Below are 111,655 nucleotides of genomic sequence, written 5' to 3' on the forward strand. Positions count from 1 at the left end.
CACGGTTCACGTACTGCGCTTGCCGAATGTGTTCGGAAAGTGGGCACGGCCTGATTACAACTCCGCTGTAGCGACTTTTTGCCACAACATCACGCGGGGATTACCGATTCAGATTAATGATCGACAAGCTGAAGTCAGCCTGGTCTACATCGATGATGTCATCGATTCTTTTATTGTGGCGATGGATGCTGGAGCCTCCATCGACGCGGTCAACGAAGTTAGCCCCGTGTACCGAGTGACGGTGGGGGAATTGGCGGATCAATTGCACGCATTCCACGAGAGTCGTGCCACGCTGATCAGTGAGCCCGTAGGTGCTGGACTGGTGCGTGCGCTGTATTCGACTTACGTGAGTTACTTACCTGTCGAGCAGTTCACCTATGAGGTTCCAAAGTATGGCGATCCGCGCGGCGTATTTGTCGAAATGCTGAAGACCAAGGACAGTGGGCAGTTTTCTTATTTCACTGCTCATCCTGGGATCACGCGCGGTGGACATTACCATCACAGTAAAACCGAGAAGTTCCTGGTCATCAAAGGCAATGCCTGCTTCCGCTTCCGCCATATTGTGTCGGGTGAATTCTATGAGTTGTTCACCCAGGGCGAGCAACCTCGCATAGTGGAAACAGTTCCAGGCTGGACTCACGATATTACGAACGTCGGTGATGATGAGATGATTGTTATGCTGTGGGCTAACGAAATTTTTGATCGTGAACGTCCGGATACTTTTGCGTTACCGGTTGGGACTCACGCCTGAGCCTAATGCAAGCCGGGGCAAATCCCTACGCTTATGATTCTGGAAAGAGTGTTGAAATGAAAAAGTTGAAAGTGGTCACCGTCGTAGGCACTCGTCCGGAAATTATCCGTTTGTCACGGGTCATGGCAGCGCTGGACAAGCATTGTGAGCATGTCCTGGTGCATACCGGACAGAATTACGATTACGAGCTGAACGAGATCTTCTTTCTGGATCTCGGCATCCGCAAGCCCGATCATTTCCTCAATGCAGCAGGTGCCAGCGGGGCGCAAACCATCGGTAATGTGATCATCGCTGTGGATCGCGTACTTGAACAAGAAGCGCCAGAGGCATTGCTGGTACTGGGTGATACCAACAGTTGCATGGCAGTCATTCCGGCCAAGCGTCGCAAGATCCCTACCTTCCATATGGAAGCTGGTAACCGCTGCTTTGATATGCGCGTGCCGGAAGAAATCAATCGCCGCATTGTCGACCATACGGCAGACATCAATCTCACCTACAGCACTATCGCGCGTGATTACCTTTTGCGTGAAGGCTTGCTGCCTGACATGGTCATTAAGACCGGTAGCCCGATGTTTGAGGTGCTCAATTACTACCGTGAGGGGATTGAGGCTTCAGACGTAGTAGCGCGTCTCGGTTTGGAAGCGGGCAAGTTCTTCGTCGTCAGCGCTCACCGTGAAGAGAATATCGACTCTGACAAGAACTTCCTCAAACTCGTCGAAGTATTGAATACCGTTGCTGCCCACTACGATCTCCCGGTAATCGTGACAACGCATCCGCGCACCCAGAAGCGTGTAGATGCAATGGGCGTGACGTTTCACAAAAATGTGCAGCTGCTCAAGCCCCTGGGTTTCAAGGATTATAACAAGCTTCAGTTGACTTCTAAGGCCGTGCTGTCCGATAGCGGGACAATCAATGAGGAGTCGTCCATCCTTAACTTTCCTGCGCTGAATATGCGTGAAGCGCATGAGCGTCCGGAAGGTATGGAAGAGGCTGCAGTGATGATGGTCGGCCTGGAAGTCGAACGTGTCATGCAAGGCCTTGAACTGCTGGAATGCCAGGCGGTTGGTGAAGAACGTACACTGCGACTTGTCACGGATTACAGCATGCCGAATGTAGCCGAGAAAGTTGTGAGGATCATCCACAGCTATCGCGATTACGTCATGCGCAATGTATGGAAGCAATACTGATTGAATAGCATCGCCCAGGAAAAACCGCTCAAGATTCTGGTAGTTACCCAGTATTTTTGGCCAGAGAACATGCGTATCAACAACATGGTCGAAGGCTTTGTCGCCAAAGGCCACGAAGTGACTGTGTTGACGGGATTGCCCAACTACCCGGAAGGGCAGGTGTATGCAGACTTTTTACAGGATCCCGCACGTTTCTCACATTATCAGGGCGCAAACGTCATCCGCGTTCCGATGTTGGCAAGGGGCAAGCGCAGCATAACGCTGGGTTTGAATTACCTTTCATTTTTTACCAGCGCATCGACGATCGGCAGCTACAAGTTACGTGGTCAGTCGTTCGATTCGATCTTTGTCTACGCCGTGTCCCCGATCATGGCCGCGATCCCTGCGATCGTGATTGGCCGTTTAAAAAAAGCGCCAGTGTTTGTTTGGGTCCTTGATTTGTGGCCTGAAACCCTGAGTGCAGTCGGGATTATCAAGCATCCGAAACTGCTTGGACTCGTAGGAAAAATGGTTTCCTGGATCTATAACCGGACCGACTATCTGCTGTTGCAATCACGCTCTTTTGACGAGAATGTCAGAAAGTACTGTACCCGTTCAATATCAAGCGACCGGCTGGTGTACTTTCCCAGCTGGGCTGAAGATGACTTTTCCGGTGATGTGAGTGGCGCTTCTGATCTGCTCCAAAGCGACGATTCAGTCTTTACTATAGTGTTCGCCGGCAACCTGGGGGAGGCTCAGGATTTTCCAGCGATCCTGCAAGCAGCCAAGACGCTTGAGCCAGACTTGCCCGTGCGCTGGGTGATCGTCGGCGATGGTCGGGCCAGTGATTGGTTGAAGGCGCATGTAACGGAACATCAGTTGGACAACGTCTTTTTGTTGGGACGGCATCCCCTGGAAAAGATGCCGGCACTCTTCGCCGTTGCTGACGCCTTGCTGGTTTCGCTCAAGACCAATGAAGTATTCGAAAAGACCATTCCAGGTAAGGTTCAGGCTTATCTGGCATCGGGCAAGCCGATTATCGCGATGATTGATGGTGAAGCTGCCAGAGTTGTCGTTGAGTCAGGGGCCGGCATGGCATGTGGCTCTGGCGATGCATCGGGACTGGCAGACATCGTGCGTACGATGGGAAGTTTGTCGGCGCCAGAACTCGAAAAAATGGGGCGCTCGGGTCGCGACTATTATCTTGAACATTTTTCCAAAGTGACCTTGTTTGATCGCCTTGAGGCGCTGTTCAGAAGGGCCACCCTGAGGCACAGAGATCGTCGATGAAAAAAGTATTATTGACTGGCGCTTCAGGCTTTGTCGGGCGGGCGGTACTGGATAGGCTGAGACAGGATTCTCAGTTTGAATCCGTGATTGCAGTGCGTAAGGCATGGCTTGAGGTACCAGAAAAAGTACGGCTGGTTGAGGTCAGTTCAATCGACGCGTTTACCGACTGGAAAGAGGCTGTAGCCGGATGTGCGGTCGTCATTCACTGCGCGGCGCGTGTGCACGTGATGAGCGATACCAGCGCAGATCCATTGGCCGAGTTTCGCAAAGTCAATGTTGAAGGTACGTTGCGGCTCGCCAGGCAGGCCGCTGAGGCTGGGGTAAAACGGTTTGTATTCGTCAGCTCCATCAAGGTCAATGGCGAGGCCACAGCCCTAGGTGCGCCCTATACGGCTGACGCAGAGCCTGCCCCAGCAGATCCCTACGGCATTTCCAAAATGGAGGCCGAACAGGCTTTACGGCTGTTAGCCGCTCAGACGGGTATGGACGTTGTTATTATTCGGCCAACACTGGTCTACGGACCAGGAGTGAAAGCCAATTTTCTCAGTATGATGCGCTGGTTGGATAAAGGCGTTCCTTTGCCATTTGGCGCCATTCATAACCAGCGTAGTTTTGTTGCCTTGGATAACCTTGTAGACCTCATTGTGACATGTGTGGAACATCCATCGGCTGCGAACGAGACTTTCTTGGTGAGTGACGGTGAGGATCTTTCAACCACTCAATTGCTGCGAAGAATGGCCACGGCATTAGGGGTCCCTGCTCGCTTGCTACCTTTTCCGGCATGGTTGTTGGAGTCTGGCGCATCGCTGCTGGGTCGCAAAGCGTTATCCCAGCGCCTATGTGGTTCACTACAGGTAGATATTAGTAAAACTCAAAAACTTTTGGGTTGGATACCCCCTGTTAATGTTGATCAAGCTCTCTCGCAGGTCGCCCAGCACTTTATTGGCTTTAAAAAGTGACAACTTGCCGGAGGTGCTCAGGTACTCGTCGAGTACTTTATCAGCTTGAACTGGCACATTGATGGTTGCTAGGTCTTACTGACTGCATTCTATTTCAGGATCTGAATTTAAATGACCATCTTTTTGGTGTTCGCAGCTGTGCTTGTAGTATCGCTACTTTCGACTCGGGTACTACGCAGATATGCGTTGGCTCAGAGTCTGATGGACATACCCAATGGCCGCAGTTCGCACTCTGTGCCTACTCCACGTGGCGGTGGCCTAGCTATAGTGTTGACGTATCTGGCAGCGTTGGGGTTTATGGCATCCGCCGGACTGATCAGTGGAATCGCCACATGGCCTGTGCTGGGTAGCGGAGCATTGATCGCCTTGGTTGGTTTTCTAGATGATCACGGGCATATCGCTGCGCGCTGGCGCTTGTTGGCACATTTTTGCGCGGCTGCGTGGGCACTTTTGTGGATAGGAGGTCTACCTACCCTCCCTCTGGCGGGATATGAAGTGAGTCTCGGTTGGCTCGGGCATTTACTCGCGGCCATGTACCTTGTCTGGGTTCTGAATCTCTATAACTTCATGGATGGAATCGATGGGATAGCCAGTATTGAGGCGGTATGTGTCTGTCTTGGGGCTAGCCTAGTGTATTGGCTAACTGGCCATAATGAGCTCATCTTGGCACCTATACTGCTGGCGAGCGCAGTGCTAGGTTTCCTGTATTGGAATTTTCCACCTGCGCGTATTTTTATGGGGGATGCAGGAAGCGGTTTTCTTGGGATCGTAATCGGCGTGCTTTCTCTGCAGGCAGCTTGGGTTGCCGGTGAGTTACTTTGGGTGTGGCTCATTTTACTCGGTGTATTTATCGTTGACGCAACCTTTACCCTCGGACGGCGCCTGTTGCGCGGAGACAAGGTCTATGAAGCGCATCGCAGTCACGCCTATCAGTACGCATCTCGGAAGGCCGGACGCCATATGCCTGTCACTCTGGGTGTGATGGCAATCAACATTTTTTGGTTAATTCCAATTGGTATCTGCGTCGGATTGGGTTTTGATGGTTTGTTTGGCGTGGTCTTGGCTTATGTTCCGCTGGTATTACTGGCTGTAAAATTTCACGCAGGTGAGTTAGAGAAAACGAAATAATAAGTTGACGTTTTTTGAAAATGATGTGGTAAATATAGGTGATGGCCGCGTTTAGCTGCGGTACTAAGGACCGAGGTATAAATAGGGTTTATGGATAGTTTACGCACGCGTTTGTTGGGTTTGCCGCGTAGGCAAAAACGCTTCTTGCAAGTCGTCACTGACATTGTGCTTGTCTGGGTAGCGCTCTGGCTGGCGTTTGTCGTTCGACTGGGTTTTGATGATCTTAACAATCCGTTTGTAGTCCATGTGTGGCTGTTCCTTAGTGCGCCAGTGATCGCTATACCTCTGTTCATCAATTTTGGTATGTATCGCGCTGTTATGCGGTATTTCGGTAATGACGCACTGATTGCGATCATCAAGGCTGTTAGTCTTTCAGCCCTATTATTAGCTTTGGTAGTTTACCTTTACAGTAACCACCAAACAGTTGTTCCCCGTTCTATCGTATTCAACTACTGGTGGCTGAGCCTGGTCATCATTGGTGGCCTGCGTTTGGGTATGCGTCAATACTTTCTTGGAGATTGGTTTGCGGCTGCCCAGCATGTTCCCTTCACAAATCGAGACGATGGGTTACCAAAAGTCGTCATCTATGGCGCTGGTGCAGCGGGGAATCAACTGGTTGCTGCCTTGCGCCTTGGTAAGCAGATGCGCCCAGTGGCTTTCATTGATGATGACTGTAGCATTGCGGATCGCGTCATCTCCGGTCTACAGGTTTATAAACCAAAACATATCCAGCGCATGATTAACGAAACCGGCGCGGAACAGCTGTTACTCGCGATTCCTTCCTCCTCACGTGCTCGGCGCAGGGAGATACTTGGCTACCTAGAAGGATATCCGCTGCATGTACGCAGCGTTCCAGGGTTTATGGACTTGGCGAGCGGCCGGGTCAAAGTCGACGATATTCAGGAGGTTGATGTCGCCGACCTGCTGGGTCGAGATGCCGTGCCGGCGCAGGATGAGCTCCTAGAACGATGCATCAAGAGCCGCGTCGTGCTCGTGACCGGCGCGGGTGGTTCGATTGGTTCAGAACTCTGCCGTCAGATACTAACACTACAGCCCACCCATCTTTTGCTTTTTGACCATGGTGAATACAACCTCTACTGCGTCTTGTCAGAACTCGAGCAGCGTATTGAGTCAGATGCATTGAGTGTAAAACTACTGCCTATCCTTGGTTCGGTACGGTATCAGGATAGGTTGTTGGAGGTCATGAAGACTTGGTCCGTTGATACTGTGTACCACGCAGCTGCGTATAAACATGTTCCTATGGTGGAGCACAATATCGCCGAAGGTATTCTCAATAATGTGATAGGCACTCTCAATACTGCGCAGGCAGCTGTTCAGGCTGGGGTGGAGAACTTCGTACTTATTTCAACTGATAAGGCTGTGCGACCGACCAATGTGATGGGCAGTACCAAACGGCTTGCAGAGTTAGTACTACAAGGTTTGAGCAGAGAACTAGCTCCGGTTCTATTTGGTGATACATCGAATGTCTCGCACGTAAATAAAACACGCTTTACGATGGTTCGTTTTGGCAATGTGCTTGGGTCTTCAGGGTCGGTCATCCCCTTGTTCCACAAACAGATCCAGGCAGGGGGGCCTTTGACAGTGACCCATCCGAAAATCACACGTTATTTCATGACCATTCCTGAAGCAGCCCAGTTGGTCATTCAAGCTGGTTCGATGGGACAGGGTGGAGACGTTTTCGTGCTCGACATGGGCGAGCCCGTGAAAATTGTTGAGCTTGCTGAAAAGATGATTCATCTTTCTGGATTGAGTATCCGTTCGGATAAGAATCCGCATGGGGATATTCTGATAAATTTCAGTGGACTGCGTCCGGGTGAGAAGCTATATGAAGAACTGTTGATTGGCGATAATGTAGCCTCTACCAGTCACCCGATGATCATGCGTGCCAGTGAGGAGTTTCTGGGATGGGAGATTCTCAAGGTGAGGTTGCAGAATTTATTGGATGCCGTTGAAAAAGGCGATTACGCGCTCGTAAGACAGTTGTTGAAGGAGACTGTGAGTGGTTACAGCCCCGAAGGTGATATCGTCGACTGGATGCACATTCAGCGCCACCGCGAAGTTTAGGATTGAAATCCTGCGCCGGGCTTAGTTGGCGGGATTGACATCTTCTAGCTGGCTTGGCGGGCTTTTAAAGTATAGTCCTGTACGGTGACATTGCTTCTTGTGCAGCATATAAAGATACTACAAATGACACTGCTGCTATTACCAGATGTAGAAAGAATATAATCCGATACCTTCCTGTGCTCGAATAGTAAAAAGATGAAAGCGCGCATGCGAATAAAACCGATGCGACATTGAAGGTGCGAGTCCACAATGCAAAGTTGTTTGGGAATAATATTATAAATGTCGCTGATAGTAGTAGCGATGTTATAGAAAGCTTCACTACGAAGTTTTCTTTTTTATTCATTGTTGCTTTGGGGGTTTTGTTTTTTTCTATGCGTTCTAACCAGCTCAGGTTAAAAGCGCAAAAGGCTATATATAATCCAAATAGGTAAGTTTTTGTACTGGATGCAAAATCCCATACCGCATATTCCATCAGTTTCGAAGCGAACGATGAAGGAAGGATGGTCGAGAGTATTTCATAAGGATTTGAGCCAAAATGTATTGCTATGAAAATTATCAATATACTAGCGGACCATGTGTATATATATCGGTAGGTGTCGCGTACAAAAAATGAACAGAAAAAAATAAATAGATACAGTAGTGCGGAAATCTGGAAGCAGACACATAAGGCAAGCGCTAAAATCATTAGTTTCTTGTTCGAAAATTTCAGGTGTATCCATAGAGCAATAAAAAACAAACCTACAGCTATTGATTGGCGTACTGTTGAAAAGTGCATGTATATAAAATTATATGATATATAGATGGCAAAAATAAAAATTCTATTTCCAGGAAAAAAACTCGAGAGCAGATATGTGCTCAGTGCACAAAATAGTGAGGCAGTCAAAAATACAATTTCTACTCCTCCGCCGAGATATTTGATGAGGTAGTTTAATAGAAAGTAACCGAACTCAAAGGCCAGCTTATAGTTGTTACTCAAATAGGAGGTGTAAAGGCCTTGCTCGACTGAAATTGAGTCAAAGTAATCGGAATATTGTGGCCAATCCATACCCGTTTCATATCTGATGCCACCAATAATGCCTACTAGAATATAAAGTAATAGCGTCAAAGGCAGATCGCGACGGAGTGTGAAAAAGCGCAATATAGCAATATAAAAAATGATCAGATAGCCGAGCAAGTAAATAATCAATTTACAGTTTCCAAAGCTTTTTATTCAATCTGAAGCTGGATAGGTAAACGAATAGTCTTGATAAGTTCATGAATCGATTCGGGCCAATTGCATATAGTATGACCTTGAGTACTGAGTTAATTAAGTTTAATTTGCCTGCGTGAGCTTTAGCGTCTTCAAAGCCGGCAGGTTTGTATCGGCCGGTCGCTTCAAACAAGTAGTTTTTCTTGGCGAATTGGTAAACTGGACCTTTCGAGTCAAATGGATCATGACCAGATGGGAATTCATCAAGCGTGCTGGCATAAGCACGTCTCAACGTAGGTGAAATGTATTTACCATCGCTCATGTAGTCAAAGGCATAAGGTGTAGTTGCTGGTATGAATGAGAAATGTGAGAGCCGTTCTTTGTAGTAAAGGCTGACCTCTAGCAAATCCTGCCTTTTCTGGTCCCTTCCGGAAAACGCACGTTTGCTCAAAAGCTCAGGGTTCTCTTCATCAAATGAACTGAAGTGAAAGAAGACAAGTGGGAATTTCTTGTTGACGTCATACCCACCTTGGCCATCTGAGGTCAGTGTCCGTTCGTGGCTATTCCAAAAGGCAACGTTGTAACCAAGGTTGAAGGACACATGCAACGTAGGGAAGAAGCACGGGGCAATACTTACCCATTTTTGATCGGTAGAAAGTCCAAACTGAGTTTCAAAATAACAGTGCTCAAGGCAGCGTTCATTCCACCAGTGTAGAAAACGTCTGGCTTCCGACGTACTGGAAACTGCGTAGAAACCCAAGTTGAAAGAGCCAAAGCGCAGCATGCCAATATCACCTTCAACATGCGGAGTGACATAGTGTGGCGTCAGAATGATATCGTGAGTGCCGAGTTTTTCCCATATCCCATCGAGGCGGCTGAATACGCAGGTATCTGGATCCAAGAATATAATATTATCGTGTTGCTCAAGCAGCTTTAAAGTAATCCAAGGCTTAAGGCTTGTGCTGAATTCTACAATGTCATATTTGAACGCGTATTGTCGGACGTTTGCCAACCCAATTTCTTCAACCCAATAGAATTCTGCTAGGTCGGTTGGCAGATCTATTTCCACTTTGCGATCAAAAATATAAATTTTCAGCTTCGGTTGATCAAACTTAACCAGAGACTCTGCCAGCACCAGCGCTTTAGGCAGGTAAGCCAAATTGCAAACGGTGAAAATGGCTGAGCGCTCGCCGGTCCTACCTTCGTTATCAGTCACGTTTATAGATTCCTAATGTATTGATTATCCTGACAAGGATCTGGGAAGTGCAATAGAGGGTAAGCAATCTGGTGATTTTTAAAGCGAAACCGAGTTGATGACTCTTGATTGCACAAAAAATAAGTTTCAGGTTCGATGATACGGCGTCTTTTATTCTGGACCATGAATAGGCCCGCATTGAGTAACTGTGGCCAGCGATACGATAGACACTGTCGGCTTGCTCCGTGACGTGATCAAAGCCGGGTGTGGCGCCACAGACGCCTATTCGATAACCTTTATTTAACGAGTCCAGGCAGAGTTTGTAATCTACGCCGTCAACAAAATAGCTACAATCCATCCAGTCAATGGTTTTGAGTTTGTCTAGGAAGTAAAGACTGCCGCTGTTGATCACTAGGGGCACATCCCGTACCGAAGCTGCTCCATCGGCTTTGAAAGCAATCGCACTAAACGTACTATAAGAGTCGATGTTATCTATGTAGTTGTGTTCTACATATGTCAGTGTTTCGGCGCTGAACCCAGTATCTTGATCGAAAAAAAGAAGCGCCGAATGGCCCTGCTGATAGGCGTTGGCACATACTGTTGATATGCCTACACCCAGACCGAGATTTTTGCCACAGGTGAAATAGTGGATGTGCGGATGACATTCGGAAAACTCCCGCACGTTGGCTATATGAGGCGAGTTGTCGAATACATAAACTTCAAACCCGTTTACCGAAGTCAATTCGAGCCTGCGCAGTAGTTCAGCGCCGGCATGATAGACAACAATACCTACTGCAATCTTATGCGTCATGCCATACCTTTGATGTGTGGGGTCGCCCGTATCCGATCACGTTCATATACTTAACCATTTACTCTCTTTATCACTCCATACTTTCACGACCCTGGCAGGGCACCCCGCGGCGATAACGTTACTGGGTATATCTTTGGTCACAATACTATTGGCGCCGATAATCGAGCCGCTGCCAATAGAGGTGTTAGGGAGTACTACGACATTGTCCCCAATCCACACGTTATCGCCAATGGTGACTGGCCCGCTGCTAGACAGCTTTCGTTCGAAAGGTTTTTCGTAGGGGCTAGATTGATTTTCCCCTGAGTAGGCCCCGTGAGAGTGGTCTGTAATGTGAATCTTACTACCCATTAAGACATTGCTGCCGATCGTTATCTTGTTGCAGCACGCGATATGCAGATGATCGCTGGCAGAAAAATTCTCGCCAATCTCGATTCGGGGCTGATAGACAAATGTTATGTACTGAGGGATAGCGTGTAGCCAGAGCCCCTCACCTACGCTGAAATTATCGCCTAGAGCGATGTGTTCCAAGCCAAAAACCTTAGGCGCTCGCCCCAAGCGGGCACGCCGCCCGGGGGTAGGAAGGGTTCTGAGGTGAATGATTGCTCTCCATATCAGAAGGAACCGCCCGATCACCATGGGGATTACAAAGATATTGTGTTGCTTGAGCTTCTTGATTAAATAGGACACCGCATTTTACTCGATTTGGACGGCGTTGGCAGGTAAAGATCCATTACAACACAGATTAATGGTTTGTCTAAGGTAAGGCGCGTGTACGTTTGAGGTACAGATTAGTCACGCGATTGAGCAGCGATTTTGGAAGGACTGATATCATCATCACGACCCAGCTGGGATAGCTGACGGACAACGTAAGAGTCTTTCGATATTCATTGTAGATGCCAAAGTTCAATAGGCCTCTGGCTCTCAGGGATATCATTCCTTTGATCGTGAATGCTCCTGATACTTCGCCAAAGCTTTTACAGGCCTGCATTTTGCTCTCTAATGAGTAGCTAACGGGCAATGAAAATATAAAATTAACCCAGCAGTTAACGCCAATTTTAAATATCTTATCTGTATGAGCCCAGCTTTTTTTTGTAAGGTTCGGTTTTTCAAGGGGAGTAATAGATACGTGGGGTAGCCACTGAATATTGAACTGCCGATTTGAAATGAACTCGAAGATGATACCGGTTTGGATGAAGTTTGAATCATGATACCGCCTGAAATTGGCTTCACTTATCAATGCTTTGCTGTAGATTAGGCAGCTCATACAACTCATGAGTCCTGCAAGATCCTGTAGTAGTGTATTGGCGTCTTGATAAATACATTCTTGGATGCGAACTTTTTCTACCAGATTTACTAAAAGTGCATCATAAGCTTTGCCTGTTTTTAAAAGGCTTATTATATCTTCTAAACCGTCCGCATGGATCTGAGATGTGTCACCCAATAGCCATGTATATTCTGTGTCCGAAAGATTTAATACATTTTCGAAATTCAGATCAGCCCCGAGGTTTTCTTGGTTGCATGAATAGTGAAGCAGCGGATATTCGGCCTTCCATTTTTTTACAATGTTATAGGTATCGTCTGTCGATGCATTGTCAGAAATAAAAACCTGAATGTTGTGTTTCTTTAGTATTGGTATGTGGACAGCCAGTGAGCTATCAAGGAAGTCCGCACGGTTGTAAGTTGGTAGTGCAATAGACAGCAGGGGGTTGGGCTGCAGACTCATCGTGAGCACCTTTTGAAAGATCTAAAAATCCAATATACCCATGGTAAGATCAAGAGATAAGCACTTATGAATCCTGAGAAAAGGTATTCGAATGGAAGATATTTTGCTATCAATAAGGTTGCTGTTGCGACATATAGTCCATTGACTACTGATACCATGACCAACGGTTCCTTTTTATATGCCCTCATATAAACTGCCATTGCGTTGATTATTAGCTGCATTAGCCATCCTGTGCTAACCATCAACAGCGAAAGAGGCGGTAGTATGCGATTCTCTATCAAGGGCTGACCACTCATCAACCAAAGGCCTGTAAAGAGCGTTACCATACCTAGAATATAAGTAGATATTGAAAGCAGAACAGCTTTCTTGAAAGTTAGGTCGAGTTCCAGTGTGTTGCCCTGGGCAGCATAAATGTTGAATTTAGGTGTTACTATCGTTATCCATATATTAGCAATGCTGAACATTGCCATGCAAATAGCCATCGAGAAGCCGACTTGCCCAGCTTTCACTGCGCCGTGATAATTGAACGAAAGTGGAGTGAATATAGAAAGCACAAAATAGCCACTTATCCAACTCAAGGCGAAGCGCCACAGAAGCGGCATGATCTCTTTGAACCAAGGATGACTGTTGATCTTAGCCAGTTCATATAGTTGGCCCAACATGGCTTTGTAACGATTGAGGATTATTGAAGTGCCGGCGAGTGCGCCAGCTAGCAACGAAAGAGCCAAGGCATAAAGGTCTGCACCAAATATCAGCATGAGCACGGTTGCCGCAACGCTGATCACGCTAATATGAAGTCGAATTTTCTGGATGTCGCCAACGCTGTCGCAGCCTTCGATAAATGACAGTGCAATACTATTAATGAAAGCGATAACTGAAGCTACACCATATATTAACCACGGAAGTTGCCACTGTATTAAGGATGTCTTGCCGTCAAGTATGAAATAACCCGCTAATAGTACTAACGGGAAAACAACCACGGCCATGGCGCATGCCCAGCGTATGGCGAAAGAAAATAAAGTGGCCAATCGCTTAATGTTTTCAGCGGGGCCCGAAAGTACTTTTTTGTTGTTGAATTCTAGGTGTGCAAATTCGTGCGAGGCGAATATCAGCAGAGCTGCAGAAAAACCCATGTCTGCAAATATGGCGAGCGCCGCCATGCTGATAAATGTATACCAGTATCCTTGTGCTTCAGGTGATAGGTAAAGGGGGACTAGAATAAGTAGGGCAGGGCCGGAGAATAAGCGCCAAAGTTGGTTTGCTGCTGTATTGCGAAAGTCATGAGTAAATATTTTTTTAAAGTTCATCTGAAGAGTTGGAGTTTTTCGATTTCATGAGTCAGCCCTTCAATAGAGTTGAAGTTAGGTGTGTACCCTAGTTTTGATGCAGTTTTGTTCTCGGAGTAATAGTGTAGTTTTGCGCCAGTGGCATTAATTTGCTGAGATGCGTCGTTGATGACAAATCTCAGGCCAAAACGGCTACGTAGGTGATTGAGTATTGATAGCTTGTCGGTTGATCCTTTCGTGTAGCAATCGAGGGCGAGGTTCACGCTGTCCCTGGCTGTCAATGTTTTTACGATTAGATTGTAAAAATCCGCTGGAGTTATGTAGTCGCGAAATATGTTGGTGGATGAAGTAGCGAGTTCGTTATTCTCCATGAGGGCGCGAACTGCATCAGTAATAAAGTATCGCGCATTTAAGTTTTGCGTGTGGCTGAAGTAATTGAATACCCGTATATCAATAATGCTGTGGTCTTGATACGCTCGATGCCTCGTCTCGGCATAAAATTTTGCTATAGCGTACCAATCAGTCGTTTTCAAGTTGTTAATGTCAAACATGGCAAGGCTTTTAGCGTTTACGGGTGTTTCAAAGCTGCCACCGTAAGCTGCGCCGCTGCTTAGGAATATATAGCGGCATTTTCGGTTTAATTTAAGATAGTCGAGTGCGAGTTTATCGTACTCGAGGGTGATATCGAATATGGTAGCGCCCATTTTCGAGGCCATTGCGGGGTCGCCGACACCTACAAAGTTTATGATTGCATCGAATTTAGTAGTGGTATTGAAATCTGTGTAGTCGAACATTTTGACGTTTCGATGCACGGCTGGTGTAAGCATTGATGTATCAAATTTTTTTTTGTCCCTCAAAAATAGACTGAGTTTGAATGTCCGATCTAATAAAAAAGAGCGTATAAGATCCTGGGCAATTTGGCTGTTTGCACCGAATATTGCTATATGCATCAGCGAGGTGTCCGTAATTTTTCAGGCATTTGCTGATCTATTGGTCGGCCAAATTCGAGCCGAGGACGGCATTCTCGAGCGTCGGGCATCATCAACTCAATCAATGTAGGTCGGGGTGACTCAAGAAATAGTCTTACTTGCGCCGAAAATGCATCATGGGTGCAGGCGACCATGGAGTTGATTCCATAGGCTTCACCAATTGCTTTAAACTGTGAAGTGTAGCCGTTCCAGTAGGTCGAAGAGTTTCTCCCTTCGAAGTACATTTCTTGGAAACCGCGTACCATCCCCAGAGAGTGGTTATTGAGCACAATGACCAATATTGGAAGTTGATCACGCGCAATGATATCCAGCTCTTGAATATTAAGCTGGGCGCCACCATCACCTGTAATAACTATCACAGGTTTGTCGCCCGCGTTGCAGACGCCAATAGCCGCGGGGATCGCGAATCCCATGCTTCCCAGGCCGCCAGAGTGGTGCATGGACTGGCCGTGGTTCAAGCGCAGCGTATGCGCGGCCCACATCTGGTTGTTGCCCACATCGGCAACGAAGTCGAGAGTGTGACCTTTGGTCAAGGACCCTAGGGTTGAGCATATGGCGAAAGGGCTCACAGACCAATCGGTGTACTCGTCGACAAAGTATTGCTCGAACTCGGCACGCAAATCCGCCGTCCAAGCAGGCCAAGCCGAGTTTTTTTGCACATTGGATAGCGCGAAGCGCGCAAAGAAAGTATTCAGTTCAATTACGTATGATGCGTGTGCCTTCACACGGTTGTTCAGTTGCCCTTCCATCAAGTCGATCTGAAAAATCTTGGCCTTGCGCGCGAATTCATCGGGTTTTGCGCCGGTTTGCCGAATGTCTAGGCGGCTACCCAGTACCAACAAGAAATCGCAATTTTGCACAGCATGGTTGGCGGCACGTGTTCCATACGCACCAAGCATGCCCAGATAATTTGCGCTCGCCAGAGTCTTTTCTGCTCCTTTCAAGCTGGCTACGTAGGGGATACCCGATGCCTCTAATTGATCGAGCCATTGCGGGAAGTTACGTGTGTTGACGGCTCCTCCGCCCAGTAGAATCAGCGGATTCTGAGCACATTCCAGTGCGTGCTTGATCGTTTCTAGGTCTGATACATCCAGTGACGCATCGACACACTCCGGCCGAGGTACCAGATGCGCCTCTACAATGGAGTCATCAATGTCGGTTCGCTGTATATCCATTGGGATATCCAACAAGACCGGGCCAGGGCGTCCCTCCCTGGCGATGTCGATAGCTTTCTGCAGGCATGGAAGCAACTCGTCGACATGCCTGACCTGATAGGCGTACTTAGTAATGCTGCTGACTAGTGCGACGCTATCGAGTTCTTGGAACCCCTGTTGGCGGATGTTCCTCTCGCCTTTGAGCTCGTACGTATTGACCTGGCCCGTCAGAAAGAGGCACGGATGGCTATCGAGCCAGCAATCAGCTATACCGGTTATCAGGTTGGTTGCGCCGGGGCCGCTAGTGCCCAAGGCGATGCCAAGTACTTCGTGGCGTGTCGCTCGGGATACAGCAGATGCAGCGAACGCCGCTCCTTGCTCATGGTGAACCGAGACCAGCTTAGTTCGGCCCAACTGATTGATGCTGTCAACTAAATGCGTGATCATCCCGCCGATAAGCTCGTAACCATACAGAACCTTGTTCTGTGCAAGAACCAACGCTACGGCATCTGATGCTTTCATTGTTTAGAAACCAATCCCAAAAAATTCTTCCAGCTTCTCCCCGACGAACTCGAAATGTTCCTGACCCAGCGATGGCTGTACGCCTAGCCAGAATGTCTGGTTCATAGTGCGGTCGGTATTTGTCAGTTCGCCAACCACTCGGTATTCCAAATTCTGGAAGTAGGGCTGGCGGGTTAGGTTGCCTGCAAATAGAAGGCGTGTCCCGATTTTGTGCTGATCAAGGTACTTGAGCAAATCGACACGGTTAACGCCGCTGCTTTCCTTGAGTGTCACTGGGAACCCGAACCATGATGGATCGCTGTTGGGTGTGGGCTCAGCGATTTCTAGGAATTCGGACAGACTGGACAAGCGCTCCTTCAGCAGCCCGAAGTTACGCTTGCGCGTATCGATGAAGTCCTGAGCGCGTTCAAGCTGAGCCAACCCACAAGCAGCCTGCATGTCGGTAATTTTCAGGTTGTAGCCCAAGTGTGCATATACGTATTTGTGATCGTAGCCTTGAGGTAGGCTGCCATATTGTTGACCAAAGCGGTCGCCACAAGTGTTGTCACAACCGGGTGCACAGTAGCAGTCGCGGCCCCAGTCGCGGAACGACTCGGCAATCACTTTGAGCATCGGGTTATTCGTGAACACAGCACCGCCTTCACCCATGGTGATGTGGTGTGCGGGGTAGAAGCTGAGTGTGGCGATGTCGCCGAATGTGCCAACCAGCTTGCCGTCATAGGTTGCACCCAAGGCGTCACAGCAATCTTCCACTAGCCAGAGGTTGTACTTTTCGCACAGCGCTTTGACCTTGCCCAGGTTGAACGGGTTGCCCAGGGTATGAGCCAGCATGATTGCCTTGGTTTTCGGCGTGATGGCGGCTTCGATCAGGTCGGCATTGATATTATGAGTGGCCATGTCTACGTCAACGAATACCGGGATCGCACCGAATTGAACGATCGGGTTAACCGTGGTCGGAAAGCCTGCTGCCACACCAATAACTTCATCGCCTTTTTTGATCGCCCGCTCACCGAGTTTGGGTGAGGTCAGAGTGCTGAATGCAACCAAGTTGGCCGAAGAGCCGGAGTTGACCGACAGTAGGAATTTGACACCGATGAACTCAGCCAGCTTTTTCTCAAACTCGGCATTGAAGCGGCCAGTGGTCAGCCAGCCATCTAGAGAGGCCTCGACCATCAATTGCAATTCTCGCGCACCGATCACTTTGCCGGACGGCGGGATGACGGTTTCGCCAGCCACGAACGGCTTGCTCGCCAATGCAACATTGGCATATTGCTCGACGAGCTTGCTGATTTCCTGGCGGAGCATATCGGGTGTCATGAAAAATCCTGCTAAAAAATAGAGTTAGTTGCTGCTGGCATGCATGGCGAGCATGTAGGCGTTGATTTCTTCCAGGCAATGGGCCTGCATGTCGTTGCCACTTAGCCACGCGCGATGCCAGGTAACAATTCGGGCGAGTGTGGTTTCAAGGTTCCAACTGGGGACCCAGTGTAAGTGGGCACGCGCCTTGGAAATATCCAGCTTGAGGTAATTGGCCTCATGCGGCTGCGGATCCTGGTCCAGTTCCCAACGGGCACCTTCACCCCAGGCCTGCACCATGTGGTTTAGGATCCACTCCACCGGGCGTGCGTCTTCATCTTTGGGGCCGAAGTTCCAGCCCTGGGCAAAGCGATGTCCATGAGTCCAGAGATGTTCGGCCAGCACAAGGTATCCACTTAGAGGCTCCAGCACGTGCTGCCATGGCCGGGTGGACCTTGGGTTACGTATTGTGACGGGCTCACTCTTCTCGAAGGCACTGAGAATATCAGGTATTAGCCGGTCTTCCGCCCAATCGCCGCCTCCAATTACATTGCCGGCCCTGCCCGAGGCCAATACGGCGCCTTGCGGATTGTTGAAGAACGACTTGCGGTAGGCACTTGTTATCAACTCCACGCAGCCTTTGCTGTTGCTGTATGGGTCATGGCCGCCCATGGGTTCGTCTTCACGATAGCCCCATTCCCACTCGCGGTTTTCATAGCATTTGTCTGTGGTGACGTTAACAATAGCCCGCAGGTTGGGGCACTGCCGTGCCGCCTCGAGCACGTGCAGAGTACCCATCACGTTGGTGGCGTAGGTCTCAACCGGCTCGCGGTAAGACAAACGCACCAACGGTTGTGCCGCCATATGAATCAGCACGTCGGGGTTGAAGCGCGTCATGCTGTGGGTGATAGCCGCCAGATCGCGAATGTCGCCTTGCTCCGACTCCATCCCTTCGGCCACTTTGGCCTCCACGAACAAGGCGGGGTGCGTCGGCGGGGCCAGGGCAAAGCCCTTCACTTGCGCGCCCAAGCTGGTCAGCCATAGAGATAGCCAACTGCCCTTGAACCCAGTATGACCGGTTACGAAGACTCTTTTGCCTTGCCAAAAAGCAGGAGAAACTGTCGACTTCATATTCAGTCCCAGGATTTCCAGGGAGCTTTGCCGGAATGCCAAAGATCCTCCAGATAATGTTTATCACGCAGTGTGTCCATGGGCTGCCAGAACCCCGCGTGTTCGTAGGCCATGAGTTGGCCTTCAGCGGCCAGCGTCATCAGCGGCTCCTGTTCCCAGGTAGTGCTGTCGTCCTTTAGGTGCTTGAGCACTGTGGGGCTCAAAACAAAGAAGCCGCCGTTGATCAATGCGCCATCGCCCTTGGGTTTCTCCTTAAAGTTCAGCACTTGACCTTTCTGGATATCCAGCGCGCCAAAACGCCCAGGCGGGAATGTCGCAGTTAGCGTTGCAGCTTTGCCATGCGCTTTGTGGAAGGCCAGGGTAGCGCTTATATCAAGATCACTGACACCATCACCATAAGTGAAACAAAAGGCTTCTTCGTCTTTGACATAGTCGGCGACACGACGCAAGCGACCCCCAGTCATAGACTCGTCACCGGTATCGACCAAAGTGATGTTCCAGTTTTCAGCGCGTTGGTCGTGCACCTTCATGGTGTTGTCGCGCATGTTGAATGTGACGTCGGACATATGCAGGAAGTAGTTGGCAAAGTACTCCTTGATCACATATCCCTTGTAGCCACAGCAGATAATGAAATCATTGATGCCATGTGCGGAGTACATCTTCAGGATATGCCAGAGAATGGGTTTACCTCCGATCTCGACCATGGGTTTTGGTCGTACGCTGGTTTCTTCGCTTAGCCGCGTTCCCAGGCCACCGGCCAAAATAACTGCTTTCATGCTGTCTCCGGGTCAATTCGAGCTTACAAAGGCATCGGAATGAAAAAATTTGGGGGGCAGGCCGGCCTGAATAAGCGCCTCACGTGCTGTTCGAATCATGGCCTCAGAGCCACAGGCATAGACTGAGGTGTCCGCCAAGTCGAGACCTTCTGCTAGCACTGCTTCTTGGACGTAGCCTGTGGCGCCCGTCCATTGCTCCTCTGCGCGAGACAGTACCGGTCTGTAATTTACGCGGAGTACAGGGAAGTCAGGGCGCCAGTATAGGTCCGGTTCCTTACGCCCGCCCCAATAGACGTATATATCCTTGTTGTCGAAGGACCCAGGTTCGGCCTCTAAGGCTTCCAGCATGGCCTTTACTGGCGCGATACCGGTGCCGGTAGCCAAGAACACAAGATTCTGAGTATTCGCGCTGCGTAGACAGAAGGTACCGAGTGGTCCCTCCAGCCTGAGGAGGTCGTTTGCCTGAGCTTCACCGAACCAATACTGGCTCATGACACCGTTAGGTACCTTACGGATATGCAGCTCCAGCTTGGCATCCTCGCGTTGTGCATTAGCAATGGAATAGCTGCGACGGACACCATCCTTGCCGATGACGTCAATGTACTGTCCAGCGAGGTAAACAAGTGCACTTTTAGGCGGTGTTCGGAATACGACTCGCACCACGTCGTCGGCCAAACGCTCGATGGAGTCGATGCGGCAAGGCATGGTTTTGATCTGGATATCGGCCAGTAACCCTAGATCCTCTATATCCAACTCGACATCACTGAGTGCAGCGCGGCAACAGGTAAGAATGGTACCCGACGCACGCTCCTCTTCAGTTAGGGCCAGCTCCGGTTGAACCACTTCAGTCTCACCGCTGAGAACGTTCGCCTTGCAAACACCGCATCGCCCCGTGCGGCAGCTGTACTCAAGTACCGTTGCCTGTGATTTTGCACAATCAAGCAGGCTCTTGCCGCTTTCGGCATCGAAAGTTTTATGGTTGGACAAAATGATAGTAGGCACGGGTCAGGCACCAACCTTGGCATTGGTAGCACAGTGATTGAATACATCCGACAGAATGTAAGGTGTTGTACACACCTGCTCCGAATTTTTGATTCCCATGTACGTTTACATCTCCTCTCGTCTGCCGCTGGAGCATCGCTGGGCATCCAGTGCGCAGACTACATGCCTTACGGCAGGTATTTATTTAATAATTTCAGGTAGCCATAAAGTGATGAACCTGAGAGCCAAGCCAACAAAATTCTGACAATTTGAGACTGCCGCAGCGTTGTACTGCAGCATATTTCGCCCTTCGCTTACATTTGCTCCACTGAGAAAAAGGCTAAGCGGGCGACCTGGCAACACAGTGTCCCTTCCCCTGTGTCGCGATCGATCTACAGTCCTGCGTCACTGTTTTGCGCATAGGCCAAGCCCTACAACCCTCGCTCTTCACCGTTTACGGTGCGGGTTGATGCCTGCCTGTCTAATAATTGGCAGCAATTCTACCCGTTTGGAACCTTAACTGGAAATCAGGGATGGTTGGTGCTGTTGGCCCTCCTCAGTACGTCTTTTCCGAAGAAGTCATACTCTGTAACCCACCCGGTTTTGACACCCTTCCAGCATGACCTAAGTTAGAAAAGCAGCTTCGGAAAAGCTGCTTTTCTCTTACCAACGTCATGGAGCGTCAAAATGCAAAACACCTACCTCACCTCCCTAATCTTCGCTTTCCTCACCACTCTCTCCGTCACCACCACCGCAGCCCCGTCCATCAAGGCTGAAGCAGCCACTCCTATCACCGCCCAGATGCCCATGGCTGAGCAGTCTGCGAAGGTCAATTTGAACGCTGCCGACGCCGAAACCCTGCGTCGCGATTTGTTCGGCATTGGTGCTGCCAAAGCCAGGGCGATCATTGCCTACCGCGAAAGCAATGGCCCGTTCACGGCGGTGGATGAGTTGTTGGAAGTGAAGGGGATTGGCAAGGCTTTGCTAGAGAAGAACCGCGACAGGCTTGTAATCAACTAAGCCGATAAGGGGAGGCCGGTCACTGACCGGCTTTTTCAGTTTCTGAAACCTGGGTTTTCACACTGGCCCGCACCACGTCCATGATTCGTCGCGCCAGTGCCTTGTCTTTAACGCCTCGCGCCAGCACCAAAGCACCTACCAGCGTTGACATCATCACCAGGCCTTGTGCATCGGTCTTTCTATCGCCCAGGGCGGTTTCAATCTGCTGGATCCGAGCGTCGAGCACCGCATCTGTCGTCGCACTTTGCTGGCCTCTCAGCCCTAGCTCCGAAGACATGGTCGGCAATGGGCAGCCTTCAGCCGGCGAGTTCAGGTGCCACTCCGACAGGTAGCTATCAATAAACCCTTCCAGTGGCCGTTCCTGGCTGAAGAGCATTTCGCAATGAGCATCCAACTCGGCAGCTGCGGCCTGCAGCGCCTTTTCCACCAGCTCGCCCTTGGATTTGAAATGCGCGTAGAACCCGCCGTGCGTCAGGTCCAGTGCCCTCATCAGCGGCTGCAAGCCGGTGGCGCCGATTCCGTCGCGGCGAAAGCGTACGGAGGCTTCCTTGATGATGCGTTGGTGGGTCTGGGCTTTATGGTCGGATGAATAACGCATAGGGCGGCCTCGGTGACAGGCGTCAAGGTTAACCCACTCGAAGCGTTTCACACACATGGCCTAGGCGGTGGAATTGGCATGAAAAGTGATTACCTGTCTGTAGAGGATTGTTCAACAATCGTGAGGTAACCATGACGCTCAGCTTGTCTTTAGCCGACCAGATTGCGCTGGAGCTTCGTGCCGACATTATCGGCGGGCGGCTGTTGCCGGGCATGCCGTTGGTCGAAGTGGAGCTGGTAAAAGCCTACAACGCTTCGCGCAACACGATCCGCGAAGCGCTGCACCGGCTGGGCCAGGAAGGGCTGACCCGTTATGTGCGCAACAAGGGCGTTATGGTCCGTCGGCTGGCACGAGAGGAAGTGCGTGATTTGTTTGTGGTCCGTCGCACCCTGGAGTTGCAGGCCATCGCCCAAAGCGGTCCTCTGGCTGAGGATCAATCCGCGCGTATGCAAAACGCCATTGACGCCACCACCCTGGCCCGTGAGCGCGAAGACTGGCGTGCGGTCGCGACTCACAGCCTGGTGTTTCACCAACAAATCGTCAGCTTGATGCGCAGTCCCTTGTTCGATGAGTTTTTTGCCCAGGTGATCGCCCAGCTACGCCTGGTGTTTTGCGCTGCGCCCGACGAGCAACGCTTCCAGTCGCCCTGGTTGGAGCGTGATCGCGAGATTTACACGTTATTGGTCCAGCAGGATAAACCGGCTGCAGGGGAGGCGATGAGCCTGTACCTGGATGATTCGGAACGCCTGTCGTTAGCCTTGTTCAACCATCCCTGATTGAGGATCTGCACCATGTACAAAGACTATCCGGCCGCTTACCAGGTCAGCAAAGGTTCGGCGTTGCAGGTGGATACGGCGTTCTACGAGCGTATCCGTGATCGGGCTGACCAGCGCACGCTCGTTGAAAGCTTCGAGGTACCGATTCGCACGGGCAGGGCGTGGAAGGTGCCGGCCGGGCATGTGTTCCGGGTCACCACGCCGGTGGGGCCACAGGTGGGTGACTTCAATGTGTGGAACGCCAATGACCCTCGCGAGCGTTTGTGGGCGGCGCGTACGCGCCAGTTGCAAGGCGCGCATGTCAGCACCCATGACCGCTTATGGTCGAACCTGCCCTTTCTGCGGCCGTTGGTGACGATCACCGACGACAGCCTGGCCGGTTACGGTATCGATGAGCACGGCGGTCGCTTGCACGATTTACTCGGTACCCGTTGCGATCCCTATGTGAACCGCATGCTCACCGGTGAAGACTTCCATCACCATTGCCACTCGAACCTGACGCGCGCGGTGTTACCCCACGGCCTGACGGAATTCGACGTGCATGACGTGCTGAATATTTTCCAGTGCACGGGCCTCAATCACGACGATATGTACTTCATGAAAGCCTGCCCGGCACAAAAGGGCGACTACTTGGAGTTTTTTGCCGAAATTGATGTGTTGTGCGCGCTGTCGACGTGCCCGGGCGGGGATCTGTCGTTGCCGATGTGGGGGCCGGATGCACAGGATCCGCTGACGGTGTGCCGCCCGCTGGGGGTTGAGATCTATAAGCTGGAGGATGAGCTGCTGAAGGGCTGGAGCCAGCCTGAGCGTGCTGCCTACAAGGGGCAGCACGGTTTGCATATTGCCAAGGCGGCTTGGGAGTAACCCCAAGGTTCAGCGATCCTGCGCGTCCTTGGCATCCGCCTGGGCGTTGCGCTCGGCCACGCGCTTGCGTTGTTCGTCGGTGAGTTCCACTTTGTTGGCGCTGTCACGCAGCATCATCAGTCCACCGACGATCGACCCGATGGCGACTACTAATATCAACCATGCATACCACGGCATAAGGCTCTCCTTGAGGCAGATTGCCGTGGGAGAGTTTTCCCACGGTAATAACTGCTTTGAGTAACGGGCTTTCTTACTAGTTCAGTGTAGGCCCGTTCTGCCTCCAGTAGGTCAGAGCCCGGTCAACATCGCATCCGCCGGGGCATCGGCGCGGTCTTGCGCGGTCATCTGGAAGTAGGCGAACCCCACCACCATGAAGCCCAGGAAGATCAGCCCGATCAGCGCGTTGAACCAGGCCATGGCCACCAGGCACACCACCGCCAGCACCAGCGCAATGCCCGGGACGATCGGGTAACCCGGTGCGCGGAAGGTGCGTTCCAGCAGCGGTTCGGTCTTACGCAGTTTGAACAGGCTGAGCATGCTCATGATGTACATCACGATGGCGCCGAATACGGCCATGGTGATCATCGCGGCGGTCAACGTCATGCCGCCCAGGTTGATCAGGCCGTCGCTGTAGATCGCTGCGATACCGACCACGCCGCCGGCAATGATTGCTCGGTGAGGTGTCTGAAAACGCGACAGCTTGGCGAGGAAAGACGGCAGGTAGCCGGCGCGTGCCAGGGCGAAGAACTGGCGCGAGTAGCCGAGGATGATGCCGTGGAAGCTTGCCACCAGGCCGAACAGGCCGATCCACACCAGCATGTGCAACCAGCCGGAGCTGTCGCCTACGACGGTTTTCATGGCTTGGGGCAATGGGTCGTTGATGTTCGACAGGGTGCGCCAGTCGCCCACGCCGCCGGCAAAGAACATCACGCCCATGGCCAGGACCACCAGTGTCAGGATGCCGCTGATGTAGGCTTTTGGAATGGTGCGCTTCGGATCCTTGGCTTCTTCGGCAGCCATGGCCGCGCCTTCGATGGCGAGGAAGAACCAGATGGCGAAAGGGATCGCGGCAAACATGCCGGCAATCGCTGGCGCGCCAAATGTATCGGAACCGGCCCAGCCGTTCAGGGCGAAGTTGCTGAAGCTGAAGGCGGGCGCCACCACGCCCATGAACACCAGCAATTCAGCGACGGCAAGCACACACACCACCAGTTCGAAGGTGGCGGCGAGTTTCACGCCGAGGATATTCAGGCCCATGAACACGATGTAGGCGCCGACGGCGGCGTGCTTCGGGTCCAGTGCCGGGAACTGCACATTCAGGTAGGCGCCGATGGCCAAGGCGATGGCGGGCGGCGCGAAGACGAATTCGATCAATGTCGCGAGCCCGGCGATCAAGCCGCCTTTTTCACCAAAGGCGCGACGGCTGTAGGCAAACGGCCCGCCGGCGTGAGGAATTGCAGTCGTCAGCTCGGTGAAGCTGAAGATGAAGCAGGTGTACATCGCGGCGACCATCAATGAGGTCACCAGGAAGCCGAGGGTTCCGGCGACACCCCAGCCATAGCTCCAGCCAAAGTACTCCCCGGATATCACCAGCCCGACCGCAATGCCCCATAAGTGCAGGGTGCCCAAGGTGGGTTTGAGTTGTGTGTTCATTGTGTTGCTCTCCCTGAACCGTTTGGAATGATTCAAGGTGTTGCAGCGGCCATGCCAGCCTGGGAATCATTGTCGTAAAGCCGCGCAACTGTCGCCAGGGGAACGGTTTGGCGTTTGAATTTTGCCGGTGTCGCACCAGATAAGTGCGGTAGTGCTTGAGCTGCCGCCATCGCGGGCAAGCCCGCTCCCACGGGGGGGCGCGCACTTTGTGATCAAGCGCAGTCGAGTGTGGGAGCGGGCTTGCCCGCGAAGAGGCCCGCGCAGGCGCCGAAAATCCCCTGTAAACCCCGCATAAACCCACTCTTTACGCCGTCTTTACGCCCTGCCCACAGCCTCGCTCTCGTTCCTTTACACCACTCCTGCCGACAATTGCCCCACACGCGGCACTCGCCGCTAAACGGAGAGACTTCCATGAGCGTTCTGGACGGGGTGTCACTGCTATTGGCCGTGGCGCTGTTCATTTATCTGCTGGTTGCGCTGTTACGCGCGGATCGGAACTAGGAGCGGGCTATGCACAGTTATGACTATTGGCTGATCATTGCCTTCTTTGCCGTGGTGCTGGTGCCGGCACCGTTCCTGGGGCGGTTCTACTACAAGGTGATGGAAGGGCAGCGCACTTGGCTCACGCCGGTACTCGGCCCTGTCGAACGCGCCTGTTATCGCCTGTCGGGCGTTGACGAGCATCAGGAACAAAGCTGGCAGAAGTACATGCTGGCGTTGCTTGCGTTCAACCTCGCGGGCTTTTTGCTGTTGTTCGCGATCCTGTTGTTCCAGGACTACCTCCCACTGAACCCGCAGAAATTGCCGGGCCAGGAATGGACCCTGGCCTTCAACACCGCGGTCAGTTTCATGACCAACACCAACTGGCAGGCCTACAGCGGTGAGGCGTCCCTGAGCTACCTCAGCCAGATGGCCGGCCTGACCGTGCAGAACTTCGTCAGCGCGGCGACCGGTCTGGCCGTTCTGGTTGCGCTTTGCCGCGGGATCGGTCGCAAGTCCACCCAGACACTGGGTAACTTCTGGGTCGATATGACCCGCGCCACCCTCTACGGCCTGCTGCCGTTGTGCCTGGTGCTGGCGTTGTTCCTGGTGTGGCAGGGCGTGCCGCAAACCTTCGCCCACTACGTGGATGCCGTGACGATGCAGGGCGTGGATCAAGTGATCCCCCTGGGTCCGGCGGCCAGCCAGATTGCGATCAAGCAGTTGGGCACCAACGGCGGCGGCTTCTTCGGTGTCAACTCGGCGCACCCGTTTGAAGACCCGACTGCCTGGGCCAACCTGTTCGAGTTGGCGTCGATCATCCTGATCCCGGTGGCGCTGGTCTTCACCTTCGGCCATTACGTGAAGGACCTGCGTCAGAGCCGCGCGATTCTTGGCTGCATGCTGGCGTTGTTCATCATCGGCGGCGCGACCTCGCTGTGGGCCGAATACCAGCCTAACCCAACCCTCAACAACCCGGCCGTGGAGCAAACCGCACCACTGGAAGGTAAAGAGGCACGCTTCGGCACCACCGGCACGGTGCTGTGGTCGGTGACGACGACGGCGGCGTCCAACGGGTCGGTCAACGGCATGCAGGACAGCCTCAACCCTCTCAGCGGCATGGTCGCGCTGGTCAACATGATGGTCGGCGAAGTGATCTTCGGCGGCGTCGGCGCCGGCATGTACGGCATGTTGCTCAACGTGCTGATCGCGGTGTTCCTCGCCGGCCTGATGATCGGCCGCACCCCGGAATACCTGGGCAAGAAGCTGCAGGCCAAGGAAGTGCAATTGCTGGTGGTGACCCTCTTGGTGATGCCGGTGGGCGTGCTGGTGCTCGGCGCCATTGCCGCTAGCCTGCCTGGCCCGGCCGGCGCCATCAGTAACCCTGGCCCGCACGGTTTCAGCCAGTTGCTCTATGCCTACACCTCGGCCAGCGCCAACAACGGCTCGGCGTTCGGTGGCTTCGGCGCCAACACGCCGTTCCACAACCTGATGCTGGGCCTTGGCATGTTGATCGGCCGCTTCGGCTACATCCTCCCGGTACTGGCCCTGGCCGGCAGCCTGGCGATGAAGAAGACCGCACCGATTGGCCAGAACAGCTTCCCGACCCATGGCCCGCTGTTCGTGACCCTGTTGACCGTGACCATTTTGCTGGTGGGCGGCCTGACCTTCCTGCCGACGCTGGCACTGGGCCCTATTGCTGAACACTTGAGCATGGGCTTCTGAGGGATATGAAAATGAATATGCCTGCAAAAAACGCAGCTCCGGCCAAAACCCAGCAGCCTGCCAAAACCGCCATCTCCGCCCTGTGGCGTCCGGCGCTGGTCCAGGCTTTCGTCAAGCTGGACCCTCGCCAACTGCAACGCTCGCCGGTGATGCTGGTGGTCGAGTTGACCGCCATCCTCACCACCGTGCTGTGCTTCGTGCCCGACACCACTGTGCCGACCTATGTCGCCGTGCAGATCGCGGTGTGGCTGTGGTTCACCGTGCTCTTCGCCAACTTCGCCGAAGCCTTGGCCGAAGGGCGTGGCAAGGCGCGTGCCGACAGCCTCAAGGCCGGTAGCGAAGGCCTGAGCGCACGCCGCAAGGAGGCGGATGGCAGCTTCAAGGTCGTGCCGGCCACCAGCCTGCGCAAAGGCGATGTGGTGCGCGTTGCCGCCGGGGAAATGATCCCCGGTGACGGCGAAGTCATTGAAGGCATCGCGGCGGTTAACGAAGCCGCGATCACCGGTGAATCCGCACCCGTCATCCGCGAGTCCGGCGGCGACCGTTCGGCCGTCACCGGTAACACTCGCCTGGTGTCGGACTGGCTGCTGATCCGCATCACCGCCAACCCCGGTGAGTCGACACTCGACCGCATGATCGCCCTGGTGGAAGGCGCCAAGCGCCAGAAAACCCCCAACGAAGTCGCGCTGGATATCCTGCTGATCGGCCTGACCCTGATCTTCCTGCTGGTGGTGGTGACCCTGCAACCGTTCGCCCACTTCGCCAGTGGCAGCTTGCCGCTGGTGTTCCTGGTCGCACTGTTGGTGACCCTGATTCCTACCACCATCGGCGGCTTGTTGTCGGCTATCGGTATCGCCGGCATGGACCGCCTGGTGCGCCTCAATGTGATCGCCAAGTCCGGCCGTGCCGTGGAAGCGGCGGGGGACGTGCATGTGTTGCTGCTGGACAAGACCGGCACCATCACCTTCGGTAACCGTCGGTGCGCGGCAGTGGTCGCAGCGCCTGGCGTCAGCGGCAAGGAAGTCGCCGAAGGGGCGTTGTTTGCCTCGCTGGCGGATGACACGGCGGAAGGTAAATCCATCGTCGAATACCTGCGCGCCTTGCACCCTCAAGCCGAGCCGACCGCAGACGAGTTGACGGCCGTGCCATTCAGCGCTGAAACGCGTCTGTCCGGTGTCGACTACCAGGGCCGCGTATTTCGCAAAGGCGCAGTGGATTCGTTGCTGGCCTTCGTCGGTCAACAACGTCGCGATCTTGCAGCGCCTCTGTCGCGGGAAATCGACAAGATCGCCCAAAGCGGTGGCACCCCGTTGCTGGTGTGTGCCGATGGCAAGTTGCTTGGTGCGATCCACCTGAAGGACGTGGTCAAGCCGGGCATCCGCGAGCGTTTTGCCGAGCTGCGTAAGCTGGGCATCCGCACCGTGATGGTCACCGGCGACAACCCGCTGACCGCTGCCGCGATTGCTGCCGAAGCGGGCGTGGACGACGTACTGGCCGAAGCCACCCCGGAGAAGAAACTCGCCCGCATTCGTCATGAGCAGAACGACGGACGTCTGGTGGCGATGTGCGGCGACGGTGCCAACGACGCCCCGGCGCTGGCCCAGGCGGACGTCGGCATGGCCATGAATGACGGCACCCAGGCCGCTCGCGAAGCCGCCAACATGGTCGACCTCGACAGCGACCCGACCAAGTTGCTGGACGTGGTGCAGATCGGCAAGGAGTTGCTGGTGACCCGTGGCGCGCTGACCACCTTCTCCATCGCCAACGACGTGGCCAAGTACTTCGCGATCCTGCCGGCACTGTTCGCCTCGATCTACCCGCAACTGGGCGTGCTCAACGTGATGCACTTGCAGAGCCCGCAGAGCGCGATCCTCTCGGCCATCGTGTTCAACGCGCTGATCATCGTGGTGCTGATTCCCCTGGCGCTGCGCGGTGTGCGCGTGCAGGCGGCGAGTGCGGCGGCATTGCTGCGACGCAACCTGCTGATCTACGGGCTGGGCGGGATCCTGGTGCCGTTCGTGGGCATCAAGGCGATCGACATGCTGTTGACGGCGTTGCACCTGGTGTAAAGACCTCCACCTTGTGTGGCGGGGGGGCGCGCTCCCTCGCCACAGGGGTTTCTTGACTGATTGAGGATGTGAAGATGACTAACATGATCCGCCCGGCCCTGAGCCTGCTGGTCCTCATGACCCTGATCACCGGCGTCGCTTACCCGCTGGTGGTGACCGGCGTCGCCCAAGTGGCTTTCCCGGACCAGGCCAATGGCAGCCTGGTGCGTGACGACAGCGGCAAAGTGCGCGGCTCCAGCCTGATCGCCCAGGACTTTACCGGCGACAGCTGGTTCCACCCGCGCCCATCGGCCGGCGCGTTTGCCACGGTTTCCAGCAGCGCCAGTAACCTGGGCCCAAGCAACCCGGCACTGGCGACGCGTATCTTCGATGACGCCAACAAGCAACTGGTGCCTAGCCAAGGGCCGGTGCCTTTGGCGTCGCTGACTACCTCTGGCAGCGGTCTTGATCCACACTTGCCTCCAGAGGCAATTGCCTATCAACTGGCGCGAGTGGCCACGGCGCGGAATGTGCCGGTGGCAACCTTGCAACGGTTGCTGGATGAACACATCGAGAGCCCGTTGGTGGGCCCGCCTGTCGTGAATGTGCTGGCCTTGAACATGGCCTTGGAAAAATTGTAAGCAGTGAAAGCGCTTCGCGGGCAAGCCCGCTCCCACAGGGGAATGCATCCCAGATGTGGGAGCGGGCTTGCCCGCGATGACGGCCTGAAGTACACCCGATAAACACCTGAAGGAACCCCCGCGCATGAGCGACTCCGGCCGCGCCGACGCCCTGTTAGCCGATCTGCCCCGGGACGGCCGTGGCCGGCTCAAAGTTTTCCTCGGCGCCGCGCCCGGCGTGGGCAAGACCTACGCCATGCTCCAGGCTGCGCATACCCAGTTGCGCCAGGGCGTACGGCTGATCGCCGGCGTGGTCGAAACCCACGGCCGCGCCGAGACCGAAGCCTTGCTCAGCGGCCTGCCGCAACAGCCCCTGCTGCGCAGCGAATACCGCGGCGTGATGCTCGAAGAGATGGACCTTGACGGCCTGCTCTCCGCCAAGCCCAAGCTGGTGTTGGTGGACGAACTGGCCCATAGCAACGCCCCCGGCAGCCGCCATGAAAAGCGCTGGCAAGACATCCAGGAACTGCTCGCCGCTGGCATCAACGTGTTTACCACGGTCAACGTCCAGCACCTGGAGAGCCTCAACGACCAGGTGCGCGGCATCACCGGGGTGCAAGTGCGTGAAACGCTGCCGGACTGGGTGCTGCAGGAGGCCGACGAACTGCTGCTGATCGACCTGCCCTCCCGCGAGTTGCTGGAGCGCCTGCGCGACGGCAAGGTCTACGTGCCGGAGCAGGCGCGCGCGGCCATCGATGCGTTTTTTACCCAGACCAACCTCATGGCCCTGCGCGAGTTGGCGATGCAAACCGCCGCCGCCCATGTCGATGACGATTTGGCCCAGGGGTATCGCCAACTGGGCCAGGCTGCCCCCGCCGTGCGTGGGCGCTTGCTGGTGGGGGTGGACGGTGATGCGCAGGCCGAGCGCCTGGTGCGCCATGCCAGCCGGGTAGCCCAGCGCCGGCATTTGCCCTGGAGCCTGGTGCATGTCGATAACGGCCGAGCGCGGGATGAACAGTCGCGGCTACGCCTGCAGAATGCCCAGCAACTGGCGGAGCGCCTGGGCGGTGAGGTCGTATTGCTGCGGGCGGGGGAGGTGGCGAAGACGCTGATCCAGCATGCCGCCGAACGCCGTGCCAGCCTGTTGCTGGTGGGGCAGTCGCGAATGCGCTGGCGGCGTCGCTTATTTGGAGGCGGCCTGGCCGCACGCTTGCTGCGAAACGCGCGGGGTCTGGAAATCAACGTCCTCGACAGCGACGACATCCCCGCACCGCCACGCTTGCCGGATGTGCGCGGGCTGGTGTGGTTCGACTATGCACTTGCGGTCCTGGCAACGGTGGTTGCGGCGGCAGTGGCGTGGGCGGTGTCCAGCGTCTTGCCGCTGCCGAACATCTCGCTGGTATTCCTGGCTGCGGTATTGCTGGTGGCGGTGCGCAGCAGCCTGGGGCCGTCGCTGGTGTGTGCGGCGTTGTCGTTCATGACCTACGACTTCCTGTTCATTCCGCCGAATTTTTCCTTTGCCATCCAGCGCGAAGAAGACGTGCTGACCCTGTTGTTCTTCCTGTTGATGGCGGCGCTGACCGGCAACCTGGCCGCGCGTCAACGCCGCCAGTTGCAGGCATTGCGCGATACTCAGGAAGAAACCAGTGAACTGCTCGACCTGTCCCGCAAACTCACCGCCGCCACCGACCGCCAGGCGGTGATCAGCGCTGCGGCGCATCACCTGCAAGGCTGGAGCGACCTGGACTTGTGCCTGGTCAATCGCGATGGCCAGGGCGGTTGGGCGATCGAGACGGGCGGCCCGCTGACCCTCACCGAAGCCGAGCGCGCCGCCGCCGATTGGGCCTGGCAGCATGACCAGCCGGCGGGTATGGGCACCGGCACGTTGCCGTTCGGGCGCTGGTGGTGGTGGCCGTTGTCGGGCGAAGAGGGGCCCTTGGGGTTGCTGGGGGTGAGTCCCAAACCCGGCCTGGAGCTGAGTGGCCAACGCCGCCGTTTGCTCACCGCCTTGAGCCAGCCGCTGGCCCAGGCATTGGCGAGGGCGCAACTGGCTCAAGAGCTGGAGTCCGCTCGGCTGCACGGCGAAACCGAGCAACTGCGCAGTGCGTTGCTGGCTTCAGTGTCCCACGATTTGCGCACGCCGCTGACCTCCATGCGCGGCAGCATCGACAGCCTGCTGGCGCTCGGTGAGGCGATCCCGCTGGAGGATCGCCGTGAGTTGCTCGAAGGCACCCGCGATGAGGCCGAGCGTCTCGACCGCTATATCCAGAATCTGCTGGACATGACGCGCCTCGGTCACGGCGCCTTGAAACTGGCACGGGACTGGGTGTCGCCGGGCGACATCGTCGGCAGCGCCCTGGGCCGCCTGCGTGCGGTGCTGGCGCCGTTGCAGGTGAATACCGATGTGCCGCCGGAGCTGCCGTTGTTGTACGTGCACGCCGCGTTGATCGAACAAGCGCTGGTCAATGTGCTGGAAAACGCCGCGCGGTTTTCGCCGCCACAAGGCCGCCTGCAACTGAGTGCCGGAGTCTTGGATGACCAGCTGTTTTTCGCCGTGGCAGATGAGGGCCCCGGCATTCCCGAAGACGAGCGCGCAAAGATCTTCGACATGTTCTACACCGCCGCCCGTGGCGATCGGGGCGGGCAGGGCACGGGCCTCGGGTTGGCTATCTGCCAGGGCATGGTGGGCGCCCATGGTGGGCATATCAGCGTGGCCGACGGTATCGACGGGCGTGGCACTTGCATCACCTTGTTCCTCCCTTTACCCACACAGCCTGGCCTGGAGCGCGAGGCATGAGCTACCCTGTTTTCTTCACGGATTTTGATTGGATACCATGAGCCAGACCGCGACGATTTTGGTCATTGACGACGAACCGCAGATCCGCAAATTCCTGCGCATCAGCCTGGCCTCCCAGGGCTATAAAGTGATAGAGGCCGGCACCGGCAACGAAGGCCTGGCCCAGGCCGCGCTGAGCAAGCCGGACTTGCTGGTGCTCGACCTTGGCCTGCCGGACATGGACGGTCAGCAGGTGCTGCGCGAGTTCCGCGAATGGTCGACGGTGCCGGTGCTGGTGCTGTCGGTGCGGGCCAGCGAGGTACAGAAAGTCGAAGCCCTCGACAATGGCGCCAATGACTATGTGACCAAGCCCTTTGGTATCCAGGAGTTTCTCGCCCGGGTGCGCGCGTTGCTGCGCCAGGCGCCGGCGGGTGAGTCCCAGGAAGCGGCCCTGCGCTTTGGCCCCTTGACCGTGGACCTGGCCTATCGCCGGGTGCTGCTGGACGGTGCTGAAGTGGCGCTGACCCGCAAGGAGTACGCGGTGTTGGCGCAACTGGCGCGGCATCCGGGGCGGGTGATCACTCAGCAACAACTGCTCAAGGATATCTGGGGCCCGACCCATACCGAGGACAGCCATTACCTGCGTATTGTGGTGGGGCACCTGCGTCAGAAGCTGGCGGATGACCCGACCCAGCCACGGTTTATCGTGACTGAGGCAGGGGTGGGGTATCGGTTGTTAGGCGGGTAGATCGTTGGTGCTTGCTCTGGCGTCATCGAAGGCAAGCCAGCTCCCACAGGGGAATGCATTCCAAATGTGGGAGCTGGCTTGCCTGCGAAGAGGCCATCCGCAACACCCTATGTCTCAGCGCTGCTCACTCTCGTAGCGATCCAACGTATCACTGGCAATCTCCCGCCCCAGGGCGATCAACTCCGGCGCCTTGTAGAACTCGAAAAACCGGCACACCCGCTTCGGCACGTTGATCAGCACATCCGGTGGGTAGCCGGCAATCTTGTACTGCGCCAGCGATGTCTGCATCACCTCGAAGCTCTGGTTGATCAGGTCAAGCAATGATGCCGGGCCAACGTTATCGATGATGAACGACCCGGTCGCCGACTTCGGCGCTCCGGGTTTTTCCGGTGCGGCGGCGGGTTGTTGCGATTCGGGCTCGGCGGACTCCAGCCACGGGTTGATCTCCGCCGCCTGCGCCTCCAAGGCCTCCTGCTCCAGCTTCATCAATTGTTCGGCCTGCTTGCGACGAAACGGCAGGTGCGATCCAAGGGATTTCGCCAGGTTGTTGAAGCGACTCTTGAACGCTGGCGGGCGCTGGATCACCGGCAGTTGATAGTGCTTCTGGTTGGTGGCGTTGAGGTTGACCGCAATGATCAGGTCACAATGGCTCGACACCACCGGCACGATGGGCAGCGGGTTGAGCAGGCCGCCGTCCACCAGCATGCGATTGCCTTGCATCACCGGGGTGAACAGGCTGGGAATCGCCGCCGACGCACGCATGGCCTGGTGCAGGCAGCCTTCCTGGAACCAGATTTCCTGCTGGTTGGTCAGGTCGGTGGCGACGGCCGTGTAGGGAATGCGCAGTTCTTCGATATTGATCTCGCCGACGATCTTGCGGATCTGCCCGAACACCTTTTCGCCACGAATGGCCCCCAAGCGAAAACTCACGTCGACCAGTCGCAGCACGTCGAGGTAGTCGAGGCTTTCAATCCAGTTACGGTATTCATCCAGTTTGCCGGCGGCATAGATCCCGCCGACCACGGCCCCCATGGAGCATCCCGCGATACAGGCGATATCGTAGCCGCGCCGTTCGATTTCCTCGATCACCCCGATATGGGCGTAACCCCGGGCCCCGCCGGAGCCCAGCACCAAGGCAACACGCTTTTTCATGGTCCATGTCCTCCCCAAGGCAGGTACCCACAATGCACCTATTGAGGGGCTGGCTTCAATCTTCGTGGGCGGCTGAAATTTTTTTCCAGGATAGCCGTGCTGCTCGGGTATGCTCTGGTGATTAGGTACTATCGATTTCAGGCTAAGGACAGGCACTTTTCCATGTAGGCAACGTCTACAGCGTACGACTGTTTTTCTTTATTTTGAGGTGTCATCGATGAAAGCCTGGATGTGTGTGCCTGTGATCATGTTGGCCCTGGCCGGTTGTGCCGGGAAAACCGCATACCGCGACAGCTGCGGCACCCAATTGGACGCCGCCTGGAAAGAACTGGACCTGGCCAAGGCCGAAGGTTTTGCCGGCACCGTGAGCTACTCCAAGGCCTTGTCACTGTTGACGGGCGCCAAGACCCAGCAACAATTCGAAGCGTTTGAAGGCTGCTCCAACAAGGCCGAGAAAGCGCGGTTCTACATTCGTGAATCTCGCGCCGGGCGTTGACCTGTAGCGGCGACTAGGACTCTTCATCAGAAAGTGAGGGCAGGATGTCAGCGTTGGTCAATCAGTTAGTCGCTCAGGTCATTGGCCTGGAAGTAGGGTTACTGAGCTGCCAGGCTCGCCTCGCCGCCGTCACCGACGATGAAGCCCTGCATGACCTGCGCACCACCGTGCGCCGGCTGCGCAGCCTGTTGCGCCCCTTGCGTGGGTTGCCTGGGGTCGAGCAGCTTGAAATGGCCGCCAGTACCGTCGGCCAATTGACCACGCCGCTACGCGACCGTGAGGTGCTGGCGGCGTACTTGCACCAGCACGGCCATCACGAGGCCGCTGACCGTCGACTGCGCCTGCAGCCCGACGCCTATCGTCACGTGGCGCAAAGCCCGGAACTCGCGCATTTGCTGTTGATCCTCGACGCCTTCCCGCGTTTTATCCGCGCTTCTGAGCACCAGAAACTGCTCAAGGGCCTGCGCCCACGCATCGAAAAACGTCTGGCCAAGCAATGGCAGAAACTCGATGAAGCCTTGAAAGACCCCGACCATGATCGCCATCGCTTGCGGTTGTTGATCAAGCGCGTGCGCTACGCGGCCGAGGCCTATCCCGAATTGGACACGTTGCCTGCCAAGGCCATGTCGCACCTGAAAAAAGCCCAGGCCGCGCTGGGGGATTGGCACGACTGCTGGCAATGGCTGGTCCAGGCCGAACACCAGGCAGACCTGCAACCGTGTGTCGCGGTGTGGCACCGCACCATGGCCAAGGCGGAAGGTCAGGCGGATCGCGTGCTGGATAAACTCAGCGCCGCATGTTTCTGAACCGGTCCGGCTTTTGGCCGGAATAGGCGCTGTACCTGACCGGCTCGATGGTTAAGATCCCCCCATCTGTTTCTTTCGATGTGAGACTGCCATGCGCTTTAGTGATTTGCTCGACGCCGCCCGCAGCAACCCGTTGGATGTCACCATTCCCGCCGACTGGGCCCAGGGCCGCGCGACCTTCGGTGGCCTGGTGGCTGCATTGCAATACGAAGCCCTGCGTGCACAGGTTCCGGCCGATCGGTCTCTACGATCATTGGCAATCACCTTCGTTGGCCCGGTAGCGCCGGACGTTCCTGCCAGTTATCAAGTCGAAGTACTGCGCGAAGGCAAGGCGGTCAGCCAATTGCTTGGTCGTGTGGTGCAGAACGGTGAAGTGGCGACACTGGTACAAGCCAGTTTCGGCGCGGCCCGCGAATCGGAAATCGCGGTGGAGAGCGAAGCGCCGCCGGTGTTCAAGCATTGGGAGGAGTGCCAGGAGCTGCCCTATATCAAGGGCGTCACCCCTGAGTTCATGCGTCACCTGGCGATGCGCTGGAGTGTGGGTGGTTTGCCGTTCACCGGTCATAAATCCCGCGAGATGGGCGGCTGGGTCCGGTTGCGCGGCGATGTGAAAGAAGAGCCACTGACCGAGGCGCATATCCTCGCCCTGGTCGATGCCTGGCCCCCGGCATTACTGCCCCACCTCAAAAAACCGGCACCGGGCAGCACTCTGACCTGGACCATCGAGTTCATCCAGCCTCTGCAAGACCTCACGACCCTGGACTGGTGCCAGTACCACGTCACGATCGAACACGCCCGTGATGGCTACGGCCACGCCGCCGCCGCCCTCTGGAGCCCGACCGGCGAACTGATCGCCATCAGCCGCCAGACCGTGGTGGTTTTCGCCTGAACTCAGTGCCTGTGGCGCTGCCGCCAGGCACGCCACCAGCCACCGCTCAACACAAAGCGCGGAAAGGTCACGAACTGTTCGACCACCAGGCGTTGTACCGCGTCTTTACGATCACTGAACGGCTCACTGGCCTGGGCTTCCAGGCGATGGCCATGACGTTGCAACGCCAGGCCGGCCAGGACACCGATGACACCCACGGCAAAACTCGCCAGGCTCAGGCTGAACACCCCGGATACAATCAACAGAAACCCGATGATGAACAGCGGCACGGCAATCAGGTGCAACGCCAGGTTGGTCGGGTGCTGATGGTTCTGCGGGTAGTTACGCCATTGCCAGGCGGGGAGATTGGGATGACGTTTGCCCATGATGATGAATCCTCTGTCCGTTGAAACAACATGGAAAGAGTTTAGGTGGGGTTGGGTGGGGGGGCGAATTGGGGCTGGCTATGGGGGTCATAGAGCCCGTACCCAGTTCGATCAATGATTTTGCTATCACTGTCTAACAGAATTGGCATACCTAGCCACAAGCTGAATCTTGGTCGTTGATGTATACGGCTGGACCGCAGAGAGAAATATATTTGGCTTTTAATTCGATTACCGAAGACTTGGACGTTGCTTGCAACTCAAAATAGTTTTCGTGCTTAGTTATCACCATTTTTAACGTTTCTTTAGTCGGGATATTTTTGATTTTGACGTCGCTCAAGCCTCCGCAATCCAAGCCGATTCTGCATGTGTTAAACCCCTCTTTGATCCACTTTTCCGGAGGGGCGTCAGGTGTTTCAGAAATGTCAAAACCTAAACCTATATTGGGGCGGTCGTTGTCAATGGTCACGGAAAAAAGCGTTATTTCGCCTATCTCTACTGGGTAAGTGAATACCTTGTTGAAAAAAATAGTGTTTTCTAATTCGTTCCAATATTTCATTTTTTATCCTTGAAATAATAATGGTCTTTCGCGCCATCTAATTTTCCATTTCTCGGCCTGAATTTCGGTCGAAGATTGAAATGCGCTGCTTGATCACCCTTTCCGTCAGGTGTTGAAAATTTGTGACCAGCCCCATGATCCTGAATGAGAACCTTGGAGCCGTCCATCCGCGTGAATTCATACTCTCGAGTCATCACTGGCTTTCCTTGCGCATCTAGAATTTCGTTTCTCTGCTGATCTCTCATCGATACAAGTGAGTATTGCCTCATTGTTCCTAATCTAGGATCAACTACGGCATCGGGGTGTTGTACACGCGGTATTCCCGCATCGGCCTTCGCCTGTTTGAAAGCTCCATTCCTTGATACTTCCGGCGCGGAAGGTTCCGTAGGTTTGCCACATTCTGGCCTTTTCGTACCTTTGGGTGGGCAGTGGGCATTCAACCCGAGTGGATCAATCCATCCTGTCGGATTAGGCACGTACAGGTACGCATTGATCCCACCCGCCAACTTCACCGGGTCCGGCGTCAGGTAGCGACCAACATCCGGATTGTAGTAGCGATGGCGGTTGTAGTGCAGCCCGCTTTCTTGATCGAAATATTGGCCCTGGAAGCGCAGGGGGTTGTCGACTTTTCCTATGTCGAGACGGCTGATTTCGCCGTAAGCACGGTAATGCGCAGACCAGACGATCTCGCCATCCGGAGCGGTGAGTTCCTGTGGGGTGCCGAGGTGGTCGAGTTGGTAGTGGTAGGCCTTGGTTTCCTTTGGGCCGAAGCCTTCCAGCAGGACCAGCGGGCGGAAGGTGTTGGGTTCGTAGAGGTAGCTGCGGTGGCGGTTCGCGTGGTGTTCGGCGATGAGTGTGTCGCCTTGCCAGAAGAACTCGGTCGTAATGCCATCGACGGTTTTGCTGATTCGCCGCCCAAACGGGTCGTAGCGGTAGCTGGCGGTTTGGCCGTTGGGCGTCTTAATGCCAATCAGGCGATGCTGGCAGTCGTAGCGGTATTCGGTGACGAGGGTGTGGCCTTTGCCGCGTCGCTCACGGATCAGGTTGCCGTAGGCGTCGTAGTCGTAATGGTGGTCACCCTGGATCATCAGGCGATTGCCGGCGACGATATCGGGGCCGGGGCGGTTTTGCATGAGCAGGTTGCCGGCCGGGTCATGGCCGAAGCGTTCTTGCTCGTCTTGGGTGTGGTCGGCGCGGGTGAGGCGGCTGAGTGGGTCGTAGTGGTAGCGGTGTTCGCCTTTGCGGGTGTCGAGCAGGCGGGTGAGGTTGCTGGATTTGTCGTAGTCGTAATGACGGCGGTATAGCGGGCCTTCGGTGTCGTTGATGCTCTGGCTGAACAGGCGTCCCTGGTGGTCGTGTTGGTAGTGGCTGAGCAGTTGACCTTGTTGGCGTTGCTGTTCGCGACCGGCAGTAAAGAGGTGCGAGGTGAGTACTGCGCCGTTCAGTTCGACGGTGGCGAGGTGACCGCCTTTGTCGTGGTTGAAGGTGAGGCGGTTGTTGTCCGGCAGGCGCAGGTCATGAAGGTGGCCGCAAGCGTCGTAGCCGTAGCGCAGGGTGCCCCAGCCTTGGTGTTCGGCGGTGAGGCGATTTTGGACGTCGTATTCATAGACCAAAGCCCAGTGGCCGTCGTCGACGCTTAGGAGATTGCCTTGGCGGTCGTAGGCGTAATCAACCTTGTTACCGTCGGGCAGGGTTTTTCTTACGAGTCGACTGGCATGGTCGCGCTCATAGCGAGTAACCAGCCGACTGCCGTCATCACCGTGTTCAGTCTTTTCCTGCAGGTTGCCGTTGAGGTCGTAGACGTAAGCCGTACGCTGGCCGTCAAACCCGGTTTCCTGCTGGATCAGGCCATTAGGGTGGTAAGCGAGTTTGTAGGTCTCGCCGACTTCATTCTCGATCTCGGTCAGCAGCAGCCGAACGTTGTCGTAGCGGTACTTGACCTGGCTTCCATCGGCGTTGATGCGGCGGCTGATCAGGTGCAGGCCGTCGGCGTATTCGTAGCGGGTGACGTTCCCCAGTTCATCGCGTTCGGAAGTGATTTTTCCGTAAGCGTTGTAGCTGTATTCCCTGCACGCGCCGCCCGGTAGCACCACGCGGATCAACCGACCCACGCTGTCCCATTGATACTGGGTCAGCGCACCATGCTCATCCTCACGCGCAACTTGTCGTCCGAGATCGTCATAGCGATAACGCTTGATTCCACCATTGGGCAACTGCTCCTCAAGCAACTGCCCACGTTCATTCCACACCAGTCGCTGACAGCTATGGTCTGGATACCAAACCCCAACCAGCTGCCCGTATTTGTTGTAGCTGTAGTCAGTAGCGTTGCCGTCAGGATCGGTCCTACGCGTGACATCGCCCTGGTCATTCCGCTCGTATTTCCAGACTGCTTCACCACGCCGCACAACCCGTACGAACCCGTTGTCATGCTCGTAGGTCGTCGGCTCGTCATCTCCCGGAAACAACGCCACCAGGTGCCCGGCTTCGTCGTATTGATACGCCGTGATCGCACCGAGAGGATCCTGCTCAACCGTCAGCCGGCCTTTGTCATCGTAGGACTTGAAGTGCTCAGCCCCCTCCGGATCCACCCGCTGCACCAGCCGCGCCCGCTGGTCATGCACGTAGACTTCCTGGCTGCCGTCGGCGTTAAACACCGTGACCTGCCCGTTGTCATCCCAGGCATACCGCGTGTCCATCTGCGAGAAACTCGCCCAATGCCGGACACACCGCGCGGCCTTGCCAGCCCGTTCCCACTCCCAATAGAAACTCGCCCCACCGGCCAATCCACGCTCAAGAATCACGTGCTGAGCGTCGTACCGATAAACCTCGCTTTCACCGACCGCATTGGTTGCCGAAATCAGTCGCCCAGCGTCGTCATAGGCGTAGGAAACGACGGTATGCTCCGTCACCCATTCAAAAGGCTCAAGGTCTTTGGCCCGATGAATCTGGTAGTCCACCGCCACAATCCGGCCCGAGGCATAGCGCAAAAACAGCGAACGCCCCACGCCGTTATCCAGCCGCTCAATGCGCCCCAGAACATCCCGGCAAACGCGCAACCGGTTGTCATACGCATCGCTGATCGCCGTCAGCACACCGTCGCGAAAGTGGTAAAAACGTGACGACTGAGCCAGCACCAGTTCATCAGGCACAGTCCCCAAGTAGACCGCTGCTTCGGCCAGGCTATTGGTGATTGCAGGCCGAGAAACGGTGGGCAAGGGCAGGGTGGTCGAGCGGTTTTCATGGTCGGTCCACACCACCGAGTCGCCGGAAACACTCAGCCGATGCGCCAGCGAGTGACTCCAGCCAAACCCCAACCCGCAATCCACTTCCACTGCACTGGTGCGGTACAAGCGTGTCCACTCAAACGGCAGAATCCCGTCCAGGGCCCCATCGGTGAGGGTCAGCAGTTCCTCGCCCGTGACCATCGACACCGGGCAACCGTTTGTGGCGGTTTTGTCCGACGACGCAGCGGCATCCCCATTGGGGTTTCGAGCAGCTGCCGGCACGTCATCCACAGGCTCCTGGCGCACCAACACCGTCCGTTGCGTGGCCTTGTCCCGAACCAACGGCACCGGGTTGGAAACCACCTGATCCCCAACCTTCAAAGGCACATCTGGAATCACCCGGATCGGTATCGCCGCGCTGCCCAGCAACAACGGCTTGGCCGCTTCGACATGCGCTTCCAAGCGGGGCCCGACGAGCTGATCGGCCAGCATCTCCAGCCATCCACGCACGCGGCCGGATTTGATATGCCCCATCACTTGCACACCCAGACGAACGCGAACTCCCATGCCCCGCGTCGCCCAGATCAGAAACAGATTGATCAGCACCTCGCCGGTAATCTCGCCCAGCAATTCGTACATCTGCGGCGGTGGCAGCATGCGTATCCAGGCGACCATGGCCGACAGATAGATAAACAACAGCGGCTCATCGCTCAACACGAGCAGGCCATGGGCAATGGCGTCCTTGCCCAGTGTCAGCAGTTCGTCGAGTTCTGCCTGGGAGACGTACTGCAACAACTTCTGGCTATTGGTCTTGATATCCGCCAAGAGCTCGTACAGCTGGGCGAAGTTGTCCCAAAGGTTGTAGAGCGCCTTGGAAACGCCGGTTGAGAACGCCACGCCTTGCATCGCGCTGCGCTCGAAGGGTGTGGCGTTGGCGAAGTCATTCCATTGCGGCGTGAAGGTCTTCTTCCATTCATCACGCAGGCGGACTTCCAGATCAGCGATTACCGACTGATAAGACGCATACAGCGTTTTGATGTGATCCTTGGATACGTTGGGGTAGAAGGTGATCTGGTAGCGCTGATCACGGGTGCAGTCGTTGACTACAAGAATGCCGGTGGGGCCAATGATTCGATGGAGTGGCTCATTTATCGGACTGTCATCCGCAGCAATGGCTTGCAGCACCACCGGCGTATTGCCGATAGGCACGAACCGGGTGCTCTCGAACATATGCACCAGGGTCAACGAGCCCTGGGCCTTGCAGGTGGCAACCGTGCGGTTGGGTTTTTTGGACGAAGCGGGAGCAACGAGGGAAACGTCCTCTCCGACCTTGAACACCTGCTCCACTTCCAGTGCCGAAACGCTCCAGAAGCGTTCGGCCCACTCGTCAAAGGTGTTCAGGCAATTTCGGAAGTCACGGAAAACGCTGTTGACGTCCGGCCTCTGGCCATCCAAGGGCGACAGGACTAACTTGGCGATAACCGGAATCATGAGACGCACCCCTTGAGTGGGGCACGGATAGAGAAGTACATCGGCGGTCCCTCGCGCTGATTGGTCAGGCGAGAGACTTTGGAGAGGTTGGTAGGGAAAAGAAGTCGGCGCTATTCGCCGGCAAGGCTAGGACGTTTCGCCAAAGTCTCGGGCAAAACGAGGCTCCGTCGTAGGCAGGGGATTACAGGTTGGACAGTCCTACAGCTTCAACTGCCCAATCGCCTTGCTCAATTCCCCGGCCAGGGTGGCCAGTTCATTGCTGGTTGTCGCCGAGCCCACGGTCTGCTGCACGGTGTTCTCGGTTACATCACGAATGCTCACCACCGCGCGATTCATCTCTTCGGCGACGTGGCTTTGCTGTTCAGCGGCGACGGCGATCTGGGTGTTGCTTTCGCGCATCTGCGCCACGGCGCCGGTGATTTCGGCGAGGGCGGCCCCGGCCTCTTGGGCTTGTTGCACACAGTCGTCAGCCTTGAATGAGCTTTCCTGCATGAAGTCCACCGCATCACGGGTGCCCGCTTGCAGCGCGGAGACCATGCGGGTGATTTCGTCGGTGGAGCTTTGTACGCGCTTGGCCAGGTTGCGCACTTCGTCGGCAACCACGGCGAAACCACGGCCCATTTCCCCGGCGCGGGCGGCTTCGATGGCGGCGTTGAGGGCGAGCAGGTTGGTCTGTTCCGCGATGCTGTGGATCACGCTGACCACGCCGTTGATTTTCTGGCTGTCCTCGGCGAGTTTCTGGATCATTTCGGCGGTCTGTTGTACGCCCGTGGACAGGCCGGCAATCGAGCGCTGTACCCGCGTCACCACTTCCTGGCCGCTGCCGGCGAGGGTGTCGGCGGTCTGGGACAGGTCCCGTGTGGCGCTGGCGTGCTGGGCGATGTGGTAGACGGTGGCGGTCATCTCGTTGATGGCGGTGGCGGCCTGGTCGGTTTCGCTCTGCTGGCCGAGCATGCCGTGCTGCACGTCGTTCATGCTGCTGGCCAGACGCGCAGCACCATCATCGAGTTGCTTGGCGGTGCGCGCCACGGTGTTGACCACGCGCTGGTAACCCGCCTGCATGGCATTGAAGGCGCTGGCCATCTGGCCCACCTCATCCTTGCACGCCAACGGCACGCGGGCCGACAGGTCGCCGGTTTTTTCCACGTGCAGCATCACGTCCTTGAGGGTGTTGAGCTGGCTGAGCAGGAAGCGGATCAGCAATTGCGAAGCGCCAAGCATCGCCAGCATCAAGATCAAGACCGCCACCGCATAGTTGGCGAAGCGTTCGCCGAACACCTGGCTCAGGCTGGGCGCATAGGCGAGCACAGCGACAGAGTGCCCGTCGGTGCGAGCGATGACTTCAGCGCCCATCAATGGGTTCTCGCCGAACAACGGCATGTGATTGAGTTCGACCCAGCCAAGGGCGCTGCCCAGGGCTGACAGGTCCTGACCAGCCAGTTGTGGGGCTTGGCCGCGCTTGAACGTCAGCCAGTGTTCGCCCTTGGGCAGCGCTTCGCCAGCGGGCCAGGCGCCGAGCAAGTGCGCCTGTGCCTGCGCCGAGGCCCGCGAGGCGTCGCTGCGGGCCTGTTGTTCAAGCTGCACGGCGTAGAGCACCAACAGCAGGGTGGTGATGAAGGCGACCGCGTTGACGGCCCAGAATTTGTACTTCAGCGAGATGTTGCTAAGCCAGGCACCCATGGAAGGTTTTCTCTGATAGCGGAAACAGCATTGGCAAGGTGCCATTATTGTGCCGCTATCCCGGAAACCGGTTTTGACATGGGTCAATGCGCCGCATCAATCCACGTCGGGCAGCCCAAAAAAGCGGCGGGCGCAGTCAGTGCTGTGCTGGGCCAGGTCTTCCATGCTTTCGTTGCGATGCAGGGCGACTTCGCGCAGCACTTGCGGCAGATACGCGGGTTCGTTGCGGCCATTTTTTGGCTTGGGCCGCAGGGTCCGTGGCAGCAGGTAGGGAGCGTCGCTTTCCAGCATCAGACGGCCAAGGGGAATCTCCCTGACCAGGGGGTGCAGGTGCGTCCCACGGCGTTCGTCGCAGATCCAGCCGGTGATACCGATGTGCAAGTCTAGGTCGAGGTAGCTGAATAACGCCGCTTGTTCGCCGGTGAAGCAATGCACCACCGCGGCGCTGAGGTGATCGCGGTAGTCCCTGAGGATGTCCAGCAAGCGTTGGTTGGCGTCACGTTCGTGGAGGAACACCGGCAGTTTCAGCTCGACGGCCAATGCCAGGTGCTCTTCCAGGACTTTTTCCTGCTGTGGGCGCGGTGAAAAATCCCGGTTGAAATCCAGCCCGCATTCACCCACTGCGCGTACGCGGCTGTCGTTGAGCAACGCGCGCAAACGCTGTGCGCTGTCGCTGTTCCAGTCGCTGGCGGAATGGGGGTGGATGCCGGCGGTGCTGAACAGGCGCTGGCCGGTTTCATCCAGTTTTACGCACAGTTCCAGGGCCTGTTCGCTGCCCTCGACACTCGTGCCGGTGAGTACCAATTGCTGCACGCCAGCGGCATAGGCACGCTCGAGCACAGCCTGGTGCTTCTCGTCGAAACTGGGGTTGGTCAGGTTGACGCCGATATCAATGAGTTGCATGGTGCTATCTCCGCCTGCGGCCGGAAAGCATATCAGAGCTGTAGATTTATAAGAAAAACGAAGAACTACAAAGAGTTATAGCTGTCTTTGAACGTCGCAAGTGACATTGTGGTTGGCCGTACGCCTTGCCCGGTGCCACCGTTGCACGCCTTGCCAGCGCATAAAGCGCTCTGTTTCTGATCCCCACCGCCTCGTTTTTCGCGAGGGCGTTGGCCAGTATTCTTTTCCGGAGAGCGGATGATCCGACCCTCGGCGTTGCTTATGTTGTGCCTGGCGTTGCTGCTGCCCATGGCGGCGGTTGCACGTCTGGACGGGCCGCTGGAAGTGACCAAGCCCGGCAAGGTCCGCGACTTGGCGCAGATTCGTTCCAGCCGCACTCTGCGTGTCTTGGTCAACCAGAGCCGTAACAGTTCCGGTGAAGTGCAAGGCCAGGCCATTGGTGTCGAATACCATCGCTTGCGCGCCTTCGAGCAATACCTCAATGGCCACGCCCGAGATGGCCGGGATATCAACCTCAAGATCATTCCCAAGGCCAAGGACCAGTTGCTCGGCGCGCTGGCCCGTGGCGAAGGTGACCTGGTGGCGCCCGGTGAGCTGCTCGATGTCAAGGCGGCGCACAAGATCAGCACCAGCGACCCGATTGCCAGCGATGTTCCCTTGTGGCTCGTGGGGGTGAAGGGCGAACGACGGTTTACCAAGTTGGAGCAACTGTCCGGTCGCACCTTGGCGCTGACCACCGGCAGTGCGGCGGCGGATGCGATTAGCCAGGTCAACCAGAAGCTCGCCCTGCACAAGCAGCCACCCATCAAGGTGGAATGGGTCGATCCAACCCTGGCCGTGGAGGACGTGCTGGAAATGGTCCAGGCTGGCATTTTCCACCTGACCATCGTCGAGAAACCGATTGCCGAACGCTGGTCGAAGATCCTGCCCAAGTTACGTTTCGACAAGCAGGTAGCGATCAGCGCGCCGGGCGACGAGTACTGGTTTGTGCGCCAGGATGCGTCGATGTTGCGGGCCAGTATTGATCGGTTCCTCAAGACCTATCGAACGCCGTCTGACCAGGATGTGGCGTTCCAGCGTATCTACCGTCGCCTCTATCAAGTGCGTAACCCTCTGGCCCGCGTTGACCGCCAGCGCCTGGAGAAACTGCGCCCGGTCTTGCAAAAGCACGCCCGCGAGCAGGGCATGGACTGGCTCAACCTTGCGGCACTCGCCTTCAAGGAGTCGGCGCTTGACCCTGGCGCACGCAACAGCGGCGGCCCCACTGGCTTGATGCAGATCACGCCCTCGGCCGCGCAGCGAGTGGGGGTCAACAATATCGAGAATCTTGACAGTAATGTGCAGGCCGGTGCGCGTTACCTGGCGATGATCCGCCGCAAGTTCTTTGCCAGCCCCAAGCTCAATGAACGCGAGCGCATGGCCTTTGTGCTGGCCGCCTACAACATGGGGCCGGAGCGCGTGCAGGGTATGCGCACCGAAGCCAAGCGCCGAGGGCTGAACCCCAATCAGTGGTTTTTCCAGGTTGAACGCATTGCCATGGAGCAAGTAGGGATGGGCGGCGTCAGCTATGTTAATAGCGTGAATAAGTACTACTTGGCGTTCGATCGGGAGCGTGAGTCCCTGGAGCCGCCAGCGCCGAAAATCGCCTCACGGAAGTAATCGATTTTATCGATATTGATCAGGCATTTTTTCGGCTTTTATCATTGCTTAAACTGATTAATATAGCGGCCAACAAACCCCTACTTTGAAAAGGATTATCACCATGAGCCCACTGATCAAAAGCATCCTGTCCACCCGCGCCGGTTACGGCCTGACCCTCCTGCGCATCGTTGTCGGCATCATCTTCGCCGCCCACGGTTCGCAAAAACTCTTCGGCTGGTTTGGCGGCTACGGCCTGGCGGGCACTGCCCAGTGGATGGAAAGCATTGGCCTGGCACCGGGTACCCTGATGGCGCTGCTGTCGGGTGGCACCGAGTTCTTCGCTGGCCTGGCGCTGATCATCGGCCTGCTGGCTCGCCCTGCAGCATTGGGCCTGACCATCCTGTCGCTGGTGGCGATCTTCTCGGTGCATATCCATAACGGCCTGTTCATGGCCAACAACGGTTATGAGTTCGCGCTGGCCTTGCTCGGCGGCTCCCTGGCGGTGTTGCTGGAAGGCGCTGGCAAACTGTCAGCGGACCGCGCCATCGCCCACTGATTCGTCTGCCAGACCTCGAACAGGCCCGCCACGCGCGGGCCTTTTCGTTGCTCGGGATTCTTGACACCGCCCCACCGGCTTCTCTAGGATGCCGCTCATGCGCCGATTTAAACAGCTAATTGCGGGGCGCCATGGGTGATCGTTCTCGGTCCCGACAGAAGCATGCTCCATGCTTCGAAATTCCGCTAAAGCGCTGGTTCGGTGTTGCCTCTCACCTGCCCGCAGACTTTTGAGGCAGAGACACGACACGATGAATGCACCAAGCCCCCTGATACGCCTGGCCCCGATCACCGCGGACCTCACTCAACGCAATCCGAAAATTCTCCTGGGTGGCAAGCACCAGCCGACGCTGTTGCGTTACCTGGATGGCTGGCCGCGCCGGACTGGCCGACCCTCGGCATTCCTCATCCAGTTTGTTGAAGATGGCGATTCCCTTGCGCGTTTTGCCAGCGACAGCTTTGATCTCGCCGTTATCCAGGCCCCCAGCGCCAGCGATGCCGATGAGGTCATCCGCCATTTGACCCGCATTGCCCGACAAGGGTTGATCGCCCGTCGCTGAACGTTCAGTGAATCAGGCTGTTAGCGTGCAGGCGACGACGGTGCTGGCCGAGAAAGATCAGCCAGGCGACCAAGCATAATGCCAGCGGTATCGCCAAGGTCACCCACAGCTTTATGGCCAGTACCAGACGACGCAACGGGGCATGGGCTTCCCGTTGCAAGGCATGCAGCTCCATGGGAAGGCGCAGGCGTTCCTTGTTGAGTGCTTGTAGCTGGGTGGTGGTGTCCACGGCCTGTGTGCCAAGGCCGGTTGTCCAGGGGCTCAGCCGTTGCCATTCCAACTCCGTCCGGTGCAGGCGCCGCTCCAGTTCACTGGCCTTCAAGCGATAGGCCTGGTTTGCGACGTTGCGCATGCCCTCCAGCACCGTCGGTGTTCGTTGCGGCGCCCCGCGCGAGCGAATAGCGGCAAGTGTGTCGGGGGCGGACAGGTTATCCAGCGTGTTCAGGACAAACAGCGCGTTGCTGTCCGGTGCCGGGCTGCTGACCTTGTCTGTCAGCATGTCAGTGTCCGCAATCACCACGACATGGATCTGCGCCGCCGTCTGCAGGCCAGGCGGCTGGCCCTTGATGCCATCGGGGAACACCGAATAGCTCGGCCCTTCGATACGCGCCGCGACGACATGGCGTCGCGCCTGGTTCGACGCCTCCTCCATCAATGCATCGAACGTGTTTGCACCGGTAAAGCTGTTCGGTTCCAGCAGCACGGCTTGCTCGGAACTTTGCAGAAGGGGAATGAAGGTCGTGCGACTTTTGTTCAGCCCTGAGAGTGCACCGCTACTCGATACGGTTACCCCGTTGAGGTTCCATGTGCTGATGTCGTTTGTGTTCATCGCCTGGCGGGGCAGGTTCAACCTGACTTGGTGGAGGGCCCCCGGCGCGTCCCAGGGCGTGTAGCGGTAGTCGACCAACCGCTTGTCCGCAGGCATCTGCAGACCCCAGGCCGCAAGCAAATCGTCCAGCCGTGGGTTGGCAGGCGGCGCGTTCGAGGCTTGCTCGGTCAAGGGGTCGATAAACATCATCACCCTGCCGCCCCTCAATACAAATTGCTCAATCCCGTACAGGGTTCGCTCAGGCAACGCCTGTGGGTGCACAACCATGAGTGTTCGAATATGCCCGGGCACCTGCGCAGCCGTCGGCTCAAGATTGACCACATCGAATTCTCGCCGCAGTTCCTGCAGCAGCCGGCCTGCGGATTCCTCGATGGCCAGCCCCGACAACAAGGCAATAGTCGGGCGCTTGGGGTGCTGCAACTTATAGAGCAGATGGCTGATTTCATACTCGACCAAGGGCTCCCGGTCGAGACTGAAGGATCCGATCCGCCGTACACCATGGCCGGCGCGGGTGCCGATAAGGCCGAGAAACCCAGCGTTGTCGTCGAGTCCGGAGAGTCGTGCTTTGTAGGCATCTTCCGAGAATGGGGAAGGTTCAATAATGTGCAGGTTGATCATGCCCTTGGCGTGTTGTTCGTATTCCTTGAGCCGATCTTCAATACGCTTGCTGTAGCGTTTCACGGCGTAGTGTCTTTTGGGGGCGTTGTTCGAATTGAAATAATACAAGTCCACCGGCTCTTCCAGCGTGGCAATAAATTGCTCTACGGGCGGCGACAGGGTGTGCGTTTTCGATTGAGAAACATCCCACCGAACATCAGGAAGTTTACCTACCCAAACCAGGTTGAACGCCAGGAACAGCAGCAGAATGACAGTAAGTGTCATACCGGTACGCAGAGTGGACCGCATTAAGGTGTTACCTTCTCAGCTGTGTTTGTAGTTGAAGGTGACTGTCGTCGCAGCGAGAAAGCCGAAGATCATGCTGACAAAGTAAAGCGTATCGCGAAGTGTAAGTTTTCCTTCGTCAATACTGCTGAATCGCACCATAGGATTAAGGGAGGCCAGGCTGTCGATCAACCATAAAGGGGATTGGTGTTCAAGCGCATCCAATAGAGCAGAAAGCCCACTGGCGGCCAGTAATAAAGACAGGGTCAGTACGAAAATGAGTGTGCGTTGCCGTACAAGGGCACATATAAAACAACCGGCCGACAGGTAGCTGCCCGCCAGTAACCAGCTCGCCACGAATTGTGAGGCGATAACACGGTTGTCTGCTTCACCCAGGTAGTTGGCAATGACAACGAGAGGAAACAGCAGCAACAGGGCTGTGCCTGCTACGAGCCAGGCGGCGAGGAATTTTCCGATGACCCATTCGAACGTCGTAATCGGCAGGGTTTTCATCAGTGCGAAGAAAACCGCGTTGGCTTCATCTGCCCACAGGTGGGTCGCCAAGGCGGGAACCAGCAGTAGATACAGCCAGGGGTGGAAGTGGAAGAACACCTGCAAGTCGGTCCCGTTTTGCTCCGGCCACGGGCTGACGTACAACCCGGATGTCACTGACAGCGCCAGGAAGATGGCAATGCTCAGGTAAGTACCGGGGGTGTGGGCATAGCTGACGAGCTGACGTTTTAGAATGATGGGCAATAGTTTCAAGCGGACGCCTCTTGGCTCAGGTGGTGGACCACATCATTCAGGCGACCTGGCTCAAGGTTCAGGGCGTTGATTTTCCAGCGGCGGTTGGCAATCAGTGTGTTGATAGGGGCATAGATGCTATGCCCTGGCATGGCGAGAACCGTCACTGTGCCGGGTGCGTGCCGATGCTCTTCGATGCCTGCCACGCCGGGTAGTACGGCCAGTGCCAGTAGATCCAACGGGCTCTCTGCGGCAAGGGTGACCGCCTGGAAGTGACGGGAACTGCGCTGCAGATCGGGCAGGGCGGTATCGGCCACCAGGCGACCGTCCGCAATCACCAAGGCACGGGTACACACTTCGGACAATTCATCACAGTGACGAGAGGCAATGACCACGGTCATTTCGTGTGTCAGGGATTGGATAAGCGCCCTGAATGCATGTTTCTGATCCGGTGCGAGCCCTTCGGTTGGCTCATCCAGCAGTAACAGGGTCGGGCCATGCAGGATGGCTTGGGCGATTGCGACTTTGCGCTTCCAGGCCATGGAGAGGGCGTCGAGGGGGGCATTGAGTACCGCAAACAGCTCCAGCCGTACGACAGCCTGCTCCACCCTGGCGCGCTTTTCGGCGCCATGGAACCCGCGAATGGCGGCGATGAAGTTCAGGAACGCTTTGACGGTCATCGTCGGGTGGCCGAGGTCGCTGGAATATTGATAGCCGACGAACTGCCTCGCGTGAAGTGCATGGGTTTGAGTATTGAACCCCTGGATATTGATATAACCGCTGGAGGGCTGCGTCGAACCGGCTATTAAATTGAGCAATGCTGTTTTGGTGGTGGGATCTTTTCCAAATAGCCCCAGGCATTCTTGTGGATGAGCGCTGAATGAAAAGTCGCTGATGATAGTTGTGTGACCCGTGTATTTTGTCAGATTGCTTATTTCGATCATTTTTTTACCGAATAAGTTTGGCGTGACGAGAGGGCGTTAAAAAAGGGTACGGGTATTGGGCTTTTTTGGGAACGCCGAACAGCCTTAATAAGAGAAGTCCTACGTGCGAGGCGGGTAAGTCGCTGAAACAATGTGGGGTGTTTTGGAGTGTCCAATTTTCGAGTGTTTACTTCTTGTTTGGATAAACTTGTTACCCTGCATATTGAGGCCTGAATGCGATGATGCTGCTACGTACCCTTGTTCTTGAACGCAACGGGCAGGATGCTCCGGTTAACGGCGCACTGCTCTGTGGGTTTGCTGTAGGTCAGACGGGCTCCAACTTTCTCGTTTATAGCCTGGATGAAGAGGTAGAGCCGGAAAGTTCCAGGGTTTATATCGCTGCGTTGCGTAAGAAGCTGGACCGGTACTTCCTCGGCGCAATTGAGTCCAAGGAAGACCTGCAGGTGGCATTGCAGGTGTTCAAGCAAATATTGACGTTGGCTTCTGCGGGAGCGAAGGCGGGTGCCGTCACCGAAACCCAAGTGCCCTATCACTTTGTCGACTTGAAAGGTTGCAAGCTGCCGCCTGCCAGGCCCGAGGACCATCACTCGGTGATCATCAAGAAGGCGTTGGTGATGAAAGTGATCACGCTGGGCATGTCGGCGCCAACGCTACCGGCCATTGAAAGCGCCTCTGTGATCGTGCCGTCCATTCGATTTTCGTCGCAAATGATCTCACCTCCCAGGGGGCCGAATCCCTCCAGGCCAGAACATACGCCAGTGCAAGAACATCCCGTCGAGGAGATCCGGCAGTCACCTGTCGAAGCGCCTGTGGTCATGGGGCAGGCCGCACCTGACGTCCAACCTGGGCCCGAGGTGCAGGCGCCCCTGACACTCCCATCGTCGGGTGACCACAGCACTTTGTTCGAGGTGGACAGCACATTGACCAATCTCGCCCGGGTGGCTCAAGAGCTGACCCAGCAAAAACGCGTGGTAATCGAACGGGAATCGGCCCTTGAGCAATGGCAAGCACGGTTGCAGCAGGAGCAGGGTCAACTGGATGAGAAGGTTCGAGACCTGGAGCAACGCACCACTCTCGTGCAGGATCAGTCGCTTGCCGTCAGCCAGAGGACCGAAGCGCTGACGGTGATGATGTCGCAGGTGGCGGGTGTGCGGCAGAGCCTGCGGGGCCTGCTGCTTGAACTGGATCAGGTGTTGGACAGCTAGACTGTTGTGGCTACTTTCCCGGGTTCATTTATCATCAACGCCAGCCAACCGAAGCCTGGGTCTGAACCCCGAGCGGATCGGCACTTATGGACATTGCCTGGGGATGTAAGCGTTTGAGTACCAAGCTGATTACCAAAGAGGGTCATGAGGCGCTGAAGAAGGAGCTGGATTACCTGTGGCGTGAAAAGCGCCCGGATACCACGCGCAAAGTGACCTGGGCCGCCTCGCTGGGAGACCGGAGCGAGAATGCGGACTACCAGTACAACAAGAAACTGCTGCGTGAGATCGATCGCCGTGTGCGTTACCTGCGCAAGCGCCTCGAAGACATGCGCGTGGTGGAGTACATGCCCGAGCAGGAGGGCAAGGTTTTTTTCGGTGCCTGGGTGGAAATCGAAAACGAGCAGGGTGAGACCAAGCGTTTTCGCATCGTCGGCTATGACGAGATTTACGATCGCATGGATTACATCTCCATCGACTCACCCATGGCCCGTGCGCTGTTGCGCAAGGAAGTGGACGATGAGGCCATCGTGCAAACCCCAAGTGGTGAAGTGTGCTGGTGGATCACCAAGATCGAGTACGTGAAGTGAGCCGCGTTGGCCCGCACGCTGTGAGGCAGGCGGGCCAACGGCGTTTCAACCTTCGCGCAGTACGGTCAGCGGGCTGGCATTCAATGCGCGACGAGTGCCAAACACGCCGGCACCACCGATCAGCACGGCACCGATCACCGGCAGCAACAGCAGCCACGGGTGAGGCTGCCACGCCAGGTCAAACGCGTAGCGGTACAGCACGAACGTCACCAGCTCCGTGCCCAGGGCCGCCAGCAGCCCGCTGACGGCACCCAGCAAGCCAAACTCGATACGCCTGGCCTTGACCAACAGCTTGCGTTCGGCGCCCAGTGCGCGCAGCAGGGCGCCTTGGCGGATACGTTCATCCAGGGTGGCTTGCAGGCCGGAGAACAACACCGCCATTCCCGCCGCCAGTACAAACAGCAGCACGTACTCCACCGCCAGGGTCACTTGGGCGAGGATGCTGCGCAGTTGCTCCAACAACGCTTCGACTTGCAGGATGGTCACCGCCGGGAACGCCCGGGACAGGTCAACGATCTGTTGGTCATGCCCTGGCGCAAGATAGAAGCTGGTCAGGTAGGTGGTCGGCAGGTCCTTCAAGGTGCCCGGCTGGAAAATCATGAAGAAGTTGGGTTGGAAGTTATCCCAGTTGATGGTCCGCAGGCTGGTCACCCGCGCCTCACGATTTTCCCCGCCCACCGTGAACACCAGGTGGTCATTGAGCTTCAGCTTGAGGCTTTGCGCCACCTTGGCTTCTACGGAGACACCAGGGATTTCATCGGTGGGTTGCTGTGACCACCACGAGCCCTCTGTGAGGACGTTGCCTGGCGGCAGGTCGGCGGCCCAGGTCAGGCTCAGGTCGCGTTGTACCGCACGATCGCCACTGGAGTCTTTGCTGACGATTTCCTGCACGGGTTCGCCATTGATACTGATCAGGCGACCCGGCACCACGGGGTACAGTGGCGCGGATTGCGCCTGCACTTCCAGCAGGCGGGTGCCAAAGGCTTCCTTGTCGGCGGGCAGGATATTCAGGGCAAAATAGTTGGGCGCGTCCTTGGGCAACTGGTTTTGCCAGGTGTCGAGCAACTCGCCGCGCAACAGGGCGATCAAGCCCATGGACAGCAGGATCAAGCCAAACGCCAGGGATTGACCGGCCGCCGCCAGCGGGTGGCGCAGCAACTGGCCCAGGCCCAGGCGCCATGGCAGGGAGGCACGTGCCAGCAGGCGACGCAGGCTTTGCAGCAAAAGCAGCAGCAGGCCGCCAAGCACCAGTGCAGCCACCACGCCGCCGCCGAGCAGCGCGAAGGTCAGCACCAGGTCGAGGCTCAGGCGCCACATGATCAGCCCCAATGCAAACAACGCCGCGCCGTAGACCATCCAGGTACTGGAAGGAATCGGCAGCAGGTCTCGGCGCAACACCCGTAGCGGTGGCACCCGACCCAGTGCGGCCAGGGGCGGCAGGGCAAAGCCGGCGAGTGCGACGAGGCCGGTGCCGATCCCGGCAATCGCCGGTAGCAGCCCGCCGGGTGGAACGTCTGCCGGCAGCAGGTCGTGGAGGAAGTAGAACAGACCGAACTGCGCCAGCCAGCCGAGCAGGGCGCCGGTCAGGCTGGCCAGCAGCCCCAGGACGCTCAGTTGCAGGCTGAACAGCAACATGGCTTCACGCCGTGACAACCCCAGGCAGCGCAGCAATGCACTGGCGTCGAAACGTCGGGTGGCGAAGCGATTGGCCGACAGCGCCACGGCGACACCCGCCAACAGCACTGCCACCAGGCTGGCCATGTTCAGGTAGCGCTCGGCCTTGCCCAGGGCTCCACCGATCTGCTGGTTGCCATCGCGCGAGTCCTGCAGGCGCTGGTTGGCGGCGAGCCCCGGCTTGACCAGGTCACGATAGGTTTGCAGCACCGTGCTGCCCTGTGGCCCGCGCCATAATTCGCGGTAACTGACGCGGCTGCCGGGTTGCACCACGCCGGTGGCATCCAGGTCCGCCAGGTTGATCATCACCCTGGGTGTGAGGCTGTAGAAGTTACCGGCGCGGTCCGGCTCATAGGTAAGGACGCGGGCGAGGCGCAGCGTCTTCATGCCCACATCGATGCTGTCGCCGACCTTGAGGTCCAGTGCGGTCAGCAGTCGTGCTTCCACCCAGGCTTCACCAGGTTTGGGGCCACCGCCCGGCGTTTCATCGCCGAAGGGCGCCGCGGCGCTCTTGAGTTCACCGCGCAGCGGGTACTGTTCGTTGACTGCCTTGATGCTGGAAAGCTGGATATCGTTATCGGTGGCAATGACGCTGGAGAACTCAACGACGCGGGCGTGATCCAGGCCCAGCTCGGTGCCGGACTGGATCTGCTCGGGACGGGCCGGCGAGCTGCCTTCGAGCACCAGGTCGGCGCCCAGGAATTCGGTGGCGCGCAACAGCATCGCGCCATTGAGGCGCGCGCCGAAGTAACCGATGGCGGTGCTGGCAGCGACGGCCACCAACAGGGCGAAGAACAACACGCGCAATTCGCCGGCGCGGGCATCGCGCAGTAATTGGCGCATGGCAAGGCTGAACAGGCGCAACAGCGGCAAACGTGCCATCAAGGCTCCAGGGGCGCGACCATCAGGCCGGCTTCAAGGCGGATCAGGCGCCGGCAACGATGGGCCAGGCGCTCGTCGTGGGTGACCAGTACCAGGGTCGTGCCGCTCTCTTTGTTGAGTTCGAACAGCAGGTCGCTGATGCGCTCGCCCGTGTGGCTGTCGAGGTTGCCGGTGGGTTCATCGGCAAACAGCACATCCGGCTCTGCGGCAAAGGCGCGGGCAATGGCCACCCGTTGCTGCTCGCCACCGGAGAGTTGGCGCGGCGAATGGGTCAGGCGTTGGCCCAGGCCTACGCGCTCCAGCAGGTGCCGGGCGCGCTCGCGGGCGTCCTTGCGGCCATCCAGCTCCAGCGGCAGCATGACGTTTTCCAGCGCGTTGAGGCTGTCGAGCAGTTGGAACGACTGGAAGACAAAACCTACATGCTCGGCACGGATGCGCGCGCGCTGGTCTTCGTCGAGGGTGCTGAGGGCTTGCCCGGCGAGGGTGACTTCGCCGCTGCTGGGCAGGTCGAGGCCGGCCAGCAGGCCCAGAAGGGTGGATTTGCCGGAACCGGAAGCACCGACGATAGCAAGGCTATCGCCCTTGTTCAGTTCCAGGCTCAGTTCGTGCAGGATAGTCAGTTCACCTTCCGCGCTGGGAACCACTTTGCTAAGGTTCCGCGCGGTGAGAATGCTTGCGCCCATGGAGAATCCGATGCGAATGTGGTTTTTGAGTGCTGGCCTGGCCTTGATGTGCATGGCCCAGAACGCAGCGGCGGGTACAGTCCTGATCGTTGGCGATAGTATCAGTGCCGGTTTCGGCCTGGATACCAGCAAAGGGTGGGTTGCCCTGTTGCAGCAACGGCTCAAGCAGGAAGGTTTCGACGATAAAGTGGTCAATGCTTCCATCAGCGGCGATACCAGCGCGGGAGGCCTGGCGCGGCTGCCGGCGGCGCTTGCAGAGCATAAGCCGGACGTGGTGGTGATCGAGTTGGGTGGCAACGACGGCCTGCGCGGTCAGCCGCCTGCGCAATTGCAACAAAATCTTGCGTCGATGATTGACCAGTCCAAGGCCGGTGGTGCCAAGGTGTTGCTGTTGGGGATGCAGTTGCCGCCCAATTATGGCCCGCGATACACCACCGCGTTTGCCGAAGTCTATGGCGCGTTGGCCAAGGAAAAAAATGTCCCGCTGGTGCCGTTTTTCCTCGAAGGCGTGGGCGGTCATCCCGAGCTGATGCAGGCCGATCAGTTGCACCCGGCGGTCGGTGCCCAGGGCAAGTTGCTGGAAAATGTCTGGCCGACGCTAAAACCGCTGTTATGACGCTTTTCTACCGGCAGGCTTTCGGCTAAGGTGGCGCCCCCCCGATTTGGAGCCCTTGATGTCGCGTCCTGCCTGGTCCCTGTTTAACTACCAACTGATCGAGCCGGACGAGCAGCTGGATCTGTTCGCCTGCCAGGAAGTGCGGGTGCATCTGGTGACGCGTCAATTGGAACTGGGCGGCTCCATCGATCGCACGCTGTGTGGCACGCTATTGCCTGCGCAACCGCGTTGGTCGCGGGTCGATCGTTCGATCTTCCAGGACCAGCGCCTGTGCCCGTTATGCCGTGCCATCCTGGAGTCCCAGAAGCGGGGTACACCGCCGATCTGGCCGGAGCTGCGTTTCGAGTTGTAGGGGGCAGCTAGAACCGCGCTTCACGTATACAATCGATTTTTACCTACCCGTCGTTCTGCGAAGGATTTTCCGGATGTTGTCGCGCCTTTCCGTCGTCACCTGCTGCCTGTCCCTCGCTGCACTTTGTGCGGCCGGTTCTGCGTCAGCCTTGCAGTTGCCCTTGCCCCCACCGGGTGAAGACATCGTCGGTCAGGTCCAGGTGATCAAGGCCAAGTACGAAGACACCTTTGCCGACCTGGGCACCACCTATGACCTGGGTTATTCGGAGATGGTCGCGGCCAACCCCGGCGTCGATGCCTGGTTGCCGGGCGCGGGTACCGAGATCGTGCTGCCGACGCGCTTCATCCTGCCGCCCGGGCCTCGGGAAGGCATCGTGATCAACCTGGCCGAATACCGTCTCTATTACTTCCCCAAGGGCCAGAACGTGGTCTACACCTTCCCATTGGGGATCGGTCGGGAAGGCTGGGGTTCGCCCATCGCCCACACCAGCATCATTGCCAAGACGCCCAACCCGACCTGGACCCCGCCAGCCTCGATCAAGGCTGAGCATGCGGCCAACGGCGACCCGCTGCCCAACGTGGTGCCGGCCGGGCCGGACAACCCACTGGGCCCGTTCAAGTTCACCCTGGGCACGCCGGGTTACCTGATCCACGGTTCGAACATGAAATTCGGTATCGGCACGCGTACAAGTCACGGCTGCTTCCGCATGTTCAACAACAACGTGCTGGAAATGGCCGGCATGGTGCCGGTGGGGACGTCGGTGCGCATCATCAACGATGCCTACAAGTTCGGCAGCAGTGGCGGCAAGGTGTACCTCGAAGCCCATACGCCGTTGAATGATGACGGTACGCCGTCGGTGGTCGACAAGCACACTGCGGTGATCAACGCCTTGCTCAAGCGTGAAGACCTGGCCAATAACCTGCGGGTCAACTGGGACCAGGTGCGTGACGTGGTTGCGGCGGAAGATGGTTTGCCGACGGAGATCGGCGTACCTGGCGCCGCCTCGGTCGCGGCCAGCGCGCCGATCGACCTGCAGCAATAAGTCGCTCGATCATAAGCCCGCCACGGCCTTGCGCCGGGGCGGGTTTTTTATTGCCTGCGATCGCGGCACAAACCCCAGGCAATAAAAAAGCCGATCCAAAAATGGATCGGCTTGATAACAATCCCGAGGGATTATTACTTGCGGCTAGCTTTTTCAAGCATACGCAGGGCGCGCTCGTTAGCTTCGTCAGCAGTCTGTTGTGCTTTTTGAGCAGCAGCCAGAGCTTCATCAGCTTTACGGTAGGCTTCGTCTGCACGAGCCTGGGAGCGAGCTGCTGCGTCTTCAGTTGCAGTCAGACGTGCTTCGGTTTCTTTGGAGACGCTGCTGCAACCGGTAGCCAGAACTGCGGCCAGAGCCAGTGCAGAGAATTTCAGAACGTTGTTCATCGTGTTCCCCTTCAAGGACTTTCTATTAGATGGCTAGTATCTCAGAGTGAGCTAATAGCCGGCGTACATACTACCCATTACTTGTAGTAAGTAAACTGACGTAGCGCAAGAAGCAAAAAAAATTCTCGCGCCGAATCTATTTTGGCTAACCTTTTGAAGGTTTGTATAAAAACCGTCCAAATTTTTTCAATCAGGCGACAATTGGATCCAGGCTGAAAGGGCCGGCCCACATGTGTTAAGCCCTGTAGACAGATGAAAATTTATATATCCACGCTGACACTTCCGTGCCGCATGGCTTTGCGGGGCCCAGCATCTTTTGCGCATGTAGAGGTGACTTTAAGAGCGTCTGTTCGTCTTAAGGTTCAACTGCCGGCAATGTTCAGGCTTTCGATCATCGGTTGATCGGAGCCCTTTCTATATCCACCAGCGGCAGGGGATGACGAGTGCGCCTTGAGCAATTGCAGGATTGGCGCCTACTATTCCCTACGTGCTGGTTGTGAGCGCTCAGGGTTTTCTCGTTGTCGAAACCGGCACGGGGTGGCGTAGATGTTCCTTCGCCGGAAAAACATCGGTAAGGTAGGGGTCAGAAACCAAGACCCGCGAGGAGTAGTGATGAGCGAGGCGTTGTCCATCCACCATGACCAGGCTGGTCATCAGTTCGAGACCAATGTGGACGGTCATCGTGCCTATCTGACCTATATGGACCTCGGCAAACAGACCCTGGATATCTATCGGACCTTCGTGCCCAACGCACTGCGAGGCCGTGGTATTGCGGCGGCATTGACCGAGGAAGCCTTGAAGTTCGCCGAAGAGGCAGGCTACACGGTGATCCCGTCCTGCTCCTACGTCGAACGCTACATGGAGCGCCACCAGCGCCATGCCGCAAAGCTGTAGGGTCTAAACCAGCAGCATGAAAAACGCCGGGCTTAGCCCGGCGTTTTTGTGTGCGCAGTTTAAAGTCAGGTGCGCTTGCGCTTGGGCAATACGTCCTTGAGCTTGGCGTGCATGCTGCGCAGGGTGTTTTCGGTAGCGGACCAATCGATGCAGGCATCGGTGATCGACACGCCGTACTGCAAGTCGGCCAGGTCTTTTGGAATGGCCTGGCAACCCCAGTTCAGGTGGCTCTCGACCATCAGGCCGATGATCGACTGGTTGCCTTCCAGGATCTGGTTGGCGACGTTTTCCATAACCAGCGGCTGCAGGGCCGGGTCCTTGTTGGAGTTGGCGTGGCTGCAGTCGACCATGATGTTCGGCTTGATCTTGGCCTTGTTCAGCGCCTGCTCGCACAGGGCAACGCTGACCGAATCATAGTTGGGCTTGCCGTTGCCGCCACGCAGCACCACGTGACCGTAGGCGTTGCCCTTGGTGGTGACGATGGACACGCCACCTTCCTGGTTGATACCCAGGAAACGGTGTGGGCTGGATACCGACTGCAGCGCATTGATCGCTACGGTCAGGCCGCCATCGGTGCCGTTCTTGAAGCCCACGGCCGAGGACAGGCCGGACGCCATTTCACGGTGAGTCTGGGATTCGGTGGTACGTGCGCCGATGGCCGACCAGCTGATCAGGTCCTGCAGGTACTGCGGGGAGATCGGGTCGAGGGCTTCGGTGGCGGTGGGCAGGCCCATCTCGGCCAGGTCGAGCAACAATTGACGACCGATGTGCAGGCCGTCCTGGATCTTGAACGAGTCGTCCAGGTACGGGTCGTTGATCAAGCCTTTCCAGCCGACGGTGGTACGCGGCTTCTCGAAATAGACGCGCATCACCAGGTACAAGGTGTCGGACACTTCCGCGGCCAGCACCTTGAGGCGCTCGGCGTACTCGTGGGCAGCCTTGAGGTCGTGGATCGAGCAAGGCCCGATGACGACGAACAGGCGGTGGTCGGTACCGTCGAGAATGTCACGGATGACTTCGCGGCCCTTGGTGACGGTCTGCAGGGCAGCGTCGCTCAAAGGGATTTCGCGCTTGAGCTGATCGGGCGTGATCAGGGTCTCGTTGGATTCGACGTTTAGGTCATTGATCGGTAAATCAGCCATCGTGTTACTCGTCAGGGTCACGGGTGCCGGCCGCCAGCCATCCCCGTGCGGCGGAGCACAGCATGATTTGAATGCAGGGGGGAGGAACCTTAGCGCGTAACACTGGCCCGCGACAATGGGCAAAGCCCGCTTTAATCCAGCGCTGGCGCCACAAATGCCTCATGGGAGAACTCAATGGCATGGCGCGATACCCACTCGCGGGCCAGGGCTTCGAGTTGCTGGGGTGTCGGTTCGGCGTCTTCGTGCTGGCGGCAGTAACGCTCTATCCGGCATGCTTGCTCACCCATTCGCGCACCGAACAGTGCATGCTCGTCGGTAAACGAGATGCCGATCCGGTAGCCGTTTTCCACTTTGCGGCACCACGCCACGTAGCCTGGATAACGCGCGCTGGCGCCCAGGGAGGGGATGTGCAGATCCACGGCCGTGCCCTCGCGCCAGGCACGCGGCCAATTGCAGGCGACACCGCCCAGGCCGGTAGTGTGCAGGCGTTGGCGGGGGATAGCGGGAGAGGGGCGTTGGATTAACTCGACAGCGACATCATCAGGGTGAGGTAAAAAACGACCCATGTACACGGACTCCGAGCACCGTCCAATTGACGGCGGTGGCAGCAGTATAGTGAAGGAACTGGAATTAACCGACCTGGATATTGACCAGCAATTGCTGGGATTGCCAGGTATTTCGCTCGTCGTGTTCACAAGCCCCGGGTGTTCCAGTTGCCGTTGGGCGCGCCAGCAATTGCCAGGCTGGTCGTTACCGGTAGACCGGGTGTGCTGGGTGGACGCCGGGGATAACGGCGGTGCGGTCGAGCGTTACCAGATCTTTCATTTGCCGGCATTGTTCGTGGTGTGCGAGGGTCAATTCCTCGGGCAACTACAGACACGCCTTACGCGCCCTGACGTTGCTGACGCGATTAAACAAGCGCTTACCCGCACCCCAGAGGATCTGCCATGACCGCACGTTCACCCCGCATTGGCATCATCGGCACCGGCGCCATCGGCGGTTTCTACGGTTTGATGCTGGCGCGCGCCGGTTTCGACGTGCACTTCCTGTTGCGCAGTGAATACGCGGCCGTCAGCGAGCGCGGCCTGCACCTCAACAGTACCGTGCATGGTCCCTTGCACCTGCACCCCGTGCAGGCCTATGCCCGCGCTGCCGATATGCCGCCCTGCGACTGGCTGCTGGTGGGCACCAAGTCGACCGGCAACGTCGAGCTGGCCCCGACCATTGCCCAGGTGGCGGCGCCGGAGGCCAAGGTGGTGTTGCTGCAAAACGGCCTCGATGTTGAAGACAGCCTGCGTGAACACTTGCCGCCGTCGCTGCACTTGCTGGGTGGCCTGTGCTACATCGGCGTGCACCGTTCTGCGCCCGGCGTTATCGAGCACCAGGCGTTGGGCCGGGTCAACCTGGGCTATCACAGCGGCACGGCAGCCAATGACGAAACCCTGCAAAAGGCGATTGTCGAAGCCGGCGCCGGGTTGTTTCACGAGGCCGGTATCGAGTCCCAGACCATGGCCAATGTGCATCAGGCTCGTTGGCACAAACTGGTGTGGAACGTGCCCTACAACGGCCTCTCCGTGTTATTGGGCACCGGCACCACGGCCATGATGGCGGACGAGTCCAGCCGCGAGCTGATCCAGGCGCTGATGGCTGAAGTGGTGCAGGGCGCCCACGCCTGCGGTCATGAAATTCCTCACAGCTACGCCGAGCAAATGTTCACCATGACCGAAACCATGGACGACTATCTGCCGAGCATGTACCACGATCACGTGCATAAGCGCCCGCTGGAACTGGCGGCGATTTATGCCCGGCCACTCGCCGCCGCAAAAGCCGCGGGTTGCGAACTGCCGCGGATGCAGGCGCTCTACCAGGCCTTGAGTTTTATTGATCGGCGTAACCGCTGAGTAGGAGGGACACCATGGCAAAGGGCTTGGGCGACAAACTGGTGCTGGCGATTTCCTCGCGGGCACTCTTTGACTTGAGTGAAAGCCACAAGGTCTACCTGGCCGAAGGGGTCGAGACCTATCGCCAGTACCAGATCGAGCACGAGGAGGAGATCCTCGCGCCCGGCGACGCCTTTCCGCTGGTCGAGAAGCTGCTCAGCCTCAATGCCAGCCTCGGCCGTGCCCGGGTCGAAGTGGTGCTGGTGTCGCGCAACAGCGCGGACACCGGCCTGCGCGTGTTCAACTCGATCCAGCATTACGGCCTGGATATTTCCCGCGCCGCTTTTGTAGGAGGGCGTAGTCCTTATCCTTATTTGGCGGCGTTTGGTTGTCATCTGTTTTTATCGACCCATGCTGAGGATGTGCGCAGTGCCCTCGATGCCGGCTTTGCGGCGGCGACGATTCTGTCCGGCGGCCCGAACCGTGCCTCCAGCGAAGAACTGCGCATTGCCTTCGACGGCGACGCGGTGCTGTTTTCCGATGAGTCGGAGCGGGTGTACCAGGCCGGTGGCCTGGAAGCGTTCCAGGCCAATGAGCGCGAGTCGGCGCGTCAGCCTTTGCACGGCGGTCCTTTCAAAGGGTTTCTCGCGGCACTCAATTTGTTGCAGCGCGAGTTCGCCGATGAGGCCTGCCCGATCCGCACCGCCCTGGTCACTGCTCGATCGGCGCCGTCGCACGAGCGGGTGATTCGCACGTTGCGTGAGTGGGATATCCGCCTGGACGAATCATTGTTCCTGGGTGGCCTGGAAAAATCCGCGTTCCTGGAGGCTTTCGCCGCCGATGTATTTTTCGATGACCAGGCCGGTCATTGCGAGAAAGCCATGGAGTTTGTCACCACCGGGCATGTGCCCCATGGCATCAGTAATGAGGTGAAGGTCTAAGTCAAAACAAGTCGCCTGGGCGCTGCTAAGCTCATTTCATCTCCGCCATCCTGGCAGTCCAGGAGGTTCTATGATTCGTTCGATGCTGTACGCCACGGACCTCGGTCTGTACGCGCCTTATGTGATGCAGCATGCGCTGGCGCTGGCCCGGACGTTCAAGGCAGATTTGTATGTGATTCACGTGGTCGAGCCCATCGGGCTGTTCGCCGAATCCGTGTTACAGAGCTACCTTGATGAGCAGGCCCTGAGTGAATGGCAGAGCCAGGGGTTGACGACGGTGATGGCGACGATCGAGCAGCGGGTGCTGGACAGTTTTCGCGAAGAGTTGGGGGACGGGGAGCAAGACCTGAAATTGATTCGCTCGGTACGGGTGATCCAGGGGGACCCGTGCGAGGTGATTCTCGACCAGCTATGCAAACTTTCCGTAGACCTGTTGATCGTCGGCAGTCACAGCCATGCAACCGCGGCGGCTACCCCGCTGGGGCGCACGGCAGCACGGGTGCTGCAGTTGTCCACGGTGCCGGTTTACCTGGTGCCTGCGTTGCAACGTCGCCGCAGTGATGACGTGTGATAGGTAAGAACGATAAAAAGTTCTAGATTTATCCATCGAACCTTTAATATAGTTATATACCGTCGCTGATACCCGTGGCGTCTATCTGCTTTGAGGGACACATATGAAGCTTCAACAACTGCGCTACATCTGGGAAGTGGCGCACCACGACCTCAACGTTTCCGCTACCGCTCAAAGCCTCTACACCTCGCAACCTGGTATCAGCAAGCAGATCCGCCTGCTCGAAGATGAGTTGGGCGTCGAAGTGTTCGCGCGCAGCGGCAAGCACCTGACACGTGTCACCCCGGCCGGTGAGCGCATCATCACCACCGCTGGCGAGATCCTGCGCAAAGTCGAAAGCATCAAGCAGATCGCCCAGGAATTCTCCAACGAGAAGAAGGGCACGCTGTCCATCGCCACCACCCACACCCAGGCACGCTATGCCTTGCCGCCGGTGATCCGCGATTTCATCAAGCAGTACCCGGACGTGGCGTTGCACATGCACCAGGGTTCGCCCATGCAGATCGCCGAGATGGCCGCTGACGGCACCGTCGATTTCGCCATCGCCACCGAAGCCCTGGAGCTGTTCGGTGACCTGGTGATGATGCCGTGCTACCGCTGGAACCGTTGCGTGGTCGTGCCTCAAGGTCACCCTTTGGCCAAGCTGTCGAAGCTGACCCTGGAAGCCCTGGCCGAATACCCGATCGTGACTTACGTGTTCGGTTTCACCGGCCGTTCCAAGCTCGACGAAGCCTTCAGCCATCGCGGCCTGACGCCAAAAGTGGTATTCACCGCGGCCGACGCCGACGTGATCAAGACTTATGTGCGCCTGGGCCTGGGCGTGGGTATCGTCGCCAAGATGGCGGTCGATACCGCGCTCGACAAAGACCTGGTGGTGCTCGATGCCAGCGAGTTATTCGAGTCCAGCGTCACCAAGATCGGCTTCCGGCGTGGTACGTTCCTGCGTGGCTTCATGTGCGATTTCATCGAGAAATTTGCGCCGCACCTGACGCGCGAAGTCATGGCCAAGGCGATCCAGTGCCACAACAAGCAGGAGCTGGAAGAGCTGTTCGACGGCGTTGAATTACCGGTTCACTGACACCGTGGGCGCCGGCTTCCTGTAGTAAGGGAGCGCGGCCCTGGCGTTTTATCTGGCCTCGGTAACCGTAAAATGTTGCCGGGCGCCTGCCACCAGAATCTCCACCTCATCACCTTCGAACTTGCCCAGCAGGCTTTTGCCCAGCGGCGAGCGCGGGGTAATGACGGTCACCGGTTGCCCGACCACGTCCACCTTCAAGCCCGCCGCATCCGGCGCCAGGAACAGCCACTGCTGGCGGCCGTGCTCATCTTCCAGGCCCAGTAGCGCGCCGATCTCTATGCCCCGCTGATCATCGTAGGCCCGCAGTGCCATGGTCTGGCACAGCGCCAGTGCCTGCTTGATTTCCTCGACTCGCTTGGCTTGCCCTGCCGCCAGGTAGGACGCCTCCAGGCCCAGGGTGTCGTACTTGTTTTCGGCGATGTTTTCTACGTGGGTCGCGGTTTCGTAGGCGGTCTGCGCGGCCCGTTGGGCGATGTCGAGGTCGACGCTGAGCTTTTCCAGGACCCGGTGGTGGACGGCGTGTTTATTCATGGTCATCAATCGCAGAATTGCAGGACATTGGCCCGGGTCTTTTCGTTGGGAGCGTTCTGGTCCTGTTGCAGCCAGAACTGGCATTTGGGGTTGGACAGGTTGCGCGCATTGTTGCGGGCCTGGTCCAGGGTTTGTTGCTGCTCCTGCTTGTGCAGGTTCTGTTGATATTGCTCGAACATGCGATTAGGCGGTTCGGGCGCCACAACCGTGGGCTTGCCCAGTTGCTGCACCGCTTGGGCCACCGGCGCCAGGCTCTGTGGGAACAGGTAGCGTGAAGCCAGCCAGGCAGTCAGCACGATGGCGATAAACCCCAGCCACACGCCAAACGCGATAGCGGCACTGAGTTTGAACAGCGACAACGGACGGTCAGACATGATGGCCTCCTGGCAGGCATTTACGGCGTGGCGGCGATTGTCGCACAGCCACCGTGCAGAATAATCGCGATCAAGCCTTCTGCATCCGTGCATTTATGCGGACAATCGAGCCTTTGAGCATTGGAGCCCGGAATGAAAGCCCGCTGGGATATTTTTTGCAGCGTCGTCGACAACTACGGCGACATCGGCGTGACCTGGCGCCTGGCCCGGCAATTGGTGGTGGAGCATGCCTGTAACGTGCGCTTGTGGGTTGACGACCTGCGTGCCTTCGAACGCATGTGCCCCGAGGTCGATGTGCAGCTAGGCCTGCAATGGCAGGAGGGTGTCGAAGTGCGCCATTGGCCGGCCGATTGGGTAGAGGCGCCCGCCGCGGACGTGGTGATCGCCGCGTTCGCCTGTCAGTTACCGCCCGACTACATGGAAGCCATGGCGGCCCGTGAACGCACGCCGTTGTGGATGAACCTGGATTACCTCAGTGCCGAAGATTGGGTGGTCGGTTGTCACACGCTGCCGTCGGTGAAGTTCAAGGGCGTGCAGAAGTACTTCTTCTTTCCCGGCTTCCGGCCCGGCACCGGTGGCCTGCTGCGCGAGGCGGGATTGCTGGAGCAGCGTCGGGCCTTTCAGCAGGATGCCAGTGCCCAGCAAGATTTCCTGCAAGCTTTGGGTGTCTTTCCTACTGCTGGTGCGCGGCTGATCTCACTGTTTGCCTACGAAAATGCCGGGCTGGCCCGTTGGCTGGAGGTGTTATCGACAGACGGGCGTGCCACTCATCTGTTGGTTCCAGAGGGGCGCATTCTTGGCGATGTGCAGCGCTGGCTGGGCGTCGATCAGCTGGCAGCGGGGGATATCCAGCAGCGTGGGTCACTGACCGTGCAGGTCATTGCGTTCGTACGCCAGGAACAATATGACCGCCTGTTGTGGTGCTGCGACTTCAACGCCGTGCGCGGTGAAGACTCGTTCGTGCGCGCCCAGTGGGCCGGCCGCCCGCTGCTGTGGCACATTTACCGACAAGACGAAGATATTCACCTCGACAAGCTCGACGCCTTCCTCGAGCTGTACACCGCTGGCTTATCTTTGGCGGCACAGGCTGCTCTGATCGGACTCTGGCAGGCCTGGAACACGGAGGCCGATATGGCTCAACCGTGGAAAATGCTGTTGGAACACTGGCCAGAGGTGAGCCAGCACGCCGAAACATGGTGTCTGGAACAGGGCTTGCAGGCCGATCTTGCGACGGCGCTGGTGAAGTTTTATGAAAGTTGGATATGATACGCCACCTTGAATTTTGTAAATCCCATCCAAATTTCGGATATATGCAATGAAAACTGGTAAAGAACTGAAACCCGGTACAGTGATCCGTCTCGAAAACGACCCTTGGCTGGTTCAGAAAGCTGAGTTCACCAAGTCTGGTCGTAACAGCGCAATCATGAAGACCAAGCTGAAGAACCTGCTGACCGGTTACAAGACCGAGATCGTCTACAGCGCCGATGACAAACTGGACGACGTGATCCTCGACCGCAAAGAAGCGACCCTGTCCTTCATCAGCGGCGACACCTACACGTTCATGGACACCACCGACTACACCATGTACGAGCTGAACGCTGAAGATATCGAAGCCGTTCTGCCGTTCATCGAAGAAGGCATGGAAGACGTCTGCGAAGCTATTTTCTTCGAAGAGCGCCTGGTTTCCGTAGAGCTGCCGACCACCATCGTGCGTAAAGTGGCCTACACCGAAGGTTCCGCTCGCGGCGACACTTCGGGCAAGGTGATGAAGCCTGCCAAACTGAGCAACGGTACCGAGCTGCAAGTTGCCGATTTCATCGAAATCGACGACCTGATCGAGATCGACACCCGCGAAGGTGGTTCGTACAAAGGTCGCGCCAAGAAGTAATTCTGGCCCTGCCGAGACGAAAAAAAGCCCGACCATGTGTCGGGCTTTTTTGTGGGCGCTACCTTTTACTTCAGGTGTTGCTTGAGTTCATCCGAGGCCTGGAGCAGGGCTGAACGTACGGCCGGCACCTGGCTGACCACGTTGAGCAAACCGTAGTCGTGGATCATGCCGTTATAGCGCACGGCGGTCACCGGCACACCGGCTGCATCCAGCTTGCGGGCATAGGCCTCGCCTTCATCACGCAATACGTCGGCGCCGGCAGTCTGGATCAGCGCGGGCGGCAAGCCTTTGAGCTGGTCAGTGGTTGCCCGCAGCGGCGAGGCGTAGATCTCGGCGCGCTGGTTGGCGTCGGTGGTGTAGTTGTCCCAGAACCACTTCATCATGTTCTGGGTGAGGAAGTGTCCTTCGGCGTACTGGTTGTAGGACCCTGTGTCGAAGTTGGCGTCGGTCACCGGCCACAACAGCAGCTGGAACTTGATCGCCGGTGTGCCCTTATCCTTGGCCATCAGGCTGACCACTGCCGCCATGTTGCCGCCGACGCTGTTGCCCGCGACCGCCAGGCGCTTGCCATCGACGTTGATCTCTTTACCGTGCTCGGCCACCCATTTTGTAGCACCGTAGGCTTGGTTGATGGCCACCGGGTAATGCGCTTCTGGCGAAGGTGTGTAGTTGACGAACACCGCCACCGCACCCGAGCCAACGACCAGGTCCCGAACCAGACGTTCATGGGTCGGGTAATCCCCGAGCACCCAGCCGCCACCGTGGAAGAACATGAACACGGGCAATGTGCCCTTGACCCCGGCCGGACGCACGATGGTCAGGTCCAGCGGCTTGCCATCGACCTGGATGGTCTTCTGGCTCACATCGGCCTTCGGCAAGGTCAGCTTCACACCGGCCTGGGCGCCGCTCAGTACAGCACGTGCGTCCTTGGGCGTCAGTTGCTCCATCGGTTTGCCGGTGCCTGCGTTCAACACATCCAGGAAGGCCTGGGTGTTGTGCTCGACCTCACCGCTTGCAGCAAATGCATGGGTGATGGACAGGGCGAGCAGGGTGCCGGTCAGCGCTTTACCAATTGTGTTCATTTCTTTCTCCGGGGGCGGCCGAGGTCATTTAGACGGTCACGTGCAGGCGTACATCGACATTGCCACGAGTGGCGTTGGAGTACGGGCAGACTTGGTGAGCGGCGTCGACCAGGCTTTGCGCGTCGTCCTGGGCCAGGCCCGGCAGGCTGATGTGCAGGTCGATATCCAGGCCGAAACCACCGGGGATCTGGCCAATACCGACGTGGGCGGTGATCGAGGCGTCGTCCGGGATTTTGCGTTTGGTCTGGCTGGCGACGAATTTCAGGGCGCCGATAAAGCACGCCGAGTAGCCGGCAGCGAACAGTTGTTCAGGGTTGGTGGCCTGGCCACCGGCACCGCCCAGTTCCTTGGGGGTAGCGAGTTTGACGTCAAGGATGTTATCGCTGGAAACAGCACGACCATCACGGCCGCCGGTGGAAGTGGCTACTGCGGTATAGAGCGTTTGCATGGTGTCGTCCTCTAAGGTTGTTAGTGCTAAATATTTGCGCGCTAAGTAGTTGGTGAGGTGAATGTATAGCGCTAATGTTTAGCGCGCAAGATAAATTTTCAAATTTTTTTGACGAGCCCTTTTTTTGATCCGCCGAACAGCCAAATTTGGGAGCGGGCCTGCTCCCACATTTTAGCTATTCAGTGTTGGCTCGAGCGTGTCAGACGCTGGCTTGCAGGTTGGCACGCAACGCGACCAGGTCGCTTTGCAGCTTGCGCAGTTGGTCCAATTCCAGGCCGCTGGCGCCGAGAATGCACTGCGGGATGCCCATGGCTTTGTCCTGCAAGGCGCGCCCGGCATCGGTCAGCTCCACGACCACGACCCGTTCATCTTCGCGGCTACGGGTCCGGCTGAGCAGGCCTTCGGCTTCCAAGCGCTTGAGCAAGGGGGTGAGGGAGCCAGGATCGGTCAACAGGCGGCTGCTGATTTCGCCGACGGTCAAGCCATCCTCTTCCCACAGCACCATCATGGCTAGGTATTGCGGGTAGGTCAGGCCGAGGGCCTGCAGCAGCGGCTTGTAGACCTTGGTCATCAGCAGCGAGGTGGAGTGCAGGGCGAAGCACAGCTGGTTGTCCAGCATCAGCGATTCGCAGGGATCAGGATTCTTGCTCATGGCGGTACCTCGAAAAAGCGTGTCTGGGCTGGAATCTAGCGGGCAAATCTTTAATGCGCCAGATAAATCTGTCCGAGCGGTCAGGCCAAGCCACTTTGCAAGGCCAGGTCCCAGGGCGGCACGGGGCTGAAACGGGTTTTCAGGTACTCCAGCAACAGCCGACTGCGCGCGTTGGGCTGTTGCTCCAGGCGCAGCGCATAGATCCCGGTGGTCTCTGGGCTGGGCAGGCCGTTTTCGCAAAACAGCGGCAACAGTTCGCCACGCACCAGGTACTCACTGGCAAGCCACGTGGGCAGATGGGCGATACCCAGCCCGGCCAGCGCACCGGACAACAAGGCTTCGGCGTTATTGGCGCTCATACGGATGCGTTGCGGGCGATAGGTCGCGCGGCGTCCATCCAGCTCGAAGCGCCACGCGAACATCGGCGCCAGGCCATCCCAGTCCAGCCCGTCGTGTTCGCTGAGCTCGCGCGGGTGGGTCGGCGTGCCACGGCTTTTCAGGTACGCCGGGCTGGCGCAGGCGATGCGTACGATGCTCGCCAAGGGCGTGGCGATCAGCCGGGTGTCGACGATATGCCCGGCGCGCAGCACCAGATCCACCTTGCCCAGGTGCGCCCCCTGCATGTCCACGAAGCTGTCGATCAAATGCAGGTGCACATCCAGGCCTGGGTACACGTTGAGAAAGTCTGCAATCACGGGCGCCAGATGCCGCCGCCCGAACGCTGCGGGCGCGTCTACCCGAATCAGGCCTTCCGGTGCATGGCTCAGGGACACCGCCTCGGCCCGCGCCAGCTGCAACTCGCTGACAATCCGTCGGGCCCGCTCGGCAAACGCCAAGCCTGCCGGGGTCGGCACCACCGCGTGGGTACTGCGCTGAAACAGGCGGCTGCCTACCGAGCTTTCCAGGCTGTCGATGCGTCGAGCCACCGCCGAGGGCGTCAGCGGATGACGGCGCGCAGCGGCGGAAAAACTGCCGGTTTCCAATACATCGAGAAACAGGCCCAGTTGATCGGTCAGGGTATTGGGGTTCATCGAAAAGGCGCTTATGCGAGATTGGCACAGCCATTGTGCGTTGCTGTGCGTTTCCACGCCATAGCCGACTGCGTAGCATGCAAGGCCTGGGATTGTGGAGTGACGTGCGGTGTTGGATTTAGCGATTTACCTGGTATTGGGCGCGGCCTTGGGCACGGTGGGCGGCCTGTTTGGCATTGGTGGCGGGCTGATTGCGATCCCGGTGCTGGGCGTATTGTTCGGCCTGGACCAGCAGTTGGCCCAAGGTACGGCGCTGGTCATGGTGGTGCCTAACGTAATGCTTGCGCTGTGGCGTTATCACCAACGCAACCGCATCGAACTGCGCCATGCGCTGCCATTGGGCATCATGGGGTTCACGTTTGCCTGGCTCGGTTCCATCTGGGCGGTGGGCCTGGACGCGGGGGCGATGCGCATCGGTTTTATTGCGTTCCTGCTGACGCTTTCGGCCTACAACCTGCTGCGCATGTTCACCCGCAACGCGCCGCCGACGGCGCAAATGCGCTATTCCTGGCCATGGCTTGGGCTGCTCGGTGCGGCGTCCGGCTCCATGGGGGGACTGTTTGGGGTGGGCGGGGCAGTGGTTGCCACGCCCGTGCTGACCAGCCTGTTCGGCACCACCCAGGTGGTTGCCCAAGGCTTGTCCCTGGCCTTGGCATTGCCCAGCACAGGCGTGACATTGGTAACCTACGCCTGGCACCAGGAGGTGGACTGGATGATTGGCGTGCCGTTGGCCGTCGGCGGTTTGCTCAGTATCAGTTGGGGCGTGAAGGTGGCCCACGCACTGCCGGAGCGCGTACTGCGCGGCTTGTTCTGCGGCTTCCTGGTGGTGTGCGCGGTGATGCTGACCTTTAAAGTCTGAAGCCTTCGAGGATGTAGTCCGCCAGGCATTCGGTGATCGGCGAGGTCATCGCCGGGTTGCGCAGCAAGCGAAGATTCATCGACGGCAGCGGTGGAAAACCTTCTTCGCTGCCGAGGACGCGCAGGTCATCGGTCACCAGGCTTTCCATGCTCACCATCACCGCCAGGCCAGAACTCACCACCGCCTGAATCGCCGCTACATTGGAGCTGTGGTAGGCGAGCCGGTAGTCCCGACCCGCCGCATCCAGCGCCGCGCGGGTCCATTGGGTGCAGAAGCTGTCGACGCCCGAAATCGCCAGTGGCAGTGCATCGTGCTCGTCCACGCAGAAGCACGGGGCCGCCACCCACACCATCCGCTCGGTGCGCAGCAACTCGCCGATCTCATTGCCGGGCTCACGGCTGATGACCGTCAGCGCCAGGTCGCGGCGCTGCATCAACACCGTCGACGCCTCGCAGTGCATCTCGATCTGGATCAGCGGATACGCCTTGGAAAACCGCTTGAGAATCCCCGGCAGGAAACGCATCACGTAGTCGTCCGGCGTGCCGATGCGCACCAACCCCACCATGTGCGGCTCGCGCAGGGTGTTGAACACCTCACTGTGCAGTTTCAGGATGCGCCGCGCGTACCCCAGCAACACCTGGCCCTCGGGCGTCAGCCGCACCTGCCGGCCATCACGTTCGAACAGCTTGCGCTGCAACACGTCCTCCTCCAGGCGCTTCATCTGCATGCTCACCGCCGACTGGGTGCGGTTGACCAGCTCGCCAGCGCGGGTAAAACCGCCCTGGTCGGCGATGGCGACGAAGGTGCGCAGCACTTCAGTGTCGATGCTTGGGTAGCCGGACAATTGATCAATCTCCGAGATGTATTGCATAAGAAACATTCGTTGGATTGATCTTAAGCCCGGGCACACACTGCCGTCATCCCCACTGGAGGGCGAGAAGATGAAAGGTCAAAAAGGTTTTGTGGTGATGGCGAAACGTCCGTTTTCCGGGCTGTTTCACAAGGTTGCCCGTTGGCAGGCGCTGCACGAGGAGCGCCAGATGCTGGCGTCCTTGAGTGATGATGCGCTCAGGGACATCGGCCTCAATCGCGGCGATGTCGAGCAGGAGCGTCACCTGCATTTCTGGCAGGACCCGCTGCGAAAATGAGCGCGGATGCAGTAGGGTAGTCGGCGAGCCTACCCGGAGAAACCCATGCCCGCCGACCTGTCTTTTTCACTCAAGCAAGCTCGACGCATGGCACTGGCGGCCCAGGGTTTCTCCGGGCGCCAGGCGCCTGCGCTGGTCAAGGCCGCACACCTGAACCGCATGATCGAGCGCCTGGGCGTGTTGCAGATCGACTCGGTCAATGCCGTGGTGCGCTCCCATTACCTGCCGCTGTTTTCCCGCCTGGGCAACTACTCCCCGTTGATTCTTGAACAGGCCGCCTGGAGCCAGGGGCGGCGGCGTTCGCTGTTCGAGTACTGGGGGCATGAAGCGTCGCTGCTGCCGATGGCGCTGTACCCGTTGATGCGCTGGCGCATGGAGCGGGCCAAGCAGGGCCAGGGTATTTATTCGCAGATGGCGCGCTTTGGTCGTGAGCAACAGGCCACGATTCAGCGTGTTCTGCAGACCGTTGAGCAACAGGGCGCGCTGGGTGCCGGTAGCTTGTCGACCCGTGAGGAGCGCGCCGGCCCATGGTGGGACTGGAGCGACGAGAAACATGCGCTGGAATGGCTGTTTGCCGCAGGCCTGGTCACGGTGGCCGGTCGGCGAGGGTTTGAGCGGCTCTATGATTTGCCGGAGCGGGTCATTCCCCGCGACATCCTCCAAGCCACGGTCACTGAGGCCGAAGCCCAGCGCGGCTTGCTGCTGCACAGTGCGACTGCATTGGGCGTGGGCAGCGAAAAGGACCTGCGCGACTATTTCCGCCTTGACCCTGCCGACAGCCGTCATCGCCTGGCCGAACTGGTGGAGGACGGGCAGTTGCAGGTGTGCCAGGTGCAGGGCTGGAAGCCGCTTGCCTACTGCCTGCCCGCGCCGAAAGTGCCACGCAAAGTGCCGGCCAGCGCATTGCTGTCGCCGTTCGATTCGCTGGTGTGGGAGCGCAGCCGCACAGAGCGCCTGTTCGATTTCCGTTACCGCCTGGAGATCTATACCCCGCAAGACAAACGGGTGTACGGCTACTACGTGTTGCCGTTTCTGCACAACGAACGGATCGCCGCGCGCGTCGACCTGCGCGCCGAACGCGCCAACGGGCGCTTGGCGGTGCATGCGGTGCACGAGGAAACGCCAGGGTTGGATGAGGAGGGGATGCTCGCGCTGGCGCAGAACCTGCGGCAAATGGCCGACTGGCTGGGGCTGGACCACGTGCAACTCAATTGCCAGCGGCCGAGTGCCGACCGGTTGCGAGTGGCAATGATCAATAGCGAGCGTGTGACGTAGGGGCCCATCGCGGGCTTGCCCGCGACGGCTTCAGCGACGTCGACTCAACGCCTCAGCGCTTGACCTGTTTCAACGTCTCGGCAATCAGGAACGCCAATTCCAGCGACTGGTCGGCATTCATGCGTGGGTCGCAGTGGGTGTGGTAACGGTCCGACAAGCCATCCTCGGTGATCGGCCGCGCGCCGCCGATGCATTCGGTGACGTTCTGGCCGGTCATCTCGATATGAATCCCGCCGGCATAGCTGCCTTCGGCCTGATGCACCTGGAAGAACTCCTTCACTTCGCCCAGGATCTGCGCAAAGTCGCGGGTCTTGTAGCCGCTGCTGGCCTTGATGGTATTGCCGTGCATCGGGTCCGAGCTCCAGAGCACCTGCTTGCCCTCGCGTTGCACTGCACGAATCAGGTTGGGCAGGTGGTCGCCGACCTTGCCTGCGCCCATGCGCGCGATCAGGTTGAGGCGGCCGGGGTCGTTGTCCGGGTTGAGGATGTCGATCAGCCGGATCAGGTCATCCGGGTTCATGCTCGGGCCGACCTTGACCCCGATCGGGTTGTTCACTCCGCGCAGGAACTCGACGTGGGCGCCGTCCAACTGACGGGTGCGATCGCCGATCCACAGCATGTGGGCCGAGCAGTCGTAGTAATCGTTGGTCAGGCTGTCGCGGCGCACGAAGGCTTGTTCGTAGTTGAGCAGCAGCGCTTCGTGGGCGGTGAAGAAACTGGTTTCGCGCAGTTGTGGCGAACTGTCCATGCCGCAGGCGCGCATGAAGGCCAGGGTTTCGTCGATGCGGTCGGCCAACTGGCTGTATTTCTCGGCCAGGGCGGAGTTGGCGATGAAGTCCAGGTTCCATTTATGCACTTGGTGCAGGTCGGCAAAACCGCCTTGGGCAAAGGCACGCAGCAGGTTCAGGGTGGCGGTGGACTGGTGATAGGACTGCAGCAGGCGGTCCGGGTCCGGCACGCGGCTTTTTTCGTCGAAGCCGATGCCGTTGACGATGTCGCCGCGGTAGGCGGGCAGGGTGATGCCGCCGATGGTTTCATCATTCGCCGAGCGAGGCTTGGCGAACTGGCCAGCCATGCGCCCGACTTTCACCACCGGGCAGCCAGCGGCGAAGGTCATCACGATGGCCATCTGCAGCAGCACCTTGAAGGTGTCGCGGATCTTCGCGGCGGAGAACTCGGCAAAGCTCTCGGCGCAATCGCCACCTTGCAGCAGGAACGCACGCCCCTGGGTCACCTCGGCAAACTGGCGGCGCAACTCGCGGGCTTCACCGGCAAACACCAGTGGCGGGTAGCTGGCCAGGTTCTGCTCCACTTGCAACAAGTGTGCAGCGTCCGGGTACTGGGGTTGTTGCTGGATCGGCAGGGCGCGCCAGCTGTCGGGGCTCCAGGGTTGGCTCATCATGAACTCGATTGGCTGATTGACGGTCGGGCGCCAATGTTATCAGCAATTAGTGCGTGACCTGTTGCCGCCGGTTGGCCGACAATCGCGCCTTTGCCGTGCAGCAAACCCGTTAGGAGTAGTGATGACCGAGGAGCGTGTCGAGCGCCTGCTGGCCGAAGTCCATGATGACTTCGGCATGATCCGTGTGCTCGAAGTGGCCGATTACCGTTTTCTCGAGTTTGGCGACGCCATCGAGCAAAGCTGCGTGTTCACCGCCGACCCGAGCTGGCTGGAGTACGACTACACCCGCGCGATGCTGATTGGCGCGTTATGCCATGAGCAGCCGGACAGCGCGCTGTTCCTCGGCCTGGGTGCGGGCACGCTGACCCAGGCGTGCCTGAAGTTCCTGCCGCTGGAGGACGTCGAGGCCATCGAACTGCGCCCCGACGTGCCGCGCCTGGCCATCGAATACCTGGGGCTGGACGATGACCCTCGGCTGTACATCCGCATTGGCGATGCCCTGCAATTGCTCGACAGCGCCGAGTCGGCCGACTTGATTTTCGTCGACCTCTATACCGACGTTGGCCCCGGCGTCGGGCACCTGGCCTGGTCCTTCCTGGAAAACTGCCAGAAAAAACTCAACCCTGGCGGCTGGCTGGTGATCAACCAGTGGGCCACCGACGACGGCAAACCCCTGGGGGCAGCGTTATTGCGTGGCTTGTACCACCGCCATTACTGGGAGCTGCCGGTGAAGGAGGGCAATGTGATTCTGCTGGTGCCGTCGGAGCTGGACCAGGAGCTGGAGATGGATGCGCTCTCGGCCCGTGCCGAAGCGTTGGCGCCGAGGCTGGGGTACTCGTTGCAGCCGTTGATCAAGGCGATTCGGCCGGCGACTTAGTCGCCTGTGACGACGCCATCGTGGGCAAGCCCGCTCCCACAGGGGAATGCATTTCAACGGGGAATGCGGCCAACATGCGGAAGCGGGCTTGCCCACCAAGAGGCCGGTATTGCCAGTTCAAATACCCTTGAACACCCCGGGCCGCTTCTCGATCATCGCCCGCACGCCTTCCTTGGCATCCTCGCTGTTGAGCAATTTATCCACCATCGGCGGTAATGCGGCGGCCGCGACGGTCTCGCCTTCCATGCGCGCCAGGCGTGCCGACATCAACGTGGCCTGCACACCCAGTGGCGCCTGGCGGGCGATGCGGTTGGCGAGTTCGACCGCGCGGGGCAGCAGGTCTTCACTGGCCATCACTTCCTGCACCAGGCCCAGGCGCAGGGCGTCATGGGCGTCGAACTCATCGCCGGTGAGCAGCCAGCGCATCGCGTTGCCCCAGCCGGCGATCTGATGAAAGCGTAACGTCGCGCCGCCGAATGGGAAGATCCCACGCTGCACTTCCATCTGCGCAAAGCGCGTGTTGCTTGCGCAAAGATTGATATCGGCCGCCAGCATCAGTTCGATACCGATGGTCAGGCAGTAGCCCTGGGCCGCGACGATCACCGGTTTGCTCACATGCGGGCCGGCAAACACGCCCCAGGGATCGCAGCCCCCCAGCGGTGGTTGCCAGCCACCGGCCATCACACCACTGACATTGGCCAGGTCCAGCCCGGCCGTGAAGTGATCCCCATGGGCAAATACCACTGCCACCCGTGCGTCGTCGTTTCGATCAAATTCGCCATACGCCAGGCTCAGTTCATTGAGCAGGTCCAGGTCGAAAGCATTGCGCTTGGCCACCCGGTCCAGGCCCAGCATCAGGACATGGCCCTGGAGTTCACGGCTGACGCGGCTGCTGCTGGCTTGATTCATCGGGTGTACCCTCGGGAGCGGGGAAGGCTTTCAGACCAAAGGGGCTGAAAGGTCAGGTGAACCGTTTAAGCGTTATGACCAGGCGGGCCGGGCCTTTGAAAAATAGACCCTGCCGGAGTTATCTGCAAAGGCGGTGACGCAGCGCGCTTTCTCGGTGCATTCCGATAAAAAAAGCTCCCTTTTTCAGCTATTTCCGGTATAGTGCGCGCCGGCCTTTAACCGGGCCGCGTTTAGGTAGCGCAATTCCCCGAAGTCAGCTTCGGCTGCACGTCCGCACAGCGGACTCTCCCTTGACGAATCTTTTTCATTCATTCGTTTTCGCAAATCCCCGCCGACAAAGCAGCCAGGGCGACTCTTGAGTCTCAACACGGCATGCGCAGCTTTGGAGCATGGGTCTTTGCGGATGCACTTAGAGGCAGACCCATGACCCAGGAAACCGGCGGCTTCGCCGCTTTTAATCTTAACCCGAATATTCTTGCAGCCGTCGCAGCGACTGGCTACGAAGAACCTTCGGCGATTCAGCAGCAATCGATCCCGATCATCATGGCCGGCCAGGACATGATTGGCCAGGCGCAAACCGGTACCGGTAAAACCGCCGCGTTCGCCCTGCCTATCCTGCACTGCATCGATCCTGCCAAGCGCGAACCGCAAGCCCTGATCCTGGCGCCAACTCGTGAGTTGGCGCTGCAAGTAGCAACCGCTTTTGAAACCTACGCCAAGCAAATGCCAGGCGTTACCGTTGTAGCCGTTTACGGCGGCGCGCCGATGGGCCCGCAACTCAAGGCTATCCGTAACGGCGCACAGATCGTTGTCGCCACCCCGGGCCGTCTGTGCGACCACCTGCGTCGTGACGAGAAAGTACTGTCGACCGTGAACCACCTGGTTCTCGACGAAGCTGACGAAATGTTGAAGCTGGGCTTCATGGATGACCTGGAAGTCATCTTCAAGGCGCTGCCACCGACCCGTCAGACCGTGCTGTTCTCGGCCACCCTGCCACAGTCGATCCGTGCCATTGCCGAACGCCACCTGCGCGATCCGCAACACGTGAAGATCCAGACCAAGACCCAGACCGTTACCGCGATCGAACAGGCTCACCTGTTGGTTCACGCTGACCAGAAGACCTCGGCTGTATTGAGCCTGCTGGAAGTCGAAGACTTCGACGCCCTGATCATGTTCGTGCGCACCAAGCAAGCGACCCTGGACCTGGCCAGTGCCCTGGAAGCCAAAGGCTACAAAGCTGCTGCGCTGAACGGCGACATCGCCCAGAACCAGCGTGAGCGCGTCATCGACTCCCTCAAGGATGGCCGCCTGGACATCGTTGTGGCGACCGACGTTGCCGCCCGTGGCCTCGACGTTCCACGTATCACCCACGTGTTCAACGTTGACATGCCTTACGATCCAGAGTCCTACGTTCACCGTATCGGCCGTACCGGCCGTGCGGGTCGCGAAGGTCGTGCATTGCTGCTGGTGACTCCACGTGAGCGCCGCATGCTGCAAGTGATCGAGCGTGTAACCGGTCAGAAAGTCGCTGAAGTACGCCTGCCGGATGCCCAGGCAGTCCTGGATGCGCGCATCAAGAAACTGACCAACAGCCTGGCGCCTCTGGTGGCTGACGCTGAATCGACCCACGGCGACCTGCTGGACCGCCTGACCGCCGATATCGGTTGCACCCCGCGTGCCCTGGCTGCAGCCCTGCTGCGCAAAGCCACCAATGGTCAGGCCCTGACCCTGGCAGCCATCGAGAAAGAACGTCCACTGGTCCCGAACAGCGCGCCACGCGGTGATCGTCCAGAGCGTTCCGGTGACCGCCCAGAGCGTGGTGATCGCGAGCGTCGCGCTCCGGTTCCACTGGCTGAAGGCCGCGCTCGTTGCCGCACCGCGCTGGGCGCGCGTGACGGTATCGCTGCCAAGAACCTGCTGGGCGCTATCCTCAACGAGGGTGGCCTGGCACGTGAAGCCATCGGTCGCATCCAGGTCCGTGACAGCTTCTCCCTGGTGGAGCTGCCGGAAGACGGTCTGGAAAAACTGCTGGCCAAGCTCAAGGACACTCGCGTTGCCGGTAAGCAGCTGAAGCTGCGTCGCTACCGCGAAGATTGATCCGCCCCCGGGCTGATTGATCGAACATAAAAAATCCCCGACTGGTTCGGGGATTTTTTTTGCCTGGCGTTGGGTATGCACGCAAAAGCTACTCGCTTGGTGGGGAGTGCTTCATAGAGCGGAGGGTGTTTAGGTATTTTCTGAACTATCGGTTTTCGTTGTCAGCTAATGATCACATCAGGTTTAAGAAAAGTCCGAGCGTATGACTGACCTGTCTGGCAGCCTGCTTGTAAGTGAGTCACTAATGTCGAGTGATGATTGAACTCACTGGAAAGAGGCTGTAGCTGTTATGCGCGTTGATAACTCACACCGTCCCCTATCAAGAATACCTGAGCCCGTTATTCATCCTCTTGTGCAACCTTCCTTTAATATGGCTGGTGAGCCACGTAATGATCAGTACCAAGAAGATAAAAATAGCCTTCGGTCATCAGGGGGCTTTAGCGTATTGAATGATGCTCCGAGGCGGCTATTAAGAGAAGTTTCCTCGAAAGCTATTTCGCCCACGATCACAATCCATCACTCGAAGCTTGATAAGGTGAGCGATCCAAAACTCGAAATCAAGAAGGAAGCCACAGCACCCAATGGGTTGTATGGTGTAAGTTACTCACTGTCCGCACCGCACCCTGGGTTGAGCAATATCACGTTTCCAATGAGTATTGACGAAGGCCTCCAAAGAAAGACAGGCAAGGATGCGGGTATTTATTATGCGATGCAATTTGGCGTTAATGACAACAATGGCAAGCCCCTCGGTCGCGGCTATATAGGGATGCAGCCACGTGGAGATGGCAAGGCGCTGGTTACATTTTCCGGATCCGGTTCGCATTTCAAAGCGCCACAAGGTCGCGGCGAGTTTGATGGGGGGAACGGCGCGAGTAATAGCACATTGGTCGATTTTAAGTTTGGGCATAAATATAATTTGACGGTGGTGCGGGATCCTGAAAATCCCCGGAAGTTGAGCGCTTATATTCAGGATGTCACGGATCCCGATAATCCGGGTCCCAAACAGCACGTCCAAGATCTTTATGTCGACAGAGACGTTGCACTGGCGGGCAGAGAAGTTGGGTTTGTTGAGCAGTATGGCGAGAAAATAAACCGAAGTTCGCAGATTGCGCCAACGGGCGGCAGTTTTTCAGCGCCCTTTACTACAGACGATAAGGGGAATATTAAAGTTGGCGTGATCAACAGTACTGGTTTTTACGGCAGGTACAAGAACTCGATGGTGGGCACCCAACAGGTGACCAAAGACTCCGGTGTAGGAAAGGAAATCCACTTTTCCTTTAAAGGAGTGGGGTCTGAGAAGAAGGCCTAGCCCGTGCCCTTGATAGTTGCAGGGCTATCGCCTTAGTGTCTATCACCTACAGACTGTCCCATTCCAGCGACGGACTCTGTCAACCGAAGCGGTAGATGTCCATGCCCAGCGCGCCCAGGGTGAAGCCCTGGTGCGCCACGCTGAAATCGCCACCGGCACCGCGCGCGAAATACAGCGGCAGTAGGTGCTCATCACTGGGATGGCTACGCACGGCATTCGGCGCTTGGCGGCGATAGTCGTGCAAGGCGTTTGCATCGTTGGCCGCCAGTTTGTCGACGACCCAGTTGCGGAACTCTAGCGCCCATGGGGTGATGGTCTCGGGGCCGGCGCGCCAGTCAAGCTCACCCAGGTTATGGGTAATACTGCCGGAGCCGATCAACAGCACACCTTGCTCGCGCAAACCGGCCAGGGCATGCCCGACGCGGGTCTGCAGGGCAGGGCCCATGCGGCTGGGCAGGGACACCTGCACCACCGGAATGTCCGCTGCCGGGTACATCAGTGACAGCGGCACCCACGTGCCATGGTCGAAAGGGCGTTGTGCATCGACGCGTGCATCCAGTCCATCGGCATGCAGCCGCTCGACGATCTCGCCGGCCAGTTGCGGGTCGCCTGGCGCCGGGTACTGCACGGCAAACAATTCGCGGGGGAAGCCGCCGAAGTCGTGCCAGGTCTCGGGCGCGGGACTGCCGCTGACCAGCAGCTCTTGGCTTTCCCAATGCGCCGACACCACCACGATTGCCTTGGGTCGTGGCAGCTCGGCCGCCAGGCGCAGCAATGCCGGGCCGCTGGCACCGGGTTGCAGGGCGAGCATGGGCGAACCGTGGGAGATAAACAGGCTGGGGAGCATAAGTGGGGTCCTGAGCGTTAACATGGGCCCATCTTCAATCAGATCATTGATCTAAATCTAATATAAGTTTTAGTGCCTTTTGATCGAATTTCCGGGGGGATCCATGGAGCCTAAGTTTTGGCAGGAGCGCTGGGCGCGCAATCAGATCGGCTTCCATTTGCCTGAGGTCAACCCGTACCTGCAACGACACTGGCCGCAGCTCGCGCTCGCCGAGGACACCCAAGTGCTGGTGCCATTGTGTGGCAAGAGCCTGGACCTGATCTGGCTGGCCAGCCGTGGGCTGCGGGTGTTGGGCGTGGAGCTATCGGAGCAGGCCGTCGAGGCGTTCTTCAGTGAGCAGAACCTGGCGCCACGCATCACACGGCGGGGCGCCTTCACGGTTTATCAGGCTGATCGGGTCGAGGTGTGGTGTGGCGATTTCTTCGCCCTGGACGCCGACGTCCTGGCCGGTTGCACTGCACTGTATGACCGCGCCGCACTGATTGCCTTGCCGCCGCTGATGCGTGCGAGATACGCCGAACACCTGAACAGCCTGCTGCTTCCAGGCTGCCAGGGGTTGTTGATCACCCTCGATTACGACCAGACGCAGAAAGCCGGACCACCGTTTGCGGTGACGGATGACGAGGTGAAGGTGCTGTTCGGTTCGGAATGGACCTTGGAGGCGCTGGAGGCGCAAGACATTCTGGGTGAGAGCTGGAAGTTCGTGCAGGACGGCGTCACGCGGCTCGACGAGCGTGTCTATCAGCTAACGATGCGTTGACAATATAAGCGCCCACAAAAAAAGGGGCGATCAAATCGCCCCTTCTTGCGTAACGGCTGGTTATCAGCCCCGACGGCGCAGTGCGTCGATGCGCTCTTCCAGCGGCGGGTGGCTCATGAACAGGCGAGCCATGCCCTGCTTGATGCCACCGTTGATGCCGAAGGCGGTCAGGCTGTCCGGCATGTGCACCGGCAGGCCCTGTTCGGAGCGCAGGTGTTGCAGCGCTGCAATCATCGCCCCGGTGCCCGCCAGGCGCGCACCGGCTTCGTCTGCACGGAATTCGCGCTTGCGCGAGAACCACATGGTGATCGCGCTGGCCAGGAAGCCCAGCACCACTTCAGCGAAGATGGTTGCCACGAAGTAGGCAATGCCGCGGCCTTCTTCGTTCTTGAAGATCACCTTGTCGACAAAGTTGCCGATGATCCGAGCGAAGAACATCACGAAGGTGTTCACCACGCCCTGGACCAGCGCCAGGGTGACCATGTCACCGTTGGCCACGTGGCCGATCTCGTGAGCCAGTACGGCCTTCACTTCATCGTAAGAGAAGCGTTCCAGCATGCCCTGGCTGACCGCAACGAGTGCGTCGTTCTTGTTCCAGCCGGTGGCAAAGGCATTGGCTTCATAGGCCGGGAAAATCCCGACCTCGGGCATCTTGATGCCCGCCTCGCGGGACAACTGCTCGACAGTCTGCAGCAACCATTGCTCATGCCGGGTACGTGGCTGGGTGATGACCTGGGTGCTGGTGCTCATCTTCGCCATCCACTTGGAGATGAACAGCGAGAACAGCGAGCCGGCAAAACCAAAGACCGCACAGAAAACCAGCAGCTGATTGAGGTTCAGGTCAACCCCGTTGGCCGCCATGAACCCGTTGAAGCCGAAAAGGCTCAAGGTGATGCTGGCAATCAGCACGACCGCAAGGTTAGTGGCCAAGAACAGCAGGATGCGCATCATGGTTGTAGAGTTCTCCTCATGCTTAATATGTCGCTTACTGCGGGGTATATAAGGTGCGCCATGGGGTGATTCAACCGAGCGACTATTTCAAACTGTGTCCTACAGCCTGAATGTAGAGCCTTGAAGGGTTTTTCCGTGGTTGAAAAGGCGTCTTGATTGATTCGCCGTTGCCATGGAACCCTTTAATCATAAGGGGGCGGTGGCGTTTTTGCTGCCAGCGAAGCGTTGATACGCAGGAGGGGCAGAGAAGTGTTGCCAGATACTCGCTGTACGACCGATTGTCGGTCGTACAGCGCCGTTTGCGTTACTGGCGATAGGACTTGAGGAAGTTACCGATGCGACCAATGGCCATGTCCAGGTCATCCACACGCGGCAGCGTCACTACGCGGAAGTGATCCGGCCACGGCCAGTTGAACGCGGTGCCTTGCACCACCAGCAGTTTTTCCGACAGCAACAGGTCGAGCACGAATTTCTCGTCATTGAGGATCGGGCACACTTTCGGGTCGATCCGCGGGAAGGCATACAGCGCGCCCATGGGTTTCACGCAGCTCACGCCCGGGATTGCGTTGAGCAGTTCCCAGGTGCGGTTGCGCTGCTCCAGCAGGCGGCCCTGGGGCAAGACCAGGTCATTGATGCTCTGGTAGCCGCCGAGGGCGGTCTGGATGGCGTGCTGGCTCGGCACGTTGGCGCACAGGCGCATGTTGGCCAGCATGTCGATGCCTTCGATGTAGCTTTGCGCGTTGTGCTTGGGGCCGGAGATGGCGATCCAGCCGGAGCGGAACCCTGCCACGCGGTAGGACTTGGACAGGCCGTTGAAGGTCAGGCACAGCAGGTCCGGCGCCAGGGAGGCGGTGCATACGTGCACGGCGTCGTCGTAGAGGATCTTGTCGTAGATCTCGTCGGAGAACACCACCAGGTTGTGTTGGCGCGCCAGTTCGAGCATGCCCAGCAAGACTTCCCTGGAGTACACGGCACCGGTCGGGTTGTTCGGGTTGATGATCACCAGGGCCTTGGTGTTCGGGGTGATCTTGGCCTTGATGTCGGCCAGGTCCGGGAACCAGTCGGCGCCTTCGTCACACAGGTAGTGCACCGGGTGGCCACCGGCCAAGGTCACGGCGGCGGTCCACAGCGGGTAGTCCGGCGCCGGCACCAGCACTTCGTCGCCATTGTTGAGCAGGGCCTGCATGGACATCACGATCAGCTCGGACACACCATTGCCCAGGTAGATGTCTTCGATACCGACACCTTCGACCTGCTTCTGCTGGTAGTACTGCATCACCGCCTTGCGCGCGCTGAACAGGCCCTTGGAGTCGCTGTAGCCCTGGGCGGTGGGCAGGTTGCGGATCACGTCCTGGAGGATCTCGTCCGGCGCTTCGAAACCAAACGGCGCCGGGTTGCCAATGTTCAGCTTGAGGATGCGGTGGCCTTCCTCTTCCAGGCGTTTGGCGTGCTTGAGCACTGGGCCGCGAATGTCGTAGCAGACGTTGGCGAGCTTGTTCGATTTGCTGACCTGCATGGCGATGTGATCCTGAAAATGAACGATCCAGACGGTGGAGACACTACCGTACTGTGAATCCTGCGGGGCCCGCACCCATAAATACGTTTGAATGCCGGTAGCGCGGGTGCCAGACTGGCGTTTTGAAGAGGCGCAATCATACGTGCCGCCTGATCCATGGAAAAGACACAGATCAGGCTTTTTCAGTTGCCGAGGTGTACCGATGGAAAAGTTGGAAAAAACCCTTCAGGAATGGCAGGACATGCTGGACCCGGCGCAGTACCAGGTGTGCCGTCTCAAAGGCACCGAGCGGCCGTTTTCCGGCAAGTACAACGCCACCACCACGGACGGCGTGTACCACTGCATTTGCTGCAACGAACCGTTGTTCGATTCCAAGACCAAATTCGATGCCGGCTGCGGTTGGCCGAGTTTCTACGAGCCGATTGCCGATAGCGCGATGATCGAGATCCGTGACGTCAGCCACGGCATGATTCGCACCGAAGTGACCTGCGCCAAGTGCGATGCGCACTTGGGCCATGTGTTCCCGGACGGTCCGCCGCCGACCGGCCTGCGTTATTGCATCAACTCGGTGTGCCTGGACCTGGTCCCGCGTTGATAATCCTTCTGCAAGAGCCCGGCAAGCCGGGCTCTTACAGGGGGGTTGTGATGATTGGGTATTCGTCTGGTCAATTAAATTGCACGCAATTTAATTGCCTACTATGTTTACCCTTCTTTTCTCCCTATCGAGGCACTGCCATGAGTGACAACCTGCTGAGCATCCCTTGCACCACCATCAAGGGTGAGCAAAAGACCTTGGCCGATTTCGCCGGCAAGGCCCTCCTGGTGGTCAATACCGCCAGCAAGTGCGGCTTCACCCCGCAGTACAAAGGCCTGGAGCAACTCTGGCAGCAGTACAAGGACCAGGGCCTGGTGGTGTTGGGTTTCCCTTGCAACCAGTTCGGCAAGCAGGAGCCCGGTAACGAAGGCGCGATTTCCGAATTCTGTGAGCTGAACTTCGGCGTCAGCTTCCCACTGTTCAAGAAGATCGATGTAAATGGCAGTGATGCCCACCCCTTGTTCGTTCAGCTCAAAAAACAAGCCCCGGGCCTGCTCGGCTCCAAAGGCATCAAGTGGAACTTCACCAAGTTCCTCATCGGCCGTGACGGCCAGGTGGTCAAGCGCTTTGCCCCGACCACCAAGCCACAAGACCTGACCCAAGAGATCGAAGCCCTGCTCAAATGACCGTATCCCTGGCCCTCGACCACCAACTGTGCTTCAAACTCTATGCCGCCTCCAGGGCCGTGACCCGCGCCTACAAACCGATGCTCGATGAGCTCGGCCTGACCTACCCGCAATACCTGGTGATGCTGGTGTTGTGGGAGTGGCATGCCGCAGCACCAGCGCAGCCCACGGTCAAGGCATTGGGGGAACGCCTGATGCTCGACTCGGGCACGCTGACGCCGCTGCTCAAGCGGCTTGAGCAGCTCAAATGGGTCAGGCGCCAGCGCAGCGCCCAGGATGAACGGGAAGTGCACCTGAGCCTGAGCCAGGCCGGCGTGCAATTGCGCGACCAGGCTCATGGCCTCAAGACCCGGCTCTTGTGCGCCAGCGGCGTCGACTTGAACCAGGCCGACGCGTTGCGCGATGGCCTGGACCAATTGCTTGGACAGATCAGAGACTTGTCGTCTTCGGCACCCAAAGATCCAGTAGACCGCTGAGTTCCTCGCGGCGGAACGGCTTGGCCAGGTAGTCGTTCATGCCCGCGGCCCGGCAACGCTCGCGTTCTTCGGACAAGGCGTTGGCGGTCAGTGCGACAATAGGCAGGTCCGGCCAGCGCCCGCTGCGACGGATCTGCCGGCTGGCCTCGTAACCGTCCATCACCGGCATATTGCAGTCCATCAACACCAGGTCGAAGCGTTGTTCCTCCAGGCACTTGAGCGCCTCGCCACCGTGGGCGGCCACGATCACCTCGCACCCCAGTTTGCTGAGCATGCCCTTGGCCACCAGTTGGTTGACCGGGTTGTCCTCCACCAGCAGGATGCGCGCCCGATGCGCCAGCGGTGCGGCTTCCATCTGGATCGTGTCGAGGATCAGTTGGGTGTCGCTGCGCAAATTACGTTGCAGGATCTGATACAGCGCGTTGCGGCTCAATGGGCGCGCCTGTTGCTGCAGCGGCGCCAGCGCCGCGACTTCTTCGCTGGGCATGAAGTTGCCATACGCGGTTACCACCAGGATGGGCGCGGTGATGGACGGTCGCAGGCGGAACAGGCATTCGGGGCAGTCGGTGATCAACAGGTCCGGGGTTTGCCCGCTCAGGTCTTCATCACGCGAGTAGCAGTGAGGCGTCAGCCCCCAGTGGGGCAACAGGGTGGTGAGCAGTTCCGTCAGGCCGCTGCCGGCACTGGTAATGGCGATCACTTCACCCTTGAGCGGTGTCGGTTGCACGGCGGGCAAATGGGTCGGCAGTGGCAGGTCGGCGCAGAACTGGCTACCGAAGCCGACCTCCGAACTGATGCTCAGGCGGCCCTTCATCGCTTCACACAAGTTATGCGTCAGTGCCAGCCCCAGGCCTGTGCCGCCAAACTGGCGGGTGATACCGGCGCCAGCCTGGGTGAACGGCTGGAAGATCTTCACCTGGGCTTCCTGGGCAATGCCGATACCGGTATCACAGACCTCGATGCGCACCCGCCCATCCAGCGCGCTGAGGCGTACATCCACCCGGCCGAAGCGGGTGAATTTCAACGCGTTGGACAGCAGGTTGCTGACGATTTGCCGCACACGAGTCGGGTCGCCCAAGACTTGTGCAGGAAACTGCGGGTCGATCAGGCACGTCAGTTCAACGCTCGGCGCGGCGTTCTGCGACAACAGGTTGGCGGTGTCCTCGACCAGCGAGCCCAGGTCGAAGGGGATGCGTTCCAGCTCCAACTGACCGGCGTCGAACTTGGACAGGTCGAGGATATCGTTGAGCAACTCCACCAGCACCTTGCCCGAGTCGTGGGCGATGGACAGTTGCTGGCGCTGTTCAGCGTTGAGCGGGCTGTCCAGCGACAGCGCGATCATCCCCAGCAGGCCGTTGAGCGGAGTACGAATCTCGTGGCTCATGTTAGCCAGGAACGCCGCACGCGCCTGGGCCATGCCCAATGCATGCATCTTCGCCGCTTCCAGTTCATCGTTGGACTGGCTCAGGCGCTGGTTGCTGGTCTTGAGCTCCAGGGTGCGGGCGGAGACGATGTCTTCCAGTTGGCCCAGGTATTCGGTGAGGCGATCCTCGGCGTGACGGCGTTGCTGGATCTCGGTCTCCATGTTTTCGAATTGCTGGTTGGCCACGTTCACCAATACGCCGATTTCGTCGTGTTCGTGGCCGGGCGGGCAGTCCAGGCGTGCCTGTCTGCGGTTGCTCAGCTCACGGATAATGCGCACCAGCGGCTGGGTGAGCATCACGTAGAACAAGCCCAGCAGGATGCCGGTGAGCAGCAGGCTGCGGACAAAGCCATTGAGCAGGGTGATCTCGGCTCGGTGCAGGAAGCGGCTGCCAAAGGTATAGGTGTCCACGTCCAGGCGCAGCACGCCGAGGGATTCGTTGGGCATATGGCTGAGGAACAGCCGGTCTTCGAACTGGCGGTTGGCACCGAACAGGAAGTCGCTGAGCGGCCGGTAGGTGCTTTCCTTGCGCGGCCGGTCGACGTCGGCCAGCACCACGCCGTTGTTGTCGATCAACTGCGCGCGAATGATCGCGGGGGAGTGCAGCAGGCCCAGGGTCAGTTCCTGGGCCAACTCGGCGTCGATGTTGTAGGCGATGCGTGACGCGGGGTTGTGGCTGATTTCGATCAGTGAACGAATTTCACGGTTGATGGATGCGTCTTCGCTGGCATAATCAATGCCGATTTGGATCAGGCTGAGCAAGGTTCCCAAGACGAAACCGACCAGCACAGTCAATCTGGCTTGTTTATAAGACAAGCGGTGGGCGAACTTGATATCCATTGAGTGTTGAACCACTTCACGTTTCCCTTCGCCCGGCAAGCATAGCCGAACATCCACAGGCTCTGGCTTACCCGGCACGAATCGTTTTTTACGCAGCCACGTGCGGTCTGCCGCAGGGCTGCCAATACGCCATCTTTTGCAAGAACTTGCCAGAGGAATAATCGTGGATTCTCGATTGAATGCCTTTCTTGAGCGGGCCGATGCCGTGCTCGCCCGCCTGGAACCCCTGTTGCCGGCGCCCCGCCAGACCATCGATTGGAACCAATGCCTGGCTGCCCGCTGGCAGCGCGAAGGCCGCAGTGGTTTCCTGTTGCCGCTGGACGTCAGCCTGGAGATGCGCCTGTCCGACCTGATTGGCGTGGACAAGCAACGTGAAACACTGGCACGCAATACCCAACAATTCCTCGACGGCCTGCCCGCCAACCATGCACTGCTATGGGGGTCGCGTGGTACGGGCAAATCGTCCATGGTGCGTGCCTTGCTGGCCCAGCACGCCAAGGCCGGCTTGCGCCTGATCGAAATCGAACGTGACCACCTGGCCGACCTGCCGCGTGTGGTCGAGCAACTGGTCAAGCTGCCACAACGCTTTATCCTGTTCTGCGACGACCTCTCGTTCGAGGCCGGCGAAGGCGATTACCGCGTGCTTAAAAGCGTACTGGACGGCTCCCTTGAGCAAGCCCCGGAAAACGTGCTGCTGTATGCCACCTCCAACCGCCGCCACTTGGTGCCGGAAAACCAAAGCGACAACGACAACTGGAAGCGCGTGGATGGCGAACTGCATCCGAGCGAGGCGGTGGAGGACAAAATTGCCTTGTCCGACCGCTTCGGCTTGTGGCTGTCGTTCTACCCGTTCTCCCAGGAGCACTTCCTGGACGTGGTGGAACACTGGATCGGCGAACTGGCGGCCAAGGCCGGCTTGCAATGGCAGCGCGACGAAGCACTCGACATCCTCGCCGTGCGCTGGGCCACCGGCCGCGGCAACCGCAACGGCCGTTGCGCGTATCAATTCGCCCGTTACTGGGTGGGTCTTAAATTGCTGGAGCTTCAACCATGATCGATCTAAACAGCGCCGGCACGGGCCTTGATGGCTACGCCATGCTCTGCGCGCAACTGGAGGCGCTGCTCGCCGATGAGCGGGATTTCATCGCCAACAGTGCGCAATTTTCGGCGTTCCTGTTCAACCAATTGGACGACTTGAACTGGGCCGGCTTCTATCTCAACCGTAACGAAGAACTGGTGCTCGGACCGTTCCAGGGCCAGATCGCCTGTGTGCGCATTCCGTTCGGCCGGGGGGTGTGCGGTGCAGCAGCGGCGTCGCGGCAAACCCAGCGGGTGGAGGATGTGCATGCGTTTGCAGGGCACATTGCCTGTGACAGCGCATCGAACAGCGAACTGGTGGTGCCGCTGGTCAAGGACGGCAAGCTGATTGGCGTCCTTGACCTCGACAGCCCGTCGCTTTCGCGTTTTACCCTCAAGGACCAGGCCGGCATTGAACAGCTGGCGGCAATTTTCCTGCGCTTGACGGACTGTTGATCACGCAAGGGGCGGCAACCGCCCCTTACTGACCATCAAGCCCACGAAGCTGCACCTGCAGTGCCCTCTCCAGTTCCAGCATGAGCTTTTCCAGGGATTTCGCCCCGGCTTCGATCAACGCCCGGTCATCGCCGCGGGCGCACGCCTGCTCAAGGGTTTCGCACTGCCCGGCCAGTGATGTCGCCTGGACGATACGGGCAGCGCCCTTGATCCTGTGGGCCTGCTCGATGAGGTCCTGGAGCGGGGCATGCCCAGCAATCAGTGCAGTCAGCGCCTGGCGATCATGTCGACTGCTGCTCAACAGCTCCTCCAGCAAACGCCAGCTCAACTGCGGATCGCCGCCGGTCAGGGCCTGGAAGTTGCCAAGGTCCAAGTGCAGGTCGGCGGGCTGAGGGGCGATCTGCGCGAGTTGCCGCTCCAGTGCCGTGAGGCTGATCGGTTTGAACAGGCAATCGTTCATGCCTGCCTGAGCGCAGCGTTGCTTCTCTTCGGGCTGGGCATTGGCGGTAAAACCCAGGACCACGCACGGTGCCAGTTGCTCACGCTGTTCGTACTCGCGGATTGAGCGGCTCAACTCGTAGCCATTCATGATGGGCATGTTGCAGTCGGCGATGACCAGGTCGAAGCGTTCCTGGCGCCAGGCCTGGAAACCGGCTGCGCCGTTCTGGGCCGCCGAGAACTGATGGCCCAGGTAACCCAGTTGCTGGCACATCAGCAAGCGGTTTGCGGGATGATCATCCACCACCAGCACATTGAGTACCGGCGCGTTTGCCGGCGACTCGGGTTTGCGCTCATCCGTTGCCTGCTCCGGCTGCAGGCGCGTCATTTTCAGGCTGACATGCACCTGGGTGCCGACCATGGGCACGCTGCTCAGGCTCAGTTGGCCACCCATCATGGCGCACAGGCTGCGGCAGATCACCAGCCCCAGGCCAGCGCCGCTCCTGGCGAGTTGCCCGGAATTGTCGGCCTGGGCAAAGGGTTCGAACAGGCGCAACTGATCATCCCGGCTGATACCGATCCCGGTATCCTCGACCACCAGCTTCATTTCCACCTGTTGCGCCAGTTCGGTGGGCAATACCTCGACCTTGATGGTGACCTGGCCACGCTCGGTGAACTTGATGGCATTGCTGACCAGGTTCGACAACACCTGCTTGAAACGCAGCGGGTCGATCAGGACTTCGGTGTCGTCGCGGTCGGGGTTGAAGGCCAGGGACAGGCTGAGGGTTTTCTGGCGCGCCAGGCCGTCGAAGACACGCACCACCGACTCGATGACTTCGCGCAGGTTGACCCGCTCCGGGGCGAGACTCAGGCGGCCGGACTCGATGCGCGCGATGTCGAGGATATCGCCGATCAGTTCCAGCAGGTCCTTGGCCGAGTTGTACGCCACTTCGATGGCCGGGCGATCGAGATGGCCCTGGTCGGCGCGCTTGAGGGTCAACTCCAGCATGCCGATCACCGCATTCATCGGGGTGCGTATTTCATGGCTCATGGTGGCGAGGAACGTGCTCTTGGCCCGGTTGGCTTCGTCGGCGCGCTCCTTGGCCGCACGGATTTCATCGAACAACTGGCGTCGCTCGCTGATGTCGATCCAGCCACCAATGATCCCCTGGACTTCTCCCGTCGAGTCGCGGTACGGCAGGATCCAGTGGTAGATCGTCAGTTTCTGTTCGCGAATGTGCAGGGTGCGATCGAGGATCAGCGGGTTGCCTTCGGCCATCACCCGCTCATAGTCGGCATGGTATTGCGTCGCGTCCGTTTCAAGGGCCTCGCTCATCTGGATGGCGCTTTTGCCGATGACATCTTCGCGCTTGACGTCGAACACTTGCAGGTAGCTGTCGTTGCAGGTTTGCAGTAGGCCCTTGCGGTCACGCACATAGATCGGATGCGGGGTTTCATTGACCAGCGCGCGCATGAACTCGAACTGGTCATTGAGGGCGCGCTCGGCCATTTTGCGGTGTTTGATCTGGCGGCGCATGTAGGCGTTCCAGGTCAGGGAGATCAACAGTAAAAGCCCAGTGCCGATGATGATGCGGGCGATCAGTTGGTGATAGTTGCGCCAATAGCTGTCGGAGGCGGCCGTGTAGCCACGCCAGCGACTGTTGATCACCCCCAGTTCATCCGGGGCGATGCTTAGCAGGGCCTTGTCGAGAATCGAGCTGAGTTCGGTGGCACTGCGGGCGGTCGCCAGGGCGAAGGTGGCGGGAGCGGTGCCGATGCTGGTGCTGATCTGCAGCTTGTCCTGGAACACATGGGACGACAGCAGGTAGTTGGCGACCACCAGCGAGTTCACTGCACCTTCCACATGCCCTTGGGCGAGCAACTCCGATGCCTTGAAAGTGTCGCTGGCGTCCACCAGTTGGACCCGCGGAAAGTCGCGGCGCAAGAACGGTTCGAGAGGGTTGCCTGCAGTGATTGCCAGGCGCTTGCCGGCCATCTCCTCCAGGCTCGAGGGCGCGCCGACCTCTTTGCGTGTCAGCAGCACATAGGAGTTTTCCAGGTAGGGACGGCTGAAGTTCAGTTGCGCTTCCCGTTCCGTGCTCGGCACGATTGCGCCGATGATGTCGATCTTGCCGGTGTCCACCTGTTCGATCATCGCGTTTACGTCACGTCCACGCTGAATCTCGAAACGCAGCCCCGTGCGCAGGCGAATCAGTTCCAGCAGGTCGGCGGTGATGCCACGGAAATTGCCATCGGCGTCGAAGAAGGTCAGGGGGGCGAACGTTTCGTTCACGATCACTTTGACCACCGGATGATCGGTCAACCAACGTTCCTCTCGTTGGCTCAGTTGCAGCTTCTCGTCGGTGAGCAGGATGTCGCTGCCCGCGCTCCAGCGCTTGGCGATCGCGTCGCGTTCGGCGGTAGGCACGGCTGTCAGGACCGCGTCGACGATACTCAGGAGGGTGCGCTGGTGATTGGGCAAGGCAAAGCCGAACCCATAGGCTTCGTGCTTGCCGAAGTTGGCCATGCGGATGTTCTTGAGGTAGCCCTTGTTGATCATGTAATGGGTGGAAATGGTATCGCCGAGGAACACGTCGGCCTGGTCGAATGCCACCGCATTCAAGGCGTTCTGATAAGAGGGGTAGGCGCGGATGATCGCCTCGGGGTACAACTTTTTCACCTCATCCAGGGGCAGGTAGTGGTAGACCAGGGCCAAGCGCATCCCGGCCAGGCCATCATTCAGGCTGCGGGTTTCTCCTTCGCGGGTCACCAGTACCGGCTGGTCCACGGCGTACGGTTCGGACACGCTGAGATTCGGGTTCGCTGCCTCGAAGCCGTTCGAGGTGCCCAATAAATCAATGTCTCCCTTTTCCAGGGCGCGGATGGCGTCCTCTCGGGAAGGGTAGCGCAACACTTTCACCGGCAAGGCCAGCGACTTGGCCAGCAAACCGGCGTAATCGGCGGTGAGCCCTTCATAGTCGTGACCACTGGACGTCAGGTCGAAGGGAGGGTAGTCAGGCGATGCGGTGCCTAGCACCAGTTCGCGCTTGTTTTGCAGCCATTGGCGTTGTGCCTTGTTCAGGTGGGTTTCCAGTTGAACCGAGCCGGCGCGGCTCAACAAGGTGAAATGTTCCGGGCCCGTTTGATGGTTCGCGAGCACGGCGGTGCTGAAGCACAAACCGGCACTCAATGTAATCAGATAGTCCTTTATACGCCTGGGCATCCGCTTTCTCACACTAGCGCGTTTCGTTTTGCCATCTCGATAAGTTCTACCAAGGATTTGGCTTGAAGTTTCTGCATCAGCCTCTTTTTATAGGTGCTTACTGTTTTGTTGCTCAGAAACATACCTTTGGCAATTTCCTTGTTCGTGCGACCTTGTGCAAAAAGTTGCAACACCATTAGTTCCCGGTCGTTGACGGTCTTGAACAATTCAAGTTCCTGGAATTCCACGCCATCGACACCACTGGTCGTCAATGCCTGGCTGGGGAAGTAGTTGTAGCCGGACAACACCGCGCGGATAGCGCTCAGCAACTCGCTCAGGTCGCCTTCCTTGCACACGTAGCCATCGGCGCCCGAGCGCATGCAGCGTGTGGCGAAGAGCGTGGGGGACTGGGCCGTCAGGATCAGGGTTTTCATCGGCGTATTCATCGCGTTGAATCGGCAGAGCACTTCGAGCCCATCCAGCTTGGGAATACTGATATCAAGGATGATCAGGTCAGGCTGGCATTCGCGGACCATTTGAATGGCGTCGCATCCGTTATCCGTTTCGCCCACCACTTTGTAGCCTTCGTGCTCCAGCAACATACGGATGGCAAGCCGTATAACCGGGTGGTCGTCGATAATAAAAACTGAGTTCATGATCACATTCCGTGCAAGTGCAAATAAAGCGGGCACATTAGCTCAGAAGAGGAGGCAGGCGCATGAGCGCAGGGGGGAACAGATATAAAACAGGAAAAGTCCTACATTAAAAAAGGTAAAGGCCTACCGGTTACTGAGGCTTTGTGCACCGATCTGTCAGGGGTTTGAAAATGCGTCGGTTAGATCGTGCTGCCAGGGAACTAAGTGGCGTGTTCCAGGCAACTTTCCCAGGGTAATAATGTTTAAAGTCCTACATTTTTAACCTGAGTAAGGGGCAGATCAAGCGTGCAAGTTCGTCTTTGTTCAACGGCTTGGATAAATAGCCAAGCAGCGGCAAGCCACGTTCCACGGCTTGTGCGATCAGGTTGGCGAGTTCCACCACAGGCAACCCGCTCAACAGGATGGCGGTCGTGGTAAAGCGTCGGCGACTGGCGATTTCTATCAGCTCGAGCCCCGGCAGGTCGGGCAGGCATTGGTCGCACAGGATGATGTCGAAGGGCACCTGCGCCCGCGACATCAAACGGATCGCCTGTTCGGCGCTGTCGGCCGGGGTCACCCGTGCAAAGCCGAAGCTCCTGAGCAGGTACTGGGTCGCTAGGAGTTGAAACGGATGATCCTCCACCAGCAGGATATGAAGCGGGTAACTGGGCATTGGGAGCACACGGTGAGTCAAGCGTCGATGAAGGGCGTGTAGGAACAGTTCTTTTGGGTCGCCCGGAGCGTGCGTGATTATTCATCGTGTGCTTGTGCGAATTCGATCAGGCCGCTCTGTTCCCTTCGTAGGTCGATTCCTTTCAGGGAACAGGCCGCTTGATCGTGCGCGTTATTGCGGGCTGGAACGCCCGGTCATTTCGCGTGCCATCTCGGTGGCATAGCTGTCGGTCATGCCCGCGATAAAGTCGATCATGCGCAGGAACGAGGCGTGCAAAGGCCATTCAGGGTTCGGCGCGTTGTTGCCCAGCAGGTCGAGAATGCGCCGGTTCTTGAACGACGGCGTGCGCCCACCATGCTGCTCCAGCGCCGCCCCGCAAAAGGCGTTCAACAGGATTTCCAGGGTGGTGTAGGCGCCGATCTCATGCAGGGTCTTGCGCTTGTCCTGGAAGATCTTCTTGCGGGCCATGTCCTTGGCGTCCAGTACGCAGCGTTTGGCCGGGCCATGCATGTGCTCGACCAGATCGCCGGGCAGGGTGCCGGCAAGCAAGGCATCCTGTTGTTCGACGAAGGCACTTGCCGCAGCGTTGGTCAGGTGTTCGATGGCCTTGCCGCGCAGGATTGCCAGTTTGCGTCGGCGCGAGTCCTGGGCACCGAGTTGGCGGTAGGTCTGTGGCAGGTCATCGCCCACCAGGTTGAGCAGCAGCGACTCGACTTCGGCATATTCCAGCAACTCCATTTCCAGGCCATCTTCCAGGTCGATCAAGGCGTAGCAGATGTCGTCCGCCGCCTCCATCAGATACACCAGCGGATGCCGCGCCCAGCGCTGTTCCTCGAGTTGCGGCAGGCCGAGCTTATGGGCGATCTGCTCGAGAATCGGCAGTTCACTCTGGTAACAGCCGAACTTGTGTTTCTTGTAGCCCAGGGAGTCAGCGTGGCGGGCGGTCCAGGGGTATTTCAGGTACGTGCCGAGGGTGGCGTAGGTCAGCCGCGTACCGCCGTCGAACTGGTGGTATTCCAGTTGGGTCAGCACACGGAAGCCTTGGGCGTTGCCTTCGAAATTGAGGAAGTCATTGCGCTCGGCACTGCTCATGTCGTCCAGCCAGCCGCGTCCGGCAGCCTGTTGGAACCAGTGGCGGATGGCATCTTCGCCGGAGTGCCCGAACGGCGGGTTGCCGATGTCATGGGCCAGGCAGGCGGACTGCACCACCATGCCCAGGTCGCTCGGGTCACACCAGTCGGGGAGGGCACTGCGCAGGGTTTCGCCGACGCGCATGCCCAGCGAGCGACCCACACAGCTCACTTCCAGCGAGTGGGTCAGGCGTGTATGGATGTGATCGTTGCTGGAGACCGGGTGCACTTGGGTCTTGCGGCCCAGGCGACGGAATGCGCCGGAGAAGATAATACGGTCATGGTCTTTGTGAAACGGGCTACGCCCCAGTTCTTCCGGGCTGTGCAGCGGTTTGCCTAGACGTTCGCGAGTCAGCAGGGTGGGCCAATCCAAGGCGGTTACTCTCCGTGCGGTGAATGACCCTCCCAGCTTCCCGGTTCAGCGCGGCCTGGGCAAGCGAAAATCTACAGCCCGGCCGCGTCGATATCGATTAACAGCAAACGCTGACCGTTATCGAAGAATTGTCCGGCGGTAAGGCAATACTGGTTGGTGGTTGCATCACGGTAGGTCGAGGACAGGGTCAGGCGGCGCTCCTCCCACCCTTCGGCCAACAGGTGGTAGAAGTACGGGCGCCACGACCAGTTATGGCCCAGGTAGCGGCTGTCGGCCTGCCAGGCGTCCTGGCGCCATTCGAAATTGGGCGTCAGCTGGGTGCCATGCCGGTCGCACTGGTAAAAGCGCAGCAGCCAGGGAAAGGCGGGTAACTGGGGCAGTTTGCTCAACGGCGCCTGCGCCTGGGCCCAGGTTTGCAGGATCTTCATCAGTTCGGCCAACTGGTGGCGCAGTTGCATGATGCGCCCGCGCTCGGCCAGTTTTTGCTGCACATAGGCGCTGCGCAACTGCGCAAAGCGCGGCACGAAGGCGTCGGCGGCAAACCAGTCCAACTGCGCCTGGGCGAACAGGTAGCCCTGCACGTAGCGCGAGCCGCACTCCAGGGCGAAGTTCAGCTGTGCTTCGGTCTCTACGCCCTCGGCAATAATCCAGCACCCGGTCTTCTCCGCCATTTGCGCCAGTGCGCGCACCACTTCACTGCTCGGTCCGCCTCGAGCGGCCTCCTGGAACAGGCGCATGTCCAGCTTGAGAATATCCGGCTGCAGCGCCAGCACCCGGTCGAGTTGGGAATAGCCTGCGCCAAAGTCGTCGATGGCGATGCGCGCACCGGCTTCGCGATAACGCACCACCACGTCAGCCAGGCGCTGGATGTCGCCCCCCAGTTCGGTGATCTCGAACACGATGCGCCGTGGGTCGACGCCATGGTTGTGGATCTGCTTGAGGCTTGGCAGGGCTTGCCCCGGGCGCAGGCGGTTGATCCAGCGTGGCGAGATGTTCAGGCTCAGGAACCAGTCTTCGGGCGCTTCATGCAAACGGCTCAGCGCGTTGTCGCGGATCTGCCGATCGAGACGCCGCAAGGTCACGCCCGGCGTGCGCGGGTCGGCGAATAGCGGGCCCACGGACTGCAGGCGGCCGTCAGCCTGGCGCAGACGGCCCAGGGCCTCGACGCCGGCGATGCGGCCGGTGGCGGTGTCGATAAACGGCTGGAAGCAGGCGAGCGGTTGCCCGTCGATCACGGGGCCTCCTTAAGAGCGGTGGCGAAAAAAAGGCCCGGCCCTCGAAAACGAGGGCCGGGCCGATTCTGTTAGCAAGAATGCAGCCAGCCAGGCTCAACTTTTGCGCGAAGTGCCCTGCATGGCCAGTTTGATCAGTGGAATCAAGCCGGCACCCAGGCGCACCATGCGCGTCAGGCTGCCGATGCCGCCACCCTTGGCGCCTTTGCCGGTGAAGAAACCCATCAGCGTCACGGCCGCCACGCCCCACAGCGGCGCGTGCTTGATCCCCAGGCTGTCCTGCCAGTTCTGGCCCATGTTGCGGACCTTGTTCAGGGGCAGCATCAATTGCTGGGACTCGTGGCGGATTTCCTGGCGGTGCATTTCCATGCGCAGGCGAATCAACGCCTTGCGCATTTCCCGCCGTGAAGTGTTTTGAGGCATTTCAGTCAGGCTCATGGCAGCAGGCGCTCCCGGTCATTGGCCAGTTCTTCGAGGGTGGCGTGGAACGGCGTGGACTCATCGAACACCGCCGCTTTCAGGCGCACCCCGCAGAACGCTGCGGCCAGGCTGTAGAACACGCAGAGGCAGATGATCCCGGTGAGGCGGTAGCCGGTGTCCCACACCAGGATCATCACCAGTGTCGACAACCCCACCAGCAACAGCAGTGCAAACACCAGCGCCAAGCCGGCAAACAGCAGCAGGCTGACGGTGCGGGCCTTCTGTTCCTGCAACTCGATGCCAAACAATTCGACGTGGCTGTGCAGCAAGCCCAGCACGGCCGCGCCCAGACGCCTTGAGGTAGTACCTGTGGCCGAGCCAGTTTCGCCGATAGACATGATTAGCGCCTTGTGGCCAGCAGGCCGATCAGAAAGCCCACGCCGGCGGCAATGCCCACCGACTGCCAAGGGTTGGCCTGCACGTAGTCTTCGGTCGCGGTGACCGCTGCCTGGCCGCGTTCGCGCAGGGAATCTTCAGTCTGCTTGAGGGTTTCGCGGGCCTGCAACAGCGTGTCGTGAATCTTGGCCCGCAACTCATCGGCTTGGTCGCCGGCCAGGACCTTGGTGTCGTCCAGCAACCTTTCGGTGTCAGTCACCAGGGTTTGAAAATCCGCCATCAGTATTTCTTGAGCAGTCTTTGCAGTTCTTCTGGCCATGGTTATCTCCGTGATTGGCTGATCTGTACGTCTGTTTTCGAGTCACCGGCGTCGGTGAAGGTTCAGTTCAATTCTCTGGTACAGCTTTTGCTTTGCCTTGGTGCGCAGGCCCCGGGGCCTGCGCTGAATCCGGGCGGCCCTGGGCAATGCCTTGAAAAACCTTACCCTAAATAACTGAAACTCGCGGAAAAACCCTCTCGGCAAGGGCCTATTGTGTTGATCGCTGCGCTAAAGCGGTTCACACCCTCTGAAGAGGGGTGGGGCCGGTGGGGCCAATTTAGTGCGCGCAACCTGGGCTTGAACCGCTTTGGTGCTTTTTGCCCTGACTGCAGGCCTGCCAACCTCCATGGAAAATTTGCAAAGTGCAGTGGACACGCTCGTCCATAGTTCCAACACCCTGTTTATCCTGATCGGTGCGGTCATGGTCCTGGCCATGCACGCAGGCTTTGCGTTCCTGGAAGTCGGTACGGTGCGCCAGAAGAACCAGGTCAACGCCTTGTCGAAAATCCTCAGCGACTTCGCCATCTCGACCCTGGCCTATTTCTTTATAGGCTATTGGATCTCCTACGGGGTGAGCTTCATGCAACCGGCGGCGGTGATCAGTGCCGACCATGGTTACGCTCTGGTGAAGTTTTTCTTCCTGCTGACCTTTGCGGCGGCAATCCCGGCGATCATTTCCGGAGGTATCGCCGAGCGCGCCCGGTTTGCACCGCAGCTCTGCGCGACGGCACTGATCGTAGCGTTTATCTACCCGTTTTTCGAAGGCATGGTGTGGAACGGCAACTTTGGCCTGCAGGCCTGGCTGCTCGCGACGTTTGGCGCCAGTTTCCATGATTTCGCCGGCTCGGTGGTGGTCCACGCCATGGGCGGCTGGCTGGCGCTGGCGGCGGTGTTGTTGCTCGGCCCACGCAACGGGCGTTACCGGGAAGGACGCCTGGTAGCGTTTGCGCCGTCGAGCATTCCGTTCCTGGCATTGGGCTCGTGGATCCTGATCGTTGGCTGGTTCGGCTTCAACGTGATGAGCGCGCAGACGTTGAACGGCGTCAGTGGACTGGTGGCGGTCAACTCGCTGATGGCGATGGTGGGTGGCACCGTTGCCGCGTTGATCATCGGCCGCAATGACCCAGGCTTCCTGCATAACGGCCCGTTGGCCGGCCTGGTTGCGATCTGCGCCGGTTCCGACCTGATGCACCCGGTGGGGGCGCTGGTCACGGGCGCCGTTGCCGGTGGGTTGTTTGTATGGTTTTTCATCGCTGCCCAGGATCGCTGGAAGATCGACGATGTACTCGGTGTGTGGCCCCTGCATGGCCTGTGCGGCGTGTGGGGCGGCATCGCTTGCGGCATTTTCGGCCAGGCGGCCCTGGGCGGGTTGGGCGGCGTCAGCCTGATCAGCCAGTTGATCGGCACGGCCCTTGGCGTGCTGGTGGCATTGGTGGGCGGCCTGCTGGTGTACGGCGTGATCAAGCGCGTGCATGGGCTGCGCCTGAGCCAGGAAGAGGAGTACTACGGCGCGGACCTGTCGATCCACAAGATCGGCGCGGTCAGTCAGGATTGATCGGCGCTTCGTCCGGTGCGTTCGGGTGTGAGTAAAAGCCGTGCAGCAGGCGATAGCGGTTCTGCCGCACTTCATCGACTCGCGCCTGTACTTGCTCGTCCGTCAGGCCCAGCAGGATCAAGGCGTGGGAGGCGAGCATCAGGCTCGATTCCAACAACTCGGGCACCACTTCGCTGGCGCCCGCCGCTTTCAGCTCGGCGAGCTGGCTGTCGTCGCGGGTGCGCACCAAGATCGGCACCTCGGCGTTGATCCGGCGCGCCTCTTTGAGCACCGCCAGGGCGACATCGCTGTTGTCCACCGCAACCACCACCAGCCGCGCGCGCTCCACGCCGACCGCGCTGAGCAGGGCGCCGCGCCGACAGTCGCCGTAATGCACGCTGCTGTCTTCGGTGGCCGCTTCCTGTACCCGTTCAGGGTCGTCATCCAGGGCGATATACGCCTGTTGTTCCTTGCGCAGAAAACGCCCGATCGATTGGCCGACGCGTCCATAGCCGCAGATCACCGCGTGCCCGCGTAACTCGGCGTTCAGTGCAGTGATTTCTTCCAGCTGCACTTGCTGGTTGGGCTTGCGGTGCAGGCGCAGGGCAATGCCCGGCGCGGCGCGCAATAGCAGTGGCGTCAGTAGCATTGAGCAGAAGGTGGCCGCGAGCAGCAACCCGTTGAATTCGTCGGGGATCAACCGGCTCTGCTGCATCTGCGCCATCAAGGCAAAACAGAACTCGCCGCCCTGGGCGAGTGCCAGGCCACTGCGCCAAGCGGTTTCACTGTCACTGCCGCGCAGCCTGACCAGCGCGGCCACCACGCAGCCTTTGACGAGCATGAGTGTCAGGGTGAAGCCGAGGATCAGCAGGCTATGGCTGACAAACAGTTGCAGGTCGATGAGCATGCCGATGCTGACGAAAAACAGCCCCAGCAAGATGTCGCGAAACGGGCGGATATCCGCCTCGATCTGATGGCGGTAGTGGCTTTCTCCCAACAACATGCCGGCCAGGAAAGCCCCGAGGGCAGGGGAGAGCCCCAGCAGGTGGGTGAGCCAGGCGGTGAGCAACACGATCACCAGTGCCAGCAGCACAAACAGCTCCGCCGAATGGGAGGCGGCGACCTCATGAAACAAGCGCGGCAGCAGCCAGCGACTGGCGAGCAGCAGCCCTATGAACAGCACCACGGTCTTGCCCAAGGTCAGCGGCAGTGCCCAATACCAGGCTTGTTCGCCGGTGCCAGCAAACACCGGCACCAGGGTCAGCAGCAACACCGCCACCACATCCTGGAACAGCAATACGCCAATGGCGTTCTGGCCATGGCTGCTGAAGATTTCCCCTAGGCTGGTCAGCTCCTTGCTGACGATGGCCGTGGATGACAATGCCAGCCCCGCACCCAACAACAGCGCAATACCCGGCGCTACACCCAGGGTCATCAGCAACAGCCCCAGCAGGGCGGCGCAACCCAACACCTGCAAGCTGCCCAGGCCAAACACCACGCGGCGCAGGGCGAGCATCTTCGTCAGGGAAAACTCCAGGCCCAGGGAGAACAGCAGGAACACCACGCCCAGTTCGGCAAGGTCGGGCAGCTCTTCGCTGTCATTCACCCAGTCGAGTGCGGTGGGCCCCACGGCCAGGCCGACGCACAGGTAGCCCAGCACGGGCGGCAACTGCAGTCGGCGAAACAGCGCAATGACCACCAGGGATGAGGCCAGAATGATCAGCAGGTTGGCAAACACACGCATCTCCGTTGCAAGGGGGCAGGCAAAAAGCCGCGAGAATCGCTGAATCAGTTATAGGCCATGCTGACCTGGGTCAGGGTTTTTGTGAGGGTGGGCTTCACGCCGCCACCGGGCTTAGAATGTTGGCCTACTTTCTCATCAGGTCCATTCGCCATGCTTCCTGAATGCCAGCTATTGGGCACCCTGGGTTGCCATCTTTGTGAGATTGCCGAAGCCGAGATCATGCCGCTCGTCGATAACGGGTTGCTCGTTGAACTGGTGGATATTACCGATCCCGAAGACCTGACCGACGTCTACGGCCTGCGGATTCCGGTACTGCGCCGGGTGGACACCGGGGCGGAACTGGATTGGCCGTTCGACACACAACAGGTGGTGGCCTTCCTTCGTTGAGCGTTATGCGATGGCAGGTTTCCAAATATTAAGTTACTGTATGTTTGTACAGCGATTGAATAGAGGGAACGCCCGTGGTGAATGTCGAACAACTGAAAAGCAGCGTCAATCGCATGTCCGCCGACGTCGTGCGCGATGCGGTGAACGAGCTGCGCCTCGATGGCCTGGTCACGGAAGGCAAGACGCCGTTCAACAAAGTGCATTTCAATACCTGCTTCGCCGAGATCGAGGCGCTGTTCCAGCGCGCCGGTTACCACAAGCAATTGGATGTGGTGGGCTACCAGGGCTTGTTGTACGCGCTGTACGATCCGGGCCGCTGGGAAGCGGTGGATGTGCTGCGTTGGCTCAAGGAATTCACAGACGCCGCCAGTGCCTCGAAGGTCTTGCGGGCGGAGTTGGCCAAGGCCTGATATCCGCCCTAGGCTCGATCGCGCTCCATGCGGGATAATGCCTGCCTGTTTTTTTCCAGGCTTCGAGCAATTCCATGTCCATATCCGGTTTTTCCGCGTCCCAGCACCAAGCCAGTACCTTGTACCTGCCGCCCGGTTCCTGGGCGACGGTGCTCGATTGCCTGTGCGAGCACTTCCCGGCGATTGCCCGTGAACACTGGCTGGACCGCATCGCCCGCGGCCGGGTGCTGGACATCAACGGCAGCCCGATCAGCCAGGACCTGGCCTACAAGGAAGGCCTGTGCATCTATTACTTTCGCGAAGTGCCCAACGAGAAAGTCATCCCGGTGCAGGAAACCATCCTGTATGCCGACGAGCACCTGGTGGTGGCCGACAAACCGCATTTCCTGCCCGTGACTCCGGCCGGTGAATACGTCGAGCAAACCTTGCTGCGCCGCCTGATTCGTCGTCTGGACAATCCGTCGCTGGTGCCCCTGCACCGCATTGACCGGCATACGGCGGGGTTGGTGCTGTTCTCGGCCAACCCGGCCAGCCGCTCGGCTTATCAGCAACTGTTTCCCACCCGCCAGATCGACAAGTTCTACGAGGCCATCGCGCCCGCCCTGCCACACCTGACCTTTCCCCTGGTGCATAAGAGCCGCCTGGTGGATGGCGAGCCGTTCTTCCGCATGCAGGAAGGTCCCGGCGCCAGTAACACCGAAACGGCTGTGGAGGTGCGGGAACAGCACGGTGATCTGTGGCGATACGGCCTGTTCCCGGTCACTGGCAAGAAGCACCAGCTGCGCGTGCACATGACCGCACTCGGCGCGAGTATCTGCAACGATCCGTTCTACCCCGACGTGATCAAGGACGCCGTGGACGATTACACCAACCCGCTGAAACTGCTGGCCCAGGGCGTACGTTTTATCGACCCGGTCACCGGTGTCGAACGCAGCTTCCGCAGCCAGATCACCCTCGACTGGTAACCCTCAGAAACGACAAGGCCCGCGCGAGGCGGGCCTTGTGGACAAGCGCTAAGACTTACAGGTCTTTAACGGTGCGAACCTGATCTTTGTTGATACGGGTGCGCTTGCCGTCAAGTTGTTCGAATTCGTAGAAACCCGAATCTTCGTTGTATTTCGGGGTGTCGACGGCCTGGATTTCGCGCCCGTCATTCAGGGTGATCACTGTTGGCGAGGCGCAACCGGCGAGGGTGGCGAGGCCCAGTGCAAGCATGAGAGCGGCGATGGTCCGTTGAGTCATGAGTTCGTCTCCGAGAGAATTCTTTTAAATAGCTGACCTTGTGACGCATACGGCGTCGACAAAGTTCCTTGTGCGAGGTTCATTCTGACACGCCCGACGGCGTCTGTAACAGCTCTGGCGTATTAAGGTTGGCCAGGCGCGGGTCATCCGCCGGGCACTCCAGGCCCACGCCGCCCAGTTGCAGGAAGATCTTGCGCGGGCTGCGCTCACCGGCGTGCCAGGCGCTTTGCACTGCGTCCCGCAGGGCGGTCGGGACGCTGCAGATCAGCGGTTCCCAGAACTGGCCATGGCGTACCATCACCGGTTGTCGCGGGTGGCGCCGCGCGGTCTCGCGCAGGTTGGCGAGCAGGTCGGCGTCGATCTGCGGCACATCGCACGGCAATACCAACAGGTGCGCGTGGCGCGCGACGTCGAGCCCGGCGCGGATGCCTGCGAGTGGGCCTGGAAAGTCCGGACTGTCGTCGCTGACCAGTTGGTCGGCATACGGCGCGTACCGGTCATGGTTGCGGTTGCACGAGATGATCAAATCGTCTGTGAGCGGGCGCACCAGGCGCTGCAAGTGCGCGATCAAGGGCAGGCCACGCCAGTCGAGCAAGCCTTTGTCCTGGCCGCCCATGCGCTGGCCGCGCCCCCCGGACAGCAGCAGAATCGAGCAGGGCAGGGGTGAAGAATCAATCGACATGGCGGTTCCGCTGCGGCAGGTAAATAGGGGCCTGTGATATAACATCGGGCTGTTCCTTCGACAACCGGACCGTGCCATGAAAGCCAAGGCAGATGCGCCCTTCGTACCCCTGAATATTGCTGTATTGACCGTCAGCGACACCCGCACCCTCGAAACCGATACCTCCGGGCAGGTCTTCGTCGACCGCCTCACTGCCGCCGGCCACAACCTGGCCGAGCGCGTGCTGCTCAAGGACGACCTCTACAAGATCCGCGCCCAGGTTGCCCACTGGATCGCCGAAGACGTGGTGCAAGTGGTGCTCATCACTGGCGGCACCGGCTTTACCGGCCGCGACAGCACGCCCGAGGCCGTGAGCTGCCTGCTCGACAAACAGGTCGACGGCTTTGGCGAACTGTTCCGCCAGATCTCCGTGGCCGATATCGGCACCTCCACCGTGCAGTCCCGCGCCTTGGCCGGCCTGGCCAATGGCACCCTGGTGTGTTGCCTGCCGGGTTCCACCAATGCGGTGCGCACCGGCTGGGACGGCATCCTCGCCGAACAATTGGACAACCGTCATCGCCCGTGCAATTTCGTGCCGCACCTGAAACAGGCCGAGCCTTGTGAATCCCGTGGGTAAGCCCGGCAAGACCGGTGCCCTGATGCCGGTGGAACACGCACTGCAACAGCTGTTGGCCATGGCCGAAGCCGCGCCGATCCGCGAGCAGCAAACCTTGCCCCTGGCGGACTGCGATGGGCGTGTCCTGGCTCAAGACCTGGTCTCCACCCTCGACCTGCCGCCGTGGCCGAACAGCGCCATGGACGGTTACGCCGTGCGCCTGGCGGACTGGACCGGTGAACCGCTGGTGGTCAGCCAACGCATCTTCGCGGGCCAGGCGCCGCAGCCCTTGGCCGCTGGCACCTGCGCGCGCATCTTCACCGGTGCACCGGTACCCGAAGGTGCCGACTGTGTGGAGATGCAGGAAAACGCCGTGGTCCACGCCGATGAGCGCGTGAGCTTCACCGAACCCCTGCACCTGGGCCAGAACATCCGCCCCCAAGGGCAGGAAACCACGGTCGGCGAGCGGGTGCTGACGGCCGGCACGCGCCTGGGTCCGATTGAACTGGGCCTGGCCGCGTCCCTCGGCCATGACGGCCTGGCCGTGATCCGCCGCCCACGCGTGGCCGTGCTGTCCACTGGCGACGAGTTGGTCGAACCCGGTTTGCCGCTGGGGCCGGGCCAGATCTACAACAGCAACCGTCGGGTGCTGTGTGCCTGGCTCAGCCGCATGGGCTGTGAAGTGATCGATGCCGGCATTCTCCCGGATGACCTGGAGAAAACCCGTGCGCAACTGGCGAGCCTGGGCAGTGTCGACCTGATTCTGTCGACAGGCGGTGTGTCGGTGGGCGAGGCGGATTTCCTCGGCATCGCCCTGCGTGAAGAGGGTGAGTTGGCGTTGTGGAAACTGGCGATCAAACCCGGCAAGCCGCTGACCTTTGGCCACTTCCGTGGCGTGCCGGTGATCGGCCTGCCGGGCAACCCGGCCTCGACGCTGGTGACGTTCGCGCTATTGGCACGCCCTTATCTGCTGCGCCGCCAGGGCGTGCTGGACGTCGAGCCGCTGCGTTTTGAAGTGCCGGTGGGGTTCACCTGGCCCAAGCCGGGCAACCGCCGCGAGTACCTGCGCGGGCGTATCGAGCAGGGCAAGGCGATCATCTACCGCAACCAGAGCTCCGGCGTGCTGCGCAGCGCGGCGTGGGCGCAAGGGTTTGTGGAGGTGCTGGAGGGCACGACGCTGGAGATTGGCGATACCGTCAACTTCATCCCGCTGAGTGAAGTCCTGAACTGAACACAGATCAAAAATGTGGGAGCGGGCTTGCTCGCGAATGCGGTGTTTCAGCCACTAAATGCGCTGACTGATCCACCGCTTTCGCGAGCAAGCCCGCTCCCACTGTTAGTTTTGTGTTGTCGGTGAGTCAGTAGTCATCCCCACGCTCCGTCACATCCCTCTCCACCGGCCCTGCATTCGGGTCATAGCCCACCGGGAACTTGCCCTTCAACGTCCACGCAAACGCGATGATCTCGGCAACCGTGCGGTACAACTCCTCCGGAATACTGTCCCCCAGCTCCATGCGCGCCAACAGCTTCACCAGCTCGGCGTTTTCGTAGATGGGCACTTCATTCTCGCGCGCCAGCTTGAGGATGGCTTCGGCCAGGGCATCATCGCCCTTGGCCGTCAGGGTCGGTGCCTGCTGGCCGTCGTACTTGAGGGCAATGGCCTGGCGCGGTGGCGTGGGGTTCTTCATGCGGTTTCGTCCACCCAGCGTTGCTCCAGTCCGGTCTTTGGCCCACGTGGCGGGGTGCCGAGGTGGCAATCGAGGTCGCCGACGTTGATGCCTGATGTCACCAGGCGTTCGCGCAGGTTGCCCAAGTGGCTTTCGATCAGGCTGGCAGTGAACGGTCGGGAGGCCCATAGCTGGCTGGACAGCTTGCCCTGGCTCAGTTGCGCCTGGACCTGCAGCGGTCCCAGCGGCTCCATGTCGAAGGCCAGTTCGACGCGCCAGAGCATTTGCTTGGCATCTTTCTTGTCCTTGCGCTCGGGCTCGTCCTTGTCCGGCGTCGGCTCTTCGCGTTGGAATTTGACCTGCAGCGGCACGATGTCTTGCAACGTGCGCATCGGGATTTCCAACTGCCATGTGGTCTGCAGGCGACCGTCGGCGGTGGTGCCGGTTTGCTCCAGGCTCGACAGCTGGTGGCTCTGCAGCCGCGAGATCGCCCCGGCGGCCAGGCGCAGCAGGTTTTCCAGGTCGCCTTCGCCTTCCAGTTTTGCCATCAGCCGCTCGGGCAACGGGAAGCCGCTTGGTATCTGTCGGGCGCTGACTTGGCCGAGGGTGTTAAGGGGGCTGCGCACGAAGTTGGGTAGCACCTGGGCCAGGGTATTGGCGGCGAGAATGGCATTCATATTGGTGCTGGCAGGCACGGCGGGCAATAAGTCCGCGACCAGGCGCAGTAGTGCGCCTTTCATATCCAGCGGTGGGATCTGAGGGTTTTGCCCCGCGAGCAGTTTGGCTTCAAGAAACGCACCACTGTTCTGGATGACTTGCGCCAGTACCTTGGGGTTGCTGACTTGGGCCAGGTCTGGCAAGGCGGCGAGCAGACGGTCGGCGGCGGCGCGCAGGTCGGCGGAGGTACTGTCGCCACGGGGCAGGTTCTGCAGCGCGGTGAACACCGCGTCCAGCGAGCCTTGGCGACTTTGCTGGGTCGACAGTTGCTGGCTGACGGCCAGTTGATCCTTGAGCCCGCTCAGTGGCACAAAACTCAAGGTCTGGGCGTTCTGCACCACGGCGCTGAGCAAGCTGCCGACGCGCAGGGGTTGCGGGCTTTCCACAGTCAAGGTCGCGCCCGCCAGGGCGTTGTTGAGTACCGTGACCAGCGAACGGTAGATCGCCGGTTGCGCCGTGCCCTGGGGCAGCATCTGGGTGGTCAACACCTTGGCCTGCAACAGCGTGCCTACCGGCATCTGGTTGGTATCGATGCGGGTAAGGGCGGCGACATTGGCGCTCAGGGCCTGCTGCAAGCTGAGGGTGAGGTTGCCGGCCGGCGTCTGACTCACGGCCACATTGCTGCCCAGCGGCAGCGGCTGGGGGCTGCTCGCCTGCACCAGGGTCTGGCGACCGCCTTCAAGGGTCAGCTTGAGCAGCAACTGGAAGGCTTCGCCGCCTTGTTTCAGGGCGATGACTTCGGCATTCGCGGTTTTCCCAGGGTCGATCAGGCCGATCTGCGGCTCCAGCAGTTTCAGCAACTCGCCGGTCGCAGGCGCAGGGCCGGGCCCGGCTGCAGGGGCGGGTGGAAGCGTAGGAAGGTTGATCTCACCGGTCATCGCGCGCGTCGTCTCTGGGGAAATTGCCCTCTTTAGAGTAGGGCATCACATGTATAATGCCGCCCGTCTGCAAAGAGAGCGGTAAAAACCTCACAACTATTTGATCCAGCTCTCTAAAATCGGTCGCCAAAGCCGTTATTGTGCATTTCTCTTTAACGGCCGCTGCACCGCCGACTTGAACCGTAAAGGCCCGCGATCTTTTGACCAGCCCTCTTCTAGAAGCCGTAGCGCTCTCCTGTGAACGCGACCTGCGCCTGTTGTTCGAGCACCTCGAGCTGCGACTGGCGGGTGGCGACATGGTGCAGGTCAGCGGACCCAATGGCAGCGGCAAGACCAGTCTGCTGCGCCTGTTGGCGGGGTTGATGCAGCCGACGGCAGGCGTTGTGCGGTTGAACGGCAAGCCGTTGAGCGAGCAACGTAGTGAGCTTGCGCGCAACCTGGTCTGGATCGGCCACGCTGCCGGCATCAAGGATGTGCTCACCGCCGAAGAAAACCTCAGCTGGCTCAGCGCCCTGCATCGTCCTGCTTCCCGCGACGCCATCTGGCAGGCCCTGGCCGCCGTCGGCCTCAAGGGCTTCGAAGACGTTCCCTGCCACACCCTGTCCGCCGGCCAGCAGCGCCGCGTGGCCCTGGCGCGCCTGTACCTGCCGGGCCCGCCGCTGTGGATTCTCGACGAGCCCTTCACCGCCCTCGACAAACACGGGGTTGCCCAGTTGGAAGAACACCTGGCCCGCCATTGCGAACAGGGCGGCTTGGTGGTGCTCACCACCCATCACACGCTTGCCCGCATGCCCGCGGGTTACCGGGACCTGGATCTGGGACGGTGGTCGGCATGAGCGTCTTCGCCCTGTTGGTCGCCCGCGAAGCGCGGTTGCTGTGCCGTCGTCCGGCCGAACTGGCCAACCCCCTGGTGTTTTTCGCGATTGTTATCGCGTTGTTCCCGTTGGCGGTCGGCCCCGAGACTAAACTGTTGCAAACCTTGTCCCCCGGACTGGTGTGGGTCGCCGCGCTTTTATCGGTCTTGCTCTCGCTGGACGGGCTGTTTCGCAGTGATTTCGAAGACGGGTCCCTCGAACAGTGGGTCCTTTCGTCGCACCCCTTGCCACTTCTGGTACTGGCAAAGGTACTGGCACACTGGGCTTTTTCCGGCTTGGCGCTAGTCTTGCTCTCGCCGCTGCTGGCGATGATGCTGGGCTTGCCCGTTGAATGCCTGCCGGTGTTGCTCCTGTCCTTGTTGCTCGGAACGCCGGTGCTCAGCCTGTTGGGGGCGGTGGGCGCAGCGTTGACCGTCGGTTTGAAGCGGGGTGGCCTGTTGCTGGCCCTGTTGATTCTGCCTTTGTACATCCCGGTATTGATCCTGGGCAGCGGCGCTTTGCAAGCCGCGCTCATGGGCATGCCGGCGACCGGTTACCTCCTGTGGCTTGGTAGCCTGACCGCCCTGGCGGTAACCCTGACACCCTTTGCTATAGCAGCTGGGCTGAAGATCAGCATCGGCGAATAATGAGGTCTGGTTAGGCTTAATACCCTTAACCAGTAAAGACCCTGAGAGCTTCTTGCCAAGACAAGAGGCCACCGTGATGGAAACAGCAATGAACTGGACCTGGTTTCACAAGCTCGGCTCGCCCAAATGGTTCTATGGCATCAGCGGCAAGCTGCTGCCGTGGCTGAGCGTCGCCGCCGTGTTGCTGATCGGCATCGGCCTGGTCTGGGGCCTGGCCTTCGCGCCGCCGGACTACCAGCAAGGCAACAGCTTTCGCATCATCTATATCCACGTTCCCGCGGCGATGCTCGCCCAGTCCTGCTATGTGATGCTGGCGGTGTGCGGCGTCGTGGGCCTGGTGTGGAAAATGAAACTGGCGGACGTCGCCCTGCAATGCGCGGCGCCGATTGGTGCGTGGATGACCGCCGTGGCGCTGGTCACCGGCGCGATCTGGGGCAAACCGACCTGGGGCTCGTGGTGGGTGTGGGATGCGCGCCTCACGTCCATGTTGATCCTGCTGTTCCTGTACTTCGGTCTGATTGCCCTGGGCAACGCGATCAGCAATCGTGACAGCGCTGCCAAGGCCTGTGCGGTGCTGGCGATTGTCGGCGTGATCAACATCCCGATCATCAAGTACTCGGTGGAGTGGTGGAACACGCTGC

General features: G+C 58.7%; 110 protein-coding genes (2 of these 110 running past the window's edge). 55 read left to right on the forward strand and 55 right to left on the reverse strand.

All coding sequences use genetic code 11. From position 1 onward, the window contains the following. From wbjC to ATH90_RS08650, 6 genes are all read left to right on the forward strand, one after another. On the forward strand, positions 1-751 hold the 3' portion of the coding sequence (gene wbjC, locus ATH90_RS08625) for a UDP-2-acetamido-2,6-beta-L-arabino-hexul-4-ose reductase (RefSeq protein ID WP_098466074.1). It extends 368 nt beyond the left edge of the window; the window shows 751 of its 1,119 coding nt (coding positions 369-1,119); its start codon lies off the left edge, out of view; it ends in the stop codon at positions 749-751. A gap of 56 nt (positions 752-807) precedes the next feature. Then, positions 808-1,938 carry a non-hydrolyzing UDP-N-acetylglucosamine 2-epimerase gene (wecB, locus tag ATH90_RS08630; protein WP_098466075.1) on the forward strand — a complete coding sequence of 377 codons (1,131 nt, stop codon included), beginning with the start codon at positions 808-810 and terminating at the stop codon, positions 1,936-1,938. Positions 1,939-2,007: 69 nt separating this feature from the next. Further along, the gene (locus ATH90_RS08635; protein WP_098467657.1) at positions 2,008-3,207 is read left to right on the forward strand and encodes a glycosyltransferase family 4 protein; all 1,200 of its coding nucleotides are present in this window, start codon (positions 2,008-2,010) and stop codon (positions 3,205-3,207) included. Beyond that, positions 3,204-4,166, forward strand: coding sequence for a UDP-glucose 4-epimerase family protein (locus ATH90_RS08640; protein ID WP_098466076.1), 963 nt, complete (start codon positions 3,204-3,206; stop codon positions 4,164-4,166). Before ATH90_RS08635 ends, ATH90_RS08640 begins: the two co-directional genes overlap by 4 nt. A gap of 111 nt (positions 4,167-4,277) precedes the next feature. After that, positions 4,278-5,294, forward strand: a complete 1,017-nt coding sequence (locus tag ATH90_RS08645; RefSeq protein ID WP_098466077.1) for an MraY family glycosyltransferase — start codon at positions 4,278-4,280, stop codon at positions 5,292-5,294. A gap of 90 nt (positions 5,295-5,384) precedes the next feature. After that, positions 5,385-7,379 (forward strand): polysaccharide biosynthesis protein, encoded by a 1,995-nt coding sequence (locus ATH90_RS08650; RefSeq protein WP_098466078.1) that lies wholly within the window; start codon positions 5,385-5,387, stop codon positions 7,377-7,379. A gap of 64 nt (positions 7,380-7,443) precedes the next feature. Here ATH90_RS08650 and ATH90_RS29875 read toward each other — a convergent pair whose 3' ends face one another. The 12 genes from ATH90_RS29875 to ATH90_RS08710 all read right to left on the reverse strand — a co-directional run bounded on the left by ATH90_RS29875 (position 7,444) and on the right by ATH90_RS08710 (position 20,453). Next, the gene (locus ATH90_RS29875) at positions 7,444-8,565 is read right to left on the reverse strand and encodes an EpsG family protein (protein WP_170041111.1); all 1,122 of its coding nucleotides are present in this window, start codon (positions 8,563-8,565) and stop codon (positions 7,444-7,446) included. Position 8,566: 1 nt separating this feature from the next. Then, positions 8,567-9,784 carry a glycosyltransferase family protein gene (locus tag ATH90_RS08660; RefSeq protein WP_098466080.1) on the reverse strand — a complete coding sequence of 406 codons (1,218 nt, stop codon included), beginning with the start codon at positions 9,782-9,784 and terminating at the stop codon, positions 8,567-8,569. Then, on the reverse strand, positions 9,777-10,574 hold the full coding sequence (locus ATH90_RS08665) for a glycosyltransferase family protein (RefSeq protein ID WP_098466081.1): 798 nt from the start codon (positions 10,572-10,574) through the stop codon (positions 9,777-9,779). Before ATH90_RS08665 ends, ATH90_RS08660 begins: the two co-directional genes overlap by 8 nt. A gap of 42 nt (positions 10,575-10,616) precedes the next feature. Beyond that, positions 10,617-11,102: a DapH/DapD/GlmU-related protein gene (locus ATH90_RS08670; RefSeq protein WP_273027564.1), complete on the reverse strand. Its 486-nt coding sequence runs from the start codon at positions 11,100-11,102 to the stop codon at positions 10,617-10,619. 226 nt (positions 11,103-11,328) lie between these two features. Then, positions 11,329-12,297, reverse strand: coding sequence for a glycosyltransferase family 2 protein (locus ATH90_RS08675; RefSeq protein WP_098466083.1), 969 nt, complete (start codon positions 12,295-12,297; stop codon positions 11,329-11,331). Beyond that, entirely contained in the window at positions 12,294-13,604 is a 1,311-nt protein-coding gene (locus ATH90_RS08680) for a hypothetical protein (protein WP_098466084.1), read from the reverse strand. The genes ATH90_RS08675 and ATH90_RS08680 overlap by 4 nt, the downstream gene beginning before the upstream one ends. Continuing rightward, on the reverse strand, positions 13,601-14,533 hold the full coding sequence (locus ATH90_RS08685) for an NAD-dependent epimerase/dehydratase family protein (protein ID WP_098466085.1): 933 nt from the start codon (positions 14,531-14,533) through the stop codon (positions 13,601-13,603). The genes ATH90_RS08680 and ATH90_RS08685 overlap by 4 nt, the downstream gene beginning before the upstream one ends. Next, positions 14,533-16,248: a thiamine pyrophosphate-binding protein gene (locus ATH90_RS08690; RefSeq protein ID WP_098466086.1), complete on the reverse strand. Its 1,716-nt coding sequence runs from the start codon at positions 16,246-16,248 to the stop codon at positions 14,533-14,535. Before ATH90_RS08690 ends, ATH90_RS08685 begins: the two co-directional genes overlap by 1 nt. 3 nt (positions 16,249-16,251) lie before the next feature. Beyond that, positions 16,252-17,565: a lipopolysaccharide biosynthesis protein RfbH gene (gene rfbH / locus ATH90_RS08695; protein ID WP_098466087.1), complete on the reverse strand. Its 1,314-nt coding sequence runs from the start codon at positions 17,563-17,565 to the stop codon at positions 16,252-16,254. 24 nt (positions 17,566-17,589) lie between these two features. After that, the gene (rfbG, locus tag ATH90_RS08700) at positions 17,590-18,675 is read right to left on the reverse strand and encodes a CDP-glucose 4,6-dehydratase (protein ID WP_098466088.1); all 1,086 of its coding nucleotides are present in this window, start codon (positions 18,673-18,675) and stop codon (positions 17,590-17,592) included. Between the two features lie 2 nt (positions 18,676-18,677). Further along, positions 18,678-19,451, reverse strand: a complete 774-nt coding sequence (rfbF, locus tag ATH90_RS08705; RefSeq protein ID WP_098466089.1) for a glucose-1-phosphate cytidylyltransferase — start codon at positions 19,449-19,451, stop codon at positions 18,678-18,680. A gap of 12 nt (positions 19,452-19,463) precedes the next feature. Next, positions 19,464-20,453, reverse strand: coding sequence for an FAD-binding oxidoreductase (locus ATH90_RS08710; RefSeq protein ID WP_098466090.1), 990 nt, complete (start codon positions 20,451-20,453; stop codon positions 19,464-19,466). Positions 20,454-21,119: 666 nt separating this feature from the next. Between ATH90_RS08710 and ATH90_RS08715 the strand changes: the two genes are divergently transcribed. Further along, positions 21,120-21,452, forward strand: coding sequence for a ComEA family DNA-binding protein (locus ATH90_RS08715; RefSeq protein ID WP_098466091.1), 333 nt, complete (start codon positions 21,120-21,122; stop codon positions 21,450-21,452). Positions 21,453-21,471: 19 nt separating this feature from the next. On the opposite strand, the gene ATH90_RS08720 is transcribed toward ATH90_RS08715, so the two are convergent. After that, on the reverse strand, positions 21,472-22,050 hold the full coding sequence (locus ATH90_RS08720) for a TetR/AcrR family transcriptional regulator (protein WP_098466092.1): 579 nt from the start codon (positions 22,048-22,050) through the stop codon (positions 21,472-21,474). A 131-nt stretch (positions 22,051-22,181) separates the two neighbouring features. Here ATH90_RS08720 and ATH90_RS08725 point away from each other — a divergent pair, with 131 nt between their 5' ends. Together ATH90_RS08725 and ATH90_RS08730 are read left to right on the forward strand one after the other, a co-directional pair. Beyond that, entirely contained in the window at positions 22,182-22,826 is a 645-nt protein-coding gene (locus ATH90_RS08725; RefSeq protein ID WP_098467658.1) for a GntR family transcriptional regulator, read from the forward strand. A gap of 15 nt (positions 22,827-22,841) precedes the next feature. Beyond that, the gene (locus tag ATH90_RS08730; RefSeq protein ID WP_069022469.1) at positions 22,842-23,690 is read left to right on the forward strand and encodes an urea carboxylase-associated family protein; all 849 of its coding nucleotides are present in this window, start codon (positions 22,842-22,844) and stop codon (positions 23,688-23,690) included. A gap of 9 nt (positions 23,691-23,699) precedes the next feature. Here ATH90_RS08730 and ATH90_RS08735 read toward each other — a convergent pair whose 3' ends face one another. Together ATH90_RS08735 and eat are read right to left on the reverse strand one after the other, a co-directional pair. Then, on the reverse strand, positions 23,700-23,867 hold the full coding sequence (locus ATH90_RS08735; RefSeq protein ID WP_012722955.1) for a DUF2897 family protein: 168 nt from the start codon (positions 23,865-23,867) through the stop codon (positions 23,700-23,702). A gap of 111 nt (positions 23,868-23,978) precedes the next feature. After that, positions 23,979-25,343, reverse strand: a complete 1,365-nt coding sequence (gene eat, locus ATH90_RS08740) for an ethanolamine permease (RefSeq protein ID WP_034102691.1) — start codon at positions 25,341-25,343, stop codon at positions 23,979-23,981. A gap of 411 nt (positions 25,344-25,754) precedes the next feature. On the opposite strand from eat, the gene kdpF reads away from it, so the two are divergent. The 6 genes from kdpF (at position 25,755) to ATH90_RS08770 (ending at position 33,740) form a co-directional block, all read left to right on the forward strand. Continuing rightward, positions 25,755-25,844, forward strand: a complete 90-nt coding sequence (gene kdpF, locus ATH90_RS08745) for a K(+)-transporting ATPase subunit F (RefSeq protein WP_003218754.1) — start codon at positions 25,755-25,757, stop codon at positions 25,842-25,844. A 9-nt stretch (positions 25,845-25,853) separates the two neighbouring features. Then, a complete protein-coding gene (gene kdpA / locus ATH90_RS08750; protein WP_034102692.1) occupies positions 25,854-27,548 on the forward strand; it encodes a potassium-transporting ATPase subunit KdpA in 1,695 nt (564 codons plus the stop codon). 11 nt (positions 27,549-27,559) lie between these two features. Next, positions 27,560-29,617, forward strand: coding sequence for a potassium-transporting ATPase subunit KdpB (gene kdpB / locus ATH90_RS08755; RefSeq protein WP_420884279.1), 2,058 nt, complete (start codon positions 27,560-27,562; stop codon positions 29,615-29,617). A 74-nt stretch (positions 29,618-29,691) separates the two neighbouring features. Further along, entirely contained in the window at positions 29,692-30,237 is a 546-nt protein-coding gene (gene kdpC, locus ATH90_RS08760) for a potassium-transporting ATPase subunit KdpC (RefSeq protein WP_034102696.1), read from the forward strand. 124 nt (positions 30,238-30,361) lie between these two features. Continuing rightward, on the forward strand, positions 30,362-33,013 hold the full coding sequence (locus ATH90_RS08765) for a sensor histidine kinase (protein WP_098466094.1): 2,652 nt from the start codon (positions 30,362-30,364) through the stop codon (positions 33,011-33,013). 37 nt (positions 33,014-33,050) lie between these two features. Further along, on the forward strand, positions 33,051-33,740 hold the full coding sequence (locus tag ATH90_RS08770) for a response regulator (RefSeq protein ID WP_034102700.1): 690 nt from the start codon (positions 33,051-33,053) through the stop codon (positions 33,738-33,740). 114 nt (positions 33,741-33,854) lie between these two features. Here the strand turns inward: ATH90_RS08770 and ATH90_RS08775 are convergent, their stop codons facing one another. Then, complete coding sequence (locus tag ATH90_RS08775; RefSeq protein ID WP_069022479.1) at positions 33,855-34,892, reverse strand: patatin-like phospholipase family protein; 1,038 nt, start codon at positions 34,890-34,892, stop codon at positions 33,855-33,857. A gap of 217 nt (positions 34,893-35,109) precedes the next feature. On the opposite strand from ATH90_RS08775, the gene ATH90_RS08780 reads away from it, so the two are divergent. From ATH90_RS08780 to ATH90_RS08790, 3 genes are all read left to right on the forward strand, one after another. After that, a complete protein-coding gene (locus tag ATH90_RS08780; RefSeq protein WP_024074187.1) occupies positions 35,110-35,388 on the forward strand; it encodes a hypothetical protein in 279 nt (92 codons plus the stop codon). 44 nt (positions 35,389-35,432) lie between these two features. Next, positions 35,433-36,194, forward strand: coding sequence for a CHAD domain-containing protein (locus ATH90_RS08785; RefSeq protein ID WP_034102705.1), 762 nt, complete (start codon positions 35,433-35,435; stop codon positions 36,192-36,194). A gap of 91 nt (positions 36,195-36,285) precedes the next feature. Beyond that, positions 36,286-37,083, forward strand: coding sequence for an acyl-CoA thioesterase (locus tag ATH90_RS08790; RefSeq protein ID WP_034102706.1), 798 nt, complete (start codon positions 36,286-36,288; stop codon positions 37,081-37,083). Between the two features lie 2 nt (positions 37,084-37,085). Here the strand turns inward: ATH90_RS08790 and ATH90_RS08795 are convergent, their stop codons facing one another. From ATH90_RS08795 to ATH90_RS08815, 5 genes are all read right to left on the reverse strand, one after another. Continuing rightward, complete coding sequence (locus tag ATH90_RS08795) at positions 37,086-37,448, reverse strand: Mpo1-like protein (RefSeq protein WP_034102708.1); 363 nt, start codon at positions 37,446-37,448, stop codon at positions 37,086-37,088. A gap of 151 nt (positions 37,449-37,599) precedes the next feature. Beyond that, entirely contained in the window at positions 37,600-38,004 is a 405-nt protein-coding gene (locus ATH90_RS08800; RefSeq protein WP_069022483.1) for an Imm50 family immunity protein, read from the reverse strand. Further along, a complete protein-coding gene (locus ATH90_RS08805; protein WP_098466095.1) occupies positions 38,001-42,719 on the reverse strand; it encodes an RHS repeat-associated core domain-containing protein in 4,719 nt (1,572 codons plus the stop codon). The genes ATH90_RS08800 and ATH90_RS08805 overlap by 4 nt, the downstream gene beginning before the upstream one ends. A 198-nt stretch (positions 42,720-42,917) precedes the next feature. Continuing rightward, positions 42,918-44,399, reverse strand: a complete 1,482-nt coding sequence (locus ATH90_RS08810; RefSeq protein WP_098466096.1) for a methyl-accepting chemotaxis protein — start codon at positions 44,397-44,399, stop codon at positions 42,918-42,920. A 96-nt stretch (positions 44,400-44,495) separates the two neighbouring features. Continuing rightward, on the reverse strand, positions 44,496-45,302 hold the full coding sequence (locus tag ATH90_RS08815) for a TatD family hydrolase (protein ID WP_098466097.1): 807 nt from the start codon (positions 45,300-45,302) through the stop codon (positions 44,496-44,498). A gap of 237 nt (positions 45,303-45,539) precedes the next feature. On the opposite strand from ATH90_RS08815, the gene ATH90_RS08820 reads away from it, so the two are divergent. The 3 genes from ATH90_RS08820 (at position 45,540) to ATH90_RS08830 (ending at position 48,058) form a co-directional block, all read left to right on the forward strand. Next, positions 45,540-46,961, forward strand: a complete 1,422-nt coding sequence (locus tag ATH90_RS08820; protein WP_098466098.1) for an MltF family protein — start codon at positions 45,540-45,542, stop codon at positions 46,959-46,961. 103 nt (positions 46,962-47,064) lie between these two features. Continuing rightward, the gene (locus ATH90_RS08825) at positions 47,065-47,499 is read left to right on the forward strand and encodes a DoxX family protein (RefSeq protein WP_012722970.1); all 435 of its coding nucleotides are present in this window, start codon (positions 47,065-47,067) and stop codon (positions 47,497-47,499) included. Between the two features lie 250 nt (positions 47,500-47,749). Beyond that, positions 47,750-48,058, forward strand: coding sequence for a hypothetical protein (locus ATH90_RS08830; protein ID WP_069022490.1), 309 nt, complete (start codon positions 47,750-47,752; stop codon positions 48,056-48,058). Between the two features lie 4 nt (positions 48,059-48,062). Here the strand turns inward: ATH90_RS08830 and ATH90_RS08835 are convergent, their stop codons facing one another. The 3 genes from ATH90_RS08835 to ATH90_RS08845 are packed head-to-tail and all read right to left on the reverse strand — an operon-like array spanning position 48,063 to position 51,457. Beyond that, a complete protein-coding gene (locus tag ATH90_RS08835; protein ID WP_098466099.1) occupies positions 48,063-49,793 on the reverse strand; it encodes a Gldg family protein in 1,731 nt (576 codons plus the stop codon). A gap of 15 nt (positions 49,794-49,808) precedes the next feature. Then, positions 49,809-50,534 (reverse strand): ABC transporter permease, encoded by a 726-nt coding sequence (locus ATH90_RS08840; RefSeq protein ID WP_069022494.1) that lies wholly within the window; start codon positions 50,532-50,534, stop codon positions 49,809-49,811. Continuing rightward, on the reverse strand, positions 50,531-51,457 hold the full coding sequence (locus ATH90_RS08845; protein WP_069022496.1) for an ABC transporter ATP-binding protein: 927 nt from the start codon (positions 51,455-51,457) through the stop codon (positions 50,531-50,533). The genes ATH90_RS08840 and ATH90_RS08845 overlap by 4 nt, the downstream gene beginning before the upstream one ends. 218 nt (positions 51,458-51,675) lie before the next feature. On the opposite strand from ATH90_RS08845, the gene ATH90_RS08850 reads away from it, so the two are divergent. Together ATH90_RS08850 and greB are read left to right on the forward strand one after the other, a co-directional pair. Further along, positions 51,676-52,662 carry a hypothetical protein gene (locus ATH90_RS08850; protein ID WP_098466100.1) on the forward strand — a complete coding sequence of 329 codons (987 nt, stop codon included), beginning with the start codon at positions 51,676-51,678 and terminating at the stop codon, positions 52,660-52,662. A 113-nt stretch (positions 52,663-52,775) separates the two neighbouring features. Next, on the forward strand, positions 52,776-53,249 hold the full coding sequence (gene greB / locus ATH90_RS08855; protein ID WP_034102991.1) for a transcription elongation factor GreB: 474 nt from the start codon (positions 52,776-52,778) through the stop codon (positions 53,247-53,249). A 45-nt stretch (positions 53,250-53,294) separates the two neighbouring features. Here the strand turns inward: greB and ATH90_RS08860 are convergent, their stop codons facing one another. Then, positions 53,295-55,805 carry an ABC transporter permease gene (locus tag ATH90_RS08860; RefSeq protein WP_098466101.1) on the reverse strand — a complete coding sequence of 837 codons (2,511 nt, stop codon included), beginning with the start codon at positions 55,803-55,805 and terminating at the stop codon, positions 53,295-53,297. After that, the gene (locus ATH90_RS08865) at positions 55,805-56,488 is read right to left on the reverse strand and encodes an ABC transporter ATP-binding protein (protein WP_010176179.1); all 684 of its coding nucleotides are present in this window, start codon (positions 56,486-56,488) and stop codon (positions 55,805-55,807) included. The genes ATH90_RS08860 and ATH90_RS08865 overlap by 1 nt, the downstream gene beginning before the upstream one ends. A gap of 10 nt (positions 56,489-56,498) precedes the next feature. Here ATH90_RS08865 and ATH90_RS08870 point away from each other — a divergent pair, with 10 nt between their 5' ends. From ATH90_RS08870 to ATH90_RS08880, 3 genes are all read left to right on the forward strand, one after another. Further along, positions 56,499-57,104 (forward strand): arylesterase, encoded by a 606-nt coding sequence (locus tag ATH90_RS08870; RefSeq protein ID WP_034102762.1) that lies wholly within the window; start codon positions 56,499-56,501, stop codon positions 57,102-57,104. A gap of 58 nt (positions 57,105-57,162) precedes the next feature. Further along, entirely contained in the window at positions 57,163-57,456 is a 294-nt protein-coding gene (locus tag ATH90_RS08875) for a hypothetical protein (RefSeq protein WP_025859175.1), read from the forward strand. Positions 57,457-57,529: 73 nt separating this feature from the next. Beyond that, positions 57,530-58,498: a L,D-transpeptidase family protein gene (locus ATH90_RS08880; RefSeq protein WP_025859174.1), complete on the forward strand. Its 969-nt coding sequence runs from the start codon at positions 57,530-57,532 to the stop codon at positions 58,496-58,498. Positions 58,499-58,632: 134 nt separating this feature from the next. Here the strand turns inward: ATH90_RS08880 and oprI are convergent, their stop codons facing one another. After that, entirely contained in the window at positions 58,633-58,884 is a 252-nt protein-coding gene (gene oprI, locus ATH90_RS08885; protein ID WP_003172710.1) for an outer membrane lipoprotei OprI, read from the reverse strand. A gap of 612 nt (positions 58,885-59,496) precedes the next feature. Here oprI and ATH90_RS08890 point away from each other — a divergent pair. Then, a complete protein-coding gene (locus ATH90_RS08890) occupies positions 59,497-59,778 on the forward strand; it encodes a GNAT family N-acetyltransferase (protein ID WP_003189869.1) in 282 nt (93 codons plus the stop codon). Between the two features lie 65 nt (positions 59,779-59,843). Here the strand turns inward: ATH90_RS08890 and ATH90_RS08895 are convergent, their stop codons facing one another. Both ATH90_RS08895 and ATH90_RS08900 read right to left on the reverse strand, forming a co-directional pair. After that, positions 59,844-60,920: a 3-deoxy-7-phosphoheptulonate synthase gene (locus ATH90_RS08895; protein ID WP_010211874.1), complete on the reverse strand. Its 1,077-nt coding sequence runs from the start codon at positions 60,918-60,920 to the stop codon at positions 59,844-59,846. 131 nt (positions 60,921-61,051) lie between these two features. After that, the gene (locus ATH90_RS08900) at positions 61,052-61,486 is read right to left on the reverse strand and encodes a pilus assembly protein PilZ (RefSeq protein ID WP_098466103.1); all 435 of its coding nucleotides are present in this window, start codon (positions 61,484-61,486) and stop codon (positions 61,052-61,054) included. Here ATH90_RS08900 and ATH90_RS08905 point away from each other — a divergent pair. From ATH90_RS08905 to cysB, 5 genes are all read left to right on the forward strand, one after another. Then, complete coding sequence (locus ATH90_RS08905) at positions 61,485-61,871, forward strand: thioredoxin family protein (RefSeq protein ID WP_034102767.1); 387 nt, start codon at positions 61,485-61,487, stop codon at positions 61,869-61,871. The two genes, ATH90_RS08900 and ATH90_RS08905, sit on opposite strands and share 2 nt — an antisense overlap. Further along, the gene (locus ATH90_RS08910) at positions 61,868-62,821 is read left to right on the forward strand and encodes a putative 2-dehydropantoate 2-reductase (protein WP_098466104.1); all 954 of its coding nucleotides are present in this window, start codon (positions 61,868-61,870) and stop codon (positions 62,819-62,821) included. Before ATH90_RS08905 ends, ATH90_RS08910 begins: the two co-directional genes overlap by 4 nt. A 14-nt stretch (positions 62,822-62,835) precedes the next feature. Beyond that, positions 62,836-63,741 (forward strand): 5'-nucleotidase, encoded by a 906-nt coding sequence (locus ATH90_RS08915; RefSeq protein ID WP_034102772.1) that lies wholly within the window; start codon positions 62,836-62,838, stop codon positions 63,739-63,741. Between the two features lie 70 nt (positions 63,742-63,811). Further along, on the forward strand, positions 63,812-64,312 hold the full coding sequence (locus ATH90_RS08920; protein WP_034102775.1) for a universal stress protein: 501 nt from the start codon (positions 63,812-63,814) through the stop codon (positions 64,310-64,312). Between the two features lie 103 nt (positions 64,313-64,415). Beyond that, positions 64,416-65,390 (forward strand): HTH-type transcriptional regulator CysB, encoded by a 975-nt coding sequence (gene cysB / locus ATH90_RS08925; protein WP_098466105.1) that lies wholly within the window; start codon positions 64,416-64,418, stop codon positions 65,388-65,390. 48 nt (positions 65,391-65,438) lie between these two features. On the opposite strand, the gene ATH90_RS08930 is transcribed toward cysB, so the two are convergent. Both ATH90_RS08930 and ATH90_RS08935 read right to left on the reverse strand, forming a co-directional pair. Continuing rightward, positions 65,439-65,921, reverse strand: a complete 483-nt coding sequence (locus ATH90_RS08930) for a GreA/GreB family elongation factor (protein ID WP_098467659.1) — start codon at positions 65,919-65,921, stop codon at positions 65,439-65,441. Between the two features lie 5 nt (positions 65,922-65,926). Then, positions 65,927-66,295 (reverse strand): hypothetical protein, encoded by a 369-nt coding sequence (locus ATH90_RS08935; RefSeq protein ID WP_098466106.1) that lies wholly within the window; start codon positions 66,293-66,295, stop codon positions 65,927-65,929. 132 nt (positions 66,296-66,427) lie between these two features. Between ATH90_RS08935 and earP the strand changes: the two genes are divergently transcribed. Both earP and ATH90_RS08945 read left to right on the forward strand, forming a co-directional pair. Beyond that, positions 66,428-67,561 (forward strand): elongation factor P maturation arginine rhamnosyltransferase EarP, encoded by a 1,134-nt coding sequence (gene earP, locus ATH90_RS08940; RefSeq protein ID WP_034102779.1) that lies wholly within the window; start codon positions 66,428-66,430, stop codon positions 67,559-67,561. Positions 67,562-67,610: 49 nt separating this feature from the next. Then, on the forward strand, positions 67,611-68,183 hold the full coding sequence (locus ATH90_RS08945; RefSeq protein ID WP_003172723.1) for an elongation factor P: 573 nt from the start codon (positions 67,611-67,613) through the stop codon (positions 68,181-68,183). A gap of 65 nt (positions 68,184-68,248) precedes the next feature. Here the strand turns inward: ATH90_RS08945 and ATH90_RS08950 are convergent, their stop codons facing one another. The 4 genes from ATH90_RS08950 to ATH90_RS08965 form a co-directional block, all read right to left on the reverse strand. Next, entirely contained in the window at positions 68,249-69,265 is a 1,017-nt protein-coding gene (locus tag ATH90_RS08950; protein ID WP_098466107.1) for an alpha/beta hydrolase, read from the reverse strand. Between the two features lie 28 nt (positions 69,266-69,293). Beyond that, the gene (locus tag ATH90_RS08955) at positions 69,294-69,713 is read right to left on the reverse strand and encodes an organic hydroperoxide resistance protein (protein WP_025859164.1); all 420 of its coding nucleotides are present in this window, start codon (positions 69,711-69,713) and stop codon (positions 69,294-69,296) included. Between the two features lie 199 nt (positions 69,714-69,912). Further along, on the reverse strand, positions 69,913-70,365 hold the full coding sequence (locus tag ATH90_RS08960) for a MarR family winged helix-turn-helix transcriptional regulator (protein WP_034102784.1): 453 nt from the start codon (positions 70,363-70,365) through the stop codon (positions 69,913-69,915). An 80-nt stretch (positions 70,366-70,445) separates the two neighbouring features. Next, positions 70,446-71,396, reverse strand: a complete 951-nt coding sequence (locus tag ATH90_RS08965) for a LysR family transcriptional regulator (protein ID WP_034102786.1) — start codon at positions 71,394-71,396, stop codon at positions 70,446-70,448. Positions 71,397-71,505: 109 nt separating this feature from the next. Here ATH90_RS08965 and ATH90_RS08970 point away from each other — a divergent pair, with 109 nt between their 5' ends. Next, a complete protein-coding gene (locus ATH90_RS08970) occupies positions 71,506-72,255 on the forward strand; it encodes a sulfite exporter TauE/SafE family protein (protein ID WP_034102788.1) in 750 nt (249 codons plus the stop codon). On the opposite strand, the gene ATH90_RS08975 is transcribed toward ATH90_RS08970, so the two are convergent. Then, positions 72,245-73,126: a LysR family transcriptional regulator gene (locus ATH90_RS08975; RefSeq protein ID WP_034102789.1), complete on the reverse strand. Its 882-nt coding sequence runs from the start codon at positions 73,124-73,126 to the stop codon at positions 72,245-72,247. The genes ATH90_RS08970 and ATH90_RS08975 overlap by 11 nt on opposite strands. Before the next feature lie 70 nt (positions 73,127-73,196). Here ATH90_RS08975 and ATH90_RS08980 point away from each other — a divergent pair, with 70 nt between their 5' ends. Continuing rightward, positions 73,197-73,403, forward strand: coding sequence for a DUF1127 domain-containing protein (locus ATH90_RS08980; RefSeq protein ID WP_034102791.1), 207 nt, complete (start codon positions 73,197-73,199; stop codon positions 73,401-73,403). A gap of 45 nt (positions 73,404-73,448) precedes the next feature. Further along, on the forward strand, positions 73,449-74,678 hold the full coding sequence (locus tag ATH90_RS08985; protein WP_034102793.1) for a winged helix-turn-helix domain-containing protein: 1,230 nt from the start codon (positions 73,449-73,451) through the stop codon (positions 74,676-74,678). 52 nt (positions 74,679-74,730) lie between these two features. On the opposite strand, the gene ATH90_RS08990 is transcribed toward ATH90_RS08985, so the two are convergent. Next, positions 74,731-76,077 carry a class II 3-deoxy-7-phosphoheptulonate synthase gene (locus ATH90_RS08990; RefSeq protein ID WP_034102795.1) on the reverse strand — a complete coding sequence of 449 codons (1,347 nt, stop codon included), beginning with the start codon at positions 76,075-76,077 and terminating at the stop codon, positions 74,731-74,733. A gap of 124 nt (positions 76,078-76,201) precedes the next feature. On the opposite strand from ATH90_RS08990, the gene ATH90_RS08995 reads away from it, so the two are divergent. Beyond that, on the forward strand, positions 76,202-76,957 hold the full coding sequence (locus tag ATH90_RS08995) for a spermidine synthase (RefSeq protein ID WP_034102797.1): 756 nt from the start codon (positions 76,202-76,204) through the stop codon (positions 76,955-76,957). 117 nt (positions 76,958-77,074) lie between these two features. Here the strand turns inward: ATH90_RS08995 and ATH90_RS09000 are convergent, their stop codons facing one another. After that, positions 77,075-77,866 (reverse strand): crotonase/enoyl-CoA hydratase family protein, encoded by a 792-nt coding sequence (locus tag ATH90_RS09000; RefSeq protein ID WP_098466108.1) that lies wholly within the window; start codon positions 77,864-77,866, stop codon positions 77,075-77,077. 423 nt (positions 77,867-78,289) lie between these two features. Between ATH90_RS09000 and ATH90_RS09005 the strand changes: the two genes are divergently transcribed. Together ATH90_RS09005 and ATH90_RS29530 are read left to right on the forward strand one after the other, a co-directional pair. Beyond that, complete coding sequence (locus ATH90_RS09005; protein ID WP_034102799.1) at positions 78,290-79,963, forward strand: DEAD/DEAH box helicase; 1,674 nt, start codon at positions 78,290-78,292, stop codon at positions 79,961-79,963. A 289-nt stretch (positions 79,964-80,252) separates the two neighbouring features. After that, the gene (locus ATH90_RS29530; RefSeq protein ID WP_238339933.1) at positions 80,253-81,272 is read left to right on the forward strand and encodes a hypothetical protein; all 1,020 of its coding nucleotides are present in this window, start codon (positions 80,253-80,255) and stop codon (positions 81,270-81,272) included. 79 nt (positions 81,273-81,351) lie between these two features. Here the strand turns inward: ATH90_RS29530 and ATH90_RS09015 are convergent, their stop codons facing one another. Beyond that, positions 81,352-82,119: a DODA-type extradiol aromatic ring-opening family dioxygenase gene (locus ATH90_RS09015; RefSeq protein ID WP_069022519.1), complete on the reverse strand. Its 768-nt coding sequence runs from the start codon at positions 82,117-82,119 to the stop codon at positions 81,352-81,354. Positions 82,120-82,222: 103 nt separating this feature from the next. Here ATH90_RS09015 and ATH90_RS09020 point away from each other — a divergent pair, with 103 nt between their 5' ends. After that, complete coding sequence (locus tag ATH90_RS09020) at positions 82,223-82,879, forward strand: thiopurine S-methyltransferase (RefSeq protein WP_034102801.1); 657 nt, start codon at positions 82,223-82,225, stop codon at positions 82,877-82,879. A 63-nt stretch (positions 82,880-82,942) separates the two neighbouring features. On the opposite strand, the gene htpX is transcribed toward ATH90_RS09020, so the two are convergent. Both htpX and ATH90_RS09030 read right to left on the reverse strand, forming a co-directional pair. Further along, entirely contained in the window at positions 82,943-83,830 is an 888-nt protein-coding gene (gene htpX, locus ATH90_RS09025; protein WP_034102803.1) for a protease HtpX, read from the reverse strand. A 304-nt stretch (positions 83,831-84,134) separates the two neighbouring features. Further along, on the reverse strand, positions 84,135-85,346 hold the full coding sequence (locus ATH90_RS09030; RefSeq protein ID WP_025857865.1) for a pyridoxal phosphate-dependent aminotransferase: 1,212 nt from the start codon (positions 85,344-85,346) through the stop codon (positions 84,135-84,137). 202 nt (positions 85,347-85,548) lie between these two features. Between ATH90_RS09030 and msrB the strand changes: the two genes are divergently transcribed. The 3 genes from msrB to ATH90_RS09045 all read left to right on the forward strand — a co-directional run bounded on the left by msrB (position 85,549) and on the right by ATH90_RS09045 (position 87,043). Beyond that, a complete protein-coding gene (gene msrB, locus ATH90_RS09035) occupies positions 85,549-85,941 on the forward strand; it encodes a peptide-methionine (R)-S-oxide reductase MsrB (RefSeq protein ID WP_034102807.1) in 393 nt (130 codons plus the stop codon). 140 nt (positions 85,942-86,081) lie between these two features. Then, positions 86,082-86,567, forward strand: a complete 486-nt coding sequence (locus tag ATH90_RS09040; protein ID WP_098466109.1) for a glutathione peroxidase — start codon at positions 86,082-86,084, stop codon at positions 86,565-86,567. Continuing rightward, entirely contained in the window at positions 86,564-87,043 is a 480-nt protein-coding gene (locus tag ATH90_RS09045; RefSeq protein ID WP_034102810.1) for a MarR family winged helix-turn-helix transcriptional regulator, read from the forward strand. The genes ATH90_RS09040 and ATH90_RS09045 overlap by 4 nt, the downstream gene beginning before the upstream one ends. On the opposite strand, the gene ATH90_RS09050 is transcribed toward ATH90_RS09045, so the two are convergent. Continuing rightward, positions 86,997-89,306, reverse strand: coding sequence for a hybrid sensor histidine kinase/response regulator (locus tag ATH90_RS09050; RefSeq protein ID WP_098466110.1), 2,310 nt, complete (start codon positions 89,304-89,306; stop codon positions 86,997-86,999). The genes ATH90_RS09045 and ATH90_RS09050 overlap by 47 nt on opposite strands. Before the next feature lie 163 nt (positions 89,307-89,469). Between ATH90_RS09050 and ATH90_RS09055 the strand changes: the two genes are divergently transcribed. Together ATH90_RS09055 and ATH90_RS09060 are read left to right on the forward strand one after the other, a co-directional pair. Beyond that, a complete protein-coding gene (locus ATH90_RS09055; RefSeq protein WP_034102814.1) occupies positions 89,470-90,360 on the forward strand; it encodes an ATP-binding protein in 891 nt (296 codons plus the stop codon). After that, positions 90,357-90,839: a GAF domain-containing protein gene (locus tag ATH90_RS09060; RefSeq protein WP_098466111.1), complete on the forward strand. Its 483-nt coding sequence runs from the start codon at positions 90,357-90,359 to the stop codon at positions 90,837-90,839. Before ATH90_RS09055 ends, ATH90_RS09060 begins: the two co-directional genes overlap by 4 nt. Positions 90,840-90,864: 25 nt before the next feature. Here ATH90_RS09060 and ATH90_RS09065 read toward each other — a convergent pair whose 3' ends face one another. The 8 genes from ATH90_RS09065 to ATH90_RS09100 all read right to left on the reverse strand — a co-directional run bounded on the left by ATH90_RS09065 (position 90,865) and on the right by ATH90_RS09100 (position 99,657). Continuing rightward, positions 90,865-94,500 carry a transporter substrate-binding domain-containing protein gene (locus ATH90_RS09065; protein ID WP_098466112.1) on the reverse strand — a complete coding sequence of 1,212 codons (3,636 nt, stop codon included), beginning with the start codon at positions 94,498-94,500 and terminating at the stop codon, positions 90,865-90,867. 8 nt (positions 94,501-94,508) lie between these two features. Then, a complete protein-coding gene (locus tag ATH90_RS09070; RefSeq protein ID WP_034102820.1) occupies positions 94,509-95,135 on the reverse strand; it encodes a response regulator transcription factor in 627 nt (208 codons plus the stop codon). A 250-nt stretch (positions 95,136-95,385) separates the two neighbouring features. Next, on the reverse strand, positions 95,386-95,787 hold the full coding sequence (locus tag ATH90_RS09075) for a response regulator (protein WP_098466113.1): 402 nt from the start codon (positions 95,785-95,787) through the stop codon (positions 95,386-95,388). A gap of 171 nt (positions 95,788-95,958) precedes the next feature. Then, complete coding sequence (locus ATH90_RS09080) at positions 95,959-97,290, reverse strand: deoxyguanosinetriphosphate triphosphohydrolase (RefSeq protein ID WP_016978472.1); 1,332 nt, start codon at positions 97,288-97,290, stop codon at positions 95,959-95,961. Positions 97,291-97,361: 71 nt separating this feature from the next. After that, entirely contained in the window at positions 97,362-98,525 is a 1,164-nt protein-coding gene (locus ATH90_RS09085; protein WP_069022532.1) for an EAL domain-containing protein, read from the reverse strand. Positions 98,526-98,618: 93 nt separating this feature from the next. Then, positions 98,619-98,960 (reverse strand): hypothetical protein, encoded by a 342-nt coding sequence (locus ATH90_RS09090; protein WP_034102826.1) that lies wholly within the window; start codon positions 98,958-98,960, stop codon positions 98,619-98,621. Next, positions 98,957-99,340: a phage holin family protein gene (locus ATH90_RS09095; RefSeq protein WP_034102828.1), complete on the reverse strand. Its 384-nt coding sequence runs from the start codon at positions 99,338-99,340 to the stop codon at positions 98,957-98,959. Before ATH90_RS09095 ends, ATH90_RS09090 begins: the two co-directional genes overlap by 4 nt. Before the next feature lie 2 nt (positions 99,341-99,342). Next, on the reverse strand, positions 99,343-99,657 hold the full coding sequence (locus ATH90_RS09100; RefSeq protein WP_012723021.1) for an ElaB/YgaM/YqjD family protein: 315 nt from the start codon (positions 99,655-99,657) through the stop codon (positions 99,343-99,345). 346 nt (positions 99,658-100,003) lie between these two features. Between ATH90_RS09100 and ATH90_RS09110 the strand changes: the two genes are divergently transcribed. Next, the gene (locus ATH90_RS09110; protein WP_098466114.1) at positions 100,004-101,212 is read left to right on the forward strand and encodes an ammonium transporter; all 1,209 of its coding nucleotides are present in this window, start codon (positions 100,004-100,006) and stop codon (positions 101,210-101,212) included. Here the strand turns inward: ATH90_RS09110 and ATH90_RS09115 are convergent. After that, positions 101,199-102,935, reverse strand: coding sequence for a cation:proton antiporter (locus ATH90_RS09115; RefSeq protein WP_098466115.1), 1,737 nt, complete (start codon positions 102,933-102,935; stop codon positions 101,199-101,201). The genes ATH90_RS09110 and ATH90_RS09115 overlap by 14 nt on opposite strands. A 150-nt stretch (positions 102,936-103,085) precedes the next feature. Here ATH90_RS09115 and ATH90_RS09120 point away from each other — a divergent pair, with 150 nt between their 5' ends. The 3 genes from ATH90_RS09120 to ATH90_RS09130 all read left to right on the forward strand — a co-directional run bounded on the left by ATH90_RS09120 (position 103,086) and on the right by ATH90_RS09130 (position 104,697). Continuing rightward, positions 103,086-103,322 (forward strand): glutaredoxin family protein, encoded by a 237-nt coding sequence (locus ATH90_RS09120; protein WP_034102831.1) that lies wholly within the window; start codon positions 103,086-103,088, stop codon positions 103,320-103,322. 74 nt (positions 103,323-103,396) lie between these two features. Further along, positions 103,397-103,732 (forward strand): hypothetical protein, encoded by a 336-nt coding sequence (locus ATH90_RS09125; RefSeq protein ID WP_034102833.1) that lies wholly within the window; start codon positions 103,397-103,399, stop codon positions 103,730-103,732. Between the two features lie 74 nt (positions 103,733-103,806). Next, positions 103,807-104,697, forward strand: coding sequence for a pseudouridine synthase (locus tag ATH90_RS09130; RefSeq protein WP_098466116.1), 891 nt, complete (start codon positions 103,807-103,809; stop codon positions 104,695-104,697). 55 nt (positions 104,698-104,752) lie between these two features. On the opposite strand, the gene ATH90_RS09135 is transcribed toward ATH90_RS09130, so the two are convergent. Next, positions 104,753-104,974 (reverse strand): YgdI/YgdR family lipoprotein, encoded by a 222-nt coding sequence (locus ATH90_RS09135; RefSeq protein ID WP_010211805.1) that lies wholly within the window; start codon positions 104,972-104,974, stop codon positions 104,753-104,755. A 79-nt stretch (positions 104,975-105,053) separates the two neighbouring features. Further along, complete coding sequence (gene mobA, locus ATH90_RS09140; RefSeq protein WP_098466117.1) at positions 105,054-105,656, reverse strand: molybdenum cofactor guanylyltransferase MobA; 603 nt, start codon at positions 105,654-105,656, stop codon at positions 105,054-105,056. Positions 105,657-105,732: 76 nt separating this feature from the next. Here mobA and moaB point away from each other — a divergent pair, with 76 nt between their 5' ends. Both moaB and ATH90_RS09150 read left to right on the forward strand, forming a co-directional pair. Then, complete coding sequence (moaB, locus tag ATH90_RS09145) at positions 105,733-106,272, forward strand: molybdenum cofactor biosynthesis protein B (RefSeq protein WP_025857889.1); 540 nt, start codon at positions 105,733-105,735, stop codon at positions 106,270-106,272. After that, a complete protein-coding gene (locus ATH90_RS09150) occupies positions 106,256-107,482 on the forward strand; it encodes a molybdopterin molybdotransferase MoeA (RefSeq protein ID WP_098466118.1) in 1,227 nt (408 codons plus the stop codon). Before moaB ends, ATH90_RS09150 begins: the two co-directional genes overlap by 17 nt. A gap of 127 nt (positions 107,483-107,609) precedes the next feature. On the opposite strand, the gene ATH90_RS09155 is transcribed toward ATH90_RS09150, so the two are convergent. Next, positions 107,610-107,939, reverse strand: a complete 330-nt coding sequence (locus ATH90_RS09155) for an EscU/YscU/HrcU family type III secretion system export apparatus switch protein (RefSeq protein WP_034102842.1) — start codon at positions 107,937-107,939, stop codon at positions 107,610-107,612. Continuing rightward, positions 107,936-109,513 (reverse strand): flagellar hook-length control protein FliK, encoded by a 1,578-nt coding sequence (gene fliK, locus ATH90_RS09160; protein ID WP_069022540.1) that lies wholly within the window; start codon positions 109,511-109,513, stop codon positions 107,936-107,938. Before fliK ends, ATH90_RS09155 begins: the two co-directional genes overlap by 4 nt. Before the next feature lie 200 nt (positions 109,514-109,713). On the opposite strand from fliK, the gene ccmA reads away from it, so the two are divergent. From ccmA to ATH90_RS09175, 3 genes are all read left to right on the forward strand, one after another. Then, complete coding sequence (gene ccmA, locus ATH90_RS09165) at positions 109,714-110,349, forward strand: cytochrome c biogenesis heme-transporting ATPase CcmA (protein ID WP_034102846.1); 636 nt, start codon at positions 109,714-109,716, stop codon at positions 110,347-110,349. Continuing rightward, complete coding sequence (gene ccmB / locus ATH90_RS09170) at positions 110,346-111,014, forward strand: heme exporter protein CcmB (RefSeq protein ID WP_034103001.1); 669 nt, start codon at positions 110,346-110,348, stop codon at positions 111,012-111,014. The genes ccmA and ccmB overlap by 4 nt, the downstream gene beginning before the upstream one ends. Positions 111,015-111,102: 88 nt before the next feature. Further along, positions 111,103-111,655: the 5' portion of a heme ABC transporter permease gene (locus tag ATH90_RS09175; RefSeq protein ID WP_069022542.1), read on the forward strand. The gene runs 203 nt beyond the window's last position; the window shows 553 of its 756 coding nt (coding positions 1-553); it begins with the start codon at positions 111,103-111,105; the stop codon falls past the right edge of the window.

The sequence above is a fragment of the Pseudomonas lurida genome (genome assembly GCF_002563895.1).
Classification (GTDB): Bacteria; Pseudomonadota; Gammaproteobacteria; order Pseudomonadales; family Pseudomonadaceae; genus Aquipseudomonas; species Aquipseudomonas lurida.

Excerpts from the sequence above, each read along its gene's own strand:
- wecB (WP_098466075.1), top strand. The coding sequence starts at position 808 with ATGAAAAAGTTGAAAGTGGTCACCGTCGTAGGCACTCGTCCGGAAATT.
- ATH90_RS08635 (WP_098467657.1), top strand. The coding sequence starts at position 2,008 with ATGCGTATCAACAACATGGTCGAAGGCTTTGTCGCCAAAGGCCACGAA.
- ATH90_RS08640 (WP_098466076.1), top strand. The coding sequence starts at position 3,204 with ATGAAAAAAGTATTATTGACTGGCGCTTCAGGCTTTGTCGGGCGGGCG.
- ATH90_RS08645 (WP_098466077.1), top strand. The coding sequence starts at position 4,278 with ATGACCATCTTTTTGGTGTTCGCAGCTGTGCTTGTAGTATCGCTACTT.
- ATH90_RS08650 (WP_098466078.1), top strand. The coding sequence starts at position 5,385 with ATGGATAGTTTACGCACGCGTTTGTTGGGTTTGCCGCGTAGGCAAAAA.
- ATH90_RS08665 (WP_098466081.1), bottom strand. The coding sequence starts at position 10,574 with ATGACGCATAAGATTGCAGTAGGTATTGTTGTCTATCATGCCGGCGCT.
- ATH90_RS08675 (WP_098466083.1), bottom strand. The coding sequence starts at position 12,297 with ATGAGTCTGCAGCCCAACCCCCTGCTGTCTATTGCACTACCAACTTAC.
- ATH90_RS08680 (WP_098466084.1), bottom strand. The coding sequence starts at position 13,604 with ATGAACTTTAAAAAAATATTTACTCATGACTTTCGCAATACAGCAGCA.
- ATH90_RS08685 (WP_098466085.1), bottom strand. The coding sequence starts at position 14,533 with ATGCATATAGCAATATTCGGTGCAAACAGCCAAATTGCCCAGGATCTT.
- ATH90_RS08690 (WP_098466086.1), bottom strand. The coding sequence starts at position 16,248 with ATGAAAGCATCAGATGCCGTAGCGTTGGTTCTTGCACAGAACAAGGTT.
- rfbH (WP_098466087.1), bottom strand. The coding sequence starts at position 17,565 with ATGACACCCGATATGCTCCGCCAGGAAATCAGCAAGCTCGTCGAGCAA.
- rfbG (WP_098466088.1), bottom strand. The coding sequence starts at position 18,675 with ATGAAGTCGACAGTTTCTCCTGCTTTTTGGCAAGGCAAAAGAGTCTTC.
- rfbF (WP_098466089.1), bottom strand. The coding sequence starts at position 19,451 with ATGAAAGCAGTTATTTTGGCCGGTGGCCTGGGAACGCGGCTAAGCGAA.
- ATH90_RS08715 (WP_098466091.1), top strand. The coding sequence starts at position 21,120 with ATGCAAAACACCTACCTCACCTCCCTAATCTTCGCTTTCCTCACCACT.
- ATH90_RS08720 (WP_098466092.1), bottom strand. The coding sequence starts at position 22,050 with ATGCGTTATTCATCCGACCATAAAGCCCAGACCCACCAACGCATCATC.
- ATH90_RS08725 (WP_098467658.1), top strand. The coding sequence starts at position 22,182 with ATGACGCTCAGCTTGTCTTTAGCCGACCAGATTGCGCTGGAGCTTCGT.
- ATH90_RS08730 (WP_069022469.1), top strand. The coding sequence starts at position 22,842 with ATGTACAAAGACTATCCGGCCGCTTACCAGGTCAGCAAAGGTTCGGCG.
- ATH90_RS08735 (WP_012722955.1), bottom strand. The coding sequence starts at position 23,867 with ATGCCGTGGTATGCATGGTTGATATTAGTAGTCGCCATCGGGTCGATC.
- eat (WP_034102691.1), bottom strand. The coding sequence starts at position 25,343 with ATGAACACACAACTCAAACCCACCTTGGGCACCCTGCACTTATGGGGC.
- kdpF (WP_003218754.1), top strand. The coding sequence starts at position 25,755 with ATGAGCGTTCTGGACGGGGTGTCACTGCTATTGGCCGTGGCGCTGTTC.
- kdpA (WP_034102692.1), top strand. The coding sequence starts at position 25,854 with ATGCACAGTTATGACTATTGGCTGATCATTGCCTTCTTTGCCGTGGTG.
- kdpB (WP_420884279.1), top strand. The coding sequence starts at position 27,560 with ATGAATATGCCTGCAAAAAACGCAGCTCCGGCCAAAACCCAGCAGCCT.
- kdpC (WP_034102696.1), top strand. The coding sequence starts at position 29,692 with ATGACTAACATGATCCGCCCGGCCCTGAGCCTGCTGGTCCTCATGACC.
- ATH90_RS08765 (WP_098466094.1), top strand. The coding sequence starts at position 30,362 with ATGAGCGACTCCGGCCGCGCCGACGCCCTGTTAGCCGATCTGCCCCGG.
- ATH90_RS08770 (WP_034102700.1), top strand. The coding sequence starts at position 33,051 with ATGAGCCAGACCGCGACGATTTTGGTCATTGACGACGAACCGCAGATC.
- ATH90_RS08775 (WP_069022479.1), bottom strand. The coding sequence starts at position 34,892 with ATGAAAAAGCGTGTTGCCTTGGTGCTGGGCTCCGGCGGGGCCCGGGGT.
- ATH90_RS08780 (WP_024074187.1), top strand. The coding sequence starts at position 35,110 with ATGAAAGCCTGGATGTGTGTGCCTGTGATCATGTTGGCCCTGGCCGGT.
- ATH90_RS08785 (WP_034102705.1), top strand. The coding sequence starts at position 35,433 with ATGTCAGCGTTGGTCAATCAGTTAGTCGCTCAGGTCATTGGCCTGGAA.
- ATH90_RS08790 (WP_034102706.1), top strand. The coding sequence starts at position 36,286 with ATGCGCTTTAGTGATTTGCTCGACGCCGCCCGCAGCAACCCGTTGGAT.
- ATH90_RS08795 (WP_034102708.1), bottom strand. The coding sequence starts at position 37,448 with ATGGGCAAACGTCATCCCAATCTCCCCGCCTGGCAATGGCGTAACTAC.
- ATH90_RS08800 (WP_069022483.1), bottom strand. The coding sequence starts at position 38,004 with ATGAAATATTGGAACGAATTAGAAAACACTATTTTTTTCAACAAGGTA.
- ATH90_RS08805 (WP_098466095.1), bottom strand. The coding sequence starts at position 42,719 with ATGATTCCGGTTATCGCCAAGTTAGTCCTGTCGCCCTTGGATGGCCAG.
- ATH90_RS08810 (WP_098466096.1), bottom strand. The coding sequence starts at position 44,399 with ATGGGTGCCTGGCTTAGCAACATCTCGCTGAAGTACAAATTCTGGGCC.
- ATH90_RS08815 (WP_098466097.1), bottom strand. The coding sequence starts at position 45,302 with ATGCAACTCATTGATATCGGCGTCAACCTGACCAACCCCAGTTTCGAC.
- ATH90_RS08820 (WP_098466098.1), top strand. The coding sequence starts at position 45,540 with ATGATCCGACCCTCGGCGTTGCTTATGTTGTGCCTGGCGTTGCTGCTG.
- ATH90_RS08825 (WP_012722970.1), top strand. The coding sequence starts at position 47,065 with ATGAGCCCACTGATCAAAAGCATCCTGTCCACCCGCGCCGGTTACGGC.
- ATH90_RS08830 (WP_069022490.1), top strand. The coding sequence starts at position 47,750 with ATGAATGCACCAAGCCCCCTGATACGCCTGGCCCCGATCACCGCGGAC.
- ATH90_RS08835 (WP_098466099.1), bottom strand. The coding sequence starts at position 49,793 with ATGCGGTCCACTCTGCGTACCGGTATGACACTTACTGTCATTCTGCTG.
- ATH90_RS08845 (WP_069022496.1), bottom strand. The coding sequence starts at position 51,457 with ATGATCGAAATAAGCAATCTGACAAAATACACGGGTCACACAACTATC.
- ATH90_RS08850 (WP_098466100.1), top strand. The coding sequence starts at position 51,676 with ATGATGCTGCTACGTACCCTTGTTCTTGAACGCAACGGGCAGGATGCT.
- ATH90_RS08860 (WP_098466101.1), bottom strand. The coding sequence starts at position 55,805 with ATGGCACGTTTGCCGCTGTTGCGCCTGTTCAGCCTTGCCATGCGCCAA.
- ATH90_RS08865 (WP_010176179.1), bottom strand. The coding sequence starts at position 56,488 with ATGGGCGCAAGCATTCTCACCGCGCGGAACCTTAGCAAAGTGGTTCCC.
- ATH90_RS08870 (WP_034102762.1), top strand. The coding sequence starts at position 56,499 with ATGCGAATGTGGTTTTTGAGTGCTGGCCTGGCCTTGATGTGCATGGCC.
- ATH90_RS08875 (WP_025859175.1), top strand. The coding sequence starts at position 57,163 with ATGTCGCGTCCTGCCTGGTCCCTGTTTAACTACCAACTGATCGAGCCG.
- ATH90_RS08880 (WP_025859174.1), top strand. The coding sequence starts at position 57,530 with ATGTTGTCGCGCCTTTCCGTCGTCACCTGCTGCCTGTCCCTCGCTGCA.
- oprI (WP_003172710.1), bottom strand. The coding sequence starts at position 58,884 with ATGAACAACGTTCTGAAATTCTCTGCACTGGCTCTGGCCGCAGTTCTG.
- ATH90_RS08890 (WP_003189869.1), top strand. The coding sequence starts at position 59,497 with ATGAGCGAGGCGTTGTCCATCCACCATGACCAGGCTGGTCATCAGTTC.
- ATH90_RS08895 (WP_010211874.1), bottom strand. The coding sequence starts at position 60,920 with ATGGCTGATTTACCGATCAATGACCTAAACGTCGAATCCAACGAGACC.
- ATH90_RS08905 (WP_034102767.1), top strand. The coding sequence starts at position 61,485 with ATGTACACGGACTCCGAGCACCGTCCAATTGACGGCGGTGGCAGCAGT.
- ATH90_RS08900 (WP_098466103.1), bottom strand. The coding sequence starts at position 61,486 with ATGGGTCGTTTTTTACCTCACCCTGATGATGTCGCTGTCGAGTTAATC.
- ATH90_RS08910 (WP_098466104.1), top strand. The coding sequence starts at position 61,868 with ATGACCGCACGTTCACCCCGCATTGGCATCATCGGCACCGGCGCCATC.
- ATH90_RS08915 (WP_034102772.1), top strand. The coding sequence starts at position 62,836 with ATGGCAAAGGGCTTGGGCGACAAACTGGTGCTGGCGATTTCCTCGCGG.
- ATH90_RS08920 (WP_034102775.1), top strand. The coding sequence starts at position 63,812 with ATGATTCGTTCGATGCTGTACGCCACGGACCTCGGTCTGTACGCGCCT.
- cysB (WP_098466105.1), top strand. The coding sequence starts at position 64,416 with ATGAAGCTTCAACAACTGCGCTACATCTGGGAAGTGGCGCACCACGAC.
- ATH90_RS08930 (WP_098467659.1), bottom strand. The coding sequence starts at position 65,921 with ATGAATAAACACGCCGTCCACCACCGGGTCCTGGAAAAGCTCAGCGTC.
- ATH90_RS08935 (WP_098466106.1), bottom strand. The coding sequence starts at position 66,295 with ATGTCTGACCGTCCGTTGTCGCTGTTCAAACTCAGTGCCGCTATCGCG.
- earP (WP_034102779.1), top strand. The coding sequence starts at position 66,428 with ATGAAAGCCCGCTGGGATATTTTTTGCAGCGTCGTCGACAACTACGGC.
- ATH90_RS08945 (WP_003172723.1), top strand. The coding sequence starts at position 67,611 with ATGAAAACTGGTAAAGAACTGAAACCCGGTACAGTGATCCGTCTCGAA.
- ATH90_RS08950 (WP_098466107.1), bottom strand. The coding sequence starts at position 69,265 with ATGAACACAATTGGTAAAGCGCTGACCGGCACCCTGCTCGCCCTGTCC.
- ATH90_RS08955 (WP_025859164.1), bottom strand. The coding sequence starts at position 69,713 with ATGCAAACGCTCTATACCGCAGTAGCCACTTCCACCGGCGGCCGTGAT.
- ATH90_RS08960 (WP_034102784.1), bottom strand. The coding sequence starts at position 70,365 with ATGAGCAAGAATCCTGATCCCTGCGAATCGCTGATGCTGGACAACCAG.
- ATH90_RS08965 (WP_034102786.1), bottom strand. The coding sequence starts at position 71,396 with ATGAACCCCAATACCCTGACCGATCAACTGGGCCTGTTTCTCGATGTA.
- ATH90_RS08975 (WP_034102789.1), bottom strand. The coding sequence starts at position 73,126 with ATGCAATACATCTCGGAGATTGATCAATTGTCCGGCTACCCAAGCATC.
- ATH90_RS08980 (WP_034102791.1), top strand. The coding sequence starts at position 73,197 with ATGAAAGGTCAAAAAGGTTTTGTGGTGATGGCGAAACGTCCGTTTTCC.
- ATH90_RS08985 (WP_034102793.1), top strand. The coding sequence starts at position 73,449 with ATGCCCGCCGACCTGTCTTTTTCACTCAAGCAAGCTCGACGCATGGCA.
- ATH90_RS08990 (WP_034102795.1), bottom strand. The coding sequence starts at position 76,077 with ATGAGCCAACCCTGGAGCCCCGACAGCTGGCGCGCCCTGCCGATCCAG.
- ATH90_RS08995 (WP_034102797.1), top strand. The coding sequence starts at position 76,202 with ATGACCGAGGAGCGTGTCGAGCGCCTGCTGGCCGAAGTCCATGATGAC.
- ATH90_RS09000 (WP_098466108.1), bottom strand. The coding sequence starts at position 77,866 with ATGAATCAAGCCAGCAGCAGCCGCGTCAGCCGTGAACTCCAGGGCCAT.
- ATH90_RS09005 (WP_034102799.1), top strand. The coding sequence starts at position 78,290 with ATGACCCAGGAAACCGGCGGCTTCGCCGCTTTTAATCTTAACCCGAAT.
- ATH90_RS29530 (WP_238339933.1), top strand. The coding sequence starts at position 80,253 with ATGCGCGTTGATAACTCACACCGTCCCCTATCAAGAATACCTGAGCCC.
- ATH90_RS09015 (WP_069022519.1), bottom strand. The coding sequence starts at position 82,119 with ATGCTCCCCAGCCTGTTTATCTCCCACGGTTCGCCCATGCTCGCCCTG.
- ATH90_RS09020 (WP_034102801.1), top strand. The coding sequence starts at position 82,223 with ATGGAGCCTAAGTTTTGGCAGGAGCGCTGGGCGCGCAATCAGATCGGC.
- htpX (WP_034102803.1), bottom strand. The coding sequence starts at position 83,830 with ATGATGCGCATCCTGCTGTTCTTGGCCACTAACCTTGCGGTCGTGCTG.
- ATH90_RS09030 (WP_025857865.1), bottom strand. The coding sequence starts at position 85,346 with ATGCAGGTCAGCAAATCGAACAAGCTCGCCAACGTCTGCTACGACATT.
- msrB (WP_034102807.1), top strand. The coding sequence starts at position 85,549 with ATGGAAAAGTTGGAAAAAACCCTTCAGGAATGGCAGGACATGCTGGAC.
- ATH90_RS09040 (WP_098466109.1), top strand. The coding sequence starts at position 86,082 with ATGAGTGACAACCTGCTGAGCATCCCTTGCACCACCATCAAGGGTGAG.
- ATH90_RS09045 (WP_034102810.1), top strand. The coding sequence starts at position 86,564 with ATGACCGTATCCCTGGCCCTCGACCACCAACTGTGCTTCAAACTCTAT.
- ATH90_RS09050 (WP_098466110.1), bottom strand. The coding sequence starts at position 89,306 with ATGGATATCAAGTTCGCCCACCGCTTGTCTTATAAACAAGCCAGATTG.
- ATH90_RS09060 (WP_098466111.1), top strand. The coding sequence starts at position 90,357 with ATGATCGATCTAAACAGCGCCGGCACGGGCCTTGATGGCTACGCCATG.
- ATH90_RS09065 (WP_098466112.1), bottom strand. The coding sequence starts at position 94,500 with ATGCCCAGGCGTATAAAGGACTATCTGATTACATTGAGTGCCGGTTTG.
- ATH90_RS09070 (WP_034102820.1), bottom strand. The coding sequence starts at position 95,135 with ATGAACTCAGTTTTTATTATCGACGACCACCCGGTTATACGGCTTGCC.
- ATH90_RS09075 (WP_098466113.1), bottom strand. The coding sequence starts at position 95,787 with ATGCCCAGTTACCCGCTTCATATCCTGCTGGTGGAGGATCATCCGTTT.
- ATH90_RS09090 (WP_034102826.1), bottom strand. The coding sequence starts at position 98,960 with ATGAGCCTGACTGAAATGCCTCAAAACACTTCACGGCGGGAAATGCGC.
- ATH90_RS09095 (WP_034102828.1), bottom strand. The coding sequence starts at position 99,340 with ATGTCTATCGGCGAAACTGGCTCGGCCACAGGTACTACCTCAAGGCGT.
- ATH90_RS09100 (WP_012723021.1), bottom strand. The coding sequence starts at position 99,657 with ATGGCCAGAAGAACTGCAAAGACTGCTCAAGAAATACTGATGGCGGAT.
- ATH90_RS09110 (WP_098466114.1), top strand. The coding sequence starts at position 100,004 with ATGGAAAATTTGCAAAGTGCAGTGGACACGCTCGTCCATAGTTCCAAC.
- ATH90_RS09115 (WP_098466115.1), bottom strand. The coding sequence starts at position 102,935 with ATGCGTGTGTTTGCCAACCTGCTGATCATTCTGGCCTCATCCCTGGTG.
- ATH90_RS09120 (WP_034102831.1), top strand. The coding sequence starts at position 103,086 with ATGCTTCCTGAATGCCAGCTATTGGGCACCCTGGGTTGCCATCTTTGT.
- ATH90_RS09130 (WP_098466116.1), top strand. The coding sequence starts at position 103,807 with ATGTCCATATCCGGTTTTTCCGCGTCCCAGCACCAAGCCAGTACCTTG.
- ATH90_RS09135 (WP_010211805.1), bottom strand. The coding sequence starts at position 104,974 with ATGACTCAACGGACCATCGCCGCTCTCATGCTTGCACTGGGCCTCGCC.
- mobA (WP_098466117.1), bottom strand. The coding sequence starts at position 105,656 with ATGTCGATTGATTCTTCACCCCTGCCCTGCTCGATTCTGCTGCTGTCC.
- moaB (WP_025857889.1), top strand. The coding sequence starts at position 105,733 with ATGAAAGCCAAGGCAGATGCGCCCTTCGTACCCCTGAATATTGCTGTA.
- ATH90_RS09155 (WP_034102842.1), bottom strand. The coding sequence starts at position 107,939 with ATGAAGAACCCCACGCCACCGCGCCAGGCCATTGCCCTCAAGTACGAC.
- fliK (WP_069022540.1), bottom strand. The coding sequence starts at position 109,513 with ATGACCGGTGAGATCAACCTTCCTACGCTTCCACCCGCCCCTGCAGCC.
- ccmB (WP_034103001.1), top strand. The coding sequence starts at position 110,346 with ATGAGCGTCTTCGCCCTGTTGGTCGCCCGCGAAGCGCGGTTGCTGTGC.